Source organism: Streptomyces sp. UF-297 (assembly GCF_058245575.1).
The window spans coordinates 55,264-169,952 of record NZ_JBSIBZ010000004.1; the positions used below are offsets into that span (position 1 = coordinate 55,264).

The following is a 114,689-nucleotide window of genomic DNA, read 5'->3' on the forward strand; positions in this document are numbered from 1 at the left end:
CGGGCCCGCCAAAAAGGGCGGCACCTTCAGCTCCCTGCGGGTCCGCAACTACCGTCTGTTCGCCGGCGGACAGATGGTCTCCAACACCGGCACCTGGATGCAGCGCATCGCCCAGGACTGGCTGGTGCTCAGCCTCACCGGTTCCTCGGCCGCCGTCGGAATCACCACCGCGCTGCAGTTTCTCCCCATGCTGCTCTTCGGGCTGTACGGCGGCGTGATCGCCGACCGCTTCCCCAAGCGCACGCTGCTGCTGATGACCCAGACCGCGATGGGGCTGACCGGGCTCGCCCTCGCCGCCTTGACCCTGACCGGCCACGTCCAGGTCTGGCACGTCTACCTGATGGCCACCCTGCTCGGACTGGTCACCGTCGTCGACAACCCCGCCCGGCAGGCCTTCGTCGTGGAGATGGTCGGCCCCGAGGACCTGCGCAACGCCGTCAGCCTGAACTCCGCCAACTTCCAGTCCGCCCGGCTCGTCGGCCCGGCCGTCGCCGGTGTCCTGATCACCGCGGTGGGCAGCGGCTGGGCGTTCCTGCTCAACGGCCTGTCCTTCATCGCGCCGGTCGCCGGACTGCTGATGATGCGTACGGCCGAACTGCACAAGGTCGACCGGGTGCCGCGCGGCAAGGGGCAGTTGAGGGAAGGGCTGCGGTACGTGGCCGGGCGGCCCGAGCTGATCTGGCCGATCGTGCTGGTCGGCTTCATCGGGACCTTCGGCTTCAACTTCCCCATCTGGCTGACCGCCTTCGTCGACAAGGTCTTCCACGCCGACGCGGGGACGTACGGCCTGTTCAACACGCTGATGGCGGCCGGGTCGCTGGCCGGGGCGCTGCTCGCGGCCCGGCGCGGGACCTCGCGGCTGCGGCTGCTGGTCGGCGCGGCGCTGATGTTCGGCGTGCTGGAGATGGCGGCCGCGCTGGCGCCCTCGCTCTGGCTCTTCGTGGCGCTGCTGGTGCCGATCGGCATGCTGGGGCTGACGGTCAACGTCACCGCGAACTCCAGCGTGCAGATGGCCACCGATCCCGCGATGCGGGGGCGGGTGATGAGCCTGTTCATGATGGTGTTCATGGGCGGTACGCCGCTGGGCGCGCCGCTGGTCGGCTGGGCCACGGACGCGTACGGCCCCCGGGTCGGCTTCCTGGCCGGCGGCCTGATCTCCGCGCTGGCGGCGCTCGGTGTCGGCCTGGCGCTGGCCCGGGTGGGCGGTCTTCGCCTGAAGATCGACCTGCGGCGGGGGCGGCAGCATCTGGCGTTCGTCCCGCGTCAGCCGGCGGAGAAGGAGAGCCTGGCCGCGGCTGCGTAGCCGGCCGGAGGCCGGTGCCGTGCCGATTTGCTGACGAGGCCCGTCGGGCGGGTGCCGCGCTGTGCGCGGCGCCGCTGTCCGGCGGGCCTTCGGCCGCCCGGGCGCTCCGCGGGGAGGGCCGTCGTGCGTCTGCGGGCACGTCGTGGCCGGTCGCGCCCACGCGGCGGAGCCGCATATCGACGCAGCCCCGCGCCCCTTTATTGGGGCGCGTCCGTCCGTAGGCCGGAAACTGGCCCCATGAGAATCTTTGCCGCTGTGTTGCCGCCGGAGGCGGCTGTGGAGGAACTGGCCGCGGAAGTAGCCGAGTTGAAGCGGCTGCCGGAGGCCGAGGGGCTGCGGTGGACGGGGCAGGCCGGGTGGCACTTCACGGTGGCCTTCTACGGGGAAGTGGGGGAGGAGGTGCTGCCAAAGCTGCACGAGCGGTTGGGGCGGGCGGCCCGGCGGCGGGAGCCCTTTCCTCTGCGGCTCAAGGGGGGCGGACACTTCGGGGACCGGGCGCTGTGGGCCGGGGCCGAGGGGGATCTGGTGGCGATGCGGCGGCTGGCGGACGGGGCGGCGGCCGGGGCGCGGCGGGCCGGGGTGGCGATGGAGGAGCACCGCGGCTACGTTCCGCACCTGACCCTCGCGCGCAGCCGGACCCGCGGCCGTACGGGCGCCAGTGCGCAGGCGCCCACCTTGGGACTCGCGCCGTTCGTGGACGCGCTGGCGGGGTTCGAGGGCCGCCGGTGGACGGTGGGTGAGCTGGCGCTCGTACGCAGCCGTCTGCCGGTGGCCGGGGTGCCCCGCGAGCAGCCCCGGTACGAGACGGTGGCGGCGTGGCCGCTGGGCGGATGACGGGTGTGCCGGGCATGGACCGGGCGTGGGGAGCCGGGGGGCGCAGGGCCCGGCCGCAGGGGCGCACCTCCGGGGCGGTTACGCTCGGAGGGTGGATCCCAAGACCCGTAACCGGATCATGTCCGGTCTGCTCGCCGTGCTGCTCATCGTCGTGATCGTGGCGGCCGCCCTGCGCTGACGCTCGGCGCGCCGGGCGGCCACCGGGAACGGCGTGCGCCCGGCTACCAGGCGAAGGCCTCCGGGGAGGGGCCGGGGCCGGGGAAGATCTCGTCGAGGGCGGTGAGCAGTTCCTCCGGCAGCGTGAGCGTCACGGCGCGCAGCGCGGAGGCGAGCTGTTCGCTGGTGCGCGGCCCGACGATGGGACCGGTCACGCCGGGGCGGGTGAGCAGCCAGGCCAGCGCCACCTCGCCCGGCTCCAGACCGTGCTGGTCCAGCAGGTCCTCGTACGCCTGGATCCGGCCGCGGATCGCGGAGGAGGCGAGCGCGTCGGCCGAACGACCGCTTGCCGTACGGGCCGAGCCGCCCTCGCGCTCCTTGCGCAGGGCGCCGCCCAGCAGGCCGCCGTGCAGCGGGGACCAGGGGATGACGCCCAGGCCGTAGCGCCGGGCGGCCGGGATGACCTCCATCTCGGCGCGGCGCTCGGCGAGGTTGTAGAGGCACTGCTCGCTGACCAGGCCGAGCGAGCCGCGGCGGGCCGCCGTCTCGTTGGCCTCGGCGATGTTCCAGCCGGCGTGGTTGGAGGAGCCCGCGTACAGGATCTTGCCCTGCTGGACCAGGACGTCGATGGCCTGCCAGATCTCGTCCCACGGGGTGTCCCGGTCCACGTGGTGGAACTGGTAGAGGTCGATGTGGTCGGTGCCCAGCCGCTGCAGGCTGGCGTCGACGGCCCGGCGGATGTTGAGGGCGGAGAGCTTGTCGGCGTTGGGCCAGGCCGGGCCCTCGGCGGTGGACATGTTGCCGTAGACCTTCGTGGCCAGGACGACCTTGTCGCGGCGGCCGCCGTCCTTGGCGAACCAGGAGCCGATGATCTCCTCGGTGCGGCCCTTGTCGGCGCCCCAGCCGTAGACGTTGGCGGTGTCGAAGAAGTTGACGCCCGCGTCCAGGGCGGCGTCCATGATGGCGTGACTGCCGGGCTCGTCGGTCTGGGGGCCGAAGTTCATGGTGCCGAGGACGAGTCGGCTGACTTTGAGTCCGGTGCGTCCGAGCTGCGTGTACTCCATGGTCGATCAGCCAACGCCTTCGAGTGGACTCGAATCAAGGGGCGGGGGCGGCGAGTTGGGGTCAGTGCGGCGCGTGGGGCTCGTACGGGGCGCCGATGTCCCAGGCCTGGTGCAGGGCGTCGGCGAAGGCGCGGGCTATGCGGTGTTCGCCGGTGGGGGAGGGGTGGGTGCCGTCGTAGGTGTCGCGGTCCAGGACGTAGTCCGCGGGGCGGGAGGCCAGCAGGAGGGGGGAGGTGGGGGTGGAGAGGTCGGCCACGGCCTTGGCGAGGAGTTCGTTGAAGCGCTCGCACTGGGCGGCGAAGGGGGCGTCGTTGAGGGCACGGACATTGGGTATGACGGGCAGGACCACCGCGCGGATGTGCGGGCGGGCCTCGCGCGCGGCGGCCACGAAGCGGCGGACGTTGGCCTCGGTCTGCTCGGGGCCGGTGTAGAAGCCGAGGTCGATCAGGCCGAGGGAGACCAGCAGGGTGTCGGCCTTGTGGGCGCGTACCGCCTCCCCGATCAGCGGGGCCATGTGGCACCAGCCCTCGCCCCAGCCGGCGAGGTGGCGGCGGGCGCGCTCGGGGAAGCCGGGGTCGCCGTAGGCGTGCGAGACGGCGGCGTCGGCGCCGGCGTCGTACAGCTCGCAGCGGGGGCCGACGATGCGGTACGGGCCGCCGAAGGTGCGGTTCAGGTGCTGCCACATGCGGTAACGCCAGGTGTAGTCGCCGGCGGCGCCAATGGTCATGGAGTCACCGACGAACATGATCCTCATCAAGCCATGATGGCGGACCGCCCGCGGCGCCGGTACGTGACGCTGGACACGCGGGGCCGTACGGCGCGGGCCCGCCGCGAAGACGGCGGTTCCGGTGCCCGGTGAGGTGGCAGGCTGGGGGCATGCGTTCGCTGTTGTGCGCGGCCAGTGCCGCGGGGATCTTGCTGCTCGGTACGACGACACCGGTATCGGCCGCTGCCGCAGCTGGCGCAGGCGCACCTGCCGTACGGGCGGCGGACGATGACGCGTCCGCACCCGTGGGCTTCACCATCGAGGACCCCCGGATCACCGAGTCCAGCGGTCTGGCCGCCAGCCGCGCGCACCCCGGCGTCTACTGGACGCACAACGACAGCGACGACGGCCCCTATCTGTACGCCGTGGACGGCCGCACCGGACGGACGCTCGCCACCGTCCCCCTGCGCGGCATCGGCGCCCCGCGCGATGTGGAGGCGGTCTCGGTCGGCCCGGACGGCAACGTCTACGTCGGCGACATCGGGGACAACTTCGGCGGCCGGTGGGACCACGTGTGGATCTACCGCTTCCCCGAGCCGAAGCAGCTGCGCGACACGACCGTCACCGCCACGCAGTTCACGGTCACGTACGCCGACGGGCCGCGCGACGCCGAGGCGATGATGGTCCACCCCAAGACCGGCCGGGTCTACATCGCCAGCAAGAAGCAGGGCGGCGGCGCGCTCTACGAGGGGCCGCGGCAGCTCAGCTCGGGCGGCACCAACACCTTCCGCAAGATCTCCGACGTCGACCTGTGGGTGACCGACGGCGCCTTCTCGCCGGACGGCTCCCGGCTCGTGCTGCGCAGCTACTTCGGGGCCCGGATGTACCGCTGGCAGGACGGCGCGCCCAAGGAGCTGGGCGGGGTGAGCGTGCCGATCCAGCGCCAGGGCGAGTCGGTCACCTTCGCCCCCGACGGGCGGACGCTGATGTACGGGTCCGAGGGCGCCGGGAGCGAGGTGGAGCCGGTGCCGCTGAGCGGGGACCGGCTGCCGGAGGGGGCCGAGCAGGCGCCGCCGTCCGGCTCGCCGGACACCAAGGGCCAGGAGGGGCAGGGGAGTCCGGGCGGCGACAAGCCCGACCAGAACCGCACGTTCCTGCTGGGCGCGGTGACGTTCGGCGTGGCCACGCTGGTAGTGGTGGGCCTGCGCCGGCTGCTGCGCCGGCGCTAGGGCGCCTTCGGCGGCTCGTCCTCCAGGGGCCGTACCTCGTAGTGCAGGGTGCGGTCGCGCTTGAGGCGGTGGGCCAGGGGGACGAACAGGCCGTGGGTCCGGATGTGGGCGTGGTCGCCGTCGACCGCGATGTTGACGGGGGTGCCGACCGGGGTGCCGTCCCGCTTGTAGGTGGTGAGCAGCACCGTCTTCTGTGAGGTGAAGACGGCCAGGGCGGGGTGCGTTGGCGTCGTCATGCCTTCCATGGACGCACAGCCGGGCCGCTGCGTCACGCCCCGGCGGGGCCCGGCTCCTGCGTACGGCTCTTGCTCGCGGGCGTACGGCTCCCGTTCGTGGGGGTACGGCTCTCCACGAACGGGGTGAGGCCGTCCAGGAGGGCGGTCAGGCCGAGTTCGAAGACCTCGTCGCCGGAGTCCTCGAAGGCGTCCATGGACAGCGCCTCCATCAGCGGGAAGCGGCCGCTGGTCATGACCTCGGCCAGCACGGGCTCCTGGCTCTTCCAGAACTCCTCGTCGCTGACGCCGGTGCGCCGGGCCGCGGCCTCGGCGTTGAGCTGGGTGCGGACGGTGCCGGTGACGAAGCCGTCCACGATCAGCAGGAGATGCATCTTCTCGCGGTCGCTCAGGCCGGTGCCGGCCAGCCCGGCGAGGACGTACTCGATGCTCTGCATGGTGTTGGGGCCCAGCACCGGGCGGCCCTGGTCGACGTGGAGCAGCCAGGGGTGCTGCCGGTGCAGCCGCAGGGTGCCGCGGGCGGCGGTTTCCAGGGTGGCGCGCCAGCCGCCGTCGGGGTCGGGGCGGGCGTCGCTCCCGACGTCGACGACCTTGTCCAGCATCAGGTCCAGCAGCTCGGCCCGGCCGGGGACATAGCGGTACAGCGACATCGTGCCCACGCCGAGTTCGGTGGCGACCCGGCGCATGGACGCGGCGTCCAGCCCTTCGGCGTCGGCGACCGCCACGGCGGCGTCGACGATGCGGTCGAGGGTCAGACCGGGCTTGGGGCCGCGGCTGGGGCGCTCGCCCAGGCCCCACAGCAGCTCCATGCTGCGCGAGACATCGCCGCCACCACTGTGTTCTGTCGTCATCGCGCTCCATCCTAGGCGGTCGGGAAAAAACTGGGTACACCGTACTCGTTATCGAGTACGGTGTACCCAGTTACGGAGGGAGCTCTTGATGGGATCCATGAAGGGGGCGGGCCCGGCGGTCCTCGCCGAGGGTCTGCACAAGCGGTACGGCGACAAACGGGCCCTGGACGGCTTCGATCTGGCGGTGGGCCGCGGCACCGTGCACGGACTGCTCGGCCCGAACGGCGCGGGCAAGACCACGGCCGTACGCATCCTGGCCACCTTGCTGCGGCTGGACGGCGGCCGGGCCCGCGTCGCCGGGTATGACGTCGCGCGGGAGGCGGGCCGGGTGCGCAGGCGCATCGGCCTGACCGGTCAATATGCCGCCGTGGACGAGATATTGACGGGGCGCCAGAATCTGGAGATGTTCGGCAGGCTCTTCCATCTCGGCGGGCGGCGGGCCCGGCGGCGGGCGGGCGAGCTGCTGGATGCCTTCTGGCTGAGCGAGGCGGCCGGGAAGCAGGTCAAGACCTACAGCGGGGGCATGCGGCGGCGGCTCGACCTGGCCGCCAGCATGATTCTCGCGCCCGAGGTGCTCTTTCTGGACGAGCCGACCACCGGGCTCGACCCGCGCGGCCGCAACGAGGTCTGGCAGGCGGTGCGTTCGCTGGTCGCGGCCGGTACGACCGTGCTGCTGACCACCCAGTACCTGGACGAGGCCGACCAGTTGGCCGACCGTATCGCCGTCATCGACAGCGGGCGGACGATCGCGGACGGCACCCCGGCGGAGCTGAAACGGGAGGTCGGCGGGGACCGTATCGAGGTGGTGCTGCGCTCGGCGGGCGAGTTGCCGCAGGCCGTCAAGGCGGTGGCGCGGGTGGCGGCGGGCGGTGGGGAACCGGCGGCGGACGAGGTGGAGCTGCGGGTCGGCGCGCCGGTGACCGACGGGGTCGCGGCGCTGACCGAGGTGGCCCGCACCCTTCAGGACGAGGGGGTCGGCGTGGCGGACATCGGGCTGCGCAGGCCGACGCTGGACGAGGTGTTCCTCCAGCTGACGGGGCACCGTACGAACCCCATGGGTGGGCCGGGCGGCGTGCGGTCGGCGCGGCGAGAGGAGGCCGGGGCATGAGCGCGGGCGCGGGGAGTATCGCGACGGACCTCAGGCTGGAGGGGCCCGAGCGCCGCATCTACTGGGCGCTGGCCGACTGCTGGACGGTCGTGCGGCGCGACCTGACCCATCTGGCCAGGCAACCGGTCATCATCGCCTGGCAGTTGGGCTTTCCGATCGTCTCCGTGCTGCTGTTCGTGTACGTCTTCGGCAGCGCGATGGACGTGGGCTCCGGCGTGGACTACAAGACCTTCGCGATGCCCGGCATGTTCGCCATGACGATGGCCTTCGGCTTCATGAACACCGCGATGGCGGTGGTCGTCGACAAGGAGCGGGGTGTCACCGACCGCTTCCGCTCCATGCCGATGGCGCCGTCCGCGGTGGTCAGCGGCCGGGGCGTCTCGGACGTGCTGCACGCGAGCCTGGACCTGCTGGTGCTGGCGGTGATCGCGGTGGTCATCGGCTGGCGCTCGCAGGGCAGTTGGCTCGCCACGCTCGCCGCGTTCGGCCTGCTGGTGCTGCTGCGCTTCGCGCTGATCTGGATCGGTGTCCTGCTGGGGCTGATGGCCCCCAACGCCGAGACGGCGGGCAACCTCTTCGCGATCGCCTTTCCCTTCGGGATGATCTCCAGCGTCTTCACTCCGCCGTCGATGATGCCGGACTGGCTGGGCGCGATCGCTGTGTGGAACCCGGTCTCGGCCACGGCCACGGCGATCCGTGAGCTGTTCGGCGGGCCGGTGACGGTGGGGGACAGCTGGGCCGAGCAGCATGCGGTGGTGATGGCGGTGGTGTGGCCGGTGGCGATCACGCTGGTCTTCCTGCCCTTGGCGGTGCGGAAGTTCCAGCGGCTGAGTCGCTGAGGGCGCCCGAGGACCCGCGACGACGCGAGGTGGCGGTGGCGTAGGGGTGGGGTACTGGGCGTAAAGCGAAGCAGCCCAGTACCCCACCCCGGAGCCGCTGCCACCGTCACCGGGACCACCCGCGCCCCCCGTCAGGGGCGCGGGGAACTGCGCGACCAGCCACCGCCGGCCCGCAGTCCGGGACCCACCGCAAGCTCCCCGATGGTCCCAACTCGTCCGCTGAGTAAGCGGGTTACAGCTTGTCGATCACGTAGTCGATGCAGGCCGTCAGCGCCTGGACGTCGGCCGGGTCGATGGCGGGGAACATCGCCACGCGCAGCTGGTTGCGGCCGAGTTTGCGGTACGGCTCGGTGTCGACGATGCCGTTGGCGCGCAGGGTCTTGGCGACGGCCGCGGCGTCGATCTCGTCGTCGAAGTCGATGGTGCCGATGACCTGGGAGCGCTTGGCCGGGTCGGCGACGAAGGGGGTGGCGTACTTGGAGTCCTCGGCCCAGCCGTACAGGCTGCGCGAGGAGGCGGCGGTGCGGCGCACCGACCAGTCCAGGCCGCCCTGGGAGTTGAGCCACTGAAGCTGCTCGTTGAGCAGGAAGAGGGTGGACAGCGCGGGGGTGTTGTACGTCTGGTTCTTCAGGGAGTTGTCGATCGCGGTGGGCAGCGAGAAGAACTCCGGGATGTGGCGGCCCGAGGCGTGGACGGCGCGGGCGCGCTCCAGGGCGGCGGGGGAGAAGACCCCGATCCACAGGCCGCCGTCGGAGGCGAAGGACTTCTGCGGCGCGAAGTAGTAGACATCGCTCTGGGCGATGTCTACGGGCAGGCCGCCGGCGCCGGAGGTGGCGTCCACCAGGACCAGTGCGTTCTCGTCGGCGCCCGGCACCCGTCGGATGGGGGCGGCCACGCCGGTGGAGGTCTCGTTGTGGGTGAAGGCGTAGACGTCCACGCCCGCTTCGGCCTTCGGCTCCGGGTGCGTGCCGGGCTCGCTGGAGATGACGCTCGGCTCCTGGAGCCACGGCGCGAGCTTGGCGGCCTTGGCGAACTTCGAGGAGAACTCGCCGAAGGTGAGGTGCTGGGACTTGTCGGAGATCAGACCGTGGGTCGCGATGTCCCAGAACGCGGTGGAACCGCCGTTGCCGAGGATGACCTCGTAGCCCTCGGGCAGCGAGAAGAGGTCGCGTACGCCCTCGCGGACCCGGCCGACCAGGTTCTTGACCGGCGCCTGGCGGTGGGAGGTGCCCAGCAGGGAAGATCCGGTGGCGGCCAGGGCGCCGAGCGCCTCCGTACGCACCTTGGAGGGGCCCGCGCCGAAGCGTCCGTCGGCGGGCTTGATGTCAGCGGGGATCTGGATATCAGCCACGGGCGAAGCCTAATCCGTCGCAGGCGCGGGGCCGGATGCGCGTCCACCCGGTGAGATGAATTCCTCGGATCGGTGGGATTGCGGGGGTTCGGGCGCGATAAGGGTGGCGTCCTCGGCGTACAGATCGCTCACGGAGGCGGCGGCAGCGGCCAGTTCGCGGCGGGCTTCGGGCGGCGAGAGGACCTGTACGGAGGTGCCGAACTGGAGCAGTTGGCGGACCGCGCCCAGCGCCGGGTAGGCCAGCTCGACCGTGGCCCACTCGCCGTCCTGGCCGCCGGTGGCCTCGGGCGGCGCGGTGAGGGCGCCGCCCAGGATGCGCACGAACATGTCCAGGCGGGTGCGCAGCACCCGGGCGCGGACCCGGACGGGGGCCGGGCGGTCCTCGACCCGGCGGCGCAGCGCCTGCCACACCTGCGCCAACTCCACGCCCGCGCGGCGCTGTACGGGCGCGTCGGTGAGCGTGGCCGCGGCGATCCGGTCCGCGCGGAAGAGGCGGGGCTCGCCGCGCCGGTCGGCGACCAGGTACCAGACGCCCGCCTTGGCGACCAGGCCGTAGGGGTCGACGGTGTACGTACGCGGGCGGGACTCGCCGCTGTGGCGATAGCGCAGCCGCAGCCGCCGGTCGGCGAAGACCGCGGTGTGCAGGGTCTCCAGCTCGGCGGCCGCGCGCGGCCCCGCCATCCAGCGGTCGGGGTCCACCAGGATGCGGCGGCTGGTGACCTCGGCGGCCGGGCGGTGCGGCGCGGGGAGCGCCGCCATCACCTTGCGCAGCGCCGAACCCAGCGCGTCGTCCAGGCCGAGCGCGGCGTGCGCGCCCTCGGCGGCCAGGACGAACAGGGCGCGTGCCTCGTCGGTGGTCAGCCCCGTGACATCCGTACGGAACCCGGGCAGCAGCGCGATGCCGCCGTGCCGCCCGCGCTCGGCGTACACCGGGACACCGGCGGCCGACAGCGACTCGATGTCGCGGTAGATCGTGCGCGGTGAGACCTCCAGGCGCTCGGCCAGCTCATGGGCCGGGACCCGGCCGCGGGTCTGCAGGAGCAGCAGGATCGAGAGCAGTCGGTCTGATTTCACGCAGACGAGTGTCGTCGAAAATGTTGACGGAAAGTGGCAAGTTTTGGCAGCAGAGTGCCGTTCATGACCAGTGACGAGATGACGAAGAGCACTGCCGCGGCGGCCGACTGCGGCGCCGTACGCGAGCTGGCGGGGCGGCTGCGCGGGCCGGTGTTCCTGCCCGGTCAGGACGGCTACGACCGGGAGCGGTCCGGCTTCCAGACCGGCTACCGGCACCGGCCCGCCGTGATCGTCGGCGCGGCGGAGGCGGCGGACGTCGCCGCCGCGGTGGCCTTCGCGCGAGATCGCGGGATGCCGGTGGCGGTGCAGGCCACCGGGCACGGGCTGGCCGCCGCCACCGACGGCGGGCTGCTGATCGTCACCCGCCGGATGAACGCGGTGCACATCGACGCCGCCGCGGGCACCGCGCGGGTCGGGGCCGGAGCGGTGTGGGCCGAGGTGATCGAGGCGGCGGCACCGTACGGGCTGGCGCCGCTGAACGGGTCGGCGCCGGGCGTGGGCGTGGTCGCGTACACCCTGGGCGGCGGACTTGGCCTGCTGGCCCGCGAGTTCGGGTACGCGGCCGACCACGTGCGGTCGGTCGACCTGGTCACCGCCGACGCGCGGCCGCGTACGGTGACCGCCGACAGCGACCCGGAGCTGTTCGGCGCACTGCTGGGCGGCGGCGCCAACCTCGGTGTGGTCACGGGGCTGGAGTTCGGCCTGGTGCCGGTGGCGCGGGTCTACGGCGGGCAGCTGGTCTTCGGCGGCGAGCTGATCGGCCCGGCGCTGGAGGCGTACCTCCAGTGGACCGGGACCGTGCCCGAGACGCTGACCTCCTCGCTCCAGCTCATCGAGTACCCGGACCTGCCGCAGCTGCCCGAGGCGCTGCGCGGCAGCTACCAACTCGCCTTCCGTATCGCCTTTACGGGTACGGCCGAGGAGGGCGAGCGGCTGGTGGCGCCGCTGCGCGCGGTCGGGCCGCGGCTGGCCGACACCCTGCGCGAGATGCCGTACACCGAGTCCCACACCATCCACGCCGACCCGGACACCCCGCACTCCTACGACGGCGACAACGCGCTGCTGGACGGGCTGGACGCGGCGGCGCTGCGCGAGGTCGCGGCGCTGACCGGACCCGGCACACCGTTCATGGTCGTCACCCAGCTCAACCACCTCGGCGGGGCGCTGGCCAGGCCCGGCAAGCACAGCGCGGTCGGGCACCGGGACGCGCGCTTCCTGCTGCGGGTGCTCTCGCCGCTGGACGGCACGGACCGCGGGGCCGTACGCGCGCTGCACCGGCGGGCGCTGGCGGCGGTGGCGCCCGCGACGGTCGGCCGCAGCGTGAACTTCCTGTTCGGGGGGCGCGAGGAGGACCCGGAGGTGGCGGGCAGCGCGTACGAGGTGGGGACCCGCCGGCGGCTGACGGAGCTGAAGAGGGCACTCGATGCGCACAACACCTTCCGCTTCAACCACAATCTCCCGCCGCAGTAGCGGGCAGGGTGGGGGTATGGCTGATCGCGAGGAGCAGAAGACGGGACAGGCGGGGCGTGCGGAGCTGGCAGCGGCGCTGCGGGGGGCGGTGCGCGGGGAGGTGTCCTTCGCCGCCGCCGACCGGGCGCTGATGACCATGGACGCGTCCAACTACCGGCGCGTGCCCCGGGCGGTGGTCGCGCCGCGGGACGCCGGGGATGTCGCGGCGGCGCTCGGGGTGTGCCGGGAGTACGGCGTGCCGGTGGTGCCGCGCGGCGGCGGGACCAGCATCGCGGGCCAGGCCACCGGCACCGGCGTCGTCCTGGACTTCACCCGCCATATGCGCCGCATCGTGTCGCTGGACCCCGCGGCCCGTACGGCCGTGGTCCAGCCGGGCGTGGTCCTGGACGACCTGCGCTCGGCCGCCGCCGCACACGGCCTCACCTTCGGCCCCGACCCCTCCACCCACAGCCGCTGCACCCTCGGCGGCATGATCGGCAACAACTCCTGCGGCTCGCACTCGGTGGCCTGGGGCACCACCGCCGACAGCGTGCGCGAGCTGAACGGACTGACGTACGGGGGCGCGGAGTTCAGGGCCGGACGCGGGCTGGACGGGCTGCCCGCAGGGCTGCGGGAGGGCGTACGGGCCCTGGTGGAGGGGGATTTGGCGCTGCTGCGCACCGGCTACCCCGCGCTGCCGAGGCGGATCTCCGGCTACGCGCTGGACGAACTGCTGCCGGAGAAGGGGACGGACCTCGCGCGGGCGCTGACCGGCAGCGAGGGCACCCTCGGCGTGCTGACCGAGGCCACGGTGGCGCTGGTGGCGCCGCCCGCGGCGCGCGTGCTGGCGGTGCTCGCATACGCCGACGAGAGCGCGGCGGCCGAGGCGGCGCACACCCTGCTGCCGTACGGGCCGCTGACCGTCGAGGGGATGGCCGCCGACCTGGTGGGGGACGCGGCGGGGCTGCCCAAGGGCGGTGCGTGGCTGTTCGTGGAGATGGGCGGGGAGTCGGCGGCCCAGGCGCGGGCGCGCGCCGAGGAGCTGTGCCGCGCGGCGTCCGGTGAGGCGACCGGCCACACCGTCGTGACCGAGCCGGCCGGCCAGCGCGCCCTGTGGCGGATCCGCGAGGACGCCTCCGGCACGGCCACCCGCACCCCGGACGAGGGGGGTACCTCCCTGTCCGAGCGAAGCCGAGGACTTGGGGGAGAAGCCTGGCCGGGCTGGGAGGACTGCGCGGTACCGCCCGCCCAACTGGGCGCGTACCTGCGCGACTTCCGCGCCCTGCTGTCCCAGCACGGCCTGCGCGGCACCCCCTACGGCCACTTCGGCGACGGCTGCATCCACATCCGCATCGACTTCGACCTGCTGACCGGCCCCGGCATCCGCCGCTTCCGTGACTTCTCCACCGACCTGGCCCAGCTGGTGGTCTCGCACGGCGGCTCGCTCTCCGGCGAGCACGGCGACGGTCAGGCCCGCGCCGAGCTCCTCCCCGCGATGTACGGGCCCGAACTCGTCTCCCTCTTCGGCCGGTTCAAGGACCTGTGGGACCCGGCGGGCGGCCTCAACCCCGGCATGCTCGTACGCCCCTCCCGCCTGGACGAGAACCTGCGCTTCTCCGTCCTGCCGAAGCGGCCGGTGGACGTGGAGTTCGGCTACCCGCACGACAACGGCGACTTCTCGGCCGCCGTCCGCCGCTGCGTGGGCGTCGCCAAGTGCCGTAACGCAGACCCCGCTTCGGGGGTCATGTGCCCCTCCTTCCGCGCCACCGGCGAGGAGCGGCACTCCACCCGCGGCCGGGCCCGCCTGCTGCACGAGATGCTCGCGGGGGAAGTGATCACCGACGGCTGGCGCTCCACCGAGGTCCGCGACGCCCTCGACCTCTGCCTCTCCTGCAAGGGCTGCCGCAGCGACTGCCCGGTCGGCGTCGACATGGCCACCTACAAGGCCGAGTTCCTGCACCACCACTACCGGGGGCGCATCCGGCCCGCCTCCCACTACTCCATGGGCCGCCTCCCGCAGTGGCTGCGCGCCGCCGCCCCGGCCGCGCCCCTGCTCAACGCGCTCGCCCGCACCCCCCTGGCGGGAGTGGCCAAACGGATCGGCGGCCTCGCCCCCGAGCGCGCCATCCCGCCGCTGGCCCGCGAGCCGTTCACCACCTGGTTCGCCCGCCGCACCCCGCCCGGCACCCGAGTGATCTCCTCCTCCCGTACGGCCCTCCTGTGGCCCGACACCTTCACCAACTACCTCTCCCCGCAGGTCGGCCGGGCCGCCGTACGCGTACTGGAAGCCGCCGGCAAGGAGGTGATCCTGCCGGGCCGCGGCGTGTGCTGCGGCCTGACCTGGGTCTCCACCGGCCAGCTCGACCAGGCCCGCAAGGTCATGCGCCGCACCCTGGACCGCGTCGGCCCCGTCCTCGGCGCCCCGGTGCTCATCCTGGAACCCAGCTGCGCCGCCTCCCTGCGCACCGACCTCCCCGAACTCCTCCCCGACGACCCCCGCGCCGCCGAACTCGCCGCCTCCGTTTGCACCTTCGCGCAGTACCTGTCGCAGTACGCCCCCGGCTGGACCCCGCCCCGCCTCGACCGCCCCGCCGCCGGCCAGACCCACTGCCACCAGCACGCCGTGCTCGGCGACACCGCCGACCGCCGCTTGCGCGAACAAGCGGGCCTGCAGGGCCCCTTGTCCTCCGGCTGCTGCGGCCTCGCAGGCAACTTCGGCTTCGAACGCGGCCATTACGAGGTGTCGGTGGCCTGCGCCGAGGAGCAGCTCCTGCCGTCCGTACGGGCCGCCGCCCCGGACACCGAACTCCTCGCGGACGGCTTCTCCTGCCGCACCCAGCTCGGCCAGCTGACGGGACGGCGGGCACGGCATCTGGCGGAGGTACTGGCGGAGGGGCTGACGGCGCACCGGGCCGAAGGTAGCGATGCGGGCTGATCGGGCTGCCCCGCTGCGGATCGGGCCCCCGTAGGGTGCTCGCATGATCCAAGCGGTGGCGTTCGACATTGGTGAGACCCTGACCAGCGATGACCGCTACTGGGCTGCCTGGGCGGACTGGCTCGGCGTACCCAGGCACACCCTCTCCGCGCTCGTCGGCGCGGTCGTCGCCCAGGGGCGCGACAACGCGGATGCGATCCGGCTGCTCCGGTCCGGTATTGATATCGGCGTCGCTTACCGGGAACGCGAAGCCGCTGGTCGTGGCGAGCATCTCGACGAGACGGACCTGTACCCGGACGTACGCCCTGCCCTCGCCGCCCTCCGCGAGGCAGGTGTCCGTGTGGTCATCGCGGGCAATCAGACAGCGAGGGCGGGCAAGCTTCTCCGAGGCCTCGGCCTGCCCGTAGATGCCGTCGCCACCTCGGGGGAGTGGGGCGTGGCCAAGCCGGATCCGGCGTTCTTCGAGAAGGTGGTCGCTCTCGCCGACACCGAGCCGGGGCGCATTGTGTACGTCGGCGATCACCCGCAGAATGACATCGCACCGGCCAAGGCCGCCGGGTTGTGCACCGCGCATCTGCGTCGCGGGCCCTATGGGTATCTGTGGGCCGACACCCCTGAGGCCGCTCAAGCCGACTGGCGAATCGACTCGTTGACCGACTTGCCGAGACTGGTAGTTGCTTGACAACGGGTCGAAGAATCACGCTGGTTGAGTGCAGAGATGTGATCCGGTCATCGCCGATTCCGTGTACCGCGATGTGGGCTCACGCGTTGCCTACCGTCGCCGCATCGCCGGGTTGACGCAGTCCCAACTCGCCGCCGCAGCAGGTGTTGCCCTCGGTACGATCCGCAAGATCGAGAGAGCTGAGCGAGGCGTTTCCGGCGTCGTGTTGGCGAGCATCTCCGCAGCACTCGGTGTCGACCCGTCCCTGCTGCTCGCTGCTTCCGATCGGGCAGATGACCGTGCACACCAGGCCATGCTCGGCCTGTCAGCTGTACTCGCCACCTACGACGTGCCCGAAGACGGTCCGGTCCGTACGCAATGTGAGCTTCGTCCCGCTATGCATCAGGTCGTCAGATGGCGGCTCGGCGCTCAGTATGTACGCATCACTCGTCATGTGCCCGACCTCTTGGCGGAACTCTGCCGGGCCCTCAGGGCGGCACCTCCGGAGGAGCGTCACTCCGTCGCAGCGCTGCTCGTCGCCACCTCGCGGGCGGCGGATGCCGTCGCATACAAGTACAGGGCTTTCGACCTCTCCGCACGCCTCATCGACCTCATGCGCTGGGCAGCGGCGCAGTCCGAGGACCCGTTGCTCGATGCTGCCGCTGCCTACGTCCGTACCGAGATCTACTTCGCCGCACGTGCTCACACGGCCGGACTTCGTGCCCTGGAAGCCGCCCTCGACCGTGTCCCGGACAGCGACCGCGCCGGGTGCCTGGCTGCTCGCGGCGCACTCCACATGCGGGCCGCCGTCATCGCGAGCCGTGCGGGTGATTCGCAGGCCGCCGAACGTCACCTAGCGGAGGCCCGTACTCTTGGCGATCGCGTGCCCGAATCCGTCTATCAGGGCACGGGGTTCGGGCCGGACAGTGTGCGTATCCACGAGGTGTCCGTCGCGCTCAGCCTTGGCGGCGATCACATCGAGCATGCCCTGACCGTGATCCGCGGCTGGTCACCTCCGCGTGACCTGCCCGCCGAACGCCGGAGTGGCTTCTACATCGAACTCGCGCGTGCTGAACTGTGGGCGGGGCGGCCGGATCGCGCTTTCGAGCACCTCAAGGCGGCGCGGAGCATCGCACCGCAGCACACCCGTGAGCACCTCTGGGTCCGTGAGGATGCCGCAACGCTCAGACGGCTGAAGCGAGCCGATGCTGAACCACTTTCCAGCTTCGCCGAGTGGTGCCACGCCGAGGGATGACGCCGCTACCCCTGACAGGGGTACTTGTGTCCCTTGCGGCCGACCATCATCGCCTTGTCTGCAGAGGCAGGGAGGTCATCGTGATCACATCAAGGGCCGTGGACACCGATGGAGTTCGGTCGTCCGGCATGACGCAAGGTGCGCCGCGAGCGCGGACGGACAGAAGTGTGGAGTGCAGCCCTCTTGTCTTCGTCTACGACCGCAGCGCCCCGCAGCACAACCCGGTGCTGGACCTGCGCCTCACCGGGTGCCGCCACTACGCGGCCCGGCGGCGGTGGGAGATGGCCGGGATCTGGATCGATCGCGGTGACGCCGCGCTTGATGACAGTCCCGGTCGACGCCCCAGGTTTCGAGAGCTTGTTGAGGTGATGACTCGGGAGGCGCGTCGGCGCCCAGTCGTCTGCCTTGTGCACAACTGGGACCGGATCAGCAGGAGCGTCGACAGCCGGGTGGTGTTCCAGGCCGCTGTCGCACGGGCCGGTGGGTTCACGGCCACCACGTTCGAGGAGTCGGATGAGCGGGCGTGCGGCGTGCTCGTCAGTCCGCAGCGGGGCCGATGACCTCGTGGAGGAGGGTTGTCAGGTTTGGGAGGGACGGGTGGCCCGGGCCGGGGCGTCGGGCGAGGTGGACGGGGACGGGTGGGCCGTCGGTCAGGGGGACGTAGGTGACGCCGGGGTGGGGGTGGACCTCGGGGGTGGCCGTGGAGGTGATGCCGATGGCGCGGGCGGCGGCGATGGTGGCGAGCCAGTCGTCGGTGTTGGTGATGGGGAGGGTGGTGGTGGGGCGGATGCCAGGGGGCCAGAGGTCGAGGGTGGTGATGCCGGAGAGGGTGTTGAGGGCGATGGTGCGGGAGGTCAGGTCGGCGAGGGTGAGGGTGGGGCGGGAGGCCAGGGGGTCGTCGGTGGGGAGGGCGGCCACCCGGCGTTCGGTGGTGAGGAGTTCGGTGACCAGGCCCGGGGTGCGGATGTCGCCGCGCAGGACGGCCGCGTCGACCTTGCCGCTGGTGAGGCCGGCGGTGCGGTCGTCGATGCGGAGGAGTTCGAGGGGGGTGCTGGGGTAGGTCCGCTGCCAGCGGCGCAGGAGGGGTGTGGTGTACGCGCCGGCCGCCGCCCAGGCGTGGCCCAGGCGCAGCGGCCAGGTGGTCAGGCGGCGCGGGTCCAGGGCGTCGTCGAAGGCGGCGACGGCGAGGGCGGCCCGGTCGCGGAAGGCGTGGCCGTGGTCGGTCAGCGCGAGGTGGTGGGTGGAGCGGTCGACGAGCAGGACGCCGAGTTCCTGCTCCAGGGCGCGCAGCGTACGGGAGACCGCGGGCTGGGTCAGGCGCAGTTGCTCGGCGGCGCGGGTGATGCCGCCGGTCTCGGCAATGGCGAGGAAGCAGCGGAAGTGCCGCAGCTCAATGCTCATGCGCGCGGAGCATAACAGCAGGGGGAAAGGCATTTCACCGGGGTGAGCGGGGGTCGTAGCGTGGGGATGTGAACGAAGCGCGTAGTGAGTCCCAGCTGCTGTCCGCTCCCGATGCCCCCGGGGCCGTCGTCCCCGCCTCGCCCGAGGTCCGCAGGGCGCAGAAGGGGGCGGGGAAACCGGGGGGCGGTGGCGTCGGCGGGCGGTTCGGGTCGGTCGCGCTCGTCATCGGCGGGATCGTCTCGCTCCAGTTCGGGTCGTCGGTGGCCGTGCTGCTCTTTCCCCGGGTGGGGTCGCTGGGCATGGTCACGCTGCGGCTGGTGGTCGCCGCGCTGGTGCTGCTGATCGCCTGCCGGCCCAAGGTGCGCGGCCACACGCGCGGCGACTGGGCGACCGTGCTGGCCTTCGGCGTCGCGCTGGCCGGCATGAACTCGCTCTTCTACCAGGCCATCGAGCGCATCCCGCTGGGCGCCGCCGTGACGCTGGAGTTCCTCGGGCCGCTGATCCTGTCGGTGGCCACCTCCCGGCGGCTGCTGAGTGTGGTGTGGGCGGCGCTGGCGCTGGGCGGTGTGGTGCTGCTGGGGCGTGAGGGGTTCGACGGGATCGATCCGCTGGGCGCCGGGTTCGCACTGGCGGCGGGCGGGCTGTGGGCCGCGTACATCCTGCTGTCGGCCCGTACGGGACAGCGCTTCCCGCAGGCGGACGGGCTGGCGCTGGCGATGACGGTCGGCGCGCTGCTCAGCCTGCCGCTCGGCATCGCCACGGCGGGCGGCGCCCTGCTCGACCCCGTCACCATCGGGCTGGGCGCCGCCGTCGCGCTGATGTCCTCCGTCCTGCCCTACACCCTCGAACTGCTCGCCCTGCGCAAGCTCCCCGCCTCCGGCTTCGCGGTGATGATGAGCCTGGAGCCGGCCGCCGCCGCCACGGCCGGCTTCCTCGTACTGCACCAGGCGCTGGGCTGGGCCGAGGTGGTGGCGATCGCCCTGGTGGTCGCGGCGAGCGTGGGCGCGGTACGCAGCGCGGCGCGGCGGTGAAGGGGAGAGCGGGCCGGGGCGCCGAATGCGGGCGCTGAAATACGCGCGCGCCGGGAATGCGCCCTCGCGCAGGACGTATTGGGCCGTATCCGGTTTCGTGGTGAAGTCGCCGAACCTGGAATCCGTACCGCGGAGCCGCATGTCTTAAACGCGCGGAAAGAAGCACGGAATGCCGCCTCGTGCGCCGGTGCGGCGAGCAGGAGGCGCACGTCAGGGGCGGTGCGGGGGAGTGCGGGCAGGGGTGGTAAGCGGAATTCCCCGCTCCTTGCCAGGGGCGGCGGCCGCCGGACGGAATTTCCGGCATGCGAAATAGCGGCAGCCGTGCCAATTCGGCGGCGCGGGAAAGCGGCGGAGGAGTGTCGTAAGCCAAAAAGCGTTCTGTTCCGGTTATGAAGGTGATCGTAGGGATTCGCGCGGACACTAGCCGGAAAGGCCGCAGTCATGGGACCGCTCGGACGCAGGCAGGTGCTGATGCTCGGTGGCGCGGCGGCCGCCGGAGGGCTGCGGATGGGGTCCGTACCCGCGTACGCGACCCAGCTGCCCCCGTACGCCGAACCGCCCCTGGAGGTGAGCGAGCAGCACGCCGGGCGGACCGGGATCGACCTGCGGGCGCAGGGGCAGCCGCTGATCGAGGGCGGGCGGCTGCACCACTCCACCGTGCTGCAGTCCTTCGCCTTCGACGAGAGCCGCGGCCACCTCTACGCCCTCCAGGTCGTCGAGGGCGGCGTACGGCTGCACGGCGAGCGGCGCACCTACACCCACGCCGAGCGCGCGATCCGCGGCGACCTGTGCCTGAACCAGCTCACGATGACCGGCACCCGCCTCGCGCACATGTACCTCACCGGCTTCGGCCACGGCGGCGCGCTCGGCGTGGACGACCGGGCGCGCGGCGGCCCCGTGCTGTGGACCGAGTGGGACGCCAACCCGGCCTCCGGCTACGGGCGCGGCATCTGCCGCTTCCGCTTCCGGCCGGGCGCCGTACTGCGCGCCACCGACCCGCTGCTGGAGACCTTCCGCCCCAAACCGGGGACCACGAAGAACCACCCGGCCATCGACCCGCACACCCGGCGCCTGCTGCTGCGCTACCGCCGCGACGGCGGCTACCGCTACGCCGTCTACGACCTGCGCCGCTTCGCCGCCCACGACTTCCGCCCGCTGGCCGACTACCCGCAGCCCGCCTCCCGTCCGCTGCCGCCCTTCCAGGGGATGACGCTGTGCGGCGAGTACGCGTACCAGATGACGGGGACCGGCTACGGGGCGGGCAACCCGCGCTCCGGGCGCGGCAACACCCGGCTGTTCCGCTTCGACCTGCGCTCGGGCAAGGTGGTGCAGGTCGTGCGCACCGAGGTCGGCCGCCAGCTCCATCCGCGCGAGCCGGAGGGGCTGGCGATGCTGCGCGGGGGCGGGACGCGGCTGTGCGTGGGCTTCACCTCGGGGCCGCCGCGCGGGCGGCGCTATTCGCTGTACGGGCTGCGGGCCTAACCGCCGTACGGGCTGCGGGCGTAGCCGAGCTAAGGGCCCGCACCAGGACAAATACGGCCCAGGACTAATACGGCAGCGCCACCGCCACCTGCATATGGCAGTTGTCGCACCAGAAGGCCCAGCCGTTGGCGTCGACGGCGCGGCTGCCGCAGGCCAGGCAGGGGTCGGAGACGAAGTTCGCGGAGGTCCAGCCGCTGCGGGTGCGGTGCGGGTGGGTGACCCGCTCGGCGGCGTAGCAGGGGATGCACAGGCCGCCGCCGCTGCCGGGGAGCTTCATGGGCTCTTTGCCGCAGTTGCAGCAGGGCGCCTTGCCGACGTACTCGGCGGGCAGCCGGGGGTGCTTGTTGGAGGTCTGCTGGTGGTTCATGCCGGCACCGTTCCGGTCCCCGCGCAGCCGGAGCACTGGGTCGTGGTGGCGTTGCCGCCCGAGGTCTCCCACTCGACCGAGCCGCTGCCGCCGCAGTCCTCGCAGGTCGTCTCCGGCGGCATGCCGTTGTCGCTCACCTTCGGCCCCCTTGTGCGCGGCGCGTGGTCGTCGGGTCCAAGAATCCTACGGGCGGCGGCGGTACGGAGGTGTTTTGGCGGATCTCGCGTCAGTAGCGGGCGGCTCGGCGCAAGCCAAGGCCAACGCTTCTTGCCCAGGAATCGGGTGTCTTGGTCGCGAATCGGTCAGTATTTCGTCCCGAGAATCATGCAGGCGTGCTTGATTGTTTCTCGGGGCGCTGCCACGCTCGGAGTCCGCACCGCTGGTGTCCGGACACGATCTTGCGCCAACAGGCCATATTCGGCAGGCGTGTTGACCGTACGGAAGCGGGATGAGGGGAGCGCGGAATGGCCGATTCCAGTGCCGTACTGGTTGATCTCCGCGACGAGGGCGCGGAGCTGGACGCGCTGGTCGCCGGACTGCCGCCGGAGCGCTGGGCGTTGGCCACCCCCGCGCCCGGCTGGAGCATCGCCCACCAGATCGCCCACCTGGCATGGACGGACGACCAGGCGCTGCTGTCCGCCACCGACCCGGACGGCTTCCGCGCGGCGGTGCAACAGGCCCTGGCCTCACCGGGAACGTTCGTCGACGAGGGCGCCGAGCGCGGGGCGCGGACGCCGCCCGGCGAGCTGCTGGCGCGCTGGCGGGCGGGCCGCACGGAGCTGGCGAGGGTGCTGGCCGCGCGCACGGACGGCGCCAGACTCCCCTGGTACGGGCCGCCGATGAGCGTCGCCTCGATGGCGACCGGGCGGCTGATGGAGACCTGGGCGCACGGCCAGGACGTCGCCGACGCGCTGGGGGTGCGGCGCACACCGACCGCCCGGCTGCGGCATGTGGCCAGGATCGGGGTGCGGGCCCGCGACTTCTCCTACGCCGTCCATGGACTGACGCCGCCCGAGGGCGAGTTCCGGGTCGAGCTGCGGGCGCCGGACGGGTCGCTGTGGACGTACGGGCCCGAGGGCGCCGGGCAGCGGGTGACGGGCACGGCGCTGGACTTCTGTCTGCTGGTCACCCAGCGCGTACACCGCGGGGACGTGGACGTACGGGCCGAAGGGGCGGACGCCGAGAGGTGGTTGGGCATCGCGCAGGCCTTCGCCGGGCCGCCCGGCAAGGGGCGGCAGCCCAAGCCGGACGGGCCAGGGGCGGACGGGCCAGGGGCGGACAGGCCGGGGCCGGACGGCCGGCCGTCCGGCGGCGCATCCGGGGGAGGCGCGGCGTGAGCGCGGACGGTCCGCTGCGCATCGGCAACGCCTCCGGCTTCTACGGCGACCGCTTCGACGCGCTGGAGGAGATGCTCACCGGCGGCCCCCTGGACGTCCTCACCGGCGACTACCTCGCCGAACTGACCATGCTCATCCTGGGCCGGGACCGCCTGAAGGACCCCTCGCGCGGCTACGCCCGCACCTTCCTGCGGCAGCTGGAGGAGAGCCTGGCGCTGGCCGTCGAGCGCGGCGTACGCATCGTCACCAACGCGGGCGGGCTCAATGCGGCCGGACTGGCCGATGCCGTACGGGAGTTGGCGCAGCGAACCGGGCTGCCGGTGCGGGTGGCGCATGTGGAGGGCGACGACCTGCTGGCGCGCGGGGGCTGGGGCGAGGGCGTGCTGAGCGCCAACGCCTACCTGGGCGGCGGCGGCATCGCCGCGTGTCTGCGGGCCGGTGCCGACGTGGTGGTCACCGGCAGGGTCACCGACGCCGCGCTGGTCAGCGGCGCGGCGGCGGCACACTTCGGCTGGGGCCCCGGGGACTGGGACCGGCTGGCGGGCGCGGTGGTCGCCGGGCATGTGCTGGAGTGCGGCGCCCAGGCCACCGGGGGCAACTACGCCTTCTTCGGCGAGCTGAGGGGAAAAGCGGGGGAAGGCGGAACGGACCTGCGCCGCCCCGGCTTCCCGCTCGCCGAGATCCACGCCGACGGCACCTCGGTGATCACCAAACACCCGGGGACCGGCGGCGCGGTCACCACCGGCACCGTCACCGCACAGCTCCTGTACGAGACGGCCGGCGCCCGCTACGCCGGGCCGGATGTGACCGCGCGCCTGGACACCGTACGGCTCACCCAGCAGGGCCCGGACCGGGTCCGCATCGACGGCGTGCGCGGCGAGGCGCCGCCGCCCGCCCTCAAGGTCGGGCTGACCCGCCTGGGCGGCTGGCGCAACGAGGTCACCTTCGTGCTGACCGGCCTGGACATCGACGCCAAGGCCGCCCTCGTACGCGACCAGATGGAGGCCGCCTTCGACGCGGTCGAGCGGCGCCCCCAGCAGGTCGGCTGGACGCTGGCGCGCACCGATCGCCCGGACGCGGCCGCCCAGGAGGAGGCCAGTGCCCTGCTGCGGCTGGTGGTGCGCGACGCCGAGCAGGACGCGGTCGGCCGGGTGATCAGCGGCGCGGCGATCGAGCTGGCGCTGTCGAGCTACCCCGGATTCCATGTCACCGCGCCGCCGGGCAAGGGCGAGCCGTACGGGATCTTCGAGGCGGCCTACGTCGGCGCGGACACGGTGGCGCACACCGCCGTACTGCCCGACGGGCGCCGGGCCGAGATCCCGCCGGCCCCGCGAACCCGGGAGCTGGAGCCACTGCCGGAACCCCCGCCGCCCGACCCGGCCCCCCTCCCAGGACCCACCCGCCGCGCCCCCCTCGGCCTGGTCGCCGGGGCCCGCAGCGGCGACAAGGGCGGCTCGGCGAACGTCGGGGTGTGGGCCCCTACCGACCCCGCCTGGCGCTGGCTCGCCCACGAGCTGACCGTGGACCGCTTGCGCCAACTCCTCCCGGAGACAGCCGACTTGTCCGTCACCCGGCACGTCCTGCCCAACCTGCGCGCGCTGAACTTCGTCGTGGACGGCCTGCTCGGCCAGGGCGTCGCCTCCCGCGCCCGCTTCGACCCCCAGGCCAAGGCCGTCGGCGAGTGGCTGCGCGCCCGCCACCTGGAGATACCGGAGGTACTCCTGTGACCGTGCTCGGCACCGCGCTGGATGCCCGGAGTCCCGAATTCGCCGCCCACCGCGCGGCGATGCTCGCCAAGCTGGATCAGCTGCGCGAGGAGCACGCCAAGGCGGTCGGCGGGGGCGGTGAGAAGTACGTCGAGCGGCACCACCGGCGCGGCAAGCTGCTGGCGCGCGAGCGTATCGAACTGCTGCTGGACCCCGACACGCCCTTCCTGGAGCTGTCGCCGCTGGCGGCCTGGGGCAGCGATTACGCGGTGGGTGCCTCGCTGGTCACCGGGATCGGCGTGATCGAGGGTGTGGAGTGCCTGGTCACCGCGAGCGACCCGACCGTACGCGGCGGTGCCTCCAACCCCTGGACGCTCAAGAAGGCCCTGCGCGCCAACGAGATCGCCTTCGCCAACCGGCTGCCGGTCGTCTCGCTGGTGGAGTCAGGGGGCGCCGATCTGCCCAGCCAGAAGGAGATCTTCATCCCGGGCGGGGCGCTGTTCAAGGACATCACCCGGCTCTCGGCCGCCGGCATCCCCACCGTCGCCGTCGTCTTCGGCAACTCGACCGCCGGAGGCGCGTACATCCCCGGCATGTCCGACCACGTGATCATGGTCAAGGAGCGGGCCAAGGTCTTCCTCGGCGGGCCGCCGCTGGTGAAGATGGCGACGGGCGAGGAGAGCGACGACGAGTCGCTGGGCGGCGCCGAGATGCACGCCCGCACCTCCGGTCTCGCCGACTACTTCGCCCTGGACGAGCCGGACGCGCTGCGCCAGGCCCGGCGCGTCGTCGCCCGCCTCAACTGGCGCAAGGCGCACAGCGATCCGCCCCTCGCGCCGCCTCCGAAGTACGACGAGGAGGAGCTGCTGGGCGTCGTCCCCGACGACCTGAAGGTGCCCTTCGACCCGCGCGAGGTCATCGCGCGCATCGTGGACGGCTCGGACTTCGACGAGTTCAAACCGCTGTACGGACCCAGCCTGGCCACGGGCTGGGCCCAGCTGCACGGCTACCCGGTGGGCGTGCTGGCCAACGCGCAGGGCGTGCTCTTCAGCGCGGAGTCCCAGAAGGCCGCCCAGTTCATCCAGCTGGCCAACCAGCGCGACATCCCGCTGCTCTTCCTGCACAACACCACCGGCTACATGGTCGGCAAGGAGTACGAGCAGGGCGGCATCATCAAACACGGCTCGATGATGATCAACGCGGTGTCCAACTCGAAGGTCCCGCACCTGAGCGTCCTGATGGGCGCCTCCTACGGCGCCGGGCACTACGGCATGTGCGGGCGCGCCTACGACCCGCGCTTCCTCTTCGCCTGGCCCAGCGCCAAGTCCGCGGTGATGGGGCCGCAGCAGCTCGCGGGCGTGCTCTCGATCGTCGCCCGCGCCTCGGCCGCCGCCAAGGGGCAGCCCTACGACGAGGAGGCGGACGCCGGTCTGCGCGCGATGGTCGAGCAGCAGATCGAGGCGGAGTCGCTGCCGATGTTCCTGTCGGGGCGGCTGTACGACGACGGGGTCATCGACCCCCGCGACACGCGCACGGTCCTGGGACTGTGCCTGTCCGCGATCCACACGGCACCGGTCGAGGGCGCGCGCGGCGGCTTCGGCGTCTTCCGGATGTGAGGCCCCGATGACCCTCCAGACCCTGCTCGTCGCCAACCGCGGCGAGATCGCCTGCCGGATCTTCCGTACCTGCCGCGAACGGGGCATCGCCACCGTCGCGGTGTACTCCGACGCGGACGCCGGGGCGCTGCACGTACGGCAGGCGGACACGGCCGTGCGGCTGCCCGGCGCGGCGCCCGCGGACACCTACCTGCGCGGTGACCTCGTGGTGAAGGCGGCGCTGGCCGCCGGCGCCGACGCGGTCCACCCCGGCTACGGCTTCCTCTCCGAGAACGCCTCCTTCGCCCGCGCGGTGCTCGACGCCGGGCTGGTGTGGGTCGGCCCGCCGCCCGAGGCGATCGAGCTGATGGCCTCCAAGACGCGCGCGAAGGAGCTGATGGGCCTGGCCCCGCTGGGCGAGGTCACCGACAAGGACCTGCCGGTGCTGGTCAAGGCGGCGGCCGGGGGCGGCGGGCGCGGCATGCGCGTGGTGCGCGAACTGGCCGAACTGGACGGCGCGCTGGCCGCCGCCCGTGCGGAGGCGCTGAGCGCTTTCGGGGACGGCGAGGTCTTCGTCGAGCCGTATGTGGAGGGCGGCCGCCATGTCGAGGTGCAGATCATGGCCGATGCGCACGGCGCGGTCTGGGCGCTCGGCACCCGTGACTGCAGCCTCCAGCGCCGCCACCAGAAGGTGATCGAGGAGGCCCCGGCGCCCGGCCTGGGCGGCGAACTGACCGGCACGCTGCACGAGATGGCCGTACGGGCCGCCCGCGCCACCGGCTATCAGGGGGCGGGCACGGTCGAGTTCCTGGTCGCCGACGGGCGGGCGCACTTCCTGGAGATGAACACCCGCCTCCAGGTCGAACACCCCGTCACCGAGGCGGTGTTCGGCCTCGACCTGGTGGCGCTGCAACTGCGGATCGCGGAGGGCGCGGCGCTGGAGGGCGCACCGCCGGCCGCGCGCGGGCACGCCGTCGAGGCCCGGCTGTACGCGGAGGACCCGGCGAACGGCTGGGCGCCGCAGACCGGCACCCTGCACCGCCTGCGGGTGCCGGACGGGGTGCGCCTGGACTCCGGGTACGCCGACGGCGACACGGTCGGCGTCCACTACGACGCGATGCTCGCCAAGGTCATCGCCTGCGCACCCACCCGCGCCGAGGCCGTCCGCACGCTGGCGGCAGCCCTGGAGCGGGCCGCGGTCCACGGCCCGGTGACCAACCGGGAGCTGCTCGTACGGTCCCTGCGGCACCCGGAGTTCGCCGCGGCCCGCCTGGACACCGGGTTCTACGAGCGGCACCTGGAGGCGCTGACCGCCCCGGACCCGGACCCGTACGCCCCCTTGGCCGCGGCCCTGGCCGACGCACACGGCAGCTCGCGCTTCGGCGGCTTCCGCAACGTACCCTCCCGGCCCCAGGTCAAGCGCTACCGCAGTGAGCCGGACGGCACCGAGCACGAGGTCCGCTACCGGCACACCCGCCAGGGCCCGAGCGCGGAGGGGACACGGGTGGTGAGCGTGGCGCGGGACCTGGTCGTCCTGGAAGTGGCGGGCGTGGAACGCAAGTTCCCCATCGCCGCCTACGGGGACCGGGTGTACGCCGGGAGCACCGCGCTCACCCTCCTGCCGCGCTTCGCCGACCCGGCCGCCCGCACCGAACCCGGGTCGCTGCTCGCGCCCATGCCCGGCACTGTGGTCCGCCTCGCCCCCGGCCTGGCGCAGGGCAGCCGCGTCGAAGCGGGCCAGCCGCTGCTGTGGCTGGAGGCGATGAAGATGGAACACCGGATCACCGCACCCTCCTCCGGCACCCTGACGGCCCTGCACGCCGAGCCGGGCGCGCAGGTCGAGATGGGCGCCCTGCTCGCCGTCGTCACCTGAGCGTCCGCTGGGCGCGGTGTGCCGTGCGCGGGCGCGCCGTGGCTGGTCGCGCCCACGCGGCGGGGCCGCATATCGACGCGGCCCCGCGCCCCTTGTGGGCACGGCCGAACCGCACCGGACCCCGGCAGGGCCGCTCAGTGGCTCGTCACCGAGTACCTCGTCATCGAGCACCAAGGAGACCTCCATGACCGGCACCTCCGTGATCGAAACCGCCGAACACCGCGCGCTGCGGGCCGCGGTGGCCGCGCTGGGCAAGCGGTACGGGCGCGGCTACTTCGCCGAAGTGGTGCGTACCGGCAAACACCCCGACGAACTGTGGGCCGAGGCCGCCAAGCTCGGCTATCTCGGCGTCAACCTCCCCGAGGAGTACGGCGGAGGCGGCGGCGGGATAGCCGAACTGTCCATCGTGCTGGAGGAGTTGGGCGCGGCGGGCTGTCCGCTGCTGATGCTCGTCGTCTCGCCCGCCATCTGCGGCACCGTCATCGCCCGCTTCGGCACCGAGGAGCAGAAGCGCCGGTGGCTGCCGGGCCTGGCCGACGGCAGCCGCACCATGGCCTTCGGCATCACCGAGCCCGACGCGGGCTCCAACTCCCACCGCATCACCACCACCGCCCGCCGCGACGGCACGGACTGGGTCCTGACCGGCCGCAAGGTCTTCATCTCCGGCGTCGACATCGCCGACGCCACATTGATCGTGGGCCGCGCCGAGGACGCCCGTACCGGCAAGCTCAAGCCCTGCCTGTTCATCGTCGCGCGCGAGGCCCCCGGCTTCGGACGCAGCCGGATCGACATGGAACTGGCCGCGCCGGAAAAGCAGTTCGAGCTGGCCCTGGACGAGGTGCGGCTGCCCGCCGAGGCCCTCGTCGGCGACGAGGACGCCGGGCTGCTCCAGCTCTTCGCCGGCCTGAACCCCGAGCGCATCATGACCGCCGCCTTCGCGCTGGGCATGGCCCGCCACGCGCTGGAGCGCGCCGTGGACTACGCCCGCACCCGCCAGGTCTGGAGGGAGCCCATCGGCGCCCACCAGGCCATCGCGCACCCCCTCGCGCAGTGCCACATCGAGATCGAACTCGCCCGGCTGATGATGCACAAGGCGGCCCGTCTCTACGACGCGGGCGAGGACCTGGCGGCCGGCGAGGCCGCCAACATGGCCAAGTACGCCGCCGCCGAGGCCGCCGTGAAGACCGTCGACCAGGCGGTGCACACCCTGGGCGGCAACGGCCTCACCCGCGAGTACGGGCTCGCCTCGATGATCACGGCGGCGCGGGTGGCCCGCATCGCCCCCGTGAGCCGCGAGATGATCCTCAACTTCGTCTCGCATCAGTCCCTGGGGCTGCCCAAGTCGTACTGAGGTCTCCCCAATTCCTACGGGGAACAACGATGCTGCTCACAGGCGCCGGCTCGCCGTCGGCGCCGCAGCAGTCCGCCGAAGGGGATGGCCATGGTCTTCAGCAGCGATTACTCGGATGTCACGCCCGTCGAACTGCCCATCCACGAGGCCGTGCTGGGGCGCTCGGCCGTCGAGCACGCCCAGCGCACCGCCCTGATCGACGGGGTGGACGGCAGGTCCGTCACCTACGCCGAGCTGGATCACGCCACCCGCAGGATCGCGGCCGCGCTCGCGGACGCCGGGGTCCGCAAGGGCGACGCGGTGGCCCTGCACAGCCCCAACAGCCTCGCGTACCCGATGGTGTTCTACGCCGCCTCGCGCTGCGGCGCCGCAATCACCCCCGTCCACCCCCTGGCCACCGCCAAGGAACTCGCCCAGCAGCTGCGCGACTCCAAGGCGCGCTGGATCGTGACCGTCTCACCGCTGCTGGAGACGGCGCGCACGGCGGCCGAACAGTCCGGCGGGGTCACCGAGATCTTCGTGTGCGACAGCGCCGAGGGCCACCGGTCGGTTTCGGACATGCTCGCCTGCACCGCCCCCGAGCCCGCCGTCACCCTCGACCCGGCACAGGACCTGGCCGTCCTGCCGTACTCCTCCGGCACCACCGGCCTGCCCAAGGGCGTGATGCTCACCCACCGCAGCGTGGCCACCAACCTCGTCCAGCTGGACGCGCTGATCGCCAGCAGGCCCGGCGACCGCATCCTGGCCGTGCTGCCCTTCTTCCACATCTACGGGCTCACCGCGCTGCTCAACGCCCCGCTGCGCAAAGGCGCCACGGTCATCGTGCTGCCCCGCTTCGACCTGGAGCAGTTCCTCGGCGCCATCGAAGGCCACCGCGCCAACGCCGTCTACATCGCCCCGCCCATCGCGCTCGCCCTGGCCAAACACCCCTCCGTGGAGCGCTACGACCTCTCCTCGCTGGAGTACCTGGTCAGCGCCGCCGCCCCGCTGGACGCCGGGCTCGCCGAGGCCTGCGCCCGGCGGCTGGGCATCCGGCCGCTGCTCCAGGCGTACGGGATGACCGAACTCTCCCCCGGCACGCACGTGGTGCCGCTCAGCGAGAAGAACCCGCCCCCGGGAGCGGTCGGCCGGCTGCTGCCCAGCACCCGGATGCGCATCCGGCCGCTGGACGCGGCGCCGGGCGACGAGAAGGACCTGGGCCCCGGCGAGGACGGCGAGATCCTCATCACCGGGCCGCAGGTCATGAAGGGCTACCTGGACCGGCCCGAGGAGACCGCGGCGGTCATCGACGCCGAGGGCTGGCTGCACACCGGCGACGTGGGGCACGTGGACGGCGACGGCTGGCTCTATGTCGTCGACCGCGTCAAGGAGTTGATCAAATACAAGGGGTACCAGGTCGCCCCCGCCGACCTGGAGGCCGTACTGCTCGCGCACGAGGCGATCGCGGACGCCGCGGTCATCGGCGTGCCGGACGAGGACGGCAACGAGGTCCCCAAGGCCTTCGTCGTGCTCAGGACGGGGGCGGGCCTCACCGAGGACGATGTGATCGCGTACGTTGCCGCGCAGGTCGCACCGTACAAGAAGGTACGCAGGGTGGAGTTCACCGAATCCGTGCCGCGGGCCACCACCGGCAAGATCCTGCGCCGCGAACTGCGCGCCAGGGAAAGGAGCAGCAGCGCCACATGACACCGTCGCAGCCCGAACAGCCCCTGGTGCACCGCGCCCACGACCGCGGCATCACCACCCTCACCCTGGACTCCCCGCACAACCGCAACGCCCTCTCCGCGCGCCTGACGAGCCAGCTGCACCAGGCGCTGGAGGAGGCGGGCCGCTCCCCGGACACCCGGGCCGTCCTGCTCACGCACACCGGCACGACCTTCTGCGCGGGGGCCGATCTCTCGGAGGCCACCCAGGGCGGCGCCGCGACCGCCGGGCCGCTGGGCCTGGTCCGACTGCTGCGCGCGGTCGTGGAGTTGCCCAAGCCGGTGGTGGCCCGGGTCACCGGGCACGTACGCGCCGGAGGGCTCGGGCTGCTGGGGGCCTGCGACATATCGGCGGCCGGGCCCGGCGCCAGTTTCGCCTTCACCGAGGCCCGTCTGGGCCTGGCGCCCGCGGTCATCTCCATGCCGCTGCTGCCGCGCCTGGACGCGCGCGCCGCGGCCCGCTACTACCTCACCGGCGAGCGCTTCGGCGCGGCGGAGGCGGCCCGTATCGGGCTGGTGACGCTGGCGGCGCAGGACGAAGGTGCGCAGGGCGTCGACGCGGCGCTGTCGCCCGTACTGGACGGGCTGCGCAAGGGGTCCCCGCAGGGCCTGGCCGAGTCCAAGAAGCTGGTGACCGCCGGGGTGCTGCGGGCCCTGGACCGCGACACGGAGCAACTGGCCGAGCAGTCGGCCCGCCTCTTCGCCTCGGCGGAGGCCCGCGAGGGCATGACCGCCTTTCTCCAGCGACGGGAACCGGCATGGGTACGGTGACCTCCACGCCCCCGCCCAAGGAGCCGCAGCAGGAGCGCAGCCGCGCCACCCGCCGCAGGCTCCTCGAAGCCGCCGTCTCCTGTCTGGCCGAGCGCGGCTGGAGCGGCAGCACGGTCTCCGTCGTCGCCGAGCGGGCCGGGGTCTCCCGGGGCGCGGCCCAGCACCACTTCCGTACCCGGGAGGACCTGTTCACCGCGGCCGTCGAGCATGTCGCGGTGGAGCGGCGCCGCGCGCTGGAGGAGCTCGCGCACCACCTCCCCGACAAGAGCTCGGCGGCCCGTACGTGGATCATCGTCGAGGAGATCGTCGCGCTCTACACCGGGCCGCTGTTCCGGGCCGCGCTGCACCTGTGGGTGGCGGCCTGCGACGAGCCCCAACTGCGCGAGCGGGTCACGGCCCTTGAGGCGCGGGTGGGGCGGGAGGCACACCGTACGGCCGTCGAGCTGCTGGGCGCGGACGAGAGCGTGCCGGGCGTGCGCGAGACGGTCCAGGGGCTGCTCGACATGGCGCGGGGGCTGGGCCTGGCGAACCTGCTCACGGACGACGGGGCGCGCCGGGAGCGGGTGGTGGAGCAGTGGGCGCGGATTCTGGGCGGGGTGCTGGGGGCGGGGTGAGGTGCCCGCCCCCGGGCACCCGTACTCAGCGTGCGATGTCGCAGAACCCGCCCACCTCGCGCGGGTCGCGCGGCCCCGGGCCCACGTACTTGGCCGAGGGGCGCACCAGGCGTCCGGTGCGCTTCTGCTCCAGGATGTGCGCGGACCAGCCGGCCGTGCGCGCGCAGGTGAACATCGAGGTGAACATGTGCGCGGGCACCTCGGCGAAGTCGAGCATGATCGCCGCCCAGAACTCCACGTTGGTGGCCAGCACGCGGTCGGGCCGCCGGTTGTGCAGCTCCTCCAGCGCGGCCTTCTCCAGGGCCTCGGCGATCTCGAAGCGGGGCGCGCCCAGCTCCTTGGCCGTACGGCGCAGCACCCGCGCCCGCGGGTCCTCGGCGCGGTAGACACGGTGCCCGAAGCCCATCAGGCGCTCGCCGCGGTCCAGGGCCTGCTTGACGTACGCCGTGGCGTCGCCGGTGCGCTCGATCTCCTCGATCATGCCCAGGACGCGGGAGGGCGCCCCGCCGTGCAGCGGGCCCGACATGGCGCCGACCGCGCCGGACAGGGCGGCCGCCACGTCGGCGCCGGTGGAGGCGATGACGCGGGCGGTGAAGGTGGAGGCGTTCATGCCGTGCTCGGCGGCGGAGGTCCAGTAGGCGTCGACGGCGGCGACGTGCTTGGGGTCGGGCTCGCCGCGCCAGCGCTTCATGAAGCGCTCGACGACGGTGTCCGCCTTGTCGATCTCCTTCTGCGGGACCATCGGCAGGCCCTGCCCGCGCGCCGACTGGGCGACGTAGGACAGCGCCATCACGGCGGCGCGCGCGAGGTTGTCGCGGGCGGTGCGCTCGTCGATGTCGAGAAGGGGTTTGAGACCCCACACCGGTGCCAGCATGGCCAGCGCGGACTGGACGTCCACCCGGATGTCACCGGAGTGGACAGGGATCGGGAAGGGCTCGGCGGGCGGCAGGCCGGGGTTGAACTCGCCGTCCACCAGCAGGCCCCACACGTTCCCGAACGACACATGCCCGACCAGATCCTCGATGTCGACGCCCCGGTAGCGGAGCGCGCCGCCCTCCTTGTCCGGTTCGGCGATCTCCGTCTCGAATGCGACGACTCCCTCGAGTCCGGGTACGAAGTCGGACATCAGGCGGCTCCTCAAGCTGTGGGCGACATACGGCTCGTGACCAATGCGCGGTGCTGTGTGCTGTGTTCTTCGGCGGGTTCCGACGGCTTCCGACGGGTCTGGCGGGTTCCGGCGGGTCTTCTCGGTGTCGTGCGAAGTGCTGCGGGCGTGCCGAAGTGCTGCACGGACGCCGGTGTGCGGCGCCGGGGCGGTTACGCGGCTGCGCCGTACAGCTCGCGGTCCGCACCGGACACACCGGTGATGCCCCGCACGGGCGTTGGTCACCCGACGATTCCCGCTCACGGTTGGTCGGTCCTCGGACATTGACGCGTACTCAGCGCAAGGTACTGCCCGGTTCCCGTCACTTCTCGTCACGCCAGGCCGGACACGATATCTCGCGGTGTACGGGGGTCACAGGTGGCCGACGGATGATTTTGGCGGGTTCCACCGCATGCGGGGAAGGGTGAGATCCCGCACACCGCGCGATTCGCCGACCGGAGGGTTACCGGCGGGCGACGCAGGGCAGACTTCCCGCCCTTGGGGGCCGCTGGGCCGCTTGGCCGTCGCCCGGATGCTGCAAGATAGCCCCGTGCCTCCCGCCGAATTCCCCGCCGCCGACGCATCCGCCTCCGACTCCGCCGTCCCCGGCGCCGTCTTCGACCACGGGCCCGATCCGGCCTCGATGCGTGCGCAGTACCTCGCCGAGGGGCTGGGCGAGGCGGACCTCGCCGGCAGTCCGTACGAGCAGTTCGCCCGCTGGTTCAAGGAAGTGGCCGCGAGCGGGCTGCACGAGCCCAACGCCATGGTCGTCTCGACCGCGGACGAGCGGGGCCGTCCCAGCTCACGGACCGTGCTCCTGAAGGGAGTCGACGAGCGCGGCTTCGTCTTCTTCACCAACTACACCAGCCGCAAGGGCCGCGAACTCGAACACAACCCCTATGTCTCCCTGCTCTTCCCCTGGCACGCCCTCGCCCGTCAGGTGATCGTCTCCGGCACCGCCGAGCGCATCGGCCGCGACGAGACCGCCGCCTACTTCCGCACCCGCCCGCACGGCTCCCAGCTGGGCGCCTGGGCCAGCGACCAGTCCTCCGTCATCGGCTCGCGCGCCGAACTGGAGCGGGCGTACGCGGAGTTGACCGACCGCTACCCCGAGGGCGAGCAGGTGCCCGCGCCGCCGCACTGGGGCGGCTTCCGGGTGGCGGCGGAAGCGGTGGAGTTCTGGCAGGGGCGGCAGAACCGGCTGCACGACCGGCTGCGGTACGCCCGTACGGGCACGGGCTGGTCGGTGGAGCGGCTGGCGCCCTGAGAGCGGCGCCCCGCGCGGCGGGGCGCACACGCAGACGACCCGCGGGCTGCTCCCTCGCGCCGTGGCGCCAAGGGGCCGGTCGGACGAACCGGCAGCCCGCGGGTCGGGTGACTGCTTGGGATTGGCCGGCTGCGCATCGATCGCCTGCGCTGGTCCGGCGCTGCACTGAGTGAAGCGACGGGCCGCTAGCCCGCAGCCACCTCACGCGTCCGGTGTGCGTACATCTGCCGAACCACCTCCCTTCTCGTGTGCACCACAGCCTAGGAACGCCCCCCGCGGGCCCACAACCGAATTTCCACCGGGCAACGATTTCCGCGAATCGGGTGTGGGCTGGGTCACGTTCCAGTTGAATGATCCGACGTGCAGCACCTGCGACCGCGTCCCGTGGGGGTGCCAGTGACTGCTTCGTCCCGCCGTTCCGAGCCCGCTGCCCAGTCCGGCCGGCCGGGCCGCCCGGACTCCTCGGCCCACTTGGCCCGGTCCGGCTGTTCCTCCGGATCCGCCGACGGGCGGGACAGCCCCGAGAGCGAGGACTCCGGGCTGCTGGCCGCGCTGCTGGACGGCATGGACGCCGCCCTGTGCGCCTTCGACGCGGACGGCACCGTCACCCACTGGAACCGCGAGGCCGAGCGGCTCCTGGGCTGGACGGCACAGGAAGCGGTGGGCCGCACCGGCCTTTCGGGCTGGGCGGTGCGCAAGGAGGACGCCGAGGAGGTCGAGGCGGGGCTGCTGGCCGCGATGCAGGCGCCGGGCCGCCAGGTGCACGAGTTCGCGCTGCTGACCAAGGACGGGCGGCGGGTGCTGGTGCGCACCCAGTCCTCTGCCGTGACCGGAGCGCAGGGCCAACCGGCGGGCGTGTACTGCGCGTTCAGCGAGGTGCACGCGCAGATCGACCTGGAGCGCTCCATCGCGCTCAGCGAGGCGCTCTTCGACGACGCCTCCTGGGGCGTGGTCCTGGTCGACGCCGATCTGCGCCCCGCCGTGGTCAACACCCACGCCGCGCGCGCCCTGGGCATGGGGCGTACGGCCATGCTCGGGCGCCCGCTGGGCGATCTGCTGGCCCAGGGCGTGGAGGAGCTGGAGGGCGCCCTGCAGCACGTCCTCGCCGAGGGCGCCCCGCCGGCCGCCGCCGAGCTGTGGGTGACGCTGCGGTCCCAGGAGGCCGAGGACCCGCGCCGCTGCTGGCGCTGCGGATTCCTGCGACTGGCCTCGCCGCTGGCCGAGGAGCCGGTGCCGCTCGGCGTCGGCTGGCTCTTCCAGGACGTGACCGAGGCCAAGCGGGCCGAGCGGGAGGGCTCGCTGCTGCGCTTCCGCGCCCACCAACTGCACCGGGCGGGGCGGGCGGCGGGGGAGTGCGAGGACCCGCTGGAGGCGGCGGCGGTCCAACTCGACTTCGCCCTCGCGGGGTTCGCCGACCACGGCCTGGTCGACCTGGCCGCCTCGCCCAAGGAGACCGACGGCCCGGCGGCCCTGGAGGAGGGCGCGCCCCGGCTCGTACGCGCCCTCGCCTCGCCCGTCGGATCGCCGGGCCCCTCCGAGCCCGCCCCGGCCACCGGCATTCCTCTCGCGTACGTCCCCGGGCATCCGGCCCTGCAGGCCTTCGACCGCCGCGGCTCGGTGCGCGCCACCGCGGGGGCGGGGCCCGCCGAGGGGTGGGCGCAGGTCCGCAAGTGGCCGCAGGGCACGGTGCACGGCCTGTGCGTGGTGCTGCGCAGCCGGGGGCGGACCCTGGGCGTGGCGACCTTCCTGCGGGGTGCCTCCCGCCGCCCGTTCGACCGCGCGGATGCCACCTACGCGGAGGACGTCGCCTCGCGCATCGCCGCGGCGCTGGACCTGGCGGGGCCGGTGCGCGGGCCGTCCTGAGGCGCCGCGGGCCCGGCTGGGCGCGCGTCCTTCAGTGGCGGTAGTAGATCCGGTCGGCGTAGCGGTTCATGACGCGGCCGTTCCACTCGTGGCCGCCGTCGACGTTCCCCGAGCGCAGCAGCGGCGGGTCGATGCCGCGCTCGGCGAGCGTGCCGGCGGCCGCGGCCACGACGGACTGCATGATCGCGCTGGTGACGACCGTGGAGGCGGGCGCGAAGGGCGCGTCGATGCCCGGGAGCGTCAACTCCGCGTCGCCGACGGGGATCTTGCTGTCCAGGACGATGTCGCAGTGGTCCTTGAGGTACGTGCCGGAGGCGTGCCGCGACCTGGTGTCCTGCGCGTACGCCACCGAGGTGAGGCCGATGACCTTCAGGCCCAGCGCGCGTGCGTTGACGGCCATCTCCACGGGCAGGGAGTTGCGCCCGGACAGGGAGATGATGATCAGCACGTCGCCCGGCTCCAGCGGGCTGGTGTCCAGCACGGCGCCGGCCAGCCCGTCCACCCGCTCCAGCGCGCTGCCGAGCGTCGCGGGCCGTACGTCCACGCCCACTACCCCCGGGACCGACAGCAGGTTCATCACGGCCAGGCCGCCGGCGCGGTAGACGGTGTCCTGGGCGGGGAGCGAGGAGTGCCCGGCGCCGAAGACGAAGACGCGGCCGTCGGCCTCGACGGTGTCGGCGATCATCGCGCCGGCGGCGGTGATGCGCTCGTGCTCCTCGTCGCGCACCCGCCGCAGCAGGTCGATCGCGGCGTCGAAGTACTGCTCTGCCAGCCGGTTGCTCTCGCCCATCGCGACGGGCTCCTCTCGTCGGCTCTGCTTCGTGCGTGCTTCGGCTGTGCTGCGTCTGTGCCGTGGCGCCCGGCCGGCTCCCGCCGGCGTTCTCCCTCGGCACGCGCACTCGTGGCGCGGATCACGTTGCGGTCTGGACCTGCGCCGTGTCAATACGGGCGATCACGGACCGATCACGGCCGGCCGCGCCCGTGGCGGTGCCGACGCGGCACCGTTGTCAGTGGGATGCGTCAGAATTGAGTCCAGGGCCACCGCACGACACTTTCGAGGGGCACGCATGTCCGGACTGATCGACACCACGGAGATGTATCTCCGCACCATCCTGGAGCTGGAAGAGGAAGGTGTGGTCCCCATGCGCGCCCGAATCGCCGAGCGCCTTGAGCAGAGCGGGCCGACGGTCAGCCAGACGGTGGCGCGCATGGAGCGCGACGGCCTGGTGACGGTCGCCGGGGACCGCCACCTGGAGCTGACCGAGGAGGGCCGCAGGCTGGCGACGCGCGTGATGCGCAAGCACCGCCTGGCCGAGTGCCTGCTCGTGGACGTCATCGGCCTGGAGTGGGAGCAGGTCCACGCCGAGGCGTGCCGCTGGGAGCACGTCATGAGCGAGGCGGTCGAGCGCCGCGTACTGGAGCTGCTGCGCCATCCGACGGAGTCCCCGTACGGCAACCCGATCCCGGGCCTGGAGGAGCTGGGCGAGAAGGCCGAGGCCGACCCGTTCCTGGACGAGGGCATGGTCAGCCTGACCGAGCTGGAGCCGGGGGCCGACGGCAAGACGGTCGTGGTGCGCCGCATCGGCGAGCCGATCCAGGCCGACGCGCAGCTGATGTACACCCTGCGGCGGGCCGGTGTGCAGCCGGGCGCGGTGGTCAGTGTGACGCAGTCGCCCGCCGGGCTGCTGGTGGGCAGCAGCGGTGAGGCGGCCGAGCTGGAGCCGGAGATCGCCTCGCACGTCTTCGTCGCCAAGCGCTGACGCCTGCCGGTCTTTGCCCGCCCGCACCCCGCCCCCTTCCTCTGCCGGCTTCCCCCGTCCCTCTCCCGCCGCCGTCCGGCCCACCGGGCCGCCCGCCTCGCCGCATGGTCAACTCCCGCGTTCATCAACGGAGTTGGCGGAATGCGAGCGGTGCGGCCGGGCTCGTGTCAGGCTGGCGCTGAGCATACGTACGCGGGCATATGACGTGGTGCGCTGAAGACCTGGGGCAGGGCGGCTGAGGGCGTACGCAGCACAGCTGCGCGGCGCGGCAGGGCGGGCCGCCGCTTCCCTCGGGTCGGGGAGGGGGCTCGGGTGAGCCTGTGCGGATCGGCCTTCCATGGCGAGGGCCCCGGCGCTGCGAGCAGCCGGGGCCCTGCCTCCCCATTTCCCCCCGTCAAGACCCGGAGCCCCGAGCTCTCAGGGTCTTTCCCCGCGGGCCCCCTTCCCGGTAGGGCCCGCCTCCCGGTAGCTGTCTCCCCTCGGCGGAGGCGGTCAATCCTTGAGCGCGGTCACCCGAACGAGGGGTGTTGGGCGTGACGGCAATATATTCGAATAGAGGTTCGATAGTGTGGGGCTGCTCGAGGGACGGCTGGGGGTGCCAGGGCACATGGTGCGACGTATCGACGTGACAGGGACCGGCGATGTACGGCTCGCGGCCTGGGAGTTCACCGACCCGCCGAAGGGCGGTGGGCGCGAGGTGCAGGGCGCCCGCGGCCCGGGAGTGCTGTTGTTGCACGGGCTGATGGGGCGCGCCTCGCACTGGGCCGGCACCGCGCGCTGGCTGGGCGCGCGGCACCGCGCCGTCGGCCTGGACCAGCGGGGCCACGGCCGCAGCGAGAAACCCCCCGAGGGCCCGTACGACCGCGAGGCGTATGTCGCCGACGCCGCCGCTGCCATAGAGCAGCTGGGGCTGGCCCCCGCCGCAGTGATCGGCCATTCCATGGGCGCGCTGACCGCCTGGCAGCTGGCGGCCCGCCGCCCCGAACTCGTCAGCGCGCTGGTCATCTGTGATATGCGCGCCTCGGCCCTGGGCGCCGCCTCGCAGCGGGAGTGGGCCGACTGGTTCCGCTCCTGGCCCGTCCCCTTCGCCACACTCGCCGACGTCCGCAAGTGGTTCGGCGAGGACGACCCCACCCTGGAGCGGCCCAAGCCCGCGCGCGGGGAGTTCTTCGCCGAGGTCATGGCCGAGCGGGCGGACGGCTGGCGCCCCGTCTTCTCCCGTCGCCAGATGCTCACCGCCCGCGAGACCTGGGTCCACGACGCCCACTGGGAAGAGCTGGCCCAGGTGCGCTGCCCCGCCCTGGTGGTCCGCGGCCTGGACGGCGAACTGGGCCGTGCCGAGGCCCAGGAGATGGTCCGCGTCCTCCCCCAGGGCGCCTACGCCGAGATCCCCGACGCCGGCCACTGGCTCCCCTGGGAGCAGCCCGAGGAATGGCGCCGCGCCATCGAACCCTTCCTCCACTCCACGCTACCGACCTGACCCACTCCCCGGACGGGGGCCGGGGCGGGGCCCTTCCCCCGCCTCCTTCGTCTCCGTCTCCGTCTCCGTTTCCGCCTTCCCTCCTGCCTCCTCTTCGGCCTGGAGAACGCGGGCGGTCAGGGAGTCCGGCGACGGGAAGGAGCCGTAGCCGGTGGCCGCCCACAGGCTGTGGGCGGCGGGGACCTCGAAGTAGGGGACCGGGCGGCCGTCCACGAGGCCGGGGAGGGTGTCGGGGGTGCGGTGGGTGCGCAGCGCCGTGACGCAGGCGGTGCAGGCCGCCACCGGGAGAGGGTCCTTGCGGCCGCCCGGCGGGCGCCACGGTATGCGGCGTGCGGCGGGGCCGTGCAGGGGGTGGAAGAAGCAGAGGGGGAGCGCGGTGGCGGTGGTTCCGGCGAGGGCCGCCCGGCCCTCGGCGATCAGCGCGAAGACGCCTGCCAGGTCCGGTATTCCGCTGGCGCGGTCCAGCACCGAGGCGGCCGCGGCGTGTGCGTCGAGGGCTTGTGCGCGCGGGCCCGGCGCGACCTGGGCGCGGTGTGTCTCCTCGCGCAGGCGGGCGACCTCCTCGGTGGCCCGCTCGCGCAGGGCGGCCTCGTCGTCCTGGAGCGCGGCGGCGAAGACGGACCGGGGAAGTGCGTAGGGCGCCGACAGGTCGCGCAGCCGGGAGCGACGGCGCAGCAGGAGCCAGAGGGCGGCCAGGATCAGCACCGGCCCCGCGGCCATGGTCAGGAAACGGGCGACGGGCGAGCCGCCGTCCGCAGCCTGGGCCGCACCCCCCAACGTCACCACGGCCGATGCCGTCACCACGTGTCGCACGTCGGCCACCCCCTCCCGTGAACACCCAGCCCGTGTGCCCCACTTGACTGTCTCGACGCTACCCCCGTCGCGCCCGCGGCGGGGAAGCCTGTGGACAACTCCGCGGCAGCGGGCCGCCGTCCGCCGTATCGACTGCCGTACGCCCGCGATCGTTCAGCAGAACTGAAAGGTGGTGGTCGCAAAGATTCGCTGGACCGATGAGTGGCGGCCCGGCAGCGTGGGCGGCATGAAGATCGAACAGGGTGTGAGCGCGCCGCGGGCGCCGATGGGGACCGGGCTGGGCGGTGTGCTGGCCGTGGTGTCGGCGGTGGCCTTCGGCGGCTCGGGGGTGGCCGCGAAGCCGCTGATCCAGGCCGGGTTGGACCCCTTGCACGTGGCGTGGCTGCGGGTGGCGCTGTCCGCCCTGGTGATGCTGCCGCTGGCGGTACGCCACCGCGGGCTGCTGCGGGAGCGGGGCCGGGCCCGGGAGTTGGCCGCCTACGGGCTCTTCGCGGTGGCGGGGATGCAGGCCTTCTACTTCGCCGCGGTGGCGCGCGTACCGGTGGGCGTCGCCCTGTTGATCGAGTTTTTGGGGCCCGCGCTGCTGCTGGGGTGGCTGAGGTTCGTCAAGCGCCGCCCGGTGGCGCGGGCTGCCGTGCTGGGCGCCGCGCTGGCGATCGTGGGGCTGATGTGTGTGGTGAAGGTCTGGGAGGGCCTGGCCTTCGACGCGATCGGTGTCGCGCTGGCCCTGGCGGCGGCCGGCTGCCTGGCCGCCTCGTTCGTGATGTCGGCGGGCGCCGTCGACCGCGACCGCGAACCCCTGCCCGCCGGGGCCCTGTTGTCCTACGGCTTCCTGGTGGGCGCGATCGCGCTGACCGCCGTCGCCCGCCCCTGGGAGGCCGAGTGGTCCGTGCTCGGCGGCCCGGTGCCGGTGCAGGGGACACAGCTGCCCGCCGCGGTCCTCGTCGGCTGGATCGTCGGGGTGAGCACGGTCCTGGCGTACGTCACCAAGGTGGCCGCGGCCCGCACCCTGTCGGCACAGGTGGCGGCGGTCGTCTCCTACGCGGAGGCGGTGGTCGGCGCGGGCCTGGCGTGGGCCGTGCTGGGTGAGGCGATGACCGCCCCTCAGATCGCGGGCGGCGTCCTCGTCCTCGTCGGCGCCTTCGTGGCCCAGACGGCCGCGGGCCGTACGGCGGGCGGGACGTCGACGGCCCGTGTGGCGGCGGGCGGCCCGCGGCGCGGCGCTTCGCGGGAAGCCGTTCGGCTGGATCGGCTGGATACGCGGTCATGAACCTGCAGGCCGGTGGGGGCTCCTCGCGCCCACGCGGCGAAGCCGCAACTCGACACAGCCCCGCGCCCCTGAAGGGGCGCTCGCCCTGACGGGCACTCACCCCTGCGGTGCCCGCTTGGGCAGGCGGGTGGCCGGGAGCAGGGCCAGCAGGAGGAAGGCCGCGGCCCACAGGTAGGTGTGCTGGAAGGCGTCGGCGAGGGCGGGGGCCGCGGTGTGCAGCGCCTCGGGCGGCAGGGTGTGCAGGGCTTCCAGGCCGTCCGTAGCGGTGGCGGGCACCCGGTCGGCCATGGAGGTGGCGAGCAGGACGGACATCAGCGCGGTGCCCACCGAGCTGGCGAGCTGCGGGATGATGCTCAAGGTGGTGGAGGCGACCGGGAGCCGGTCGTGCTCGATGCCGCGGGTCGCGGACGCCATGGTCGGCATCATCGTCATCCCGACGCCGACTCCCATGACGGCCAGGGTGGCCATCAGGACCCAGTACGGGGTGTCCGCGGCGACCTGGCTGGTGAAGGCGAGGAAGCCCGCGGCGGCCAGCGTGATGCCGCTCATCACGAGCTTGCGCGGCGCGACCTTGTCGACCATCCGCCCGGCGATCTGCATGGTGATACCGGTGGCCAGCACCTGAGGGATGCTCAGCAGCCCGGAGCCGGTCGCGCTCTGGCCCCGTACGAGCTGGTAGTACAGCGGCAGCAGCAGCGCCGAGCCGAAGTAGCCGCAGACGAACAGGGCCAGGGTGCCCGCGCCCGCGCCGAACGTGCGCTCGCGCAGCAGCCGCAGGTCGATCAGCGGGTGCGCGGTGGTCAGGGCGCGCACCACGAACGAGGCGACCAGGGCCAGACCCAGCAGGGCGGGCAGGATCGCCCCGGTGTCGGTGAAGGCGCGGCGCTCGGCGCCGGTGCTCAGCCCGTAGATCAGCAGGGCCAGGCCGGGCGAGAGCATCAGCAGCCCGGGGACGTCCAGGTGGCGCTTGGGCCGTGCGGTGTCGCGCGGCAGGATGCGGGCGGCCAGCGCGAGCGCCAGCGCGCCGACGGGCAGGTTGATCAGGAACATCCAGCGCCAGGAGACGTCGTCGACGAGGTAGCCGCCCAGTACGGGCCCGGCCAACGGGCCGATGAGGACGGGGATGCCCAGCAGGCTCATGGTCCGGCCCCGCCGGGCCGGGTCGGTCGCCTGGAGCATGATGGTCATGCCGACCGGCGAGACCATGCCGCCGCCCAGCCCCTGCACCACGCGGAAGGCGATCAGCGACTCGGCGTTCCAGGCCAGGCCCGCGAGCAGCGAGCCGAGCGCGAACAGGCCGATGGCGGCCATGTAGAGGCGCTTGGTGCCGAACCGGCCCACCGCCCAGGCGGTGAGCGGGATGACGGTGGCCAGCGCGAGGGTGTAGCCGGTCACCACCCACTGGATGGTGCTCAGCGGGGCGCGGAAGTCCTGGGAGAGGTGGTTGAGGCCGACGTTGACGATCGTCACGTCGAGCACGGTCATCAGCGAGCCGAGGATGATGACCAGGGCGAGGGCGCCGACCGGGGCGCCGGTGCGCACCTTCGCGCCGTCGTCGGAAGGGCGGACTGCGGGCCTTTCGGCCGTAGTTGGCGGCGTGGGCATGGGAGGGCTCCTGTCGTGGCGGCCGGGATCCGGCCGTTCGAGCATCACTCTCCTTCCTCAAGTTGACTTGAGGTCAAGTGCCGTAAAGCGCTGCCGGAGGCCACGAGGACCGCGGCGCCCCCCCCACGCCGCGGGGCCGCGGCGTGCCCCCAAGGACACCCCGCGGCCCCGCCGCACAGCGCGGACCTCAGCCCTTGCTGACCGCCGCCAGAATCTCCGGCAGCCGGTTCACCACGCGGGGCGCGGCCACCCGCAGCCCCAGCGCCGCGACGCCCAGGCCCCAGGCCGCGCCGACCGGCAGCAGCACCCACAGCGCGCCGTGCAGGCCCGCGACATGCAGCCAGATGGTCAGCGCGAGCACCGGCGCGCACAGCACCGCGCCCACGACCACACCGATCAGCAGGCTGAACCAGGCGATGGCGCCCTGCCCGGGGGCCACGCTCTTGTTGCCCTCCGAGGGGATGGAGTACGGGAACAGCGCCGAGGCGAGCGCGCCGGTCGCCATCAGCGCGCCCAGCAGCGCCAGCGAGAGCCCGTACACCTCGACGAAGGCCGACCACGGCCCGACGAAGGCGGCGGTGCCCACGACCACCAGCGTCACGAACGGGACCGCCACCAGCGCCAGCGCGAACGCCCGCCCGCGCAGCTCCAGATAGGCCTCCCGCGGCGTGGAGATCGTCGAGGCGACCATCCAGAACGCCGAGGTGTCCTGCCCGAACTGGTTGTACATCTGCATGCCCAGCAGCGCCGAGGCGGAGAAGGCGGTGTAGACGGTGCCGTTGCCCTGGACGGCGTTGACGACGGGCACCAGCAGGCCGATGCCCAGCGCCATCGCCCAGGACATCTTCGACTTCGGGTCGCGCCAGGCATAGCGCAGCGTCCGCGCCATGACCGTGCCCGTACGGCCCGGGGGCAGCAGGCGCATCAGCCCGCGCTCGCCCCCGGAGGACTTGCGCGCGCTGTCCTTCTCGACCGCCTGGAGGGTGGAGGAGTCGGGCGAGGTCATCACCCGGGTCAGCGTGCGCTGCCACCACCACAGCAGCAGGACGAGCGCGAGCGCGGTCAGCACCAGGCCCAGCGCCGCGCGCCCGTAGGAGCCCTCGCCGACCGCCTGGACGGCGTCGACGGCGGAGGCCGGCGGAATCCAGCGCACCACCCGCGACAGCGGCTCCAGCATCGCCATGCCGTCGGGGCCCGCCAGCTTCTGCACGGCGATGTTCACGCCCTGCGCGCCGATGGCGATGAACAGGCCGCTGAGCACGGCCAGATCGCGGCCCCGGCGGCTGGTGAGCAGCCGTACGTTGGCGGTGGCCACGGCGCGTGCCAGCGCCACGCACACCAGCACCACCAGGACGACGGCGAGCACCCCCACCACGGCCGCCGCCGCGCCCTGGGCGAGCGCGACGACCGAACCGGCCGCCAGCGCCAGGGTGAAGACCGGGCCGATGCCGACCAGCGAGGCCGTCAGCAGCGCGACGATCAGCGAGCGCGGCCGCAGCGGCAGCATGACCAGCCGGGTCGGGTCCAGCGTCTCGTCGCCGCTGGGGAAGAACAGCGGCATCACCGCCCAGCTCAGGGTCAGGATCGCGGTCAGCAGCACGGCCAGCGCCCCGACGTGGGCGTTGCCGCGCAGCGCGATCAGGCCCACCACCAGCAGGGCCGCGAACAGCAGCCCCACCACGATCGAGGCGACATAGGCGAGGGTGCGGCCGGTGGACTGGCGCAGCCCGTTGCGCAGCAGCGACAGCTTCAGGCGTACGAAGACCGGCGTCAGAGAAGGAGCGGGAGTCGGGGCCGTGCTCATCGGGCGCCGCCACCGCCCAGCCAGTCCAGGTTCTCGCCGGCCTCGCGGCCCTGCGCGCCGACCAGTTCCAGGAAGCGCTCCTGGAGCGAGGCGGCGTCGCCGCGCACCTCGGCCAGCGGCCCGTCGGCGCGGATCCGCCCGGCGGCCATCACCGCGACCCAGTCGCACAGCGACTCCACCAGCTCCATGACGTGGCTGGAGAAGATGACGGTGGCGCCGGAGGAGGTGTAGCGCTCCAGTACGCCGCGAATGGTCTGCGCGGAGACCGGGTCCACGCCCTCGAACGGCTCGTCCAGGAAGAGGATCTCGGGGTTGTGCAGCAGCGCCGCGGCCAGCCCGATCTTCTTGCGCATACCGGTGGAGTAGTCGACGACGAGCTTGTGCTGCGAGCCCGACAGGTCCAGTACGTCCAGCAGCTGCCCGGCGCGCTTGTCGACCTCCTCGCCGGGCAGGCCGCGCAACCGGCCGATGTAGGAGAGCAGTTCGCGGCCCGACAGCCGCTCGAAGAGGCGCAGCCCCTCGGGCAGTACGCCGATGCGGGCCTTGACGGAGACCGGGTCCCGCCACACGTCGTGGCCGCCGATCTCGACCTGCCCGGCGTCCGGCCGCAGCAGGCCGGTGACCATCGACAAGGTGGTGGTCTTGCCCGCGCCGTTGGGGCCGACCAGACCGATGAAGCGGCCCGCCGGCAGCGTCAGGTCGATGCCGGACACCGCGACCTGCTCGCCGTACTTCTTCCACAGCCCCTGGATGCGCACGGCGGGTGGCGCGCCCGCCGTCTCCCTGTGCTGGCTGATCTGTTCCGGCTCGCTGGCCACCGGTCCTGCCCTTCGACGTCCCCGCAGGGGCGGTCGTGCCCCCGTCCGTAACGTCCACAATACGGACGAGGCGGGACGGGTCCTCAGACCTGGGGAGGGGATGGCGGCGGTGGTGCCTGCGACCTTCGGAGGAGAGCGGGCTCTCAGCGGCCCCGCGCGGTGGCCGCCTTGTGCCTGCCGGTGGAAGCGGAGGACAGGTCAGCGGCCGCGGGCAGTGGCCGCCTCGCGCCTGTGGGTGGAGACGAAGGGCTGATCAGCGGCCCCGCGCGGTGGCCGCCTCGCGGCCGCACGCGTACGCGAGCGGGCTGATCAGCTCTTCCGCGTCGGGCAGCCAGCGGTTGGCGGCGGTGGGCTGGCGGACCCACTGCACCGAGCCGTGCGGGCCCATGCGGGTCGGCGGCGCGACGACGTAGTCGCCCTCGCCGCGGGCGATCAGGTCGATCGCGGCGGGCGGCCAGCCGAGCTTGCGTACGAGATCGGGCACCTTGGCCGTGGCGCCCGGCAGCACGAAGAAGTACATGCGGCGGCTGGGGGTACGGGTGACCGGGCCCAGCGGCAGGTCCATGCGCTCCATGCGGGCCAGCGCCAGACAGCCGGCCGTCTCGGGCACATCGATCGCGTCGAACGTACGGCCCGTGGGCAGCAGGATCGAGGCGCGCGGCTGCTTGCCCCACATCCTGCGGGCGGCCGTCGCACTGCCCGTTGCCTGGTTGGCCCAGCCGGGAGCCGCGGGGTGTGCGCCGGGCGCGGCGCAGTCGTTCGCGCCGCACGAGCAGCGCGGTGTCTCGCTGTCCTCCTCCAGCCATGCGCCGGGGAACACATCCCAGTGCCGCTCTTCCGCGTAACGCACCGCAGTGTCGAGCAGCAGCTCACCGCGCTGCTTGGGGATCTGCGACGCTCCTGTGACTCCGATGGTCTCTTCCACGCAGATGACAACTTCCCCTGTCACCAAGGGTTACGGCCAACCTGCGGACGGTACCGGCGCATCGCTCCCCAGTGCGGGGCGCATGGATGCATGTATGGGGGCGCAGGCGCGGAATGGGAACGGTTTGCGGGTAGCCACCTGCGTGACGGGCGGAGAGGCCGCCCGGCGGCAGACCGCACCGCAGCGCAGGGGTGACAACCCGGGCGCCGGTGGCGCCGCGAGCTGGACGCGGGCATCACGCGCTTTTCTCGCATTCCCCATATCCGGGCAACTCTTCATGCTTCGTCGAATATCTCGGATATCCCGGACATGCGCGGGGAATTGATCAACGGGAACGGCGTTCGTCGGTGAACGCGCTGCAGTAACAGGGGGTACAACATGGCCGCCAGGCCACTCGTCGCGCGGCAGCCCAACGAACGGCTGCAGGCGCTGATTCAGGAAGCCGCCTGCTCCAATGCCGGTCTCGCCCGCCGCGTCAACATGTGCGGCGCCGAGCACGGCCTCGACCTGCGCTACGACAAGACGTCCGTGGCCCGCTGGCTGCGCGGTCAGCAGCCGCGCGGCCGGGCCCCCGCCATCATCGCGGAGGCGCTCGGGCGGAAGCTGGGGCGCACGGTCACCATCGATGAGATCGGCATGGCCGACGGCAAGAACCTCGCCTCCGGAGTGGGGCTGCAGTTCTCGCCCACGGTCCTGGGCGCCATCGAACAGGTCTGTGAGCTGTGGCGCAGCGATGTGGGGCGCCGGGACTTCCTCAGCGGTTCGACGGTGGCGGCCTCGGCGCTGGTGGAGCCGAGCCGCGACTGGCTGATCACGAGCACGGACACCCAGGTCGCCCGCAACGCCGGTGCGCGGGTGGGGATGTCGGACGTGGAGGCCGTACGCGCCATGACCACGGCGCTGTGCGAGCTGGACCATCGTTACGGCAGCGGCCATGTCCGTCCGGTGGTGGTCCATTACCTGAACAGCGTGGTCTCCGGGCTGCTGGCCGGGTCCTACCGCGAGTCGGTGGGGCGCGAACTGTTCGCCTCCGTGGCGCGGTTGACGGAGCTGGGCGGTTACATGGCCGTGGACACCGGGCAGCCGGGGCTGGCCCAGCGCTATTACATCCAGGCGCTGCGGCTGGCGCAGGCGGCCGGGGACCGGGGATACGGGGGGTATGTGCTGGCCGCCAGCATGAGCCATCTCGCCGCGTCGCTGGGCAATCCGCGCGAGATCGCGCAGTTGGCCAAGGCTGCGCAGGAAGGGGCCAGGGGGCATGTCACCCCGCGCGCCGAGGCGATGTTCTTCGCGGCGGAGGCGCGCGGACACGCGCTGATGGGCGACGGCCGCGCCTTCCAGGTCGTGGCGGGGCGGGCCCTGGGCGCCATGGAGCGCGCGGACGCGGGCTCCGACGCGGGCGACGACCCGGTGTGGATCTCGCACTTCGACCAGGCCTATCTCGCCGACGAACTGGCGCACTGCCACCGCGACTTGGGGCAGGCCGCGCCGGCCAGGCAGCGGGCCCAGGAAGCGCTGGACGGGCACCCCGAGGGGCGGGCGCGGCGGCGGGCGATCGGGCTGGTGCTGCTGGCCAGCGCACAGGTGCAGCAGCGCGAGATCGAGCAGGCCTGCCACACCGGTACCCAGGCCGTCGAACTGCTCGGCGGGCTGCGCTCCAGCCGCGGTACGGAGTATCTGGAGGACTTCCAGCAGCGCCTGGAGCCGTATCGGGACGAGCCGGTGGTGCGGGAGTTCGGGGCGCGGATGGAACTGCGCGCGGCGTAGCGGGCCCGCGGCCCGCGCGTATCCGATCTCTGCGGCCGGTACGGATCGTCGGGGTCGCCCGGGAGCCGTGTGTCCTCCAACGCCGGACGGGCCGAATGGGCCGGCCCGTCCGGCGGCGGGGCGTTCGGAGGGACGGGTGGTGACCAGGGGACGTGGTCGAACGCGACTGCGACCCGGTAGCGTGACCCGTCGATTCCGTAGGTTCTGCAGAGGTAGGAGTCCCGGTGACGCAGAGCGGACAGGGCAACGACCCGCAGAATGCTGCGGGTGGGCCCGCGCGAGAGGGTGTTGTGCTGCCCGCTCACGGTGACACGTGGGCGCCCGAGCAGCAGGTGGCCCCAGCCCCGGGGCAGCCGTGGGGCCAGCCCTGGGGGCCGGGCCAGGCGCCCGCGCAGGCCCAGCACCCGCCTCATCAGGCCCCGCCGCACGATCCGCAGATGCCGGGGCAGCCCGCACCGGGGCAGCCGGTGCAGGGAGGGCCTGGGCAGGTGCAGCCCGGGCAGGGGCAGCCGGCGCCGCAGCCGTTCGGGCAGTCGCCGATGCCTCCTCAGCAGCCCGTACAGCAGCCCGTACAGCGGCCGCCGATGCCGCCGCAGGGTCAGCAGCAGCCGGGATACGGGCAGTTCCCGCCGGGGCAGGCGCCCTACGGCCAGGTGCCGCAGGGGCAGCCGCCGTTGGGACAGCCGCAGCAAGGGCAGCCGCCGTCGGCGCAGTCGCCGCAGGGGCAGTCGCCGCAGGGGCAGCCTGCGTACGTACAGCCGCAGTACCAACAGTCGTTGCAGCAGTCCCAGCCGCAGCCTCAGGCGCCTGCGCAGCAGATGCCGCCCCAGCAGCCGCCGGCGACCGGCGACGGGGATCATGCGACCACGCTGCTGCCGCCCATCCGGGGGGCGGTTACGCACCGTGCGCAGAGCGTGCCCGGCATGCCCGGCGCACAGGGCGCACAAGCGGAGCAGGGGGCGCACACAGGGGCGCTTCCGCCGGAAGCGACGCCGTACGGGCAGCAGCAGACTCCGTCGTACGGGCAGATAGTGCCCGCGGCGCCGCAGGGTGCCGCGCCGCTGCCGCCCGAGGCCGGGCAGCCGATGCCCGCGGGCCAGATGGTGCCCGCCAGGCCGCAGCCCGGAGCGCCGCTGCCGCCCGCCGCGCCGATGCCCGCGGGCGCGCCCATGCCGCCCGCCGCAGGTGACGCGGAGGCGACCCAGCTGATCCCGCCGTTCGGCGCGCAAGGCACACCAGGCGCACCCGGCGCACAGGGCGCACCGGCGGGCCAGGGCGCCGGGCCGCTGCCGCCCGAGACCCCCGAGCGCCCGGTGGAGTCCACGACGACGCTGCGCCGTATCACGCCGCAGCAGCAGGGGCCGGGCACGGGCGGCCCCCCGCCCGGCGGCCCGGACCAGGGCGGCTCGGACGCGACCCGGCTGATCCGCCCGGTGCGCGCGGGCACGCCCACGCCGCCGCCCGGCGCCCCCTTCGGAATCCGCCCCGGCGCACCCTCCGACCGCCCCACCCCCGCCGAGTTCGAGGGTCTGTTCCGCTCGGACTCCGGGCCCGGCGGCGGCGCTCAGGACGGCGCCCCGGACTCCACCCAGCAGCTGCCGCGCTTCGAGGAGCCCGCGCAACAGCCGTACGGGCAGCGGCAGTTCGCGCCGCAGGATACCTATGACGGGTACGAGCCGGACGGCGGCGGCAAGCGCCGCCGGATGGCCCCCGCCGTGATCATCGGGATCGCCGTGGTGCTGCTGGCCGGCGCCGGGCTCGGCGTGGGCTGGGCGCTCAGCGGCGGCGACGAGGGCGAGAAGAAGCCCAAGCAGGAGGCCGGCAAGTCGGCCGCCGACCAGGCCAAGGGAGAAAAGCCCGCCAAGCCGGCGCCGCCGCCCCCGGACCCCGCCGCGGAGCAGGCCAAGGCGCTGGACGCGCTGTTGAAGGACAGCAACAACAGCCGCTCGGCGGTGGTCGACGCCGTCAAGTCCATCGGCACCTGCGACAACCTCGACGGCGCGGCCAAGGACCTGCGGGACGCGGCCAAGCAGCGCAACGACATGGTGGCGCGGCTGCAGAAGCTGACCGTGGACAAGCTGGACAAGAGCGCCGAGCTGACCTCCGCGCTGACCACCGCCTGGAAGTCCTCCGCCGCTGCCGACAGCCACTTCGCCAACTGGGCCGACCAGGTCGCGGGCAAGAAGGGCTGCCACAAGGGCCGGGCCCGCAACTCCAAGGAGCACGACAAGGCGGTCGCCGCCAGCGGCAAGGCGACCGAGGCCAAGAAGGACGCGGCGAAGCTGTGGGACCCGATCGTCGGCCGGTTCAAGGAGCAGGGCCTCTCGCGGCACTCCGCGGGCGACCTGTGAGCCGGTGCCCGTCGGTGAGGGTCATTCGGCCGCGCGCCGGCGCTCCAGCGTCCTGGTGACGTTCACGAAGCCGTCCCGCGCCGCCACCAGCCGCCCGTCCCGTACGACCTGATAGGTCACCATGCCGTTCACGGTGCGCGGGAAGTCCTGGACGGCCAGCATGTCGTGGGCGCGCCAGCGCAGCTCGGGCGTCAGGCCGCCGGTGTTCACGGCCTGTTCGCCGCGGTCCAGGGTCTGCTGGAGGGTGTGTGCGGTGATCTCCTCGGTGCCCTCGTCGGCGAGCTGCTCGATCTTGGCGCGCAGCACCGTGTAGGCGATCCAGGTCGTCTGCACCCCCGGGTCCGCCGGGTCGATGCGGTTGTCGTTGAAGGCGTGGTCGCTGATCACCTTGCGCATCGGCTTCCAGCGCGGGTCGTCGGCGACCGGGTACCAGCCGGTGACGTACGCGCCCTCCAGCAGCCCCGCCAGGCCGCCCGTACGGTCCACCAGGCCCTGGCCCACGCTGCCCAGTACGGAGGCGATGCGCACCTTGGGGCGCTCGGGCCGCAGCCGCCGGAAGGAGTCGAAGAAGGTGTCCGTGCGCTCCCCGAGCGCGGCCGTCACACACCCGCCGGGCCGCCCCGCCCCCGACCCGTCCTGGGCGGCGCCCACGGCCTGCAGGGCGCGCCGGGCCGCGGCCTCGTAGTCGGTGGCGTCCTCGGGGGCGCGGATGTCCCTGGCCGGGCCCTGGCTGCCGTCGGCCAGCCCGGCGTTGAGGAGGGCGGGCATCCGGTCGCCGGCGATGGTGTCGGGGCGTACGAGGGAGACCGTGCGGCACTCGGGGGCCAGCTGGTGCCCGTTGCCCGCGAGCAGGGCGGCCTGGCCGCCGTTGACGGGGTAGGACAGCGGGCTGGCGTACTCCTCGTCGGAGACGCCGTAGCCGCCGATGAAGGGGATGCCGTGCACCTCCAGCGGTGCCATGAAGGCGCGCCCGAACTGGCTGTAGGAGCCGACGACGGCGACGGCCTTGGCGTCGACCGCGCGCTGGGCGCACTGCGCGGCGTCCACCGAGTCGTTGTGCTCGTTGCAGGTGATGACGTTCAGGCGGTGGCCGCGGATGCCGCCTTGGGAGTTGACCCAGCGGGCGTAGGCCTGCGCCATGGCGGGCATGCCGGGCATATTGGTGGCCGCGGTGCGCTCCGGTGCCCAGGTCATGACGGTGAGCGGCTCCTTCTCCCCGGAGCCCCCCGAGGTTCCGGGGAGGGAGCCGCAGCCGGACAGCAGGGACGCCGTGGCCGCCGTGCAGACCGCCGTGGAGAGGAAGCCTCTCGCCGCGGCGCGTGGGAAGGGGCGGGGGGAGGGGCGTCGCCGTCCGGTCATGGTCAAGCAGCCTCGCGCCCGGCCCAAAACGGCCGCGTGCCGAGAGGGCAACGGGCCGTGGCGCTCAGGTGAAATCCGGGGGGCCGCCGATGATCATCAACGAGGAACGTACGATCGAATACTGTGCAAGGTTCGGAGAAGTCTTCCCGTCGCGGCCGTCGCTCGACCACCATGGGCGCCATGCCGCTCAATGACATGCCGTGGTGGCGCTGGCGCAGCAATGTGCGCTCCGCGCTGCACATGCTCTCCGACCCCGTCTTCCACCAGGAGACCTGGCTGACCGGCCGCCCCGGGTACGGGGACGTCACCGACGCCGTCTACCGGCTCGTCGAGGACACCTGGCTGGACAACTGGTCCGCGGAGAAATACGTCGGCACGATCTTCCGCGACTCCCAGGAGGCCGCCCTGGTCGACGTCGCCGTCCTGCGGGTGCTGCGCATCATGCACCAGGTCGGCGCGGACGCCCCGGTCGCCGCCTACGTCGACCACCACGGCTGGCCCGAGGCGGTACGCGCCGCCCGCGAGGCCCACGTCCGCCTGGCAACGGCCGACGGCGAGGACCCCGACACCCCGCCGCGCTCCCTGGAGGTCCTGGCCATCCTGACCAGGGGCATGGAGGCCTCGGCCTGAGCGGCCGGGGCCCCAGGGCCCGAGCGGGCCGAACGGCCGGGGCCCGGAGTGCGGGCGGTCGGGGCGGTCCGGGGAATGTGCGACCCTATGAGGTCATGAGCGAGTCGCAGCCCAGTACCCCTGACCAGTACGTCCTCACCCTGTCCTGCCCGGACAAACAGGGCATCGTGCACGCGGTGTCCAGCTACCTGTTCATGACCGGGTGCAACATCGAGGACAGCCAGCAGTTCGGGGACCACGACACCGGGCTGTTCTTCATGCGCGTGCACTTCAGCGCGGACGCGTCCGTGACGGTGGACAAGCTGCGCGCCAGCTTCGCCGCGGTCGGGGACTCCTTCCAGATGGACTGGCAGCTCCACCGCGCCGACGAGAAGATGCGCGTGGTGCTGATGGTGTCCAAGTTCGGGCACTGCCTCAACGACCTGCTCTTCCGCTCCCGGATCGGCGCGCTGCCGGTGGAGATCGCGGCCGTGGTCTCCAACCACACCGACTTCGCCGAGCTGGCCGGCTCGTACGGCATCCCCTTCCACCACATCCCGGTCACCAAGGACACCAAGGCCCAGGCCGAGGGGCGGCTGCTGGAGCTGGTGCGCGAGGAGGGCGTGGAGCTGGTGGTGCTGGCCCGCTACATGCAGGTCCTCTCGGACAACCTGTGCAAGGAGCTGTCCGGCCGGATCATCAACATCCACCACTCCTTCCTGCCGAGCTTCAAGGGCGCCAGGCCCTACCACCAGGCGCACGCGCGCGGCGTGAAGCTGATCGGTGCCACCGCGCACTACGTCACCGCCGACCTCGACGAGGGGCCGATCATCGAGCAGGAGGTCGAGCGGGTCGGCCACGAGGTCACCCCCGACCAGCTCGTGGCGATCGGCCGGGACGTGGAGTGCCAGGCGCTGGCGCGGGCGGTGAAGTGGCACAGTGAGCGGCGGGTGCTGCTCAACGGCAGCCGCACGGTGGTTTTCGCCTGAACTTGAGGTCTTGAAGACTTGAGGTCTTCAGGTCTTGAGGTCCGAGCAGATCTTGAGGTCCGAGGCGGGCCGGGCCCCGTACGCCGTGATCACGGTGTACGGGGCCGTGTCATGCCGTGCCTGGCGCAAAACGGTTCCTCACAGCCGCGACAGCGACGCCGTCGCGAAGAGGACGTCGCGGATCGCGTCGCGCTCGCCGTACTGGCCCGCCGCGGCCTCCTGCGGCGAGACATGGCCCGCGGCCAGCTGGCAGAACTCCACGCTGTCCAGGGCGATGTGCGCGACCGTACGCTCCGGGGTGCCCAGCGCGGCGGGGGAGTCCAGGGCGATGTACCAGTGGCCGCCGCCGTTGCCCTCCACCTCCAGATGCAGGGTGCGCCCCGGGGTGCCCGCCTCCACCAGCCGCCGGGACGGGGAGGCCAGACCGGCCCGCCTGCGGTCCGCCAGGGCGGCGGGCAGCAGCCGGGCGGCCAGGTCGACCATCCGGTGCAAGTGGGCGGCGGACGGGCTCTCGTACGGGTAGTCCACGGCGTCCGCGATGTCGCCGGCGTGGATCCAGCACTCGAAGGCGCGGTCCAGGAAGGAGTCGCGCAGCGGGAGCCGGAACTCGCCGTAGGGGACGGAGAGTTCGGCCACGCCACGGCCGGCGAAGGACACCGTCCGTATGAGGGTGTGGCTCTGGTTGCGCCAGGGCACGCGGGTGGCCAGCGGGGAGTTGGTGTGGCCGACCGCGCGCCAGTAGGCCTCGGTACGGGTGGTGGGCCCCGCGGGCGTGGGCGGCGCCGCGGCGCCCAGCGGGTCGGGCAGGCCCAGGGCCGTGGCGAGCAGGCCGTCCACGGCCAGCAGATGGCCTATCACCCCGGCCACCGTCGTCTCGCGCTCCACGGGCCGCTCGCCCTCGAACCACCGCAGCCACACCGGAGCCCGCCACTCCGCCTCGCCCATGTCGCGCAGCAGCGCGTCGAGCCGGGCGGCCTCGGCGTCGTACGGGGCGGCCCACTCGGGCACGGGGATACGGGCCGGACGGCGGCCCAGGCAGCCCTCCAGGACCCGCGAGCGCAGCAGCGGGTCCAGGTCCAGGCTGTCGGCCGGGTGCAGCAGGCCGACGGCGTCGCGCAGCCGCAGCGCCTCCTCCGCGCACGCCGCGCAGTCGGTCAGGTGGGCCTCGACCGCCGCGGTCTCCTCCGGGGAGCAGGCCGCCAGCGCCCAGGCGCCCAGCAGGGACTTGAGGACCTTGTGCGGGGGTGCGGGAGGCGCGGCGGAGGCCGGCTGTTGGTCCAGCTCCAGTTCCACGTGGTGTTCCCGTTCCCGGTGCGATGGTGGTGGTGCGTGCGGTGGTACGTCCTGCGGGGTGCCCGGGGCCGCCGTGGGGTCCGCTGCGGGAGCGGGCGGCGGGAGGTCGGGCAGCGGGCCGTTGTCCTCGGCGGCGGGGCGCGGTGACGGTATGCGCGGCCGCTCGCCGGGTCCGGGCGTGCCCTCATCGGGGCCGTCCGGGCCGCAACGGTCCCATTCGTCCGGGCCGTTCACCGGGCCCGCCCGCAGCCGGAGCCGGGCGGTGGCGCCCCCGTCCGGTCCTGGTCGAGCCCGCCGACGGGCGGGCTGCCCGGGGGTCTGCCGGGCTGGTGGGGCTGGTGGTTGTGGGCGGTGGAGAGCAACTGCAGGCCCAGGCGGAGCCGGCGGCGTGCCTCGTCCTCGGTGACGCCGAGGTCGGCGGCGGTCTGGCGGTAGTCGCGGCGCTGGAAATAGGCGAGTTCGAGCGCGGCGCGCAGGGGAGCGGGCATGGAGGTGACGATGTAGTCGGCGCGGGCGGCGGTGGAGGCCGCCCTGATCTTGCGCTCTATCTCGTCGGGCGCGGGGGCGTGCTCGCCGCAGCCGAGCGCGGAGGCGGACTCGGCCTGGCGCAGGCGGTGGACGGCCTGGCGGTGGGTGAGGGTGGCCACCCAGGAGCGCAGCGAGCCCTGTTTGGGGTCGTAGGAGTCGGGGTTCTCCCAGATGTAGCCGAAGACTTCGCGGGTGATGCGGTCGGCCGCGTCCTCGTCGCCCAGGACGCGGTGGGCCAGGCTGTGCACGAGAGAGGCGAAGCGGTCGTAGAGCTCGCCGAGTGCGGCCGCTTCGCCGCGTGCGAGCCGTTGCTGCATCCGCCTGTCCCAGCGCGGTGGCGTGTCGTTGCCCATCAGCTCCCCCTCCCTCGCGCCCGGCGGCGCGCCGTCGCCGTCCGCCGCCGCGACCGTGCCCGCCATGACCGTGCCCACCATCACAGAGTCCACCGTGTTCCCGAATGTAGTGCGCGGGTCCGACCCCGCACGCTCCTTTACGGCAATCTGCGCATCCGGTGCGGCTGCGGATGGTATAGCGGCCGTTACTTTGTGGTGGTAGTGCCCGGTAGGTAGCCGATTGATGCGGATCGTCGACGCTCATATTCGATGATGTGTTATCCGTGTGTGACCGAATTCGGGGGAAAGTGAGCATCTCGCTGGGCATAGCCTTGGGGAGGGACGGCCTGTTGCGCGAAGAATTCTGAAGAGTTTCAGGGGAGAGAGGCCGGGCAGCCGAGGCAGGAAGGACGGGTTCCGGATCAATCCGGGAGCCATCCGGTCCGAGCCGGTCCGAGAACGAGCGAAAGGCTTCGAGCGCGTGTCGTTGAAGGTGGCAGAGGGCGAGCAGGGCCAGTGGGCCGTACTACAGGTCTCCGGTGAGATGGACCTGGTCACTTCGCCGGCGGTCCGCCAGCACGTGCACGACGCGGTCGCCGAGGGGCGCCGCAGCCTCGTACTGGACCTGTCCGGGGTCCGGTTCTGCGACTCCAGCGGCGTCGGGGTACTGATCGCCGCGCGCCGGCTGATGCGCTCCTGCCAGGGGCGGCTGCGGCTGATCCTGCCCGCACAGGGCGCCGTCGACGGCTCGCACGTCAACCGGGTCCTGGCGGCCCTGGGCGTGCGGCGGCTCTTCGAGGTCTACCCCGACCTGACCACGGCCGTGGACGAGACGGCGGCGCCGCTGACGGCCTGAGGCCGCTGGTTTACGCCGGCCCCAGGGCAGGGCCGTTGGCCGCCGGAGGCTCAGGCCGCGCCCGCCGCCCCGGCCGGGAAGCGGGCGCGGACGACGAAGCCGCCGTCGGGTGTGCGGCCCGCCTCCAGGGAACCGCCCAGGCTCTGGGCGCGCTCGCGCAACCCCACCAGACCGTGGCCGCCGCCGGGCAGTGCCGGGGCTTCACCGGCCGCGTCCGGCGGGCCGTTGCGGATCTCCACCCACAGGCCGCGCGAGGTTCCCGCGGGCCGCCCGCACGCCCCGGCCCTCGTGGTCTCCCCGGCCCCCGTGGTCTCCCCGGCCCCCGCGGCCTCCCCGGTCGCTCCAGGCGCTCCAGGCGCTCCGATGTCCTCCAACTCCTCGATGCGCACCTGCACCCGCGCACCCGGCGCGTGCTTGCGGACATTGGTCAGCGCCTCCTGCACCGTCCGGTACGCCGCCCGCTCCACGGACCTCGTGCCGCACGCCCCGGGCGCCACGCCGCCCTCGAAGGTGACGTCCAGGGCGCTCAGTTCGATCAGCCGCGGCAGTTCGGCGAGGCCGGGCTGGGGAGCGGGTCCGCGCGGCGGCGCGGCGCCGCCCGCCGTACCGCCGCCCGCCGCGCGCAGGATGCCGACCATGTGGCGCAGCTCGTCCAGGGTCCGTACGGACAGCTCGCGGATCGTACGGGCGCCGTCCCGGGCCGTGGCGTCCTTGGAGGCCAGCTGCACCGCGCCGGCCTGGAGGCTGATCAGGCTCACCTGGTGGGCCACCACGTCGTGCATCTCGCGGGCGAGCCGGGCCCGTTCGGTGGCCAGCACCCGGTCGGCGATCAGCCGGTCCTCGCGGCGCAGGCTGCGGGTCAAGTCCTCGACCCGTACGGCCAGTTCGCGGCGGGTGCGGACCAGCAGGCCCAGCGCGATGGGCGCGGCCGAGGTGACGCTCGCGTCGATCAGCACCTGGGTGTTCTCGCGGTACGCGGTCAGCTCCAGGTCGGACAGCGGGTACGGGAGGAAGTGCGCGGCGACGAGCAGGACCGCGCAGCCGCCCAGGCGCAGCCGGCCGGGGCGCAGGGCCGCGACCGAGTAGAGGGCGATCATCGGGGCGAACCAGATGTAGCCGATGTAGAGGCCGGGCAGGGTGACCAGGAAGACGGTCAGCGGGAGTCTGCGGCGCAGCAGCAGGGCGGCCGCCGCGAGCGCCGACACCCCCAGTTCCAGGTCCCATTGGACGCCGTTGACCAGCAGCGCGTCGGCGATCCCGAGGAGTACGGGGACGACGGTCGGCGCGCAGCGGCGCAGGAGGCCGCCGCTCGGGCGGGCTCTGCCCCCGGGGTGCGCATCGGCGTCGGCGCCCCATGGCCGCGTACGCCGGGCGTGCCTGCCCGACGTACCCCGCGCGTCCGCTGCGCCCCGCGCGTCCGCCGTGCCTTGCTCGCCCCCCGTGCCCCGCGCGTCCGCCGTGCCCGCCCCGCTCACCGCGGACCGCCCGCGACCAGGCCCGCGCGGTCCGCGACGATGGCTGCCTGTACGCGGTTGAGGCCGCCCAACTTGCCCAGCAGTGCCCGGACATGGTCCTTGACGGTGCTGGGCGCCAGCCCCATCCGCTGCGCTATGCGGGCATTGCCCAGACCCTCGCCCAGCAGGGCCAGCACCTCCGACTCCCGCGGCGTCAGCGCGCTGACCGCGCGGGCCGCGGCGGTCTGCGCCTCCGCGGTGAGATAGCCGCCGATCACGGTGCGGGTGACGCCCGGGTCCAGGACGCTGCCGCCCGCCGCCAGGGTGCGTACCGCCCGCAGCAGCTGCTCGGGGTCGCAGTCCTTGAGCAGGAAACCGGCCGCGCCCTCGCGCAGCGCCGCCGAGAGGTACTCCTGGCCGTCGAAGGTGGTCAGCATGGCCACGGCGGGCGGCCGTTGCGCGGCGAGCAGGGAGCGCAGCACGGTCAGTCCGTCCACGTCCGGCATCCGTATGTCCAGCAGGACGACATCGGCGGCGGCGTCCAGGACGGTGGAGACCGCCTCGGCGCCGCCGCAGTCCGCGACCATCTCGATGTCCTGGCCGGTGTCCAGGATCATCCGCAGTCCGGATCTGACGAGCCGCTCGTCGTCCACCACCGCCACCCGGATCACCGTCGGCTCCTCCATCGCAACTCCCCATCGCCCCGTACCGGTCCCGCGGGCCGAGCCGGACCCACCCCCGCCGAACGGCGGGGGTCAGGGCGAGACCTGCGGAGGATGCCGCGGGGTGGGGCCCGCGGGCAGAGTGCCTCTCATGCTGCACCAATGAGGCGGCCACGCGCCGACCACGCGTCGCAGCTCACAGTGGCGGCCGCCGCGACCCCCACACGCGACGGCCGTCACTGGTGTGCGTCACTGGCGTGTCTTCGCCTTCGCAGACGCCTACTGGTGTCACATCCGTTGCCTGATGTCACATACGCCTCTACGGTGGCCGGCGCTCGTGCCCGTTCCTTCGAGTTCCGGCTCAACTGGCCGCTCGCAGCGGCAGTTTCGGGAGGCATTTCGTGCACAGATCCCGCTTCATACCGATACGTACCCTCACCATGGCCCTCGGCCTCGCGCTCGCCACCACCCTCGCGGCCACCGCGCCCGCCAGCCCGGCACCCGCCCCCGACGGGCCCGGCGCCGCCGGACCGCGCCACCGGGTCGAGTACTTCACCGGCCCCGCGGCCCACCCGCGCCACACCACCGTGCCCGCCGCCACCCCCGGCCGTATCGCCCGCGCCGAGCGTCCGCTGTCCGCGGCCGGGCGCGCCGCGGACGGCGAGGTGGGGACGGTCCTGGAGAACGGGCCCTCCGACAAGAAGGTCGACGTCGTCTTCCTCGGCGACGGCTACACCCTCGCCCAGCAGCAGGACTTCCACGACGACGCGAGCGCCAAGTGGGCGCAGATCGCCGCCGTGGAGCCGTACGCCTCGCACCGCGACTCCTTCAACGTCTGGACGGTGGACGCCGTCTCCAACCAGTCCGGCGTCTCCGGCGACCCGACGCGGGACGTGGTCAAGGACACCGCCCTGGACAGCTACTACTGGTGCGGCGGCATCGAGCGGCTGCTGTGCGTGGACACCGGCAAGGTCGAGTCCTACGCCTCCAAGGCCCCGGACGCCGACCTCGTGATCGTCCTGTCCAACTCCGCCAAATACGGCGGCGCCGGCTACAACGACATCAGCTCGCCGCTCGGTTACGACGGCATCGCCACCGCCGCCTCCGACCACTCGGCCTCGGCCCAGATCGCCGTCCACGAGACCGGCCACTCCTTCGGCAAGCTCGCCGATGAGTACCAATACCCGGAGTACGGCACCTACACCGGTCCCGAGCCCACCGAGCCCAACATCACCAAGCTCAGCGCCGCCGAGATGAGCGCCCAGAAGGCGAAGTGGTACCGCTACCTCGGCCAGCCCTCACCCGACGGCGGCACGGTCGGCGCGTACGAGGGCGGCGGCTACTACCCGCGCGGCCTCAACCGGCCCTCCGCCGACTCGATCATGCGGACGCTGGGGCGGGAGTTCAATCCGGTCGGGCTCGAAGCCATGATTGCCGGCTTCCGCCGGCATACGGGGTGAAGGCCCGTCCGGTCGCCAGCATCACGACGCAGGTCGTGGCGGCCAGCGCGTAGGCCGTCGTCACCAGCAGCAGGGTGCCCTCGGTGGTCGACAGGGCCGCGCCGAAGAAGCCCGTGACCGTCAGCCACACCACGGTCCGTACGGTCACATACAGCTGTACGGCGGCGAACAGCACCAGCGCGCTGCGCAGATCGCGCCCGCCGCGGTAGGCCAGCACCCCCAGGACGAGCAGGGCCACCGCCGAGGCGACGGTGTAGAAGTCGTCGGTGGTGGCCACTTCGATCTGTCCGAGGACGGAGGCGTCGACCGCGCCGTGCAGATAGCGGCTCGCGTCGACGCCGGCCGCGGTCAGGTCGCGTATGAGCCAGGCGCCCTGCACCACCCCCATCACCAGGAAGAGCACCGCGCAGACGCGCGACAGCCGCCGCTGCCACCACCGGTCGGCGCCCGGACCGGCGTCCTGGGCCGCGGGCAGCAGCGCGGTCAGCACGACCACTGCCACCAGCAGCCCGAGGCCTCTGGTGGCCAGCGCCCAACCGCCCAGATACTCCAGGCTGTAGTCCTTGCGGTAGGAGGCGTTCAGCAGGCCGATCGCCTCCCGCAGCGACATGGCCAGAAGGATGAAGCCGAGCAGCAGCGCGGCGCCGCGCGCCACCCTCCGCTGGCTCAGCGCGAGCCCGCCGACCACCAACAGCGCCGTGGCCAGCGCCCATTCGTACGGCCCCAGCAGCTGGGCCGCCGGAGCGGCCGCCCGGGGGTTGAAGATCCCCTCCAGGAACTCCCCGACGCCGCTGTCCCTTTCGAGGATGCCGTACACGACCCAGGCGGCCAGCGCCGCGCCGTACAGCGCCAGCGCGAGCCCCGCGGCGAGATAGGCGCCGCTGTGCTCGGTCGCCACCCGCCCGGGGTCGGGATCGCCCCGGACATCGACCGCTGTTCCGTCCTGCCACACCATGGCCGCCCCCGATCCCGTGAACCACTGCGGTGTGAAGGACGGCTGTCCGGACGACGGAGGTTCCATTCCTCGCGGGCCCGATGTGCGGCGGCACATCGGGCTTGCTGACGGCCGCCCGCCTCGGCTCTTCTCCCCCTACCCGCCCGCCTCGGCTCTTCTCCCCCTACCCGCCCGCCCCCTCCCCATCCCCCTCCCACGCGGAGAGCGTGGCGATGTTGCGCAGTGCCTGGAGGTGGCGTTCGTAGACCGAGCGGCCCTCCGCGGTGAGCGAGAGCCAGGTGCGCGGCCGGCGCCCGACCTGACCCTTGGTGACGAGCAGCAGACCGGCCTCCTCCAGAGTGGTGGCCTGCTTGGACAGCGCCGAGTCGGTGATCTCCACCAGATCCCTTATGAAGGCGAACTCGGCCTTCTGCGCGGGCGCCAGCGCCGCCACGATGGACAGCCGCACCGGCGAGGACAGCAGCGGCGCGAGGTCGTGCCGGGGGTGGGCGGGGGGCATCAGCGGCTGATCCGGATCTCGTGAACGGCGGCGAGGGCAGGTGGGAGAGCGCAGGCCAGGGCTCCTGCTGCGGCGAAGAGCACGCTGCCGTCGAATATGTGCAGACCGAGCTGGAGAGCCGCCAAATACAGTACCGCCCAGCTCGCGATCATCGTGGTGTGTACGCGGGTGAAGCCACGGCGGGTCATGGGCCGACGGTTGGCGTAGGTGACCAGGGCCATGACGGCCGCACTGTTGACACTGGTGGCCACGGCGACGGCCATCGGGCCGTGCCACAGCAACACCGTCGGAACGAAGGCCAGTTGCAGGACGGCGAAGCCGATGAAGTACCGCGCCTGCCAGCGGCCCTGGCGCCGTGCGGCGCGCTCGGTGTCGGTCGCGATGGTCAACTGCGCCGCGTAGGCGGCTCGTTCCGCGAACTCGGCCATCATGCCCCCCGTAGGTCCCTGTAGAGCCCTGAAGATCCCCGTGGATCCCCGTGGACCCCTGTATCCCGTCCCTGAAGTCACTCGACTTCCTGACTGCTTCTCAGCATGACAACCACTTGCCAACTTGGCAAGTGGTTGTCGGAAATGCATCTAGCCGTGACGCGCACCAGTCCGTGGCAACAGGGTCAAAAGCAGTGAAATGACCACGTACAGCGCCAGGTTGAACGCCAACGCCACCGTCAGCGCATGCCCGTACGCCGCCACGTCCTGCCGTGCCGCGCCGCCCAGCGCGCCGTAGAAGAGGACGCCCACCACGGCCACCCCGACCGAGCCGCCGATCTGCTGGCCGGTGGACAGGACGCCGGAGGCCATGCCGATCTCCCGCGGCGCGACGGTGGAGAGGACGGCGCTCAGCAGCGGAGTCACCAACAGGCCGGTGCCCAGGCCCACCAGGACGAAGGGGAGGGCCAGGTGCCAGGCGGTGAGGGCGTCCCCGGCGCGCAGGACCAGGGCGATGGCGAGGGCGTACCCCAGGCCGCCGATGAGCGCGCCCGCCTGGAGCACCGCCCGCCCGAGCCGGGCCAGCCGCCCGGCGGCCAGGCTGCCGGCGAAGAACGCGGCGGCGAAGGGGAGATAGAACAGGCCCGCGCCCAGGGCGTCCTGGCCGAGGCCGTCCTGGAGGGTGACGGACAGGATCAGGAAGAAGGAGTTGATGCCCAGGTAGGCGAGCAGGACCAGGGACATCCCCACGGCGAAGGGGCGCTCGCGCAGCAGCCGCAGTCGTACCAGCGGTGCTCCGCCGCGCGCCGACACCCGCCGCTCCACCAGCCCGAAGACGGCCAGCGCGAGCGCGCCCGCGGCCAGGCTCAGCCAGGTCCACAGCGGCCAGCCCGCCTGGCGCCCCTCGATGAGCGGTACGACCAGCAGGAAGAGGGCGACGGTCAGTACGCCCGCGCCGGGCAGGTCCAGACGCCGGGCCTCCGGCGCCCGCGACTCGGGGACGAGGACGGCGGCCAGGGCGAGGGTCGCCAGGCCGATGGGGACATTGACCCAGAAGATCGGGCGCCAGGACGTACCGAAGAGGTCCGCGGAGATCAGGACCCCGCCGAGCAACTGCCCTGCCACGCCGGCCAGTCCGATCACCGCGCCCAGCGCGCCGAAGGCCCGGGGCCGCTTCGCCTCCGGGACCAGCACCTGGATCATGGCGAAGACCTGCGGGAACATCGCGGCCGCGCCGAGCCCCTGGACCAGCCGCCCGGCGATCAGCATGCCGGGCCCGAGGGCGGCGGCGCAGGCCACCGAGGCCAGGGTGAACAGGGCCATGCCGGACAGGAACAGCCGTCTGCGGCCCAGGAGATCGCCCAGCCGGGCGCCGGTGATCAGCGCGATGGCGTAGGTGAGCTGGTATCCGGCCAGGATCAGCTGGACGTCGGCGGGGGAGGCGCCCAGGTCCTGCTGGATGGCGGGGGCCGCGACCATCACGATGAAGGTGTCGAGTACGGCCATGAAGACGCCGGCCAGGATGACGGTCAGGGCCCGCCAAGGGGAGGCGCCTTCAGGAGGCCGGGGGAGGGGGGCGGCGGAGCGGGACTTCTTGGGCGAGGGGGACGAGGGGGACGAGGGGGACGGAGGCGACGAGGATGGCGTATGAGTCATGCGCACCAGGCTCGGCCGGTCCGCCGCCGCTATACAGAGGGAAATTATGCTGGTGGCGGCAGTACTACCCAGCAGTACTAACCAGCAGTACTACCCAGCAGTACTACCCAGCAGTACTAACCAGCAGCACTGCCCAGCAGCCCACGGCCCGGGCGGGCCGCGGTACCGGCAGGCCACGGCCCCGGCGGGCCGCGGCCGTGAGGTGAGGATCCGATGCCCGACCAGGAACACCGCCGCGTTCTCGCGGAGTTCCTCCGCTCCCGCCGCGAGCGCGTCACCCCGCAGCAGGCGGGCATCCCCGCGGGGCCGCGCCGCCGCACCCCGGGGCTGCGCCGCGAGGAGGTCGCCCAGCTCTCGGGTGTCAGCGTCACCTGGTACACCTGGCTCGAAAGGTACACCGTCCGGGATACGTCTCGGGAAACGGTCGGCTGAGCAGCGGAAAGCCCCGGTCAGTGCTCGGGGGGAACGCCAACCGGGGCCGTACGTGGGCTACGTGACCACCGTGTACTCGGCGAGCCTTTCGGCGACCCTCTGAGCGGCCTTGGAGCCCTCCGGCGGGGTCACGACCGTTGGCCGTCCATACTCCTCCCAGAAGTGCGTATGGCCCGTCTCAGTGGCGTGTGCGGCCATCCAGTCGCGCACAGCCTTGGCATCTGCCCCGCACACCTTGAAAGAGTCTTTGCAGCTCTCCGAAGAGCGGCACTCAGCGGAGGACACGGGCCACGTCTGCTCGTCTTCTTGGAAGCCCCAGTCAGCGAACCGGTACGAAGCGCGGGTCATCGCGGCCTCACCTGCCGGAAACAGAGGTTATGCCAATAGACGATCTCCGGGTCTCCGCCCCCCTGTCGCTCGATCCTGCGCGCAGGGTCCAAGGGCTTGACGATCTTCCCGCACTTCTCGCAATCAGGTCTGTCCTCAGTGAACGTGACGTACCCAGCTTCCCCGTTGATCGCATCGGTCTTCGCTGCCATTGGCGCAGTCCCCTCGCGTGGTCCGTTCTCCACCACGCTAGGAACCCGGAACACTCAACTCCCAGCGGATTGCGATGGATTGCGAGGCAATTACACGAGCGAGTCACGAGCCTTGACGATCAGTGCACGGGCCTTCTGGCCGTAGACCGCCATATCGGCCAGCGTGGCGAACGTGTCGGCGTACGCCTTGACCTCGCTGGGCTGCGTCAGCGTGAGGTACCCGGAGACCAACTCGACGTTGACTTGGGCGTTGTCGTAGATCCAGAAATTCTCGACCGGCAGTTGGGGGCGCCGCTGAGCCATCGGGACCACGCCCAGACTGACGTTCGGCAGGCCACACACCGTGAGTAGGTGCTCTAGCTGCTCCTCCTGGTCGTCCGCAGCGCTGAGGGTGTTGCGGAGTACGGGCTCCTCGATCAGGAACGCGAACAATCGTTGCCCCTCATGCAACACGCGCTGACGCTCCATGCGGGCGGCCACAGCGTCGGCAACATCGTCCGTTGCTACCCGTTGCCTCTGGATCGTCCGGAGCACGTCCTCCGTGTACTGGTAAGTCTGGAGGAGACCAGGCAGCGCCCATGAGCTGTACGAGCGGAATCGGTGCGTGCGCAGGTACAGCGGTAGGCGCTCCTCCTGAGACCTGCGCAGCCCGGCACGCTCCATCCGGCGCCACTCCACCCACATGCCCTCAACGGCCCGCAGAGAGGCAATCAGGTCCTCTGCTTGGCCCTCAGCGCCCGTCGCCCGGCACCACGCCCTGATGTCGCCCTCACTGGGCTTCTGCCGCCCCGTCGCGATCCTGGACACCTTGGAAGGGGCCCAGCCGCAGCGCGCGGCCACCTCCTTGCCCTCAAGCCCGGAGTCCTTGACCAACTCGCGAAGGCGGTCGGCAAGGAGCTGCCGGGCTTGCTGGACGTTGCTTGACTCGGGCACTAGACCGGCTTGTACTCCTCGTGAGGCGTCGCCCGCTCCCACACCGCATCAAAGGCGTCCGTGCACCATGCGGCAAGGGCGGAGTCCGTGACGTACTCCCGTTCCATCAGCACGCCGTCTCCGCTGAAGTGGTGGAAGAGGACCAACTCACTGTCGAACACCCAGAAGTCCACAGCGGGAACGGCAAGATCCTTCGCACGGCGACGGGGCAGCCAGCGGACTTGCTCACCGGCCTCCACATTGGTCAGCGCATAGTCGTACTCCCAGCGGACATAGTCAGTCAGCGGTTCGGAGACCACCCGGGCACGGCGGACGGAAACGCCCCGCGAGACGGCACCGTGCACAGCGTCGTGCCAGCCCTCCCACCAGTCGGCGCGGTTTTCCGCTGTGAACTTGCGGCGCCCCTCCCGCCAAGCCAAGAAGTCGGGGTCAGTGCTCGCGTACTGGTCGCGGACCTCAAGGTGAATGGCGGTACGTCGGGCTCGGGCCAGCGGCTCACGCGCCGGGGGCTTCATCGGCGTCGTCTCCGTCCGGGCGAGGGATGTACTGGATCATGACCTTGGGGAGACGGATGATCGTCTCGTGATCCGGAACGTCCGTCCCGTGGCCGGGGATTGAGCCGATCTCCTTGCACCCCTGCACCTCCTCCTCAGTGGCCTTGTACGACTGGATCAACAGGTCCCCGCTGTCCTCGTCCAGCCAGATGGTGGGCGAGTCGTCCTTACCGGTGTTCGGGATGATCCCCAGGAAACGCAAGCGCATGACTTCTCCCTGTGTCGATCCGATTGCTGCGGATTGCTAGAGCGTCATCCCTGCGGCGGATCAGCGCAAGAGGGCCTGCGGATCGAAGGTGGCCAACTCCCGTACACCGCAAGGGCAGTCACCCGCAGCCGGCGAAAATCCCGACCTTTCTCAGCCTGCGATCCGAAGGCGCCAGTAGTCCCGCCGACTCCGCGCCCGCGAACACGCCGCACACTCGGACCGCCGACGCTCAGACCGACGACGCCACCGGTAGAAATCCTCCGGGGTCCCCACGGCGCCGCACTGCGTACAGGTCTTCACCGGGACACCTCCTCGTCAAGCAGCCACCCGTACCGCTCCATGAACCCCGGGAGGTCCCGGACACCCATCACCTCATGCACCTCAGCGGGGCACTGCGACACGTCGAACGTCTCGGGGCAGCGGCACGAGCGGGCCACGGGCGGAGCGGGCGAACGCTTGCGAAAACCACGGCGGGTCACTGCACCGCCTCCGCGATCTTCCGCGCCAGCGCGCGACCCTTCTCATGCTTCGCGTTTGCGGCCTTCTGAGCCTTGCGAGACGCAGCCGACATAGCCCCGAGAGCTTCCGCAGCATCCGTCAGCGCCGACGCCGACACGTCCTCCGGGAAGACCCGTCCCAGCATCGCCACAGCGTCCGTACGGAGCCTGCGAGACTCTGAGACTCCCGGATGCACCTTGACCCCACCCCGGTCCGTCGTAACCATCGCCCCGGCCTTCCTGACGTGAGAGTCCAAGAGGTCTGCCGAGTCGAGCAGCGCGGCGGCCTCACGGATGATCAGCAGCGCGTCAGGGGGGAACTCGACCTCATCCGCCATTGCGGACGTAATCCGTTCGTAGTTATCAGGGATCAAAACTCCCTCCATTTCAAGTAAAAGCCCTGGTCATGTGGACCGAAAAGGTTCCGGGCATGCGGCCACGGCAACAAAAGCTATTTGCCACCGCTCTGGCTGAGAGGCGCGGGAGGCCCCTCCCCACCCGAGCGAACCGGGGTTAAGCTCGGCGGAGCGGAGGGCTCAACTCGATTCACTGCGCGACGCGTTGACGTCAGCCGACGAACGCGTTGCATTGATCAGCGCTGAACGAGCCGAACCAGCGACAGGATTGATGCGAGCGGCGCGCAGCCTATTAGCGTTCGCCGCCCTTGCACCCTCACTCGAACTCTTACGCGCATGGTGATAGCGGCACAGCGCTTGGAGATTAGAGGGGCTGTGGTTATCGCCAGGCTCTATGTGGTCACAGTCCCGCGCATACGCCCCGCACGGCTGCCCTGTGTCCGTGCGCATCCATTGGCACATGTAGCCATCACGAGCCAACACATCAGCGCGAATGCGAGACCAATCAACAGGCAGCCGCTCCCGCCGGGTTGAACCCTCCCACGCCATAAGACCCCCCTCTCTGAGGTAGGGGGGTCTCACAACACCCCGGCACTACTTCCGGGCCGGGGTCTTCTGCGGGACGCCCTCATCAGCCTTGAGCTTCATCGGAATCATCCGAACCGGATCAAGGACAGTGGAACCACACAGCGTGTCAACAACGCTGGTATCCGACTTGGAGTCGTTCGAGAAATCGAGCGTGGTGCGCAGCGCATAGCCGTTCCACGTCTGAGACGAAGACTGACCCGCAGACATGTGCGCAACAGGGGCACGAACAGCAAGCGCAAACGCCGTCTTGTGGTAAGCGACAGCGCCAGTCAGATGCGGAGAAACGACCACGCGGAACCCGAAAAGGTCACCCATAGTCGCCCGGCGAAGCATCGAATCCTCACCCGCATCAGAGACCTTCTGAAGCTGCTCCACATCAAGTAGCAGGTTCTGAACATCCGGGCCCACAGCAAGGAAACGCTCACCCGGCGGAATCTCCCGACGCGTGAACTCGGCGGCAGCCTTAGTGATCGCCTTTAGCGGCTCACTCGGGTCAATCTCCGCCGCCTCCTCCGCAGCGCTCTGCGTGTTCATCAGCGCCGCAATGTTCTTCTCAACGTAACGGGCAACACCGTCCATCTGAGGCATCAGCACCTGAGCGCCAAAGTCCCGAATATCAAGCGTCAGGTCATGCGTCGTAACCAGGGCGCCATCCGTCGGCTCATCCGTGAGCTTCACCGAAACGGCACCCTCGTCAATATCGACGTACTGAGTTCCCTTAGCCGGGTCAAAGTTCGTCGGCGTGCGACGCTTCGGAATGCGGACACGGACGGAATCACCGGCGCCACCGTAGAAATCGCCTTCGGCGTCACGGAACACCGTCTCACCAAGCACCGAGCTATACGAGAGCAGCGCAAGCGCCGTGGTGGCAACATCGTCAATCTGTAGTTTATTCGTCATCAAAATTTCCTTTCAAGGAATCAGCGGAAAGCGCGCTTAGCGATCTCGGCAGCCATAGCGCGCGGATCAGTCTTCGCGGCCCACGCGACGGCACCCGGCTCAACGCCAGTCTTCGGAACAGGGCGAGTCAGATGGGGTGATGCGGGGCGACCTAGCGAAGCGGCCAACTCCCGTGCATCAGCGGCAAGTTCATCCGGCGTCGAACCCTTTAGGCGGTCGGCATGCGCAATGGGAAGGCCAGCGGACGAAGCAGCCTCAATGCGGGCCATCCGGGCCCTATGCCCCTCAAGCTCAGACGTAACCGACTTCAATTCCTCGCGGAGCTTCGCGGCCACCGGGCCGCCATGGTCGGCGTACCGCTCGTCACCCTCGCGCGCCTTCTTCTCCGCGTGCGCTGCAACGGCGTCATCCGGGGTGGGAATCGGAGTCTCAGACACTCGCAGCCTCAATCTCGCCATAAACAAGACGGGCCTCAGCGCGCAGCGCCTTGACCTGCTCCGCCACCCGCTTGCAAATGAACTTGGCCTCAACGCTGTCAGGGCCAAACTCGGAGATCACCTCAAAGCGGCGCGAGTACGCATCGGCAATACGGTCCTCAACATCCTTCGCCAGAGCGTGAAGACGCTGAAGCTCGCGAAGGTCAGAAACCTGGTAATCAGTCATGAAAGAGAATCCCTAGAAGTGTAGAAACAGCAAAAACCCCCGCCCCTCCCAGTGAAAGGAGAAACGGGGGCAGTTGCCAGGAAAAGGAGAACATGAAGAACGCAACCGGAGAGTGGCCGCAAGAGGATCGCTCCTCTCATGCACCTGGTAACGCAGCTAGGTATTCGAGCCGATCACCCTAATGCGGCGAGACGACGTATAACCAGCCTTAAGGCCACGCGGCCAATCCTCCAACCGCTCAGACAACCACGCTTCATGATCTAGATTCTCCTCCGTGTCATTACGCGAATCATCCACCCAAGCGCGCCAATTCACCACAGCCCCCGACGACCAGTCAGCACCCTGCCCCACCGACTCAAAGAGATCCGAAAGCGCCAACTCATCAGCGTCCGCACGAGACCCAGAACGACCACCAGGCGGAGGCTCCGACATCAGTGCAGACACAGAGTTCAGATGCACCCGGAGAGCGTCATCAACGAACTCATCCAGAGTGATCCACACGGCGCGCGCCCAACACAACCACTCGTCATAAAACGACAGCGCAACCGGATTACGTGGACGGCCACCCTTGTTCGAGCTATGAAACTCCGCCGGAACAGCGACACGGCCACGGGCCATATCTGAACAGCGCGACGGGGGCGGGCAATAGCGCGGCGGACGGCCCGGCTTACGCGGAGTCGTGAACTGCCTCCCGCACCCCTCCCAACGACACGTCACCAAACGCAGAACCGTACGACGCTCACTCAAAGCAAACTCCAGACATGCAAAAGCCCCGGACGCCAGCCGGGGCATATCGGAACGTTCCTAGGCGATCAGCGAGGCAGGGTCACCCGAAAACCCCACGGCCCCTTAGCGCCACGCGGGCCAAACCGGCCGTCCCTGCCCAGGACTTCACGCGCCAACACCAGGAATGCGCGCTGACCAATGGCCGACTCAGGAACGGCACCACAGAACTCCGCCCACAGATCAGCGCGAGAGGTGAAGCCGCCCGCCGACTGCTCACACAGCGAAAGCCAGCGCTCAGGCGTCATTGCAGCCTCACGGCGAAACACCGGATCACCCGAAAGAATCTCCTTGAGATCGCGGGTGATCGGACCAGAGAGATAACGGATTGATTCGGCCACGTCGTGCCACTTTAGAAAGCCGCTACCAAACGACAGCGCTCGTCCTCCGGCCCTCTCTGGTCCATCAGGAAGCCCGTACACCTCCGGCCCCTCATGAGCCAGTGCGTACAGCCATTCCGCCATCCGTGGACGCCACAGCGCCGGATCAATCGGAGCGTGCGGCGGAGCGGCAGAGATCCAGCGATGCGCGGACTCACTCCACAGCACAGGCGGCGCATAGCAGCGTGCTGCGCCTGTCAGCACGTCAACGAGATCGGGAATGTTTTCACTTCGGACCATGGCAACCATGGAAACCTCACAACTCTGGATAGTTACCCCCGCTGTTGAGCAAGGGAAAAGCTAGGGATGAGCCAGAACTGAGCAAGGAGCACAGTAGGGGAAATAGTCTCTGAACAGGGGTTATGCAAGTAAGGCAAGTTAACATTGAGCTTGAACGCCCTTGGGTAAACAAAGTCGGGGAGCGTTTCGACACTCTGCATTCCCCTTCCGAAGTTGCATTACTTGCACAAGGCAGGGCGAACAAAAGCCCCGGCCGGGAAGCCGGGGCAAAGGTGCCTCGAAGTCTCCGAGCGAGCCAGACGCCAGGTAGAGGGACGCGAACCACTGAGCGGCTGTCTGAGGGCATGAGAAAGCCCCGGCGGGTATGTCCTCACCGGGGCTCCCAGCGGCCGTCAGGGGGCGTCTCTGGTGTCCCTCTCGCGCTGCCGGGCAACAGCCGCCCTCATGCGCGCCTCGCGCTCCTCGCGGAGCTTCCGGGCCGTATCTGCCTGCGCCTGCCGTTCCGCCCTCTCCTGCTCCCGCTCAGCGCGCACACGGGCCGCCTCACGCTCACGCTGCCGACGCTCCGCCCGTTCCTGCCGGGCCCGCTCCTCACGTTGACGCTGCCGCTCCTTGGCTTCCGCCTCGACGGCCCGCCGCTCCTCCGCCTCACGCTCCTCGCGCTCCCGGAGGGCGGACTCCTCCGCCTCGCGCTGCCGGACGATGGCGCGGATTTCGGCGGCCATCTCTGCGGGGGTGGGGCGGGTCATGCTGCGGTCTCCAGAGTCGTTACAAGCTGCTCAGACCGGACAGTACCGGGCACGTCCCACGTCAGGGCCACACGGCCACTGTCGGGGGCCTCCTTGGTCGGGTAGACCGTGACCTTGAGCCCCTTCCCGGCGAGTAGCGCGCGCTCCTCGACGCTGCCCTCGTCCAGCTCCGCCAACGCGTCCATGAATGTCTGATCCGTCGCCGTCCAGGTCTCGGTCACCTCCGGGTCATGCTCAGCCGTCAGACGGGCGTACGTGGCCTCAAGGTCGGTGAGCTGCGCCGTCAGCGTCTCCAGCGCGGGGCCGTCCACCATGCCCACGGCCCGCGTGATCCGTTCCCGCTTCGCTGCCAAGTCGGCAAGCTCCCCGGAGTGGTCCACGCCTCCCGAATAGGTCACGACGAACAGCGGCTCATGCCCGAAACGGTCGGCGAACTCCCCGCGCACCAAAGGTTCTACGCGGTCCGCCATGATCGAGCCGTGCCCGTTCTCGCACTTGTAGAGCGGGCGCTTGCGGGACGACAGACCACCGTTCATAGCGCACCCATGCGAGCAGCGGACATGACCGGCCAGCGGCGGGGCGTCCCGGCGTTCGGCACGCTCCCCGGCCTCAAGCTCCTTGAGCCGATCCTTGAGCCGCTTGGCGGTCGCGGCGTCGATGACCTCGGGTCCGTACTGCACGGGGGTCACACCGTCCGCCTCGGTGACAAGCTCACCCTTGTACTCACGCCACCCCCGCAGCACCACACCGCGAAGAAGCTTGCGCCACTGCTGACGGCCGATGGGAAGGGGCTCAGCCGTCGCGGCGAGGGAACCGCCCTTACCCCCGGCGAGCAGCTTGCCTATCTGCTTGCGGCACAGTGCGAACGCCTCAGGGTCCTCCGCAAGGTATGCCTTGCCGTCCCGCCGCTCCATCCGGTACGGCCACGGAGCCTTACCCGAGATCCAGCGGCCTTGCGTGCGCCGCTCCTCGTGCGCCGCCTCGCTGCGTTCGGTGATCATGCCCAGTTCCCAGGCAGCAACGGCAGCGATGATCTGCGCGACCAGACGGCCCGTGCCCGACGTGTCGGCGGAGTCCAACAGCCCGTCCGAGGTGATCAGCCGAATGCCGTTGGAGTCGGCCCACGCCATCAGCTTGTCGAACTCGGAGACCGACCGTGCGAAGCGGTCCAGCTTCCACGCGATCACGCACGCCGGACGGTCCGCCATGATCCGGACCATGCCCTTGCGGGACTCCAGCGCACTGCCACCGGACACGCCATCGTCCACGTAGGCGTTCGCTACGGCATCGGCAATCTCCTCGGCGCTGAAACCCAGGGACTCAGCCTTGAGGCAGCACGCGCGAAGCTGCACGTCCAGAGAGGACGACTCATCAGAGGAACGGGACAAGCGCAGCGAGAACGCCAGCGCGGGACGGACAGGGACGGGGGTCTTCGTAGTGGTGCTCACTACGTCCCCGAGTGAGTGAGACGACACCATCGCACCGGCCGCAGTGACCAGCATGGGGCGGACAACATCAGGCTTGACCAGCAAAGACGCGGACATTCGCACTCCGGGGAGCTGCCCTAGGACGTGCCTGCCGTGTGACCGGGGTCATGTCCTAGGCGGTGAACAGTTCCCTGGAGCAGGCCAGGGACATCACGGTCAGCCGCCAGGTGCTGCACAGCCTGGCCCGCGTGCTGCTGCTCTCCCCGGCCGAGCGGCGGCATCTGTTCGCGCTCGCGGGGGAGCCGCTGCCGGAGCCCGAGCCGGTGCCGGCGGCGGGCAGCGGCCCGGACCCCGTCCTGCGGCGCCTGCTGGACGCGCTCGATCCGCACCCGTCCTATCTGCTGGCGCCCAACTGGGACCTGCTGGCCTGGAACGCGGCGGAGGCCGCGCTGATCGGCGACCCGGCCGGGCGCCCGGCGGCCGAACGCAACCTGATCCGGATCGTGTTCACCGAGCCGGGCATGCGCACGCTGCTGGTCGACTGGCCCGGCCAGGCGCGGGCGCTGCTCGCCCAGTACCGCGCCGCGGCCGGACGGCACCCGGGCGACCCGGAGTTCGAGCGGGTCACCGGCGAACTGCTGGAGCACAGCGAGGAGTTCCGTACGTGGTGGGTCGCGTACGACATCGCGGAATTCCGCTCCGCGCGCTGGGAGTTCCACCACGCGCGGCTCGGCTCGCTGGTCCTGGACTACGCCAAGCTCGCCGCGCTCGGCGCCCCCGGGACCACGCTCATCTCCTGCCTGCCCGCCGACGAGGAGACCGCGCGCAAACTGCCCCGTCTCGCGGCGCTGAGCCCCGCGCCCGAGGGGACAAAAGCCCCGGCCTGAACGGCAGTTGAATACTGTACGGCCAAGTCGGGGCCAAAGGATGGGGTGCCCCACCTTCCGCTTCGATGACGGTGGGGCAAGATGGCCCCCATGGGGAGCTTCGGGGGCGAGGGCCACGACCAGGCCCGTAGCCACGGCGGCAGTCAGGGCAACGGGCGGCTGCTGGCCGACCGCTACCTCCTCGGCGCACGCCTGGGCCGCGGTGGCATGGGCACGGTCTGGCGCGCCACCGACCAGCTCCTGGGCCGCCAGGTGGCCGTCAAGGAACTCCACTGCGAGGACGGCCTGAGCGAGGCCGAGGCGCACGTCCAGCGCGAGCGGACGCTGCGCGAGGCCCGCACGGTCGCGCAGATCAAGCACCCCAGCGTGATAGTGCTGCACGACGTCGTCGAGGAGGACGACCGCCCCTGGATCGTCATGGAGCTGGTGGACGGCGGCTCGCTGGCCGACCGCCTGTCCACCGGCGGCCCGCTCGCCCCGCGCGAGGCGGCCAGGATCGGCGTGGCGCTGCTCGGCGCGCTGCGGGTGGCCCACGCGCGCGGCGTACTGCACCGCGACATCAAGCCCGCCAACGTCCTGCTGGAGGCGGGCAGCGGCCGGGTCGTGCTCACCGACTTCGGCATCGCCCAGGTCCCCGGCGTCACCACGCTCACCGAGACCGGCGCCTTCGTCGGCTCGCCCGAGTACACCGCACCCGAGCGGATGGCGGGCCAGGCCGCGGGCCCGGAGGCCGACCTGTGGTCGCTGGGTGTCCTGCTGTGCGTGGCGCTCAGCGGCGTATCGCCCTTCCGCCGCGACTCGCTGGGCGGCGTACTGCACGCGGTCGTGCACGACGCGATCGAACTCCCCGAGGCCGCCCGTCCGCTCCAGGGCGTCGTACGGGGCCTGTTGGAGCGCGACCCGGCGGCGCGCCTCGGCGTGACCGACACCGAGCTGCTGCTGCGCGGCTATCTGCACTCCGGCCGCTCGCCCGACCCCGCCGCCGTGCCCGCCCTGGCCCCGGCCCGGCCGCCGGTGCCCGTGCCGCACCCCGGTGACCGTACGCACAGCCGCATGGCGCCCGGCACCCGCCTGCCGTCGGGCCGCACCCCGGGCGTCCCGATACCGGACGCCCTCGCGGACCGCGCCCTGGCCGCCGCCGCCCGCCCGCACACCGGCCGCGCCCGCGCCGTCCTGATCGCGGCGCTGGCCGCGCTCGTGCTGGCCGGTACGGGCGCCGGGATCGCCGCCCTCGTACTGAACCGGGGTGAGGCGGACGGCGACAGGGACGGCCGGCCCACCCAGTCGCACAGCCTCCCGACGCCCGGCCCCGGCAGCGCCTCCGCCACACCCGGACCGACGCCCCCCTCTTCCCCCTCTCCGCCCGCTCCCACCCTCACCGCCAAGGCCCCGTCCGGCTACCGCCTGCTGCGCGACCCGGCGGGCTTCGCGCTCGCCGTCCCCGAGGGCTTCACCCGCTCCTACGAGAAGCCCCGCGTCTACTACTACTCGCCGGGCAAGCGCTTCCGGCTGGGCATCCACCTCCAGCCCCAGGGGCCCGGCGGCCCGCTGGGCACCATGCGCGCGGCCGACGCCAAGGGGCCCGACACCTACCCCGGCTACCGCGCGGGCGAGGTCACCCGCACCACGCACAACGGATTCGAGGCCGCGCTGTGGGAGTTCGTGTGGAACGGCGGGCCCGAGGACGGCGGCCCACGGCACACCTACGACCTCAGCTGGAACGAGGGCGGGCGGATGTACGACGTGTGGATCTCCGCTCCCGTCGGCGAACGGGCCGCGGCCAAACGTCACTTCGACACCGCGCTGGACACGTTCCAGGTGATCGGCGCGGGCGGCTGAACTCCGTTGCGGGGCCCGCCCGCAGGCCCGTGCCATGCGGAACATGCCAGCACAGCACCCGTACGGCCAGCGATTACTGGCGCGATGAGGAAAACTCATTACTGCCGGGTACATAAAGGGCACGCGGAGGAATACGCTCGCCGTCATGACGGACTCGCCAGACGCGCACGCCACCGCAGTACGCCCCGCCGCCCCCGCCGACGGCAACCCCGTCGCCCCCGTAGTGGCGGGGACCCGCAGCGCCGCCGAGGTGGTCACCCCCGAGATGGTGACCCGGCTGACCCGCGGCGTGACCGGCAGCGGCCGCACCGCCAACCACAGCCCGTACACCGGCGAGAAGCTGGCCGATCTGCCCGAGTCCACCCCCGAGGACGTCGCCACCGCCTTCGAGCGGGCCCGCGCCGCGCAGCGCCGCTGGGCACAGGTCCCCGCCCGTCGCCGCGCCGCCGTCCTGCTGCGCTTCCACGACCTGGTGCTCAGGCGGCAGGCCGAGGTGCTGGACCTGATCCAGCTGGAGACCGGCAAGGCCCGGCTGCACGCCCACGAGGAGATCCAGGCGGTCGCCGTCGCCGCCCGCCACTACGGCCGCAAGGCCCCCGCCTACCTGCGCCCGCGCTCCCGCACCGGCGTCGTGCCGACCCTGACCAAGGTCACCGAACTGCGCCAGCCCAAGGGCGTGGTGGGCCAGATCGCACCCTGGAACTACCCCTTCGAGCTGTCGGTCGGCGACGCGCTGCCCGCCTTCGCCGCGGGCAACGCCGTGGTGATGAAGCCCGACACCGAGACGGCGCTGACCGCCCTGTGGGCCCGCGAGCAGCTGATCGAGGCCGGGCTGCCCGAGGACGTCTGGCAGGTCGTGATCGGAGAGGGCCCCGTCGTCGGCCCCGAGGTCGTACGCCACGCCGACTACGTCTCCTTCACCGGCTCCACCCGCACGGGCCGCGAGGTCGCCCAGGGCGCCGCCGCCCGTCTGGTCGGCTGCTCCCTCGAACTGGGCGGCAAGAACGCCATGCTGGTGCTGCACGACGCCGACGTGGACAAGGCGGCCCACGGCGCGGTCCGCGCCTGCTTCTCCTCCGCCGGCCAGCTGTGCATCTCCATCGAGCGGCTGTACGTCCACGAGTCCATCGCCGAGGACTTCCTTCAGCGCTTCGCGGCCCGTACGAAGGCCATGCGGCTGGGCAACGCCCTGGCCTACGGCGCCGACATGGGATCGCTGGTGGGCGAGCGCCAGTTGGAGACGGTCACCCGGCACGTGGAGGAGGCCGTCGCCAAGGGCGCCACCCTGCTCGCCGGCGGCCGCCCGCGGCCCGACATCGGCCCGCTGTTCTACGAACCCACCATCCTGGACGGCGTGCAGAGCCCGATGGCGGTGTGCACCGAGGAGACCTTCGGCCCCGTCGTCTCCGTCTACCGCTTCAGCGACGAGGACGAGGCCGTCGAGCGCGCCAACGGCACGCCCTACGGCCTCAATTCGAGCGTGTGGACCAAGGACGGGCGGCGCGGCCGCGCCATCGCCGCCCGGCTGCGCTCCGGCACGGTCAACGTCAACGAGGGGTACGCCGCCGGATACGGCAGCGTCCAGGCACCCATGGGCGGCATGGGCGACTCCGGACTCGGCCGCCGCCACGGCGCCGAGGGCATCCTGAAGTACACCGAGGCGCAGACCGTCGCCCACCAGCGCCTGATGCCGCTGGCCCCGTCCTTCGGCATGTCGGACGAGCAGTACGCCCAGTTCATGACGCGCAGCCTGCGCGCGATGAAGGCGCTGCGGCTGCGCTGAGCCCCGCGAGCCGTATGCCGTTTTGCTGAAACCTTCTTGTGAGGAGAGCACGTGGCACAGGACGACGCTGCCCGCGACAGGTACGACTACGACGTGCTCGTGGTGGGCTCGGGATTCGGCGGGGCGGTCTCGGCCCTGCGCCTGACGGAGAAGGGCTACCGCGTCGGCGTCCTGGAGGCCGGCCGCCGCTTCACCCGCACGACCCTGCCCAAGAACTCCTGGGACATCCGCAACTACCTGTGGGCTCCCGCGCTGGGCTGCTACGGCATCCAGCGCGTGCACCTGCTCGGCAAGGTGATGGTGCTGGCGGGCGCCGGGGTCGGCGGCGGCTCGCTGAACTACGCCAACACCCTCTACGTACCGCCCGAGCAGTTCTTCCGCGACCGCCAGTGGGGCCATATCACCGACTGGAAGCAGGAGTTGGCGCCCTACTACGAGCAGGCGCAGCGGATGCTGGGCGTGCGGCTCAACCCGACCATGACGCCGCACGACGTCCATCTGAAGGCCGTGGCCGAGAAGATGGGCGTGGGCGACTCCTTCCATCTGGCGCCGGTCGGGGTGTTCTTCGGCGACGGCAAGGACGCCGACGGCGCCACCCGGGCGGCCGCCGGGGCCGAGGCCGCCGACCCCTACTTCGGCGGCCAGGGCCCCGCGCGCAGGGCGTGCACCGAGTGCGGCGAGTGCATGACCGGCTGCCGGCACGGCGCGAAGAACACCCTCAACGAGAACTATCTGCATCTCGCCCAGAAGGGCGGCGCCGTCATCCACCCGATGACGTCCGTGGTCACCGTCACCGAGGACTCCCGCGGCGGCTACGCCGTCGGGACGCTGCCCACCGACGACCGCCGCAAGGGCAAGGGTCGTACGTTCACCTCCCGTTATGTCGTCATCGCCGCCGGTACGTACGGCACCCAGACCCTGCTGCACACGATGAAGGACAACGGGATGCTGCCGCGCATCTCCGCGCGGCTGGGCGAGCTGACCCGTACCAACTCCGAGGCGCTGGTCGGCGCGCAGACCGACAACCGCCGCTACCGCAAAGTGAGTTCGGGCGCGGACGCCGACTTCACCCGAGGCGTGGCCATCACCTCCTCCATCCACCCCGACGGCGACACCCATATCGAGCCGGTCCGTTACGGCAAGGGCTCCAACGCCATGGGCAGCCTGACGACCCTTCAGGTACCGCTGAACCCGCGCGCTCCGCTCGCCCTGGCCTGGGCCGCGAACTGCGCCCGCCACCCGCTGCTGTTCCTGCGCTCCCTGTCCAACCGCCGCTGGTCGGAGCGGACCGTCATCGGCCTGGTCATGCAGTCGCTGGACAACTCCCTGACCGCCTACCGCAAGCCCGGCGGCCTCGGAAAGGGCCTGCTGACCGCCCGGCAGGGGCACGGCGCCCCCAACCCCCAGCAGATCCCCGAGGCCACCCGCGCGGCCACCCTGATCGCCCAGGAGATCAACGGCTTCGCGGGCAGCAACATCGGCGAGCTGATGGGCACCCCGCTGACCGCGCACTTCCTGGGCGGCTGCCCCATCGGCGAGGACAGCGACCACGGCGTCATCGACCCGTACCACCGGCTCTTCAACTACCCCGGCATCTCGGTCGTCGACGGCTCCGCGGTCTCCGCCAACCTCGGCGTCAACCCCTCCCTGACCATCACCGCACAGGCCGAGCGGGCCATGTCGCTGTGGCCCAACAAGGGCGAGAGGGACCCGCGCCCGGCGCAGGGCCGCGGCTACGAGCGGGTGGCGCCGGTGGAGCCGGTCCGGCCCGCCGTACCCAAGGAGGCGTACGCGGCCCTGAAGCTGCCCTTCCTGCCGGTGCCGGAGGTGCCGCCGAGGAAGCGGTGAGAGCGCGGCGGCAGCGCGGCGCCGGTGTCACCTGCGGCCGCCCCGGCGGCGGCGTACCGCGAAGACCGCCCCCGCACCGGCCAGCGGCGCGGCGCCCCCGGCGACGGCGGGCAGCGCGGAGGGCGATCCGGTCGCGGCGAGCCTGCCCTCGGCGGGCAGCTGCCGCGCACCGCCCTGCGGCGCTCGGCCTTGCCGTCGGCCTTCACCCGGAAGTACACGTCCTTCGTAGTGCGTGCGGTACGGCGAGGCGAAGGCGATGGGCGCAAGGATGCACAGCGAAGGGCCCCGGGTGCCGTCCGCGAGGGGGGGCGGAGGCCGCGGGGCCCTTGGCTTTCGGCGCGCCGACGTCAGGGCAGCGTCGGGGCCGACGGGCGGCGCCGGGGGGGATGGCGCCGCTGGCTTTGCGAGAGATCGGAGCTTTCGGGCGGGCGGGGCTTGACGAGAGGGCGGAACTCTTCGGGTTCAAGGTCCTTGCGCTGCGCGGTGGTTGGACCATTGGCGGGGTCACAGTCCATACCGGGCGCGGGTCCGGCTCTTCCTGCATCGTGCTGGATGCGCCACATCCGACGCAACCGTTTCGACCGGATGCGGTCGGTCCCAGGCGTCCCCGGGACCGACCGCCCCATCGGATGTGACCGGGCTGCTGTCCCCTGCTGTCCGGTCACGGCACCGGGGCGAGGTCCCACGACGCGGACCGCTTCAACTCGGTCGGCGTCTCATCGCTCCGGTGTTCCGCCCTCGGGGCGGCGTCTACGCGTAGTACCTGCAGGCCGCGCCTGGCTGGCGTGGCACCGGGAACAACGAAGGCCGGCAGCGCCCGTCACGGCGCCGTACGGGTGAGTCGGCGACCGAACTCAGATCCGCCCGCGGCACAGTTCGAGCAGGGTCATCGCCAGCGCCGTGCCCGGCTTGCCGAGCTGGTCCCTGAAGTGGGCCAGGATCTCCATCTCGCGCGAGAGGCTGACCCGCCGGCCGCCGGAGGCGATCCGCTCGCGCTGGATGACGGCCGAGACGGCCATCCGTTCCTGGACGAGCCCGATGATCCGGCCGTCCAGATCGTCGATGCGGCCGCGCGCGTCGGTGATCGTGCTCGCGGCCTCGTCGGTGCGGGCGCCGGTGTCGGTGGCCGCGCGGGCGGCTGCGTGGGGCTCGGTGGCGGTACGGGTGCCTGCAGCGGTGCGGGGCTCGGTGGCGGTGCGGATGCTCATAGCCGTATCTCCTGGGGGTGTGCGGCCCCCGGAACCACTGGCCCGAGCCGGAGAAAAACAGAGCGCCCCGGGCCTTGAAGGCCCGGGGCGCCTGGGAAGTCGCTTGTCAGTGATCAAGCAGCACGACCATGGCAGCCGGACGGGCCGGTGCCATAGGTAAAGACGAAGGTCATGTGCTTGGACATGGGGCTCAGTATGGGCCCGTTAGAATCGAAAGTCCAACCCCGCGAATCCCCCTGTATTGGGGGTATCTCCAAAGCCCCAACCGCCGGAAGGCCGCCGAAGTGCCATCAGCGTCCCCTGCTGCCGCCCCCGACGTCGTCCTGGTCGTCGACTTCGGCGCGCAGTACGCCCAGCTCATCGCCCGTCGCGTCCGCGAGGCGCGGGTCTACAGCGAGATCGTCCCCTCCACCATGCCGGTGGCCGAGATGCTCGCCAAGAACCCCAAGGCGATCATCCTCTCCGGCGGCCCCTCGTCGGTCTACGCCGACGGCGCCCCCAGCGTCGACCGCGCCCTGTTCGAGGCCGGTGTCCCGGTCTTCGGCATGTGCTACGGCTTCCAGCTCATGGCCACCACCCTCGGCGGCACCGTCGACGACAACGGTGCCCGCGAGTACGGCCGCACCCCGCTGACCGTCTCCAAGACCTCCTCCACCCTCTTCGAGGGCACCCCCGCCGAGCAGCCCGTGTGGATGTCGCACGGCGACGCCTGCTCGGCCGCGCCCGAGGGCTTCACCGTCACCGCGTCCACCGACGTCGTGCCGGTCGCGGCCTTCGAGAACGACGAGAAGAAGCTGTACGGCGTCCAGTACCACCCCGAGGTGATGCACTCCACCTACGGCCAGCAGGTCCTGGAGCACTTCCTGTACCGCGGCGCGGGCATCGAGCCGAGCTGGACCACGGGCAGCGTCATCGAGGAGCAGGTCGCCGCGATCCGCGAGCAGGTCGGCTCCAAGCGCGCGATCTGCGGCCTGTCCGGCGGCGTGGACTCCGCGGTCGCCGCCGCCCTCGTACAGAAGGCCATCGGCGACCAGCTGACCTGCGTGTACGTCGACCACGGCCTGATGCGCAAGGGTGAGACCGAGCAGGTCGAGAAGGACTTCGTGGCCGCCACCGGCGTCCAGCTGAAGGTCGTGGACGCCTCCGAGCGCTTCCTGTCCGCCCTGGCCGGGGTCTCCGACCCCGAGGAGAAGCGGAAGATCATCGGGCGCGAGTTCATCCGCGTCTTCGAGCAGGCCCAGGCCGAGATCGTGGCCGAGGCGCCCGGCGACCAGCCCGTGGAGTTCCTGGTCCAGGGCACGCTCTACCCGGACATCGTCGAGTCCGGCGGCGGCACCGGCACCGCCAACATCAAGTCCCACCACAACGTGGGCGGGCTCCCCGAAGACCTGGAATTCAAGCTCATCGAGCCGCTGCGCCAGCTCTTCAAGGACGAGGTCCGCATGGTCGGCGCCGAGCTGGGCCTGCCCGACGAGATCGTCCAGCGCCAGCCCTTCCCGGGCCCGGGCCTGGGCATCCGCATCGTCGGCGAGGTCACCAAGGCGCGCCTGGACCTGCTGCGCGAGGCCGACGCCATCGCCCGCGAGGAGCTGACCGCGGCCGGCATGGACCGCGAGATCTGGCAGTGCCCGGTCGTGCTCCTCGCCGACGTCCGCTCGGTCGGCGTCCAGGGCGACGGCCGCACCTACGGGCACCCGATCGTGCTGCGCCCGGTCTCCTCCGAGGACGCGATGACCGCCGACTGGACCCGCATGCCCTACGAGGTGCTGGCGAAGATCTCCACCCGCATCACCAACGAGGTGGCCGACGTCAACCGCGTCGTCCTGGACTGCACGTCCAAGCCGCCGGGCACCATCGAGTGGGAGTGATCCCCGCATAGCCCGGTCAGCGCCGACGCCGCCGCTCATTCGTGTGAGCGGCGGCGTTGTCGTATCCGGTGGGTACGCTGGCCGTACGGCCCAGAATCCCGTCTATGGGAGGAACCATGACCGCTGAGATCGCGCATTCCTGGCCGGTCCCGCCGCCGGATGGCTACACCGTGGACGACCTGCTGACGCTGCCCGACCTCCCGCCGCACACGGAGTTGATCGACGGGAGTCTGGTTTTTGTGAGCCCGCAGCGATATTTCCACAGCATCGCGATCGACCTGCTGATGAACGGTCTGCGCCGTACCGCGCCGCCGGAGATGAAGGTCGTGCGTGAGATGACCGTCGTGCTCGACAATCGCAACGGCCCGGAGCCCGACATCTCGGTCGTCCGTGCGCCGGCGGTGAGGCGGCGGGCGCAGACCTATTTCGCGGTACGTGACGCGCTGCTCGCGGTCGAGGTGGTCTCGCCGGACTCCGAGTCCCGTGACCGGGACACCAAGCCTCACAAGTACGCAGACGCAGGCATTCCGTACTTCTGGCGGGTCGAGATGGTGGGTGAGCAGGAGCAGCCGGTCGTGCACGCCTTCGAGCTCGACATGATCTCGCGGACGTACAAGTCACTCGGCACCTTCGAGGACCGGATCAAGCTCTCCGCCCCCTTCGACATCGACATCGACCTCACCGAGATCGACAAGCTGTAACGCGAGACCTTCCCTCCGCCTCCTCACAACTCCCATACGGCACAGGCCTGTTCACCCGACATACCGGAAGGTACCTTCCGCGGGGAGGCCCGTGTGTGTCTGTGAGGAGAGCCGTGATGCCCCAGCCGACGCCGGTACCCACCGACCAGTTGCAGTTCGCGCTGCCGCCGCGGCACGTGTCGGTGCGCGAGGAGCGGCAGTACCGCAAGGAGCGGCTGGCGGCGGCGCTGCGCATCTTCGGGCGGTTCGGGTACGAGGAGGGGGTCGCGGGCCATGTCACCGCGCGGGACCCGGAGTTCACCGACTGCTTCTGGGTCAACCCCTTCGGGATGTCCTTCCGGCACGTGACGGTCGGTGACCTGATCCTGGTCAATGGCGAGGGGAAGGTCGTCGAGGGGCGCTACCACGTCAACCAGGCGGCGTTCGCGATCCACGCGCAGGTGCACCGGGCCCGCCCCGACGTCGTCGCGGCGGCGCACAGCCACTCCACCTACGGGCGGGCGCTGTCCGCGCTGGGGGAACTGCTCGACCCCATCACCCAGGACGTCTGCGCGTTCTACGAGGACCACGCGCTCTACGACGCCTATACGGGCGTGGTGGTGGACGAGGAGGAGGGGCGGCGGATCGCGGCCGCGCTGGGGCCGCACAAGGCCGTGATCCTGCGCAACCACGGGCTGTTGACAGTCGGCGACTCGGTGGACGCGGCGGCGTGGTGGTTCCTCGCGATGGAACGGTCCTGCAAGGTGCAGCTGGCGGCGAAGGCGGCGGGCAAGCCCGTACAGATCGCGCACCAGGACGCCGTGCACACCAGGGAGCAGCTCGGCGGCGACCTGGTGGCGTGGATCAACTACCAGCCGCTGTACCAGCAGATCACCCGCAGCGAACCGGATCTGCTGACCTGAGATTGTGCTCAAATGCTGGTACGTCAACCCGCTGGGGCGGCTATCACCGCTGCGGGGCGGCTCCGCAGAGAACTTCACCCGCCCCATACGGCACAATTCCCTCTCGTCACAGAGAAGTTGGCGACGACGTGCGGCGGGGCGGTAGCAAAGGTGTCGGTGGATACGGCGGGCGGGGCAGGTGGGGCGGTCGGGGTGAGGGAGAACTCGGGCACGTGTGCGTGCGGGAGCTGTCCGCAGGGCGCCCGTGAAGGGCACCGGCAGGCGGTCGCCGCGTTCGTCGCGCTGCGCGAGGGGTTCGCGGCCGGGCGCGGGGTGCCGGCCGGGCTCGCCCACTCGGCCGGCGCCTCGCGCCAGTGGGTCTCCGACGAGCTGGCCCAGTCCGCCCGTACGGTCGCCGAGCGCAGCGCCGCCGAGGGCGCCGCGTGGCTGGATGCCGTGTGGCGGCGCACCCTGTTCGCCCTGTGGGGCTGCGTGCTGGCGCTGCTGCTCACCCAGGCGCTGACCGCGATCGGCTCGGGCTGGACGGTGAACAGGACCTCCGCGCTGGTCGCGGCCGTGGCGCTGGCCCTGGTGCTGACCGTGGCGGCCTGGCTGCACCGCACCCGCGGCGGGCTGCTGGCGCCCCTGGTCGGCGAGGACAACCGGCTGTCCACCTCGCGCGCGGTGGCGGCGGTGTGGGTGGTGCCGGTGGTCTTCGCGGTGCTGCTGCTCGCCGTACGGCTCGCGCTGGCCCCCGGCGCCGCCGAGCGCGCCCGCATCCTTGAAGGCCTCGAACTGGCGCACTGCGCCGGGCTGTTGACCGTCCTTGCCATGGTGTTCGCGGTGGCGGTCGTGGTCCGCGGCGTGGTCGTCGTACGGATCCAGGCCCGGCGGCTGCAGAAGGTGCGCGCCGAACGGCCGCGCGCCGCCGACCTGTTGACCGACGACGCCGGGCGCGCCAGCTTCGCCGACACCCAGTACGTCCTGGTCAACGCCGTGACCGTGGTCCTCGCGCTGGTACGGCTGGCCCGGCAGCCCTACCAGCTGCCCGACCTGCCCTGGGGACTGGCGCTGCTGGTCGCCATCGGCACGGCGACGTACCTGGCGGGCAAGAACGCCGAGGGCGGCCGGCCCATGGTGCTCTCGGTCGTACGGGCCAGGGAGCTGGGGGACCTCGCCGCGCCGATCCGCACCGGCGACGACATCGAGATCCGCGGCACCGGCTTCGTACCGCCGGGCGCCCAGACCCCGGACCGGCTCGCGCGCACGGTCGTACGGATCGGGGCGGTGCATGTGCACGTACCGCTGGTGCCGGTCGCCGGGGGGTTCGCCAACCCGACGGACGGGGTGCTGACCGTGCCGGTGCCGGTGGACGTGGAGCCGGGGCGGGTGGAGGTCAGGGTCGTCACGGCGGCGGGTGTGGAGACCAACTGCTATGCCATCGATGTGCAGGACTGGAGCGAGGCGCGGGACTGAGGCCTCAGGCTTGAGGCCTGAGGCGGGGCGCGGCCAGGCATGAGGCGGGGCATGGCCGGGTCCGAGCCGGGGTTCGGGCTGGTTGCCTGAGCCGGGCTTCGGGCCGGGGCTGGGGCGGGGCCGCCGCGGGGCCCGGGGCGCGTCCGGGGTGAACGCCGCGCGCAGCGTCGTACGTATCTCTCTTCGTATGCCCGGGCGGGGGCAGAATCGTCCGCATCAGGGCTCCGGGGTTCCAGCGGCAGCGGAGAGGCGGACGGCATGGTGCACACGGATCGTACGGTCGGGCCCGGCGGCGGGGCGGGACCCGGGGCAGGCGGTGGTGGGCTGCGGCAGACGATGGCGCGGTACGCGCTGCTGCCGCTGCGGGTCTTTCTCGGAGTCACCTTCATCTACGCGGGCCTGGACAAGCTGACCGACTCCGCCTTCATGGCGAGCGACGGCGAGGGCTCGGTCGGCGCGCTGATGCGCGCGGTGCGCGGCACGGCGGCCGTTCCGGAGCTGGTGGACCTCGCGCTGAAGAGCCCCGAGGGCTTCGGGTACGCGATCGGCTTCGGGGAAGTGGCGGTCGGCATCGGCACGCTGCTGGGACTGCTGGCGCGGCTGGCGGCCCTGGGCGGCGCGCTGATCTCGCTGAGCCTGTGGCTCACCGTCAGCTGGTCGACCCAGCCCTATTACTACGGCAACGACCTGGCGTATCTGATGGCGTGGCTGCCGCTGGTGCTGGCGGGGGCGCCGCTGCTGTCCCTGGACGCGATGCTGGCCAACCGGCGCGGGCGGCAGGGGCGGCAGCTCTTCGGGTGAGGCCGGGGCGGGGGAGGCCGGGCCCGGGCCGGGGATGGGGCCGGGGCGGCGCCCCGGCCTGCTGCCCCGCCGTCATTTCCCAGGTGGCGGGCGGTGCCCCCTGACCGAGCTCCAGGCGGCGGCGGTGATGCCCGCCAGACACAGGCCGATCGGGACGGCCAGCAGCGGCCAGGCGCCGGGGACGTCGGCCTCGCCGAGGGCGTCCAGGCCGTACATGCCGCCGACGGCCAGGGCCGTCAGGCCCGCGATGAGGCGGTAGGGCTCGAAGTGGCGCGCTTTCATCGGGCCTCTCCTCGGGGGCTGGTGGCGGGTACGGAGGGTGCCGGGGCGGGGGAGGGGGGTGTGGCGGAGGGAGCCCCGGTGGGCGTCGCGCCGGGCCGGTTCGCGTACACGATCTCGGCCTGGCCCGCGCCGACCTCCAGCCGCAGCTCCAGGGTGCCGTGCGGCTTCTCGCCCGCCTTGAGGCCCTTGGCGGGCACGGTGACCGTCTCGTGCTGATCCGTGGTGATCTCCACGTCGTCCACGGTCTCGTACGGGAGCCGGATGTCGCCCAGGCCCACGCTGACGCTCAGCCGGGTCGTGACGCCGTCGGGGACGGTGACCTGGAGCTGGCCCGCGCCGACCTCCACCTTCGTGCGCACGGTCTGTCCTTCCTTGAAGTCCAGCCCGCTCAGGTCCAACCTGCCGCGGCCCACGCCCAGTTCGTAGCCCGGGCGGACCTGGTCGGCGCTGATGGGCGCCCAGTGGCGGTCGCCGACATGGGTGGAGACGTTCTTGGGGATCACCGTGACGCAGGCCAGCAGCGCGGCCGTGAGCACCACCATGAAGATCGTGCCGCCGCCGGTCCTGCCGACCCAGGCGCTCAGCACCAGGCCGAGACCGAAGACGATCAGCGCACCGGCCAGGCCCGCCTGCAGGCTCGCGCCCAGCGGGTGGTCGGGCCAGGTCGCGGCGGTGGCGGCGGCGCCCACCGACAGCGCCAGCAGGAAGACCCAGCCGCCGATGGGGCGGCCCGCACGCCGGGGCCTGCGCAGTGGCCGCGCGGCGGGCCGCTGCCCACTACGGGCGGCCTCGGCCGCGTCGTAGCGATAGCCGTGGCCGGGCCGCGGCTCGTAGGTGACCTCCGGCGGGGCGTCCGCGGGCCCCCACAGATAGCCCGCGGCGGCCGCCTCCTTCGCCTCCTTGGACAGCGGGTCCCGCCACCACGAAGGGCTGTTGCGCGCGGGCGGCGCCTTCGTCTCCGGCGGGGCGTCGGCGACGGCCTGCGCGGTGGCCGGGTCCACCGAACCCGCGCCCTGCGCCTCGGCCTTGCGGCGCTGACGCGACCAGTACGCCGAGCCGGCCACCGCCAGCGACAGCATGATCGTGAAGGTCATCACGCCGCCGTTGGCCAGCATGGACAGGAACAGTCCGCAGCCGACCAGCGCACACAGCACGGCCGTCAGCGCGGGCCCCTCGACCCGGCCCGACAGCAGCCTGCGGCCCTCGTTCTCCTCCTCGCCCTCCACCGGGATGAGCAGCCAGGCGAAGCCGTACGCGATCAGTCCGACGCCGCCGGCCACCGCCAGCACGGCCAGCACGACCCGGAAGATGACCGGGTCCAGGTCCCAGTGGCGGCCCAGGCCCCCGCACACACCGGAGAGCACCTTGTTGCGCCGGCTGCGGCGCAGGGGCGGCTGCGGCGCCGGAGGGCCGTCGGGGGTGCCGTCGGCCGGGGGCGTCTCCTCGGTGCGGGAAGCTGCGTTCATGCGCCCATGGTGACAAGGGCCGGGCCCGCCCGGCATCCGTGGCATCCCTGAGTTGTTCCCTGAGATAGCCCTGGGCGCCGCGATGCCCGCCCGCGCGGTGGGCGCGCCACCCCTGGCGACTATCGTTGCGCCCTGGACACGTACGCACGTACGCACGTACGGGGAGCCGAAGGGGCGCGCGGTGGCGGAGGCGGAGAAGGCGGTGGACGAGGGGCGGCTGGTCGCCGGGCGCTACCGTCTCGTCGAGCGAATAGGCCGGGGCGGCATGGGCACCGTATGGCGCTCCCACGACGAACTCCTGGGCCGCCAGGTCGCCGTCAAACGGCTGCACGTCTCGCCCGAGCTGGACGCCGCCGAACTCGCCACCCGCTACGAGCGCACCCGGCGCGAGGCGCAGGCCGCGGCGCGTATCAACCACCCCAATGTGGTCGGTGTGCACGACGTCGTGGACGACGGCGGGCTGCCCTGCATCGTCATGGAGTACGTGCCCTCCGCGACGCTGGGCGACGTCATCAAGGAGGCCTCCGCCTCGGGCACGCCCGTACCGCCCGCGGAGGCGGCCCGCATCGGGCGCGGCATGGTCGCGGCGCTGCGCGCGGCGCACTCGGCCGGGGTGCTGCACCGCGACGTCAAGCCCGGCAACGTGCTGCTCGGCGAGGACGGCCGGGTGGTGCTGACCGACTTCGGCATCGCGGTGGCCTCCGGCACCTCCACCCTGACCAAGACCGGCGAACTGGTCGGCTCCATCGACTACTTGGCGCCCGAGCGGGTCAAGGGCGGCACCCCCGGTCCCGCCTCCGACCTGTGGGCGCTGGGCGCCACGCTCTATCAGGCGCTGGAGGGGCGGCCCCCGTTCCGCAAGCACACCGCGGTCGAGACGGCGTACGCGATCGCCATGGACCCGCTGGAGCCGCCGCGCAACGCGGGCTCGCTGGCCCCGCTCGTCGAGGCGCTGCTCGCCAAGGAGCCCGCCGACCGGCCGAGCGCGGAGGCGGTGGAACAGGCGCTGCGCGCCCCCGCCTCGGAGGCGGACACCACGCTGATGGGCAGCTACCCCGCAGGCCCGCGGCCCGAGGCCGGCACGGGCGTCACCGCGGCGCGCGCCGTCCAGCACCCCGAGCCCTCCGCCACGGGGCCCACCGCCCCCGCCATGCAGCCCACGGCCTCCGCCACAGGCCCCACCGCGGCCTCCCCGGCGCCCGGCGCGCCCCCGGCCCGTAAGGGACGCGGCCGGCCGGTGCTGTGGTCCGCCGCCGCTGTGGTGGCCGCCGCCGTCCTCGCCGGCGGCGTGCTGGCCGCGGTCAACTTCGGCTCCGACGGGAGCGAGGCCGCCCCGCAGTCCTCCGGGCACAAGGAAGGCCAGAAGGAGGGGAAGCCGGACGGCAAGCAGGACGGAAAACAGCCCAAGCCCTCCACGTCGCCCTCGCTGCCCCCGCCGACCGTGCCGCCGGGCTTCCGCATGGTGCACGAGACCACCCTGGACGCGCAGTTCCCGGTGCCCAGCGGCTGGACCCGCAAGGTCGCCGACGGCGGCAGGCAGATCGTCTTCAGCCACGCCCCCAGCCTCGTCGAACTGCGGGTCAACGCCCTGGACTTCGCGGCCTCCGACCAGGTGGAGCACCTTGAGGCGGTCGAGGCCGACTTCAAGAAGATGTACCCGGTCTACAAGCGCACGCGGCTGCAGAAGACCACCTTCCAGGGCGACCCCGCCGCGATCTGGCAGTGCGACTTCCAGGGCCGTACGCGCGAGTACCGCGCCATCGATCTGGCCTTCGGCCGCGTGGGCGGCCGGGAGTACGCGATCTACCTCTCCGCCCCGGTTGCGGACTGGAACCGCTACGAGCAGGTCTTCACACAGGTCAAGGACGGCTTCCGCAGGACGTAGGGGGAGCAAGGACGGCTTTCGCAGGACGTGGGGGGAGTACGGGAGACATGCCGTACGGGCACGCCGCGGTCCGACGTCGGGGGCGGGTCAGGGAGGACCCTGATGCCCGGGCGCATCCCGCCGTGTGACGATCGGGGCATGACCACCGCACCGTCCCGCGCCGAGGGCAGTTTCGCCCCGGTACCCGACACCGACGAACCGGCCGCGCGCAAGCTGTACCGCAGCGCCGACGGGCGGATGCTCGGCGGTGTCGCGCGGGGCCTGGCCGGTCATCTGGGGCTGCCCGTCTCCTGGGTGCGGATCGTCTTCGTCGCCCTGTTCATGGCCCAGGGCATGGGCGCGCTGCTGTACGCCGTCTTCTGGTTCATCGTGCCCCTCGGCGTCGGCGGCGTGGACGCCTCCCGGGGTGCCGCGGTGGAGATCGGCAGGGACGGCAGACGCCGCCTGCTGGCCCGCAAGCCCGACAAGGGCCAGATCTTCGCGCTGATCGCGCTGCTCATCGGCGCCGCCATCGTCGCCTCCAACTTCCAGCTGGGCCGGGTCAACGCCTACCTGTGGCCGGTGCTGCTGATCGGCGCGGGCGTCGCCCTGGTGTGGCGGCAGGCCGACAACGCCCGGCGCGCCCAGTGGGTGGAGATAGGCCGCCGCAAGGGCCTGCTGCCGGTGCTGCGCGGCGCCGCCGGAGTGGTGCTGGTCGGCGTCGGCGTCACCGGCATCGTCGTGATGCAGGGCTCGATCCGGCAGCTGGGCTCGGTGCTGCAGGCCGCGCTGGCCGTCCTGGTCGGCATCGCGCTGCTCGCGGGCCCCTATCTCGTGCGTATGACGCAGGACCTCTCCGAGGAACGGCTGATGCGCATCCGCGCCCAGGAGCGCGCCGAGGTCGCCGCCCACGTCCACGACTCCGTGCTGCACACCCTCACCCTCATCCAGCGCAACGCCGAGGACCCCCGCGAGGTGGCCAGGCTGGCCAGGGCCCAGGAGCGCGAGCTGCGCGCCTGGCTCTACAAGCCCGAGGGCCGCGGCAAGGAGGAGGACGAGCAGCCGCAGACCCTGGCCGACGCGGTGCGGCGCAACGCCGCCGAGGTCGAGGACAAGCACGGCGTCCCCATCGAGGTCGTGGTCGTCGGCGACTGCCCCCTGGACGAGAAGCTCACCGCGCAGATGCAGGCCGCGCGCGAAGCGATGGTCAATGCCGCCAAGTACGGTGGCGAGGGCGGTGCGGTGCAGGTCTTCGCCGAGGTGGAGGGGCGTACGGTCTTCGTCTCCGTACGGGACCGGGGCCCCGGGTTCGACCTGGATTCCGTCCCGGAGGACCGCATGGGCGTACGGGAGTCCATCATCGGACGCATGCAGCGCAACGGCGGCACGGCCCGGCTGCGCTCCGCGCCGGACGGGGGCACGGAAGTGGAGCTGGAGATGGAGCGCGCCGCATGACGCCCCGGCAGGGCGCCGGGGCGCGGCACGACAGCGCGGGACAGCGCGACGCAGGACAACGCGACAACGAGGGACGGACGGACGAGATGAGCAACGACGCCGCAGCAGCTGGGCAGGGTGGGGCCGGGGCCGAGGGGCCGGGCCGCACGGTCCGGGTCGTGCTGGTCGACGACCACCGGATGTTCCGTACGGGCGTGCAGGCCGAGATCGGGCAGACCGAGCGCACGGGCGTCGAGGTCGTCGGCGAGGCCGCCGACGTGGACCAGGCGATCACGGTCATCAGCGCCACCCGCCCCGAGGTCGTCCTGCTGGACGTCCACCTCCCCGGCGGTGGCGGGGTGGAGGTGCTGCGCCGCTCGGCCGCCATGATGGCCGACGCCGAGCGCCCCGTGCGCTTCCTGGCGCTGTCCGTATCGGACGCAGCCGAGGACGTCATCGGCGTGATCCGCGGCGGCGCCCGCGGCTACGTCACCAAGACGATCACCGGTACGGACCTGGTCGACGCGATCTTCCGGGTCTCCGACGGCGACGCGGTCTTCTCCCCGCGGCTGGCCGGCTTCGTCCTGGACGCCTTCGCCTCCACCGACGCCCCGCCCGTGGACGAGGACATGGACCGCCTCACCCAGCGCGAGCGCGAGGTGCTGCGCCTGATCGCCCGCGGCTATGCGTACAAGGAGATCGCCAAGCAGCTCTTCATCTCCGTGAAGACCGTCGAGTCGCATGTCTCGGCCGTCCTCAGGAAGCTCCAGCTCTCCAACCGCCACGAGCTGACCCGCTGGGCGACGGCCCGCCGCCTGGTGTGAGGTCGCACACGTTGTGAGAACGTGCCTGGTCCGGGGCGGTGAGCGCCCCGGGCACGGGTAAAGAAGGACTTTCGGCGGGCAACCACAGCCCGTGGGATCGCCATCTATCAGGACCGGAGAGGCTCGCATCGACGCAGGGCCCGAGAAACACGCCCACGTCCTGGAAGCGAGATCCCGATGAGTCTGACGGGTACGCCCTTCTTCCTCACCTGCATAGCGCTGGTGCTCGTCGCGATCGTGCTGCCGCTGGCCCTGTGGGGCCGCATCGGCGGCCCCAAGCTGCTGCGGCACCTCGCCCGCTTCGTCATGCTGCTGTTCGCGCAGGTCACCGCCGTCACCCTGGTCTTCGTGATCGTCAACAACGCCAACAGCCTCTACGACAACTGGGACGACCTGCTCGGCACCTCCGACCACGCGGGCCTCGCCAAGGACCTGGGCCCGGACGGCCTGGGCGGGATGAAGCTGAACAGCCGCCCCAGGCAGCTCCAGAAGTTCGAGCCGGCCAAGGACCCGGTGGTGGGCGCGGGCGTCAAGGAGACGCAGCTCAAGGGCCAGGTCTCGGGCGTGGAGGGCGAGGTGTACGTGTGGCTGCCGCCGCAGTACGACGACCCGGCGTACAAGGACAAGAAGTTCCCCGTCGTGGAGCTGCTGCCCGGCTACCCCGGCTCGGCGAAGTCCTGGCTGGGCTCGCTCAAGGCCGGAGAGCAGCTGCGGCCGCTGATGGCCCAGGGCAAGATCAAGCCGTTCATCCTCGTCGCGCCGCGCACCACCCTGCTGGGCAACGCCGACACCGGCTGCGTCAACATCCCCGGCAAGGTCAACGCCGACAGCTGGCTGACCGTCGACGTACGGCAGATGGTGATCGACAACTTCCGCGCCGAGGACAGGGCGGACAGCTGGGCGCTGGCGGGCTACTCCGCGGGCGCGCACTGCGCCTCCAAGCTCGCGCTGCAGCACCCGGACCGCTACCGCGCGGCGGTGGCGATGTCCGGCTTCAACGACCCGTCCCTGGAGCCGGCCTCGCTGGCGGGCAAGGACCCCAAGCTGCGGGTGGAGTCCAACCCGCTGAACATCCTCAAGAAGGCCAACCAGGAGGGCAAGCCGCCGCGCACCGCCCTGTACGTCTCGGGCGCCTCCGGCGACGGCTACCAGGCCGGCATCGGCCTCAAGCAGCTCGCCAAGAACCCCACGTCGGTGACGGTCAAGCTGATCCCGCCGGGCGCCGGCGGCCACGGCACGGCCGTCTGGAAGGGCCAGGTGCCGGAGGTATTCCGGTGGCTGGGCGGGCAGTTGACGTCCTAGCGTTCGTCCCCTGACGCCGGGCCGGGCCGCCGTGGCAGACTCCGGCCGCTGAGGGGGCGGTGGCGATGGCGCGTACGGCGCCCGGTGAGCCGGTGCCGGGAGAGCCGGTGCCGGGAGAGCCGGTGCCCGGTGAGCCGGTGCCCGGTGAGCCGGTGCCTGGAGGAGCGGCGCGGCAGGAGGCGGCGGTGCCGCCGTGGCGGGACCGCAGGTTCCTGGTGTTCGCCGCGGGGAACTTCGCCAACAACCTCGGCGAGGCGGCGTACAAGGTCGGACTGCCCCTGTACGTTTACGCGCTGACCGGGTCGCTGACCACGATGTCGCTGCTGGCGGCGCTCGCGGCGGCCATGCTGCTGCTGAGCCCGTGGCTGGGGGCGGTGGTCGACCGGTGGGGTTCGCGGGTCTTCGTCGTACCGGGGCTGCTGGTGCAGCTGGGCGCGGCGGTGGCGCTGAACGTGAGCCTGACCGCCGGATACTCCTCGCCCGTGCCGCTGTTCGTGTGCGCCGCGCTGATCCAGATCGGCGGCGAGATGTACCGCAGCGGGTGGATCGCGGGCGTACCGGGGATGTTCCCGCGCAATGCCGCGCACTCCCGCGCCGTACTGAGCAGCCTGTTCGTCACCTCCAATGTCGCCGGACCGCTGCTGGTGGCCGTCGGTATCGGGCTGGTGGGCTATCTGGGGCTGCTGTGGTTCAACGCCGTGACCTTCCTGGCGCCGATCGCCGTGTGGCTCCTGGGGGTCCACCCGCCCGCCAAGGAGCGCGGCGGCAAGGAGCGCAGTGCCATGGAGCGCAGTGCCATGGAGCGCGGCGCCAAGGACGGGCAGGCGGCGGCCGTACGCCCCGGGCTGCGTGCCGACATCGTCGAGGGCTGGCGGATCGTACGCGCCGAGAAGCGGGTGCTGCGCCTCGAACTCGCCGCCGTACCCCTGCACTTCGTCAGCGGCGTCGGAGTGGCCTCCTTCATGGTGTGGTTCCTGCGGGACCACTGGCAGCTGGCCGCGAGCGGGGTGAGTACGGTCCAGGCGGTGGCCAACTGCGGTGCGCTGGGCGGCAGTCTGCTCATAGCGGCGCGGGCCCGCGCCCGGCCGCGGGTGGTGCTGGCGGCCTCGGCGGCGGTGATGACCCTCTGCCTGTTCGGGATGGCGCTGCCCTCGCCGTGGGCCTTCATGGGCTGCATGGTGGTGTTCTTCACCGTGCGCTCGGCGATGACCACCGTCACCGCGACGGTCATCGTGAAGTATCTGCCCGCCGAGGTCGTGGGCCGGGCGGAGGGGCTGTTCAACCTGGTGGGCGGAGTGCCGATCCTGCTCGCTCCGCTGCTGATCCCGCTGGTCCAGGGGGAGTTCGGGGCGAGCGCCGTGCCGCTGTTCCTGGGCGCGGTGGCCACGCTCTCGCTGGTGTGCCTGGTGCGGTTCTGGCAGGACTGGCAGGCTCCCGATGCCGAGTCCTGACGACCCCCGACGCCCCGCCGCCGTCACTTCCGACGACCCGTCGCCCCGCAACCCCCGGCACCAGGAGGCGCAGCCATGACCACCGCACCGCACACCACGGTCCGCGAGGCCGTCCTCGACTTCTGCCGCGGGGTGGGCCTGCGCACCGTCTTCGGCAACCCCGGCTCCACCGAACTGCGCATGCTGCGCGACTGGCCCGAGGACTTCCGCTACATCCTGGGCCTCCAGGAGGCCACGGTGGTGGCCATGGCGGCGGGCCACGCGTACGGCACCCAGGGCGCCGCACTGGTCAATCTGCACTCCGCCGGCGGCGTCGGGCACGGCCTCGGCTCGGTCTTCACCGCCTACCGCGACCGGGTCCCGCTCGTGGTCGTCGCGGGCCAGCAGTCCCGCGCGCTGCTGCCGCACCGCCCCTATCTGGCGGCCGACGAGCCCGAGCAGTTCCCCCGCCCGTATGTGAAGTGGAGCGGGCAGCCCGCGCGGGGCGAGGACGTGCCGGCCGCGTTCGCCGAGGCGTACCGGGTCGCGATGACCCACCCGCGCGGCCCGGTGCTGCTCTCCGTCCCCGAGGACGACTGGGACCGGCCGGCGGACCCCGTCGCGCCCCGCACCGTCCACGGTGCCTTCGCGCCCGACCCGGCCGCGCTCGCCGAGCTGGCCGCGGCCCTGGACGCCGCCGCCCGTCCGCTGCTGGTCGTCGGCCCCGGCGTGGCCGACGAGGACGCCACGGCCGAGGTGGTGGCGCTGGCCGAGCGCGCCCGCGCCGCCGTGTGCGTCAGCCCGCTGTCCGGGCGCTCCGGCTTTCCCGAGAGCCACCCCCTCTTCCAGGGCTTTTTGCCGCCGCTGGCCGACCGCCTGGCGGCCAGGCTCGCCCCGTACGACCTGGTCATCGCGCTGGGCGCCCCGCTGTTCACGTACCACGTGCACAGCGAGGGGCCGCCTCTGGCGACGGGTACGCGCCTGTTCCACCTGGACTGCGACCCCGGCCAGGCGGCGTGGCTGCCGTGCGGGACGAGCATCCTGACGACCCTGCGCGGCGCGGTGCGCACCCTGACCGGGCTGATCGCGGCGGGGGAGGGGCGCGCGGCCCCCGAGGTGCGGCGCCGTCCCGCGCCCGTCGCCGCCGCGGACCCCATGCCGCCGGAGTACGTGCTGGACGCGCTGCGGGAGGCCGTGCGCGAGCGCTTCCCCGACGGGGCCGTGCTGGTCGAGGAGGCGCCCAGCCACCGCGACGCGCTCCATGCCCGGCTGCCCGTGGACCGCCCCGACGGCTTCCTGACCACCGGCAGCGGCTCGCTGGGCTGGGGCCTGCCGCTGGCCGTGGGGCGCGCGCTGGCCGCCGGGCCCGGCGAGCACGTGGTGTGCGTCATCGGCGACGGCTCGGCGCTGTATGCCGTACAGGCGCTGTGGTCCGCCGCCCGCTACCGCGCCCCGGTGACCTTCGTGCTGCTGGACAACGGCGGGTACGAGGCGGTGCGGGCGCTGGGCCGCCGCATGGGCCTGCCGGACGTGCCCGGTACGGCGGTCGGCGGCGTGGACTTCGCGGCGCTGGCGGCCTCCTTCGGCTGCCCGGCCAGCCGCGTGGCCAAGGCGGCCGAGCTGCCCCGGGCGCTGGAGCGCGCGCTGTCCCGCCCGGCCGGCGCGGGCCCCGCACTCCTGGAGATCCCGGTGGGCACGGACGCCTCGACGCTGTACTGAACGGCCCCCGGGGGCGGCGCCGGCGGCGCGGGGTGCGAGGGTGGTCTGTCCTCGCCGGAGCGCCGACGCGCCCGCGCGCCCACCGCAACCGATGGAGGGGCCTTGCCCGCCCGACGTATCCCCACCGCCCGCACCTGCGCCCGCCGCGCCGTTCTGCCCCTGGCCGGGCTGCTGGCCCTCCAGCTCGCTGCCGGGACGGTGGCGCAGGCCGCCGAGGTGCGGCAGATACCGGCAGGAGTCACCGCCGCCCAGCCGGTCAGGATCACCGAAGGCCAGGTCGACGAGGCGGGGCCGGGCGGCACGCTGCTGTACCCGAGCGTCACCAGCTGCCTGACGGTGACGCTGCGCCTGGAGGGCGGCGGCCTGGTCGGCGCGCACATCAGCCTGTTCCAGGTGCCCGGCGAGTACCGCTCCGACCGGATCCTGCCCGCCCTGCGCGAGCGGGTCGGCGCCCGGCACGTGCGCGCGGTGGAGGTCAAGGGGGCTGTCGGCGCCTGGCACCCCGGCTATCTGACCAAGGCCGTGGAGAGCTACGGGGAGGGCGAGGAGGTGCCGTACCCGACGAAGCCCGACCCCGACGGCATCGCGGCGGCCGTCGCCCAGGGGCTGGGCGTCCCGCGCGCGGTGGTGACGGTCCAGGACGTTCCCGACGGGGATCTGACCGTGAGCTGAGGCGCGAGCCGGGGCCGGGCGGCTGGGACCGGGGCCGGGCGGCGGGTCCGCCCGGCCCGCCGCGCCTACGCCGGCCGGGTCGCCCCCGCGAACGGCATGATGTCGATCGGGGCCACCCGCACCGGCGCCCCCGGCCGTGGCGCGTGGATCATGTTCCCGCCGCCGATGTAGATCCCGACGTGGCTGACCCCGGAGTAGAAGAACACCAGGTCGCCCGGGGCGAGTTGGGAGCGGTCCACGCGCGAGCCGGCGTTGATCTGGGTGTAGGTCGTGCGCGGCAGGGACACCCCGGCGGCGCGCCAGGCGGCCTGGGTGAGGCCCGAGCAGTCGTACGCGGAGGGGCCGGTGGCGCCCCAGACGTACGGCTTGCCCAGCGCCCCGTAGGCGAACGAAATGGCCTCGGCGGCGCGGGCGTTGGGGGCGCGCAGCCGCGCGCGGCCCGCGTCGCGGTCGGCCCGGGATTTCTGGGCCCCCTCGGCATCCTGGCTCTCGATCTGCCGCCGCTGCTCGTCGGTCAGCCGGTCCAGCAGCTTCTCGGCGGCGTCCAGCTTGCGCACGACGGTGACCCGGTGCTTGCGCAGCTGTGCGCGCGTGTCGTTGAGCTCGGTGACCTTGGCCTTCGCCCGGTCGCGCAGCTGTTGTACGCCCTCCACGCGGCGGCTGAACTCGCTGACGGCGGCGGCCTGGCGGTTGCCCGCCCGCTCCAGGGCGGCGGCGCCCTCCAGGTAGTGCTCGGGGTCGGCGGACAGCACGAGCCGGACGGTGGGGTCCACGCCGCCGGAACGGTACTGCGTGGCGGCCATGCTGCCCAGTTCCGCCTTGGCGGAGTTCAGTTTCTCGGTCCTGCGGTCGGCCTCCTCCTGGAGCCGGTCCAGGTCCTCGCGGGCCTTGTCGGCCTGCTCCTTGGCGCCGTCGTATTTCTCGGTGGCGACCTCGGCCTCCTGATAGAGCCGGTCGACGGTGCTCTTGACGTCCTTGACCTGGGACGGGGTCGGGTCGGGCGCGGCGTGTGCCGCACCGTCGAACGCGGTGGCGGTGGCGGCGCTCGCGAGGGCCAGTGTCACGGCCGTACGAGCGCTGTTGCCGGTGAGCGGGTGCTGCTGCTTGGGCTTGCGGTGCGACGCCACGGTGGCCGTCACTTCCTTCCCTTACGGGCCGTGCGGGCCCTGGCGGGCCAGGTGGGTCCCCGAGTGGGTCCGGCGGCGGCCCGTAACAGGGGGAGCGGGCCGCCGCCTTTCCTCTCGGCGAAGCGGTCGACGGCCGCCGGGGCGGAGTCCGGCGACGGTGGGGAGTCGACCGCCTGGACGAGGACGCTAAACCTGACCGTCACGGGTGAGGACGCGGTTGGCCGCCATTGCCCGCTTTCGATCGCCGGGTGATGGCGATTGACCAAGAGCCCTACGGCATGAGGGCGGTGGCGCCCACGCGCTGACCGAAGTCCCGATCATTGCGGCCCCGCCGGGAGGGCGGTGCTATGAGGCGGATACGATCGCGCACTATGGACGTAGTAACCCATGTCTTCGTCGGCCTGCACATCATCGGCATCGCCTCGCTGCTCGGCGGCTTCCTGACCCAGATGAAGGCGATGAGCGCGGGTACCGCCCGCTTCACGCCCGCCATGCTGCACGGCGCGCTGACGATGCTGGTGACCGGCATCGCCCTGGTCGGCCTCAACCAGGCCCAGGACCACACCGTCAACAACATCAAGATCGGCATCAAGCTGGCCGTACTGGTGGTCGTGCTGGCCCTGGTCTACGTCAAGCGCGACGAGGAGAAGATCGACAAGCCGCTCTTCGGCGCCGTGGGCCTGCTGACGGTCGTCAACATCTTCATCGCCGTGCTGTGGACGTGAGGTCCCGCCCCTGACTTCGGCCGAGTGCCCCGGACTGCTGAGCGGTCCGGGGCACTCGTCGTTCATGGGGCCGTATCACGCGGGCCGTATCACGCGGGCCGTACGTTCCCGTAGATCGGCATGTAGTAGATCGACTCGACGCGGACGCTGGCGCCGGGCTTGGGCGCGTGGATCATCTTGCCGTCGCCGATGTACATCCCGACATGGCTGATGTCGTTGTAGAAGAACACCAGGTCACCGGGCTTGAGGCTGCTGGTGGACACCCGCTGGCCCACCTTGACCTGGTCCCAGGTGGTACGCGGCAGATCCACGCCCGCCGCCTTCCACGCCGCCTGCGTCAGGCCGGAGCAGTCATAGGAGTTGGGGCCGGTGGCGCCCCAGACGTAGGGCTTGCCCATCTGGGCGCGGGCGAAGGCGATCGCCTTCTCGGCCTTGGCCGCGTACGAGCCGTCCGTCTGCCCGGAACCGCCGCCGTCGGTCTGCCCCGACCCGCCGCCGTCCGTCCGGCCCGGCCCCTGGCCGCCGTCGTTGCCCTCCTGCTGCCGCTCCCGCTCCTGCTGCCGCTCCCGCTCCTTGCGGGCCTCCTCGGCCTGTTTGCGGGCCAGTTCCTCGGCCTTGCGCCGGGCCTCGGCCTCCTTCTTGCGCTCCAGCTCCGCCAGCCGCGCCTTCTCCTGCGCGGTCAGCCGCGACAGCAGCTGCCGGGCCTCGGCCAGCTTGTCCTGCACGGACTTCTTGGACTCGCGCAGCGCTCTCTGGGACTCCTGGAGCTTCTCCAGGCTGCGGGTCGCCTCGGCGCGCCGGCGCGCGGCCGCCGTCTGCTGCTCCTGATAGTCCGCGACGGCCTGCTGCTGCCGCCCGGTCAGCCGCTCCATGAGGTGGCTGCGCTCGGCGAACTGCTGCGGGTCCTTGGCGAGCATCAGCTGCGCCGTGGGGTTCAGCCCGCCGGTGCGGTACTGGGCGGAGGCGAAGGTGCCCAGTTGCCGCCGGGCGTCGTTCATCTTCTGCGTCCGCCGCGCCGTCTCGTCGAGCAGGCCCTCGACCTTGTGGCGCTGCTGCTCGGTGCGCTCCTTGGCGCCGTTGTACTGCTGCGTGGCCACCTCGGCCTGGCGGTAGAGGCCGTCGACCTTCTCCTTGACCTCCTCGATGCTCTGCCGCGGCTCGGCGGGGGCCGCGTTCGCGGTCTGGGAGAGCAGCGTGAGGGAGGCCAGCGCGGCGGTGGTGAGCCCGGCGGCGGTACGGCTGCCGGACGAGGTGAGTATTCGGGTGCGCGGCTTGCGGTGCGACGCCAAGGCCGGCGACTCCTTCCGTGGACCGCCTACCGGGTTAGCTGTCGGGCTCGGGCGGTCTGGGGGTGTGCCCCTCGGAAGGCGTGCCCTACGGTCCGTACGAGGCTCCGTACGGTGGCCGATTCGCCCCGGTTGCGCATGGTGGGTCCCCGGCTCCGGATGCTGTGGGGGCAGGGCCGGACTCGGCGGGAGCGGCCCGTGCGGACGCTGTCGACCGCGGAGGGACGGGCTGCCCGGGCGAGCACGCTAGCCAACTTCTGAGGCCCCTGTGAAGGCTGATGTTCGATATGCCCGAAACCTTTTCGTGACCTTGGCGCGGTCGGCCGCGACGGTGACCGGGATGTCGCGTTCGGGACGCCGGTTCGCCGACTCCGCAGCCGGTTGTCACCGGGGCGGCCTAGACTCGGTGAGCGATGAGCAGCCTCTTTGACGACAGCTTCCTGGCGGACCTCGACCCCAAGGACGAGGGACCCCCGCCCCCTCCCGAGGACGAGGGTGGTCCGAGCCAGGAGGAGATCCCGGCGGATCTCTTCGGGGGCGCTTTCGACGCGCCCGTGGACCGGGAGACGTATTACCGCGACGGCGCGGCCCGGCCCGCCGTCGACCCCGCCGCGCTGCTGGAGGGCCTCAACGACCAGCAGAAGGCCGCCGTGGTGCACAGCGGCGGCGCGCTGCTGATCGTGGCCGGCGCCGGCTCCGGCAAGACCCGGGTGCTGACCCACCGCATCGCGCATCTGCTCGGCGCGCGCGGCGTCCACCCCGGCCAGATCCTCGCGATCACCTTCACCAACAAGGCCGCGGGCGAGATGCGCGAGCGCGTCGAGGAGCTGGTCGGCCCGCGCGCGAGCGCCATGTGGGTCTCCACCTTCCACAGCGCCTGCGTACGCATCCTGCGCAGGGAGTCCAAGAAGCTCGGCTTCACCTCCTCCTTCTCGATCTACGACGCCGCCGACTCCAAGCGCCTGATGGCCCTGGTCTGCCGCGATCTGGATCTGGACCCCAAGCGCTTCCCGCCCAAGTCCTTCAGCGCGAAGATCTCCAACCTCAAGAACGAGCTCATCGACGAGGAGACCTTCGCCGGGACGGCCGCCGACGGCTTCGAGAAGACCCTGGCGCAGGCGTACGCCCTCTACCAGGCGCGGCTGCGCGAGGCCAACGCCCTGGACTTCGACGACATCATCATGACCACGGTCAGCCTGCTGCAGGCCTTCCCCGATGTCGCCGAGCACTACCGCCGCCGCTTCCGGCACGTCCTCGTGGACGAGTACCAGGACACCAACCACGCCCAGTACACCCTCGTACGCGAACTGGTCGGCCCGGACACCCCCGAGACCCCGGCCGCCGAACTGTGCGTGGTCGGCGACGCCGACCAGTCCATCTACGCCTTCCGCGGCGCCACGATCCGCAACATCCTCCAGTTCGAGGAGGACTACCCGGACGCCACCACGATCCTGCTGGAGCAGAACTACCGCTCCTCGCAGACGATCCTGTCCGCGGCCAACGCCGTCATCGAGCGCAACGAGAACCGCCGCCCGAAGAACCTGTGGACGGACGCCGGCGCGGGCCCGTCCATCACCGGCTACGTCGCCGACACCGAGCACGACGAGGCGCAGTTCGTCGCCGACGAGATCGACCGGCTCACCGACGCCGGGGACGCCAAGGCGGGCGATGTCGCGGTCTTCTACCGCACCAACGCCCAGTCCCGTGTCTTCGAAGAGGTCTTCATCCGCGTCGGCCTGCCCTACAAGGTCGTCGGCGGTGTGCGCTTCTACGAGCGCAAGGAAGTCCGCGACATCCTGGCGTACCTGCGGGTGCTGGCCAACCCCGAGGACACCGTCCCGATGCGCCGGATCCTCAACGTCCCCAAGCGCGGCATCGGCGAGCGCGCCGAGGCGATGATCGACGCCCTCGCCCAGCGCGAGAAGATCAGCTTCCCGCAGGCGCTGCGCCGGGTCGACGAGGCGTACGGCATGGCGGCCCGCTCCGCCAACGCCGTCAAGCGCTTCAACGTCCTCATGGAGGAGCTGCGCACCATCGTCGAGTCCGGCGCGGGGCCCGCCACCGTCCTGGAGGCGGTGCTGGAGCGCACGGGCTATCTCGCCGAGCTCCAGGCCTCCACCGACCCGCAGGACGAGACCCGGATCGAGAACCTCCAGGAACTCGCCGCCGTGGCCCTGGAGTTCGAGCAGGACCGCGGCGGGGACGCCGCGGAATCGGGTGGCGCCGCGGCGGGCGGCACCCTCGCCGACTTCCTGGAGCAGGTCGCCCTGGTCGCCGACTCCGACCAGATCCCCGACGAGGACGAGGAGGGCAGCGGCGTCATCACGCTCATGACCCTCCACACCGCCAAGGGCCTGGAGTTCCCGGTCGTCTTCCTCACCGGCATGGAGGACGGCGTCTTCCCGCACATGCGCGCGCTGGGCCAGACCAAGGAGCTGGAGGAGGAGCGCCGGCTGGCCTATGTCGGCATCACGCGCGCCCGCGAGCGGCTCTATCTGACCCGTTCCACGATGCGCAGCGCGTGGGGGCAGCCGTCCTACAACCCGGCCTCGCGCTTCCTGGAGGAGATTCCCGACCAGTACGTCCAGTGGAAGCGGACCGGGCCCGCCACGCCCTCCGCGTCCATGGGCGCCCTCTCGGGCACCGGCGGCGGAGGCTTCGGCTCCTCGTCCTCCGTCTCCTCGCTGTCCTCCTCCCGTACGAAGGCGGGCCCCAGCGGGTTCGCCACGCGCCGCGCCAAGGACCGCGAGGTGGTGTCGCTGGCGATCGGCGACCGCGTCACCCACGACAGCTTCGGGCTCGGCACGGTCGTCGCGGTCAAGGGCAGCGGGGACAACGCGGAGGCGACGATCGACTTCGGCGCGGAAAAGCCGAAGCGTCTGCTCCTCCGCTACGCCCCGGTGGAGAAGCTCTAGCCTCTTCGCACGTTGTGGGCAGGCGTTCCGCAAGGGCGGAACGCCTGCCCACAACGGAGGGCGAAGGGGGATTACGTCGGGTCGAGGCCGTGGCTGCGGAGCCAGGGGAGGGGGTCGATGGCGGAGCCCCCGCCGGGGCGGACCTCGAAGTGCAGGTGCGGCCCGGTGGAGTTGCCGGAGTTGCCGGAATAGGCAATGGGATCACCGGCCTTGACCGACCCGGACCGGACCCGCGTGCTGCTCAGGTGGCAGTACCAGGTCTCCGTCCCATCGGCCGCCGTCACGATCGCCATGTTCCCGTAGGCCGGATTCCACTGCGTCCGCACCGTGCCGTCGGTCGCCGCCATCACGGGCGTGCCATAGCTGACCGGGAAGTCGATCCCGGAGTGCACGGACATCCAGTTGACCCCCGCCTGCCCGTAGTACGCGCTCAGCCCGTGCTGCTTGACCGGCAGCAGGAACTTCGGCCGCATCGCCTCCTTGCGGGCCGCCTCCTCCGCCTTGCGCTTCTTCTCCGCGGCCTGGCGCGCCTTGAGGTCGATGCGCTCCTGCGTACGGCTGGCGCGGTCGGCGAAGTCGTCGGCGCCGGAGCTGAGACCGGCGAGCTGGGTGTCGAGCTTGGCGTTGGCCACGGCGGGTTTGACGGCGGCCGGGTCCGTCGCGGCCCGGGTGGTCCTGCTGTCCTTGTCGTCACCGCCGCCGATCCCGCTGACGGACGCCGCGGCCACCGCGCACACGCCCATGGCGGCGACGGACGGCACGGCCACGGTCAGCAGCGCGGAGCGCTTGGCGGGCTTGGCGGTACGCCGCCGCCCCCGCCCCTGCGCGTCACGGCGGCCGGGGGAGCCGGGAGAGGGGACGGCCGGCGCGGCGCCCTCTGCACCCGCGCCCGCACCCGTGCCTGCGGCCGCCGTCTCGCCGCCCTCCGCGTCCTCGTACGGCGCCTCGTAGGGCTCGAAGACGGCGGTGTCGTGCGTGCTGTCGTGCGGGGCGCCGGCATCGGCCGCATGGGCGGTGGCCGCATCGCCCTCCGGGCCTGCGGCGGAGGCGGGGTAACTCCCCGTGTCCCACTGCCCGGTCGCGTCCCACTGCCCGGTTTCGTACTGCGCGCCCGGCGGCGTCTGCGCGCCCGCCCCGGCCTCGTAGTGCCCGGTGTGCTCGCCCCAGGCGCCGGTGTCCCACTGGCCGGTGGCGCCGGTGTCGTACGGATAGCCGGTGTCGCCGTGCGGCGCCCCGGACTGCGCGGGAATGCCGCCCGCCGCTTCGTAACCGCCGGACGACCACACCGCGGTCGTGTCGGAGGAGCCGCCCGTGGCGCCGTAGCCGGGGAAGGTGCCGGTCGTGTCGGCGCCGGCCGCGAAGGAGTAGCCGTAACCGGTGGTCTCGTAGCTGCCGGTGTCGTACGGGGGCTGCGCGGAGTGCGCGGTGTGGGCGTAGGGGTCGTAGCCGGCGGCGGGCTGGGCGCCGGTGTCGTACCCGGTGGCGTCGAAGGCGCCGGTGGTGTAGGCGCCGGTGTCGTACGCGCCCGTGGCGTAGGAGCCGGTGCCGTAGGACCCGGTCTGGTACGCGCCGGAGTTGGGCGTTTCGTGCCCGCCCGCGGGGGTGCCGAAGGGCGGGGTGCCGTCGCCGTACCCGGCGCCGAGGTTGTCGAAGGTGCCGGTCGCGTAGGAGTCGTACGCGGCATAGCCCGGCTGGAGATCCTGCTGCCCGTACGGCTCGTAGGCCGCGGGGTGCCCGTACGAGGCGTCGGCAGACGGGTCGGTCGGGGTCGGTTCCCCCGACGGGTGACGGTCGTTCACCACCAAGCTTCTCTTTCGCCTCGGCAGCAGGAGAATTAGCGGCGACTGTACCCGGCGGTACGCGACAGGGACAATCTTTGTCAGGTTTCCGGCTTCGCGAGAACGGGCATTTAGCCGCCTTTCGGCGGACTGCATGCGCGTTCTTGGCGCCACGTTCGAAGATCGTTCGAGATCGAATAGGGTGTGCGGCGGTGAGCGGGTCCTCCTGTCGGGTGGTCCGGTCCGCTCCGCGGCCCGTACTCAGGCCACCGAAATCACGTTCGCAGTCCCTTCACCCGACTCCTGCGCGCTCAGCGCGTCGCGTATTCCTGCCGCCACCGTGCCGTTGACCGGTAGCGCGAGATGTCCGACACCGGAGACATGCACGCTGTGGGTGATCAAATCCGGGTGCTCGATTCGCGCGGTCTCCACCGGGATCATCACCTGGTCCAGGTCGCTCCAGAAGCAGACGAAATGCGTCCGGCAATTCGGCGCGGGCAGCGCCAACTCCTTGATCACATCGGAATCCGGGCGCATCTGGCGTACAAGGGGGTGCGCGGACATCAGCGGGGCGACGCGGGTTCCGGAGTGCGGAGTGCCCAGTGTGACCAGAGTGCGTACGCGGGCATCGCCGCCCAGGCGCTGTACGTAATAGCGGGCGATCAGGCCGCCGAGGCTGTGGCCCACCACATCCACCCGGGGATGGCCCGTACGGCGGCAGGTCTCCGCCACATGCCGGTCGAGCAGTTCGGCGGCCTTGCGGATGTCGCAGGTCAGCGGGGAGTAGTTGAGGGCCTCGACATGGCACCAGCCGTGCCGCCGCAGGGAGCGGCGCAGCAGCACGAAGACGGAGCGGTTGTCGATGAAGCCGTGCAGGAGGAGTACGGGTGCGGGGGAGCGGCCCCGCGTCGGCAGGAGCGCCGCCCCTGCCTCCCCCTCCGGTCCCGCGGCGCCGTCCGCTCCGGCCGCTGACCCGACGAGGTCCGCGCGCTGTTCCTGGGGGATCCCGGTGGGGTACAGCAGCAGATGGCCGGCGAGGACGGCCAACTCCATGACTCTGGAGCGCAGCAGGGCGGTGGTGGGGCGGGCCAGGCAGAAGAGAAAGTGCATCGCCTGAAGGGCCTTCATGGGCCGACCTCCCGGATTGCACGCAGGAGTCGACTCTGTCCCCCGTGTGCCCTCATGGGCAGCCGAACGTGGCAACGTACATGTACGTGAACGTCCGGATTTGTGGGCGTACTCGTGTGCATGTACGTGCGCGGTCAGGGCCGCACCGCCGTGCCGCGCGGCTGACGGCGCGGTGGTGCGGCAACCTGACTGCGGCTGCCCTGGCGCGCTCCCCGCACCAGCCGCCCCACGGCTTTCGGCCGGGGGGCGACCCGCTGCCTGACGGCGGCGGGCACGAATGCGGGGGGCGACGCGCAGCGAACGTGTCCCACGTGTGATTTCCCCCTCCCTCCATGTCACGAAACGGCTGTGTACGGGATGCTGGGGATAACGTGCGTTCACGCTGACGGCCGCCGGGACGGCCGCGCAGGAGTTGTCGGTTCGGCGGCACTGCTCAACGCTGGTGCTGTACATGGCTTGGAGCTGGAGGCAGTGATGGGTGTAACTGGTCCGATCCGTGTGGTGGTGGCCAAGCCGGGGCTGGACGGCCACGACCGCGGCGCCAAGGTCATCGCGCGGGCGCTGCGGGACGCCGGTATGGAGGTCATCTACACCGGGCTGCACCAGACTCCGGAGCAGATCGTCGACACCGCGATCCAGGAGGACGCCGACGCGATCGGTCTCTCCATCCTCTCCGGTGCGCACAACACGCTCTTCGCGAAGGTGATCGAGCTGCTCAAGGAGCGCGACGCGGCCGACATCAAGGTCTTCGGCGGCGGCATCATCCCCGAGGCCGACATCGCGCCGCTCAAGGAGCAGGGCGTGGCGGAGATCTTCACACCCGGCGCGACCACTGCCTCGATCGTGGACTGGGTGAACGCCAACGTGCGTCAGGTGGCGGCGTAGCGAGGGGTGTCGGGGCGGCTTGGCGCGGCGGAGTCGGGTTGGTAACTCAAGGTGCCTTGAGTCGGTGCGAGCCGCTGTCGCAACCGGCGGAGCCGATTTCTCAACCGGCCAGCTCCGCAAGCATGGTGGCGCGCAGTCGCAGTGTGCCCACCAGCCGCTGGAACGCCTCGGACCAGTAGCCGACCGCGCCGGGTGAGCCGCCCTCGGGCTCGTCCGGTATCGCGGTGAGCATGTCGAGCCGGTCCGCCTCCGCGGGGTCCAGGCAGCGCTCGGCCAGGCCCATCACACCGCTGAAGCTCCAGGGATAACTGCCCGCGTCCCGGGCGATGTCCAGTGCGTCCACCACCGCCCGGCCCAGCGGCTCGGACCAGGGGACCGCGCACACCCCCAGCATCCGGAACGCGTCGGACAGGCCGTGTGCCGCGATGAACTGCGCCACCCACGCGGCCCGTTCCTCGCCCGGCAGCACCGCCAGCAGCTTCGCCAGGTCCCGGGAGGAACCCGCCGCCGTGCCGCCGGTCTCCTGGGGAGGCGCGCCCGGGGCACCCAGCAGGGCCCGGGCCCAAGCTGCGTCGCGCTGGCGTACGGCTGCGCGGCACCAGGCGTCGTGCAGCTCGGTCCGCCAGCCGTCGGCGACCGGGAGTGCCACGATCTGGGCGGGTGTCCGCCCGCCCAGCTGAGCGGGCCACACGCCCAGCGGCGTCGCTTCCACCAACTGGCCCAGCCACCAGGACCGTTCGCCCCGCCCCGAGGGCGGCTTGGCGGCCACTCCGTCGCGCTGCATCGCGGCGTCGCATTCATGGGGGGCTTCGACGGTGATGGTGGGTGGGGTGGTGAAGGGGCGGGTGGAGTCCGTGGTGTCGGTGGAGTTGGTGGTTGGTGCGGCGGGAGGGGTGGGCGCGGCGGGAGGGGTGGGCGCGGTGGGTGTGGCGGGCACGGCGGGTGTGGTGCCGGTGCGGTCCACGGTGACGCAGGAGCGGGCGCGTACGGCCATGCGGGCGGCGAGGGCCGAGCCGGGGAGGGCGGAGAGGAGTTCGGCGGCGGTGGCGCGGACGTTGCGGCTGCGGTCGGCCAGGGCCCGTTCCAGGAACGGCTCGTCGTCGGCGTACAGGCCCTCGCGCAGTGAGTCCAGGAACAGCAGGCGGTCCTCGGCGCGTTCGGTGGGCCAGGTGCTCTCCAGCAGGGTGCGGCCGGCGTGCGGGTCGCGGCGGCGGACGGCGGTCAGCAGTGCCACGCGCTCGGCGAACAGGCCTTCCTCCCAGAGGAGTTGAACGGCCTCGGGGGTTTCGGTGCCGGGGAGTGCGGTGGTGGGACCGGTGCCGCGCAGCGCGAACTTCCAGTCGTCGTTGAGGCGGGCCAGCCACAGGGCGCGGGGTCCGGCGAGGGTGAGTGCGGACGGGCGCAGGTCGGTGCGGGCGCGGGCCGCGTCCAGCAGTGCGGGCAGGAGCGCGGCCGGGGCGCGGTAGCCGTGTTCGGTGGCGGCGGCCAGCCACTGCGGGAGGAGTTCGGTGAGGTCGGGGGCGCTGCCACGGCGGTTGCCGCTGCCTGCCGCGCCCCGGTCGGCCAGCAGGAGGGCCAGTCTGCGGCGGGCCGCCGGAGGCAGCGGCGGGCGGGGGTCCTGTGGTGCGGGGGTGGGGCGTTCGGCGGCGGGGGCGGGGCGGAGGGCGGCACGGGTGCGGACGGTGTGCAGAGCGGCGGCGTCGAGCAGGGACGCGGCCGGGGACTGGCCGGGGTGGGGCGTGGTGGGTGGGGTGCGGCGGTCCGTGCCCAGTAGGGCGGCGGATACGAGGTCGCTCCAGGGGGCGGGGGATCCGGGCATGGGGACTCCAAGTGTCTTGGGTGGGTGGGTGATCGGGTGGGTGATTGGGTGCGTAGTTGCGTCCGGTGCGCGGGTGTGTTCGCGGTCGGTGGGTGGGGGTGGGGTTCGTTCGCGGCTGCGGGTCCCCGCTGTGCCCACCCGCCCCCAGGCCCTTAAGGGGGCAGGGGGACCCCTCGCCCTTGCGGAACGCCTGCCCACCGCGCGGTGGGTGGGTGGGGTATGGCGCCTGCCCGCAGCGGGGTGGGCGAGGCGGGCTGCCTGCGGCGGCGGGGGCTAGAGGGTTACTGGGGTTGGGTCCCAGGTGGTCAGGGGGGTGAAGCCCTGGTGGCCGCAGGTGCCGAAGACGGTGAGGGGGTCGCCGCCGGATATGGCGGCCAGTTGCCAGAGGCCTGTGCGGCCGGAGCAGCGTGGGTCGATGGGGAGGGCCGACTCGCCGTCCGCGTCGGCCAGTTGCCAGTTCGCGCCGTCGCGGGCCGGGATCGGTACGACGTCGGTGAGGACGACCGGCCAGGAGTCCAGCCATGGGTCGTCGCGCAGGGCGTCTCCGTACGCGGCCAGGGCGGCGTACGTGCCGCCGCCCGGGGGCACCGCGCCCGGAGCCGTCGGGGCGTGCCGCTCGCCCAGGACGGCGCGCAGGGGCCGGGCTCCGGGGTAGTAGGCCAGGTCGCAGTCCAGTACGAGGCCCGGTGGCAGCGCGAGGTCCAGCGGGCGGCCCGGCCCGCCGAAGGCGAGGTGCAGCGCCATGCGGCCGGTCCGCTCGCCGCGCAGCCAGATGCGCCGGGTGGTCAAGTGCCCTTCCTCGCTGTCCTGTTGGGCCAGGACCAGCCAGCGGTCGCGTACGGGCCTGGCGTCCGGACCGGTCAGCAGGTCCGCGGCCTCGGTCGTCAGGCCGACGCGGGAGCGGACCGTGGCGGCGAGCGGCGCCGGGAGGCGGTCGATGCCGAGGAACGCCTGGTCCAGGAGGTGCAGCAGGGAGCACTCCGCCAGGAGGCGGGCGGGCCAGTCAGGCCCGGAGGCCGCGATGGAGCCCAACTCCCGTACCCGTCCCGCCAGGCCCGCCGCCTGGGCGTCGACCATGCGCGCAGCCGTCTCGTCCCATGAGGCGTACCCGGCGCGGCCCGCCGTGGCCAGACCGGTGTGCAGCAGATCCTCCAGCCGCTGTTCCAGCTCCGTGGCGCCGGCGGCGATCCGCTGTGCGCGCTGCTCGGCCCGTCGCCGCGCGGCCTCCGGGTCGGCGGTCCTGCGCTGAGGTGAAGTCCCCTCCTCTCTATCGCTGTTGGAGCCGTCATTCGTATGCTCGCGGCGTGCCGCCAGCCACTCCAGGGCCCATGGCGCAGGCTCCGCGGCGGCCACGGTGTGCTCGTCGCCCGCCCACAGCAGCAACAGTCCGAGCGCGTGCTTGCACGGGAACTTACGGCTGGGGCAACTGCACTGGTACGCGGGCCCGGTGGTGTCGACCACCGTCCGGTACGGCGTGCTCCCGCTCCCTGTGCACAGCCCCCACACCGCGCCGCGCCCCGGTCCCGTTCCTGCCCCCGATGCCCCTGTCTCCGACCATGGGCCGGGTGTCGCGAGCTTGCCGCCCGCCTTGCGGGATGAGGCGTCGGGCGCGAGCGCGAGCACCTGATCCGTCGTCCAGCGTTCCCCCTGCGGATTCATGCTGACGACGTTACGAGCCACCACTGACAACGGCCCCGGCCGGCGGCGCGGCAAGGGCCGGACCGGGCAGGGCGATCGCGTCGGCCGCCGCACTCATCTTGCAGGTCAGCGGCGGTTTCCGGCTGATTGTCAGTGGCGTGGTGCAGGGTTGATATCGCAAGCGGCCCGCGAGCGGCGGGGTGCGGGCCGCACGTCTTGCGATGAGGGGGAATCATGCCGGGAATCACGACGGAATCCGCGAAGGCAAGTGCGAAGGAAGCCGCGGAGGAAGGCGCCGCCGTCGGGGGTGTCGAGGGCGGCGGCGAGGTGCTGCGGCCGCATGCCGAGGTCGCGTTCGCGCAGGAGCTGAAGGCTCTTCAGTCCGCGGACGACAGACCGCGGCCGGAGCGCTGGCGGCTCTCGCCGTGGGCGGTGGCCACCTATCTGCTCGGCGGCACGCTCCCCGACGGGACGGTCATCACGCCGAAGTACGTCGGCCCGCGGCGCATCGTCGAGGTCGCCGTGACCACGCTCGCCACCGACCGCGCCCTGCTGCTGCTCGGCGTGCCCGGCACCGCCAAGACCTGGGTGTCGGAGCATCTGGCCGCGGCCGTCAGCGGCGACTCGACCCTGCTGGTGCAGGGCACGGCGGGCACGCCGGAAGAGGCCATCCGCTACGGCTGGAACTACGCCCAGTTGCTCGCGCACGGCCCCAGCACGGACGCCCTGGTGCCCAGCCCGGTCATGCGCGCGATGGCGCAGGGCATGACCGCGCGGGTCGAGGAGCTGACCCGCATCCCGGCCGACGTACAAGACACGCTGATCACCGTGCTGTCCGAAAAGACGCTGCCCATCCCGGAGTTGGGGCAAGAGGTCCAGGCGGTGCGCGGCTTCAACCTGATCGCCACGGCCAACGACCGCGACCGTGGTGTCAACGAACTCTCCAGTGCGCTGCGCCGCCGCTTCAACACCGTCGTCCTGCCGCTGCCCGCCACCCCCGAGGAGGAGGTGGACATCGTCTCCCGGCGCGTGCAGCAGATCGGCCGCTCGCTGGACCTGCCGTCCGAGCCCGAAGGCAGCGACGAGATCCGCCGGGTGGTGACGGTCTTCCGCGAACTGCGCGACGGCCTCACGGCGGACGGCCGTACGAAACTCAAGTCGCCCTCGGGCACGCTCTCCACGGCCGAGGCCATCTCCGTGGTGACCAACGGCCTTGCGCTGGCAGCCCACTTCGGCGACGGAGTGCTGCGGCCCGGCGATGTGGCGGCGGGCATTGTGGGCGCGGTGGTCCGCGATCCGGCGGCGGACCGCGTCGTATGGCAGGAGTACCTGGAGGCGGTCGTCCGCGAGCGCGACGGCTGGAAGGACTTCTACCGCGCCTGCCGTGAGGCCGGCGCATGACCGGGCCGCAGCGGGGGGAGCGGCCGGACGGTCCGCTGCTGCTGGGAATCCGCCACCACGGACCGGGGTCGGCGCGCGCGGTGCGCGCCGCGCTGGAGAGTTACGCACCGAGCGCGGTCCTCATCGAGGGCCCGCCGGAGGCCGACGCGCTGGTGCCACTGGCCGGTGAGCAGGACATGCGCCCGCCCGTCGCGCTGCTCGCCCACGTCCCGGACGACCCGGGACGCGCGGCGTTCTGGCCCCTGGCCGAGTTCTCCCCGGAATGGGTGGCCATCCGCTGGGCGCTGAGGCGCGGCGTACCGGTGCGCTTCATCGATCTCCCGGCGGCGCATTCGCTGGCGATGGCGGAAGGGGAGGAGAGGGAGGAGAGGGAGGAGAGGGAGGAGAGGGAAAAGCCAACTGAGGCGCCCGAAGGGGGCGGCGAGCGGGACGGCGCGGGAGCCGACGCCGAAGGGCGGCCGCGTGCGCGGGACGTGCGGGTCGATCCCGTCGGGGCGCTGGCCGAGGCCGGAGGATACGACGACCCGGAGCGCTGGTGGGAGGACGTGGTCGAGCACCGCGGCCTGAACGGCGGCGCGGTGGCTGGGGCGGGCCCGGAGTCCGAACTCGCCGACGTGCTGCGGCCGTTCGAGGCGCTGGCCGAGGCGATGGGGGCGCTGCGGGAGACGTGCGAGGACGCCGGGCGCGACCGGGACGCGGCGCGCGAGGCCCATATGCGGCTGCGGCTGCGCGAGGCGCGGCGGGAGTTCGGGGACGATGTGGCCGTGGTGTGCGGCGCCTGGCACGTACCGGCGCTGGCCCGCAAGGCCACCGTCACCGCCGACCGGCAGCTGCTCAAGGGCCTGCCGAAGGTGAAGGCGTCCATGACCTGGGTGCCGTGGACGCACCGCAGGCTGTCCCGGCGCAGCGGATACGGCGCGGGCATCGACTCGCCCGGCTGGTACGGGCATCTGTTCAGCGCCGAGGACCGGCCCGTCGAGCGCTGGATGACCAAGGTCGCGGGGCTGCTGCGCGCGGAGGACTACACCGTCTCCTCCGCGCATGTCATCGAGGCGGTGCGGCTGGCCCAGGCGCTGGCGGCGATGCGCGGCAGACCGCTGGCCGGGCTCGCCGAGACCGGCGACGCGGTGCGCGCGGTGATGGGCGACGGCTCCGACGTGCCCTCCTCCTTGATCCACGACCGCCTGGTCGTCGGGGAGGTGCTCGGCGCGGTACCGGACGGCGCCCCGGCGGTGCCGCTCCAGCGGGACATCGCCCGCAGCCAGCGCGGCCTGCGACTCAAACCGCAGGCGGCGGAGCGGGAGTTGGAGCTCGACCTGCGCAGGGAGACGGACGCCGCGCGCAGCAGACTGCTGCACCGGCTGGCGCTGCTGGGCATCGGCTGGGGCCGGCCCGCGCACTCGCGCACCAGCACCGGCACCTTCCGCGAGACCTGGCGGTTGCGCTGGGAGCCCGAACTGTCCGTACGGGTCGCCGAGGCCGGGATCTGGGGCACGACCGTGCTCTCGGCGGCCACGGCCAAGGCCGCGTCGGACGCGAGCGAGGCCAGGGCGCTCGCCGATGTGACGGCGCTCGCCGAGCGCTGTCTGCTGGCCGGGCTGCCGGACGCCCTCCCGGTCGTGATGCGCGTCCTGGCGGACCGCGCCGCGCTGGACGCCGATGTGGGCCACCTCGCCCAGGCCCTGCCCGCCCTGGTGCGCTCGGTCCGGTACGGCGATGTACGCGGCACCGACGCCGCCGCCCTGCGCGAGGTCGCGACGGGCCTGGCCGAGCGCATCTTCGTCGGCCTGCCACCGGCCTGCGCGGGCCTCGACGCGGACGGCGCCACCGAAATGCGCGACCACCTCGACGCCACACACCGGGCCGTCTCGCTCCTGACCCAGCCGGTCACGGACGGCGGCACGGACCATGCCGACGCTGCCACTCCCACCGGGAGTTGCGGCGACGAGGAAGGCAGCGCTGCGACTGCCGCCGCCGGCAACGAGGAAGCCGACGCGCCGGGCGCCGGTGGCGGCCGGGGGGTTCAGGAGCGGGTGGCCGAGGGAGGGGAGGGGGCAGAGCATCCGGCCGCTGGCGGGAGGGGTGGCGGTCGGGTGGTCGGTGCTGTGGCTGCCGCTGGCGGTGGCGAAGCGGGCGATGTGTCGGGCGCCGGTAGGGGCCAGGGGTCCCTGGAGGCAGCCGCCGAGGGGGAGGGAGAAGGGCGAGGGGCTGCGGCGGCCGACGGGGG

Annotated in this window: 96 protein-coding genes, 1 pseudogene and 1 riboswitch (2 of these 98 only partly in view); of the genes and pseudogenes, 53 read left to right on the forward strand and 44 right to left on the reverse strand. The window is 72.3% G+C overall.

The annotated features are described in order from the left end of the window. From AC4IJH_RS04115 to AC4IJH_RS04125, 3 genes are all read left to right on the forward strand, one after another. Positions 1-1,303: the 3' portion of an MFS transporter gene (locus AC4IJH_RS04115; RefSeq protein ID WP_490850098.1), read on the forward strand. 62 nt of this gene lie to the left of the window's left edge; the window shows 1,303 of its 1,365 coding nt (coding positions 63-1,365); its start codon lies off the left edge, out of view; its stop codon occupies positions 1,301-1,303. Between the two features lie 237 nt (positions 1,304-1,540). Continuing rightward, positions 1,541-2,137: an RNA 2',3'-cyclic phosphodiesterase gene (gene thpR / locus AC4IJH_RS04120; RefSeq protein ID WP_490850099.1), complete on the forward strand. Its 597-nt coding sequence runs from the start codon at positions 1,541-1,543 to the stop codon at positions 2,135-2,137. Between the two features lie 25 nt (positions 2,138-2,162). After that, positions 2,163-2,315 carry a hypothetical protein gene (locus tag AC4IJH_RS04125; protein ID WP_490850100.1) on the forward strand — a complete coding sequence of 51 codons (153 nt, stop codon included), beginning with the start codon at positions 2,163-2,165 and terminating at the stop codon, positions 2,313-2,315. A 43-nt stretch (positions 2,316-2,358) separates the two neighbouring features. On the opposite strand, the gene AC4IJH_RS04130 is transcribed toward AC4IJH_RS04125, so the two are convergent. Beyond that, the gene (locus AC4IJH_RS04130; RefSeq protein ID WP_490850101.1) at positions 2,359-3,357 is read right to left on the reverse strand and encodes an aldo/keto reductase; all 999 of its coding nucleotides are present in this window, start codon (positions 3,355-3,357) and stop codon (positions 2,359-2,361) included. 61 nt (positions 3,358-3,418) lie between these two features. Next, complete coding sequence (locus AC4IJH_RS04135) at positions 3,419-4,111, reverse strand: GDSL-type esterase/lipase family protein (protein WP_490850102.1); 693 nt, start codon at positions 4,109-4,111, stop codon at positions 3,419-3,421. Between the two features lie 122 nt (positions 4,112-4,233). Here AC4IJH_RS04135 and AC4IJH_RS04140 point away from each other — a divergent pair, with 122 nt between their 5' ends. Next, complete coding sequence (locus tag AC4IJH_RS04140; protein WP_490850103.1) at positions 4,234-5,292, forward strand: hypothetical protein; 1,059 nt, start codon at positions 4,234-4,236, stop codon at positions 5,290-5,292. Here AC4IJH_RS04140 and AC4IJH_RS04145 read toward each other — a convergent pair. After that, entirely contained in the window at positions 5,289-5,528 is a 240-nt protein-coding gene (locus AC4IJH_RS04145) for a hypothetical protein (protein WP_490850104.1), read from the reverse strand. The genes AC4IJH_RS04140 and AC4IJH_RS04145 overlap by 4 nt on opposite strands. 32 nt (positions 5,529-5,560) lie before the next feature. Next, a complete protein-coding gene (locus AC4IJH_RS04150) occupies positions 5,561-6,376 on the reverse strand; it encodes a TetR/AcrR family transcriptional regulator (protein ID WP_490850105.1) in 816 nt (271 codons plus the stop codon). Positions 6,377-6,473: 97 nt separating this feature from the next. On the opposite strand from AC4IJH_RS04150, the gene AC4IJH_RS04155 reads away from it, so the two are divergent. Both AC4IJH_RS04155 and AC4IJH_RS04160 read left to right on the forward strand, forming a co-directional pair. Next, on the forward strand, positions 6,474-7,484 hold the full coding sequence (locus AC4IJH_RS04155) for an ATP-binding cassette domain-containing protein (RefSeq protein ID WP_490850207.1): 1,011 nt from the start codon (positions 6,474-6,476) through the stop codon (positions 7,482-7,484). After that, positions 7,481-8,323, forward strand: a complete 843-nt coding sequence (locus tag AC4IJH_RS04160; protein WP_490850106.1) for an ABC transporter permease — start codon at positions 7,481-7,483, stop codon at positions 8,321-8,323. Before AC4IJH_RS04155 ends, AC4IJH_RS04160 begins: the two co-directional genes overlap by 4 nt. Positions 8,324-8,555: 232 nt before the next feature. Here AC4IJH_RS04160 and serC read toward each other — a convergent pair whose 3' ends face one another. After that, the gene (gene serC / locus AC4IJH_RS04165) at positions 8,556-9,674 is read right to left on the reverse strand and encodes a phosphoserine transaminase (RefSeq protein ID WP_490850107.1); all 1,119 of its coding nucleotides are present in this window, start codon (positions 9,672-9,674) and stop codon (positions 8,556-8,558) included. Positions 9,675-9,683: 9 nt separating this feature from the next. Beyond that, on the reverse strand, positions 9,684-10,748 hold the full coding sequence (locus tag AC4IJH_RS04170; protein ID WP_490850108.1) for a helix-turn-helix transcriptional regulator: 1,065 nt from the start codon (positions 10,746-10,748) through the stop codon (positions 9,684-9,686). A gap of 63 nt (positions 10,749-10,811) precedes the next feature. On the opposite strand from AC4IJH_RS04170, the gene AC4IJH_RS04175 reads away from it, so the two are divergent. From AC4IJH_RS04175 to AC4IJH_RS04190, 4 genes are read left to right on the forward strand one after another with little or no spacing between them, the layout of a single operon-like run. Next, the gene (locus AC4IJH_RS04175; RefSeq protein ID WP_490850109.1) at positions 10,812-12,218 is read left to right on the forward strand and encodes an FAD-binding oxidoreductase; all 1,407 of its coding nucleotides are present in this window, start codon (positions 10,812-10,814) and stop codon (positions 12,216-12,218) included. Positions 12,219-12,234: 16 nt separating this feature from the next. Beyond that, positions 12,235-15,132 (forward strand): FAD-binding and (Fe-S)-binding domain-containing protein, encoded by a 2,898-nt coding sequence (locus AC4IJH_RS04180; protein ID WP_490850110.1) that lies wholly within the window; start codon positions 12,235-12,237, stop codon positions 15,130-15,132. A 43-nt stretch (positions 15,133-15,175) separates the two neighbouring features. Then, entirely contained in the window at positions 15,176-15,814 is a 639-nt protein-coding gene (locus tag AC4IJH_RS04185; protein ID WP_490850111.1) for an HAD family hydrolase, read from the forward strand. 28 nt (positions 15,815-15,842) lie between these two features. Continuing rightward, positions 15,843-17,048 carry a helix-turn-helix domain-containing protein gene (locus AC4IJH_RS04190; RefSeq protein ID WP_490850112.1) on the forward strand — a complete coding sequence of 402 codons (1,206 nt, stop codon included), beginning with the start codon at positions 15,843-15,845 and terminating at the stop codon, positions 17,046-17,048. Between the two features lie 537 nt (positions 17,049-17,585). On the opposite strand, the gene AC4IJH_RS04195 is transcribed toward AC4IJH_RS04190, so the two are convergent. After that, positions 17,586-18,449, reverse strand: a complete 864-nt coding sequence (locus AC4IJH_RS04195; protein WP_490850113.1) for a LysR family transcriptional regulator — start codon at positions 18,447-18,449, stop codon at positions 17,586-17,588. Between the two features lie 68 nt (positions 18,450-18,517). Between AC4IJH_RS04195 and AC4IJH_RS04200 the strand changes: the two genes are divergently transcribed. After that, positions 18,518-19,480 (forward strand): EamA family transporter, encoded by a 963-nt coding sequence (locus tag AC4IJH_RS04200; protein WP_490850114.1) that lies wholly within the window; start codon positions 18,518-18,520, stop codon positions 19,478-19,480. A gap of 441 nt (positions 19,481-19,921) precedes the next feature. Next, a complete protein-coding gene (locus tag AC4IJH_RS04205; protein WP_490850115.1) occupies positions 19,922-20,962 on the forward strand; it encodes a phage baseplate protein in 1,041 nt (346 codons plus the stop codon). 64 nt (positions 20,963-21,026) lie between these two features. Here AC4IJH_RS04205 and AC4IJH_RS04210 read toward each other — a convergent pair whose 3' ends face one another. Together AC4IJH_RS04210 and AC4IJH_RS04215 are read right to left on the reverse strand one after the other, a co-directional pair. Then, positions 21,027-21,329, reverse strand: coding sequence for a hypothetical protein (locus tag AC4IJH_RS04210; RefSeq protein WP_490850116.1), 303 nt, complete (start codon positions 21,327-21,329; stop codon positions 21,027-21,029). Beyond that, positions 21,326-21,466, reverse strand: coding sequence for a hypothetical protein (locus AC4IJH_RS04215; RefSeq protein ID WP_490850117.1), 141 nt, complete (start codon positions 21,464-21,466; stop codon positions 21,326-21,328). The genes AC4IJH_RS04210 and AC4IJH_RS04215 overlap by 4 nt, the downstream gene beginning before the upstream one ends. Before the next feature lie 327 nt (positions 21,467-21,793). On the opposite strand from AC4IJH_RS04215, the gene AC4IJH_RS04220 reads away from it, so the two are divergent. The 8 genes from AC4IJH_RS04220 to AC4IJH_RS04255 all read left to right on the forward strand — a co-directional run bounded on the left by AC4IJH_RS04220 (position 21,794) and on the right by AC4IJH_RS04255 (position 32,279). Beyond that, positions 21,794-22,666, forward strand: a complete 873-nt coding sequence (locus AC4IJH_RS04220; protein WP_490850118.1) for a TIGR03084 family metal-binding protein — start codon at positions 21,794-21,796, stop codon at positions 22,664-22,666. Further along, positions 22,663-24,393 (forward strand): acyclic terpene utilization AtuA family protein, encoded by a 1,731-nt coding sequence (locus AC4IJH_RS04225; protein WP_490850119.1) that lies wholly within the window; start codon positions 22,663-22,665, stop codon positions 24,391-24,393. The genes AC4IJH_RS04220 and AC4IJH_RS04225 overlap by 4 nt, the downstream gene beginning before the upstream one ends. Next, entirely contained in the window at positions 24,390-25,988 is a 1,599-nt protein-coding gene (locus AC4IJH_RS04230) for an acyl-CoA carboxylase subunit beta (protein WP_490850120.1), read from the forward strand. The genes AC4IJH_RS04225 and AC4IJH_RS04230 overlap by 4 nt, the downstream gene beginning before the upstream one ends. Positions 25,989-25,995: 7 nt before the next feature. After that, complete coding sequence (locus tag AC4IJH_RS04235; RefSeq protein WP_490850121.1) at positions 25,996-27,840, forward strand: acetyl/propionyl/methylcrotonyl-CoA carboxylase subunit alpha; 1,845 nt, start codon at positions 25,996-25,998, stop codon at positions 27,838-27,840. Between the two features lie 184 nt (positions 27,841-28,024). Continuing rightward, on the forward strand, positions 28,025-29,191 hold the full coding sequence (locus tag AC4IJH_RS04240) for an acyl-CoA dehydrogenase family protein (RefSeq protein ID WP_490850122.1): 1,167 nt from the start codon (positions 28,025-28,027) through the stop codon (positions 29,189-29,191). Positions 29,192-29,281: 90 nt separating this feature from the next. Beyond that, positions 29,282-30,877, forward strand: coding sequence for a 4-coumarate--CoA ligase family protein (locus tag AC4IJH_RS04245; protein WP_490850123.1), 1,596 nt, complete (start codon positions 29,282-29,284; stop codon positions 30,875-30,877). After that, positions 30,874-31,665, forward strand: coding sequence for an enoyl-CoA hydratase family protein (locus AC4IJH_RS04250; RefSeq protein WP_490850124.1), 792 nt, complete (start codon positions 30,874-30,876; stop codon positions 31,663-31,665). The genes AC4IJH_RS04245 and AC4IJH_RS04250 overlap by 4 nt, the downstream gene beginning before the upstream one ends. Continuing rightward, positions 31,653-32,279 (forward strand): TetR/AcrR family transcriptional regulator, encoded by a 627-nt coding sequence (locus AC4IJH_RS04255; RefSeq protein WP_490850125.1) that lies wholly within the window; start codon positions 31,653-31,655, stop codon positions 32,277-32,279. The genes AC4IJH_RS04250 and AC4IJH_RS04255 overlap by 13 nt, the downstream gene beginning before the upstream one ends. 25 nt (positions 32,280-32,304) lie before the next feature. On the opposite strand, the gene AC4IJH_RS04260 is transcribed toward AC4IJH_RS04255, so the two are convergent. Then, complete coding sequence (locus AC4IJH_RS04260; RefSeq protein ID WP_490850126.1) at positions 32,305-33,405, reverse strand: citrate synthase 2; 1,101 nt, start codon at positions 33,403-33,405, stop codon at positions 32,305-32,307. A 661-nt stretch (positions 33,406-34,066) separates the two neighbouring features. Here AC4IJH_RS04260 and pdxH point away from each other — a divergent pair. Both pdxH and AC4IJH_RS04270 read left to right on the forward strand, forming a co-directional pair. After that, complete coding sequence (gene pdxH, locus AC4IJH_RS04265) at positions 34,067-34,690, forward strand: pyridoxamine 5'-phosphate oxidase (protein ID WP_490850208.1); 624 nt, start codon at positions 34,067-34,069, stop codon at positions 34,688-34,690. A 564-nt stretch (positions 34,691-35,254) separates the two neighbouring features. Beyond that, on the forward strand, positions 35,255-36,553 hold the full coding sequence (locus AC4IJH_RS04270) for a PAS domain-containing protein (protein ID WP_490850209.1): 1,299 nt from the start codon (positions 35,255-35,257) through the stop codon (positions 36,551-36,553). 31 nt (positions 36,554-36,584) lie between these two features. Here AC4IJH_RS04270 and AC4IJH_RS04275 read toward each other — a convergent pair whose 3' ends face one another. After that, positions 36,585-37,343 (reverse strand): SIS domain-containing protein, encoded by a 759-nt coding sequence (locus AC4IJH_RS04275; RefSeq protein ID WP_490850127.1) that lies wholly within the window; start codon positions 37,341-37,343, stop codon positions 36,585-36,587. Positions 37,344-37,620: 277 nt separating this feature from the next. On the opposite strand from AC4IJH_RS04275, the gene AC4IJH_RS04280 reads away from it, so the two are divergent. Both AC4IJH_RS04280 and AC4IJH_RS04285 read left to right on the forward strand, forming a co-directional pair. After that, a complete protein-coding gene (locus AC4IJH_RS04280; protein WP_490850128.1) occupies positions 37,621-38,313 on the forward strand; it encodes an iron-dependent transcriptional repressor DtxR in 693 nt (230 codons plus the stop codon). 607 nt (positions 38,314-38,920) lie between these two features. Next, the gene (locus AC4IJH_RS04285) at positions 38,921-39,793 is read left to right on the forward strand and encodes an alpha/beta fold hydrolase (RefSeq protein ID WP_490850129.1); all 873 of its coding nucleotides are present in this window, start codon (positions 38,921-38,923) and stop codon (positions 39,791-39,793) included. Here the strand turns inward: AC4IJH_RS04285 and AC4IJH_RS04290 are convergent. Continuing rightward, positions 39,782-40,606: a hypothetical protein gene (locus AC4IJH_RS04290; RefSeq protein ID WP_490850130.1), complete on the reverse strand. Its 825-nt coding sequence runs from the start codon at positions 40,604-40,606 to the stop codon at positions 39,782-39,784. The two genes, AC4IJH_RS04285 and AC4IJH_RS04290, sit on opposite strands and share 12 nt — an antisense overlap. A 226-nt stretch (positions 40,607-40,832) precedes the next feature. Between AC4IJH_RS04290 and AC4IJH_RS04295 the strand changes: the two genes are divergently transcribed. Next, positions 40,833-41,876, forward strand: coding sequence for an EamA family transporter (locus tag AC4IJH_RS04295; RefSeq protein ID WP_490850131.1), 1,044 nt, complete (start codon positions 40,833-40,835; stop codon positions 41,874-41,876). A 96-nt stretch (positions 41,877-41,972) separates the two neighbouring features. Here AC4IJH_RS04295 and AC4IJH_RS04300 read toward each other — a convergent pair whose 3' ends face one another. The 4 genes from AC4IJH_RS04300 to AC4IJH_RS04315 all read right to left on the reverse strand — a co-directional run bounded on the left by AC4IJH_RS04300 (position 41,973) and on the right by AC4IJH_RS04315 (position 47,028). Beyond that, positions 41,973-43,481 carry a DHA2 family efflux MFS transporter permease subunit gene (locus AC4IJH_RS04300; RefSeq protein ID WP_490850132.1) on the reverse strand — a complete coding sequence of 503 codons (1,509 nt, stop codon included), beginning with the start codon at positions 43,479-43,481 and terminating at the stop codon, positions 41,973-41,975. Positions 43,482-43,668: 187 nt separating this feature from the next. Beyond that, positions 43,669-45,285: a transporter gene (locus AC4IJH_RS04305; protein WP_490850133.1), complete on the reverse strand. Its 1,617-nt coding sequence runs from the start codon at positions 45,283-45,285 to the stop codon at positions 43,669-43,671. Further along, a complete protein-coding gene (locus AC4IJH_RS04310) occupies positions 45,282-46,103 on the reverse strand; it encodes an ABC transporter ATP-binding protein (protein WP_490850134.1) in 822 nt (273 codons plus the stop codon). Before AC4IJH_RS04310 ends, AC4IJH_RS04305 begins: the two co-directional genes overlap by 4 nt. Positions 46,104-46,356: 253 nt before the next feature. Continuing rightward, entirely contained in the window at positions 46,357-47,028 is a 672-nt protein-coding gene (locus tag AC4IJH_RS04315) for a bifunctional DNA primase/polymerase (RefSeq protein ID WP_490850135.1), read from the reverse strand. A gap of 378 nt (positions 47,029-47,406) precedes the next feature. On the opposite strand from AC4IJH_RS04315, the gene AC4IJH_RS04320 reads away from it, so the two are divergent. Both AC4IJH_RS04320 and AC4IJH_RS04325 read left to right on the forward strand, forming a co-directional pair. Continuing rightward, positions 47,407-48,795: an NsdA family TPR-like regulatory protein gene (locus AC4IJH_RS04320; protein WP_490850136.1), complete on the forward strand. Its 1,389-nt coding sequence runs from the start codon at positions 47,407-47,409 to the stop codon at positions 48,793-48,795. A 539-nt stretch (positions 48,796-49,334) separates the two neighbouring features. Then, positions 49,335-51,146 (forward strand): hypothetical protein, encoded by a 1,812-nt coding sequence (locus AC4IJH_RS04325; RefSeq protein ID WP_490850137.1) that lies wholly within the window; start codon positions 49,335-49,337, stop codon positions 51,144-51,146. A 21-nt stretch (positions 51,147-51,167) separates the two neighbouring features. Here AC4IJH_RS04325 and AC4IJH_RS04330 read toward each other — a convergent pair whose 3' ends face one another. Beyond that, entirely contained in the window at positions 51,168-52,505 is a 1,338-nt protein-coding gene (locus tag AC4IJH_RS04330; RefSeq protein ID WP_490850138.1) for an ABC transporter substrate-binding protein, read from the reverse strand. Positions 52,506-52,676: 171 nt separating this feature from the next. On the opposite strand from AC4IJH_RS04330, the gene AC4IJH_RS04335 reads away from it, so the two are divergent. Further along, on the forward strand, positions 52,677-53,135 hold the full coding sequence (locus AC4IJH_RS04335; RefSeq protein ID WP_490850139.1) for an SCO4402 family protein: 459 nt from the start codon (positions 52,677-52,679) through the stop codon (positions 53,133-53,135). A 95-nt stretch (positions 53,136-53,230) separates the two neighbouring features. Beyond that, the gene (gene purU / locus AC4IJH_RS04340) at positions 53,231-54,103 is read left to right on the forward strand and encodes a formyltetrahydrofolate deformylase (RefSeq protein WP_490850140.1); all 873 of its coding nucleotides are present in this window, start codon (positions 53,231-53,233) and stop codon (positions 54,101-54,103) included. 138 nt (positions 54,104-54,241) lie between these two features. Here purU and AC4IJH_RS04345 read toward each other — a convergent pair whose 3' ends face one another. Beyond that, on the reverse strand, positions 54,242-55,630 hold the full coding sequence (locus AC4IJH_RS04345; protein ID WP_490850141.1) for an anti-sigma factor family protein: 1,389 nt from the start codon (positions 55,628-55,630) through the stop codon (positions 54,242-54,244). After that, positions 55,627-56,277: a sigma-70 family RNA polymerase sigma factor gene (locus AC4IJH_RS04350; RefSeq protein WP_490850210.1), complete on the reverse strand. Its 651-nt coding sequence runs from the start codon at positions 56,275-56,277 to the stop codon at positions 55,627-55,629. Before AC4IJH_RS04350 ends, AC4IJH_RS04345 begins: the two co-directional genes overlap by 4 nt. 460 nt (positions 56,278-56,737) lie before the next feature. Here AC4IJH_RS04350 and AC4IJH_RS04355 point away from each other — a divergent pair, with 460 nt between their 5' ends. After that, positions 56,738-57,112 carry an STAS domain-containing protein gene (locus AC4IJH_RS04355; protein WP_490850142.1) on the forward strand — a complete coding sequence of 125 codons (375 nt, stop codon included), beginning with the start codon at positions 56,738-56,740 and terminating at the stop codon, positions 57,110-57,112. 50 nt (positions 57,113-57,162) lie between these two features. On the opposite strand, the gene AC4IJH_RS04360 is transcribed toward AC4IJH_RS04355, so the two are convergent. Next, the gene (locus AC4IJH_RS04360) at positions 57,163-58,410 is read right to left on the reverse strand and encodes a sensor histidine kinase (protein WP_490850211.1); all 1,248 of its coding nucleotides are present in this window, start codon (positions 58,408-58,410) and stop codon (positions 57,163-57,165) included. Between the two features lie 173 nt (positions 58,411-58,583). After that, positions 58,584-59,237: a response regulator gene (locus AC4IJH_RS04365; protein WP_490850212.1), complete on the reverse strand. Its 654-nt coding sequence runs from the start codon at positions 59,235-59,237 to the stop codon at positions 58,584-58,586. Between the two features lie 392 nt (positions 59,238-59,629). Between AC4IJH_RS04365 and AC4IJH_RS04370 the strand changes: the two genes are divergently transcribed. Further along, a complete protein-coding gene (locus AC4IJH_RS04370) occupies positions 59,630-60,688 on the forward strand; it encodes a M64 family metallopeptidase (RefSeq protein ID WP_490850143.1) in 1,059 nt (352 codons plus the stop codon). Here AC4IJH_RS04370 and AC4IJH_RS04375 read toward each other — a convergent pair. The 4 genes from AC4IJH_RS04375 to AC4IJH_RS04390 form a co-directional block, all read right to left on the reverse strand. Then, positions 60,633-61,643: a hypothetical protein gene (locus AC4IJH_RS04375; RefSeq protein WP_490850144.1), complete on the reverse strand. Its 1,011-nt coding sequence runs from the start codon at positions 61,641-61,643 to the stop codon at positions 60,633-60,635. The two genes, AC4IJH_RS04370 and AC4IJH_RS04375, sit on opposite strands and share 56 nt — an antisense overlap. A 163-nt stretch (positions 61,644-61,806) precedes the next feature. Continuing rightward, on the reverse strand, positions 61,807-62,142 hold the full coding sequence (locus tag AC4IJH_RS04380) for a winged helix-turn-helix domain-containing protein (RefSeq protein WP_490850145.1): 336 nt from the start codon (positions 62,140-62,142) through the stop codon (positions 61,807-61,809). Then, positions 62,142-62,573, reverse strand: coding sequence for a hypothetical protein (locus AC4IJH_RS04385; RefSeq protein ID WP_490850146.1), 432 nt, complete (start codon positions 62,571-62,573; stop codon positions 62,142-62,144). The genes AC4IJH_RS04380 and AC4IJH_RS04385 overlap by 1 nt, the downstream gene beginning before the upstream one ends. A gap of 147 nt (positions 62,574-62,720) precedes the next feature. Then, positions 62,721-64,226, reverse strand: coding sequence for an MFS transporter (locus AC4IJH_RS04390; RefSeq protein ID WP_490850147.1), 1,506 nt, complete (start codon positions 64,224-64,226; stop codon positions 62,721-62,723). A 213-nt stretch (positions 64,227-64,439) separates the two neighbouring features. On the opposite strand from AC4IJH_RS04390, the pseudogene AC4IJH_RS04395 reads away from it, so the two are divergent. After that, a pseudogene (locus AC4IJH_RS04395) lies at positions 64,440-64,619 on the forward strand (helix-turn-helix domain-containing protein); the annotation flags it as partial. A gap of 96 nt (positions 64,620-64,715) precedes the next feature. On the opposite strand, the gene AC4IJH_RS04400 reads toward AC4IJH_RS04395, so the two are convergent. The 10 genes from AC4IJH_RS04400 to AC4IJH_RS04445 all read right to left on the reverse strand — a co-directional run bounded on the left by AC4IJH_RS04400 (position 64,716) and on the right by AC4IJH_RS04445 (position 73,592). After that, positions 64,716-65,006 carry a DUF7848 domain-containing protein gene (locus AC4IJH_RS04400; RefSeq protein WP_490850148.1) on the reverse strand — a complete coding sequence of 97 codons (291 nt, stop codon included), beginning with the start codon at positions 65,004-65,006 and terminating at the stop codon, positions 64,716-64,718. A 281-nt stretch (positions 65,007-65,287) separates the two neighbouring features. After that, on the reverse strand, positions 65,288-66,130 hold the full coding sequence (locus AC4IJH_RS04405; RefSeq protein ID WP_490850149.1) for a helix-turn-helix domain-containing protein: 843 nt from the start codon (positions 66,128-66,130) through the stop codon (positions 65,288-65,290). Beyond that, entirely contained in the window at positions 66,130-66,645 is a 516-nt protein-coding gene (locus AC4IJH_RS04410) for a DUF6879 family protein (RefSeq protein ID WP_490850150.1), read from the reverse strand. The genes AC4IJH_RS04405 and AC4IJH_RS04410 overlap by 1 nt, the downstream gene beginning before the upstream one ends. After that, the gene (locus tag AC4IJH_RS04415) at positions 66,626-66,892 is read right to left on the reverse strand and encodes a hypothetical protein (RefSeq protein WP_490850151.1); all 267 of its coding nucleotides are present in this window, start codon (positions 66,890-66,892) and stop codon (positions 66,626-66,628) included. Before AC4IJH_RS04415 ends, AC4IJH_RS04410 begins: the two co-directional genes overlap by 20 nt. Positions 66,893-67,367: 475 nt before the next feature. After that, on the reverse strand, positions 67,368-67,727 hold the full coding sequence (locus AC4IJH_RS04420; RefSeq protein ID WP_490850152.1) for a hypothetical protein: 360 nt from the start codon (positions 67,725-67,727) through the stop codon (positions 67,368-67,370). A 612-nt stretch (positions 67,728-68,339) separates the two neighbouring features. Next, a complete protein-coding gene (locus AC4IJH_RS04425) occupies positions 68,340-69,233 on the reverse strand; it encodes a phage major capsid protein (protein ID WP_490850153.1) in 894 nt (297 codons plus the stop codon). 429 nt (positions 69,234-69,662) lie between these two features. Continuing rightward, positions 69,663-69,896: a hypothetical protein gene (locus AC4IJH_RS04430; RefSeq protein ID WP_490850154.1), complete on the reverse strand. Its 234-nt coding sequence runs from the start codon at positions 69,894-69,896 to the stop codon at positions 69,663-69,665. An 812-nt stretch (positions 69,897-70,708) separates the two neighbouring features. After that, positions 70,709-71,308, reverse strand: coding sequence for a hypothetical protein (locus AC4IJH_RS04435; protein WP_490850155.1), 600 nt, complete (start codon positions 71,306-71,308; stop codon positions 70,709-70,711). A 383-nt stretch (positions 71,309-71,691) separates the two neighbouring features. Further along, the gene (locus AC4IJH_RS04440; protein WP_490850156.1) at positions 71,692-72,048 is read right to left on the reverse strand and encodes a hypothetical protein; all 357 of its coding nucleotides are present in this window, start codon (positions 72,046-72,048) and stop codon (positions 71,692-71,694) included. Beyond that, positions 72,045-73,592: a recombinase family protein gene (locus tag AC4IJH_RS04445; protein WP_490850157.1), complete on the reverse strand. Its 1,548-nt coding sequence runs from the start codon at positions 73,590-73,592 to the stop codon at positions 72,045-72,047. Before AC4IJH_RS04445 ends, AC4IJH_RS04440 begins: the two co-directional genes overlap by 4 nt. A 62-nt stretch (positions 73,593-73,654) precedes the next feature. Here AC4IJH_RS04445 and AC4IJH_RS04450 point away from each other — a divergent pair, with 62 nt between their 5' ends. From AC4IJH_RS04450 to AC4IJH_RS04465, 4 genes are all read left to right on the forward strand, one after another. Further along, complete coding sequence (locus AC4IJH_RS04450) at positions 73,655-74,362, forward strand: MmyB family transcriptional regulator (protein WP_490850158.1); 708 nt, start codon at positions 73,655-73,657, stop codon at positions 74,360-74,362. A 90-nt stretch (positions 74,363-74,452) separates the two neighbouring features. Further along, a complete protein-coding gene (locus AC4IJH_RS04455; RefSeq protein WP_490850159.1) occupies positions 74,453-76,201 on the forward strand; it encodes a serine/threonine-protein kinase in 1,749 nt (582 codons plus the stop codon). Between the two features lie 145 nt (positions 76,202-76,346). Then, positions 76,347-77,984, forward strand: a complete 1,638-nt coding sequence (locus AC4IJH_RS04460) for a succinic semialdehyde dehydrogenase (RefSeq protein WP_490850160.1) — start codon at positions 76,347-76,349, stop codon at positions 77,982-77,984. Between the two features lie 51 nt (positions 77,985-78,035). Further along, on the forward strand, positions 78,036-79,832 hold the full coding sequence (locus AC4IJH_RS04465) for a GMC family oxidoreductase N-terminal domain-containing protein (RefSeq protein WP_490850161.1): 1,797 nt from the start codon (positions 78,036-78,038) through the stop codon (positions 79,830-79,832). An 854-nt stretch (positions 79,833-80,686) separates the two neighbouring features. On the opposite strand, the gene AC4IJH_RS04470 is transcribed toward AC4IJH_RS04465, so the two are convergent. Then, positions 80,687-81,040, reverse strand: a complete 354-nt coding sequence (locus AC4IJH_RS04470) for a chorismate mutase (RefSeq protein WP_490850162.1) — start codon at positions 81,038-81,040, stop codon at positions 80,687-80,689. 284 nt (positions 81,041-81,324) lie between these two features. On the opposite strand from AC4IJH_RS04470, the gene guaA reads away from it, so the two are divergent. The 5 genes from guaA to AC4IJH_RS04495 all read left to right on the forward strand — a co-directional run bounded on the left by guaA (position 81,325) and on the right by AC4IJH_RS04495 (position 86,767). Next, positions 81,325-82,908 carry a glutamine-hydrolyzing GMP synthase gene (guaA, locus tag AC4IJH_RS04475; RefSeq protein WP_490850163.1) on the forward strand — a complete coding sequence of 528 codons (1,584 nt, stop codon included), beginning with the start codon at positions 81,325-81,327 and terminating at the stop codon, positions 82,906-82,908. 116 nt (positions 82,909-83,024) lie between these two features. After that, positions 83,025-83,609 (forward strand): Uma2 family endonuclease, encoded by a 585-nt coding sequence (locus tag AC4IJH_RS04480; protein ID WP_490850164.1) that lies wholly within the window; start codon positions 83,025-83,027, stop codon positions 83,607-83,609. A gap of 116 nt (positions 83,610-83,725) precedes the next feature. Continuing rightward, a complete protein-coding gene (locus AC4IJH_RS04485; RefSeq protein ID WP_490850165.1) occupies positions 83,726-84,511 on the forward strand; it encodes a class II aldolase/adducin family protein in 786 nt (261 codons plus the stop codon). Between the two features lie 150 nt (positions 84,512-84,661). After that, a complete protein-coding gene (locus AC4IJH_RS04490; protein WP_490850166.1) occupies positions 84,662-85,966 on the forward strand; it encodes a hypothetical protein in 1,305 nt (434 codons plus the stop codon). Positions 85,967-86,224: 258 nt separating this feature from the next. Then, a complete protein-coding gene (locus AC4IJH_RS04495; protein WP_490850167.1) occupies positions 86,225-86,767 on the forward strand; it encodes a DoxX family membrane protein in 543 nt (180 codons plus the stop codon). A 72-nt stretch (positions 86,768-86,839) separates the two neighbouring features. Here AC4IJH_RS04495 and AC4IJH_RS04500 read toward each other — a convergent pair whose 3' ends face one another. After that, positions 86,840-87,049, reverse strand: coding sequence for a hypothetical protein (locus AC4IJH_RS04500; RefSeq protein ID WP_490850168.1), 210 nt, complete (start codon positions 87,047-87,049; stop codon positions 86,840-86,842). Further along, positions 87,046-88,515, reverse strand: coding sequence for a PspC domain-containing protein (locus AC4IJH_RS04505; RefSeq protein WP_490850169.1), 1,470 nt, complete (start codon positions 88,513-88,515; stop codon positions 87,046-87,048). The genes AC4IJH_RS04500 and AC4IJH_RS04505 overlap by 4 nt, the downstream gene beginning before the upstream one ends. A 52-nt stretch (positions 88,516-88,567) precedes the next feature. Between AC4IJH_RS04505 and AC4IJH_RS04510 the strand changes: the two genes are divergently transcribed. From AC4IJH_RS04510 to AC4IJH_RS04540, 7 genes are all read left to right on the forward strand, one after another. Beyond that, positions 88,568-90,400: a serine/threonine-protein kinase gene (locus tag AC4IJH_RS04510; protein ID WP_490850170.1), complete on the forward strand. Its 1,833-nt coding sequence runs from the start codon at positions 88,568-88,570 to the stop codon at positions 90,398-90,400. A gap of 138 nt (positions 90,401-90,538) precedes the next feature. Continuing rightward, the gene (locus AC4IJH_RS04515; protein WP_490850171.1) at positions 90,539-91,834 is read left to right on the forward strand and encodes a PspC domain-containing protein; all 1,296 of its coding nucleotides are present in this window, start codon (positions 90,539-90,541) and stop codon (positions 91,832-91,834) included. An 86-nt stretch (positions 91,835-91,920) separates the two neighbouring features. Continuing rightward, positions 91,921-92,637: a LuxR C-terminal-related transcriptional regulator gene (locus tag AC4IJH_RS04520; RefSeq protein ID WP_490850213.1), complete on the forward strand. Its 717-nt coding sequence runs from the start codon at positions 91,921-91,923 to the stop codon at positions 92,635-92,637. 177 nt (positions 92,638-92,814) lie between these two features. Next, positions 92,815-93,939 carry an alpha/beta hydrolase gene (locus AC4IJH_RS04525; protein ID WP_490850172.1) on the forward strand — a complete coding sequence of 375 codons (1,125 nt, stop codon included), beginning with the start codon at positions 92,815-92,817 and terminating at the stop codon, positions 93,937-93,939. Positions 93,940-94,004: 65 nt separating this feature from the next. After that, on the forward strand, positions 94,005-95,390 hold the full coding sequence (locus AC4IJH_RS04530) for an MFS transporter (RefSeq protein ID WP_490850173.1): 1,386 nt from the start codon (positions 94,005-94,007) through the stop codon (positions 95,388-95,390). A gap of 75 nt (positions 95,391-95,465) precedes the next feature. After that, complete coding sequence (mdlC, locus tag AC4IJH_RS04535) at positions 95,466-97,088, forward strand: benzoylformate decarboxylase (RefSeq protein ID WP_490850174.1); 1,623 nt, start codon at positions 95,466-95,468, stop codon at positions 97,086-97,088. A 102-nt stretch (positions 97,089-97,190) separates the two neighbouring features. Beyond that, a complete protein-coding gene (locus AC4IJH_RS04540) occupies positions 97,191-97,760 on the forward strand; it encodes a hypothetical protein (RefSeq protein ID WP_490850175.1) in 570 nt (189 codons plus the stop codon). A 65-nt stretch (positions 97,761-97,825) separates the two neighbouring features. On the opposite strand, the gene AC4IJH_RS04545 is transcribed toward AC4IJH_RS04540, so the two are convergent. Beyond that, positions 97,826-98,887, reverse strand: a complete 1,062-nt coding sequence (locus tag AC4IJH_RS04545) for a C40 family peptidase (protein ID WP_490850214.1) — start codon at positions 98,885-98,887, stop codon at positions 97,826-97,828. A 371-nt stretch (positions 98,888-99,258) separates the two neighbouring features. On the opposite strand from AC4IJH_RS04545, the gene AC4IJH_RS04550 reads away from it, so the two are divergent. After that, complete coding sequence (locus AC4IJH_RS04550; protein ID WP_490850176.1) at positions 99,259-99,612, forward strand: hypothetical protein; 354 nt, start codon at positions 99,259-99,261, stop codon at positions 99,610-99,612. An 89-nt stretch (positions 99,613-99,701) separates the two neighbouring features. Here AC4IJH_RS04550 and AC4IJH_RS04555 read toward each other — a convergent pair whose 3' ends face one another. Next, a complete protein-coding gene (locus tag AC4IJH_RS04555) occupies positions 99,702-100,901 on the reverse strand; it encodes a C40 family peptidase (RefSeq protein ID WP_490850177.1) in 1,200 nt (399 codons plus the stop codon). Positions 100,902-100,909: 8 nt separating this feature from the next. Continuing rightward, positions 100,910-101,096, reverse strand: a riboswitch (cyclic di-AMP (ydaO/yuaA leader). Positions 101,097-101,311: 215 nt separating this feature from the next. Here AC4IJH_RS04555 and pcrA point away from each other — a divergent pair. Then, positions 101,312-103,813, forward strand: a complete 2,502-nt coding sequence (gene pcrA / locus AC4IJH_RS04560; RefSeq protein ID WP_490850178.1) for a DNA helicase PcrA — start codon at positions 101,312-101,314, stop codon at positions 103,811-103,813. Between the two features lie 71 nt (positions 103,814-103,884). On the opposite strand, the gene AC4IJH_RS04565 is transcribed toward pcrA, so the two are convergent. Both AC4IJH_RS04565 and AC4IJH_RS04570 read right to left on the reverse strand, forming a co-directional pair. Beyond that, positions 103,885-105,612, reverse strand: coding sequence for a M23 family metallopeptidase (locus AC4IJH_RS04565; RefSeq protein ID WP_490850179.1), 1,728 nt, complete (start codon positions 105,610-105,612; stop codon positions 103,885-103,887). A 240-nt stretch (positions 105,613-105,852) separates the two neighbouring features. Next, positions 105,853-106,719, reverse strand: coding sequence for an alpha/beta hydrolase (locus tag AC4IJH_RS04570; protein ID WP_490850180.1), 867 nt, complete (start codon positions 106,717-106,719; stop codon positions 105,853-105,855). A 474-nt stretch (positions 106,720-107,193) separates the two neighbouring features. Here AC4IJH_RS04570 and icmB point away from each other — a divergent pair, with 474 nt between their 5' ends. Then, a complete protein-coding gene (gene icmB, locus AC4IJH_RS04575) occupies positions 107,194-107,604 on the forward strand; it encodes a coenzyme B12-dependent isobutyryl CoA mutase small subunit (RefSeq protein ID WP_490850181.1) in 411 nt (136 codons plus the stop codon). A gap of 100 nt (positions 107,605-107,704) precedes the next feature. Here icmB and AC4IJH_RS04580 read toward each other — a convergent pair whose 3' ends face one another. Then, entirely contained in the window at positions 107,705-109,423 is a 1,719-nt protein-coding gene (locus tag AC4IJH_RS04580; RefSeq protein ID WP_490850182.1) for a DUF5691 domain-containing protein, read from the reverse strand. Between the two features lie 273 nt (positions 109,424-109,696). Further along, entirely contained in the window at positions 109,697-111,082 is a 1,386-nt protein-coding gene (locus AC4IJH_RS04585; RefSeq protein ID WP_490850183.1) for an SWIM zinc finger family protein, read from the reverse strand. Positions 111,083-111,295: 213 nt separating this feature from the next. Between AC4IJH_RS04585 and AC4IJH_RS04590 the strand changes: the two genes are divergently transcribed. Together AC4IJH_RS04590 and AC4IJH_RS04595 are read left to right on the forward strand one after the other, a co-directional pair. Continuing rightward, complete coding sequence (locus tag AC4IJH_RS04590; RefSeq protein WP_490850184.1) at positions 111,296-112,462, forward strand: ATP-binding protein; 1,167 nt, start codon at positions 111,296-111,298, stop codon at positions 112,460-112,462. Continuing rightward, on the forward strand, positions 112,459-114,689 hold the 5' portion of the coding sequence (locus AC4IJH_RS04595; RefSeq protein ID WP_490850185.1) for a DUF5682 family protein. It continues 556 nt past the right edge of the window; only the first 2,231 of its 2,787 coding nucleotides appear in the window; its start codon is at positions 112,459-112,461; its stop codon lies off the right edge, out of view. Before AC4IJH_RS04590 ends, AC4IJH_RS04595 begins: the two co-directional genes overlap by 4 nt.

Coding starts and splice junctions, on each gene's coding strand:
- AC4IJH_RS04515 (WP_490850171.1), top strand. CDS start 90,539: ATGACCACCGCACCGTCCCGCGCCGAGGGCAGTTTCGCCCCGGTACCC.
- AC4IJH_RS04580 (WP_490850182.1), bottom strand. CDS start 109,423: ATGCCCGGATCCCCCGCCCCCTGGAGCGACCTCGTATCCGCCGCCCTA.
- AC4IJH_RS04385 (WP_490850146.1), bottom strand. CDS start 62,573: ATGATGGCCGAGTTCGCGGAACGAGCCGCCTACGCGGCGCAGTTGACC.
- pdxH (WP_490850208.1), top strand. CDS start 34,067: ATGCGTGCGCAGTACCTCGCCGAGGGGCTGGGCGAGGCGGACCTCGCC.
- AC4IJH_RS04390 (WP_490850147.1), bottom strand. CDS start 64,226: ATGACTCATACGCCATCCTCGTCGCCTCCGTCCCCCTCGTCCCCCTCG.
- AC4IJH_RS04255 (WP_490850125.1), top strand. CDS start 31,653: ATGGGTACGGTGACCTCCACGCCCCCGCCCAAGGAGCCGCAGCAGGAG.
- AC4IJH_RS04445 (WP_490850157.1), bottom strand. CDS start 73,592: ATGTCCGCGTCTTTGCTGGTCAAGCCTGATGTTGTCCGCCCCATGCTG.
- AC4IJH_RS04500 (WP_490850168.1), bottom strand. CDS start 87,049: ATGAAAGCGCGCCACTTCGAGCCCTACCGCCTCATCGCGGGCCTGACG.
- AC4IJH_RS04495 (WP_490850167.1), top strand. CDS start 86,225: ATGGTGCACACGGATCGTACGGTCGGGCCCGGCGGCGGGGCGGGACCC.
- AC4IJH_RS04335 (WP_490850139.1), top strand. CDS start 52,677: ATGGGCGCCATGCCGCTCAATGACATGCCGTGGTGGCGCTGGCGCAGC.
- AC4IJH_RS04505 (WP_490850169.1), bottom strand. CDS start 88,515: ATGAACGCAGCTTCCCGCACCGAGGAGACGCCCCCGGCCGACGGCACC.
- AC4IJH_RS04270 (WP_490850209.1), top strand. CDS start 35,255: ATGGACGCCGCCCTGTGCGCCTTCGACGCGGACGGCACCGTCACCCAC.
- AC4IJH_RS04585 (WP_490850183.1), bottom strand. CDS start 111,082: ATGAATCCGCAGGGGGAACGCTGGACGACGGATCAGGTGCTCGCGCTC.
- AC4IJH_RS04220 (WP_490850118.1), top strand. CDS start 21,794: ATGGCCGATTCCAGTGCCGTACTGGTTGATCTCCGCGACGAGGGCGCG.
- AC4IJH_RS04185 (WP_490850111.1), top strand. CDS start 15,176: ATGATCCAAGCGGTGGCGTTCGACATTGGTGAGACCCTGACCAGCGAT.
- AC4IJH_RS04175 (WP_490850109.1), top strand. CDS start 10,812: ATGACCAGTGACGAGATGACGAAGAGCACTGCCGCGGCGGCCGACTGC.
- AC4IJH_RS04485 (WP_490850165.1), top strand. CDS start 83,726: ATGCCCCAGCCGACGCCGGTACCCACCGACCAGTTGCAGTTCGCGCTG.
- AC4IJH_RS04135 (WP_490850102.1), bottom strand. CDS start 4,111: ATGAGGATCATGTTCGTCGGTGACTCCATGACCATTGGCGCCGCCGGC.
- AC4IJH_RS04430 (WP_490850154.1), bottom strand. CDS start 69,896: ATGACTGATTACCAGGTTTCTGACCTTCGCGAGCTTCAGCGTCTTCAC.
- AC4IJH_RS04550 (WP_490850176.1), top strand. CDS start 99,259: ATGGACGTAGTAACCCATGTCTTCGTCGGCCTGCACATCATCGGCATC.
- AC4IJH_RS04470 (WP_490850162.1), bottom strand. CDS start 81,040: ATGAGCATCCGCACCGCCACCGAGCCCCGCACCGCTGCAGGCACCCGT.
- AC4IJH_RS04325 (WP_490850137.1), top strand. CDS start 49,335: ATGCCTCCTCAGCAGCCCGTACAGCAGCCCGTACAGCGGCCGCCGATG.
- AC4IJH_RS04150 (WP_490850105.1), bottom strand. CDS start 6,376: ATGACGACAGAACACAGTGGTGGCGGCGATGTCTCGCGCAGCATGGAG.
- AC4IJH_RS04130 (WP_490850101.1), bottom strand. CDS start 3,357: ATGGAGTACACGCAGCTCGGACGCACCGGACTCAAAGTCAGCCGACTC.
- AC4IJH_RS04440 (WP_490850156.1), bottom strand. CDS start 72,048: ATGACCCGCCCCACCCCCGCAGAGATGGCCGCCGAAATCCGCGCCATC.
- purU (WP_490850140.1), top strand. CDS start 53,231: ATGAGCGAGTCGCAGCCCAGTACCCCTGACCAGTACGTCCTCACCCTG.
- AC4IJH_RS04330 (WP_490850138.1), bottom strand. CDS start 52,505: ATGACCGGACGGCGACGCCCCTCCCCCCGCCCCTTCCCACGCGCCGCG.
- AC4IJH_RS04180 (WP_490850110.1), top strand. CDS start 12,235: ATGGCTGATCGCGAGGAGCAGAAGACGGGACAGGCGGGGCGTGCGGAG.
- AC4IJH_RS04210 (WP_490850116.1), bottom strand. CDS start 21,329: ATGAACCACCAGCAGACCTCCAACAAGCACCCCCGGCTGCCCGCCGAG.
- AC4IJH_RS04275 (WP_490850127.1), bottom strand. CDS start 37,343: ATGGGCGAGAGCAACCGGCTGGCAGAGCAGTACTTCGACGCCGCGATC.
- AC4IJH_RS04410 (WP_490850150.1), bottom strand. CDS start 66,645: ATGAAGCCCCCGGCGCGTGAGCCGCTGGCCCGAGCCCGACGTACCGCC.
- AC4IJH_RS04145 (WP_490850104.1), bottom strand. CDS start 5,528: ATGACGACGCCAACGCACCCCGCCCTGGCCGTCTTCACCTCACAGAAG.
- AC4IJH_RS04235 (WP_490850121.1), top strand. CDS start 25,996: ATGACCCTCCAGACCCTGCTCGTCGCCAACCGCGGCGAGATCGCCTGC.
- AC4IJH_RS04520 (WP_490850213.1), top strand. CDS start 91,921: ATGAGCAACGACGCCGCAGCAGCTGGGCAGGGTGGGGCCGGGGCCGAG.
- AC4IJH_RS04400 (WP_490850148.1), bottom strand. CDS start 65,006: ATGACCCGCGCTTCGTACCGGTTCGCTGACTGGGGCTTCCAAGAAGAC.
- AC4IJH_RS04570 (WP_490850180.1), bottom strand. CDS start 106,719: ATGAAGGCCCTTCAGGCGATGCACTTTCTCTTCTGCCTGGCCCGCCCC.
- AC4IJH_RS04140 (WP_490850103.1), top strand. CDS start 4,234: ATGCGTTCGCTGTTGTGCGCGGCCAGTGCCGCGGGGATCTTGCTGCTC.
- AC4IJH_RS04375 (WP_490850144.1), bottom strand. CDS start 61,643: ATGGTGTGGCAGGACGGAACAGCGGTCGATGTCCGGGGCGATCCCGAC.
- AC4IJH_RS04380 (WP_490850145.1), bottom strand. CDS start 62,142: ATGCCCCCCGCCCACCCCCGGCACGACCTCGCGCCGCTGCTGTCCTCG.
- icmB (WP_490850181.1), top strand. CDS start 107,194: ATGGGTGTAACTGGTCCGATCCGTGTGGTGGTGGCCAAGCCGGGGCTG.
- AC4IJH_RS04590 (WP_490850184.1), top strand. CDS start 111,296: ATGCCGGGAATCACGACGGAATCCGCGAAGGCAAGTGCGAAGGAAGCC.
- thpR (WP_490850099.1), top strand. CDS start 1,541: ATGAGAATCTTTGCCGCTGTGTTGCCGCCGGAGGCGGCTGTGGAGGAA.
- mdlC (WP_490850174.1), top strand. CDS start 95,466: ATGACCACCGCACCGCACACCACGGTCCGCGAGGCCGTCCTCGACTTC.
- AC4IJH_RS04300 (WP_490850132.1), bottom strand. CDS start 43,481: ATGCCCACGCCGCCAACTACGGCCGAAAGGCCCGCAGTCCGCCCTTCC.
- AC4IJH_RS04295 (WP_490850131.1), top strand. CDS start 40,833: ATGAAGATCGAACAGGGTGTGAGCGCGCCGCGGGCGCCGATGGGGACC.
- pcrA (WP_490850178.1), top strand. CDS start 101,312: ATGAGCAGCCTCTTTGACGACAGCTTCCTGGCGGACCTCGACCCCAAG.
- AC4IJH_RS04195 (WP_490850113.1), bottom strand. CDS start 18,449: ATGAGCATTGAGCTGCGGCACTTCCGCTGCTTCCTCGCCATTGCCGAG.
- AC4IJH_RS04455 (WP_490850159.1), top strand. CDS start 74,453: ATGGGGAGCTTCGGGGGCGAGGGCCACGACCAGGCCCGTAGCCACGGC.
- AC4IJH_RS04245 (WP_490850123.1), top strand. CDS start 29,282: ATGGTCTTCAGCAGCGATTACTCGGATGTCACGCCCGTCGAACTGCCC.
- AC4IJH_RS04205 (WP_490850115.1), top strand. CDS start 19,922: ATGGGACCGCTCGGACGCAGGCAGGTGCTGATGCTCGGTGGCGCGGCG.
- AC4IJH_RS04285 (WP_490850129.1), top strand. CDS start 38,921: ATGGTGCGACGTATCGACGTGACAGGGACCGGCGATGTACGGCTCGCG.
- AC4IJH_RS04425 (WP_490850153.1), bottom strand. CDS start 69,233: ATGACGAATAAACTACAGATTGACGATGTTGCCACCACGGCGCTTGCG.
- AC4IJH_RS04250 (WP_490850124.1), top strand. CDS start 30,874: ATGACACCGTCGCAGCCCGAACAGCCCCTGGTGCACCGCGCCCACGAC.
- AC4IJH_RS04435 (WP_490850155.1), bottom strand. CDS start 71,308: ATGGTTGCCATGGTCCGAAGTGAAAACATTCCCGATCTCGTTGACGTG.
- AC4IJH_RS04530 (WP_490850173.1), top strand. CDS start 94,005: ATGGCGCGTACGGCGCCCGGTGAGCCGGTGCCGGGAGAGCCGGTGCCG.
- AC4IJH_RS04350 (WP_490850210.1), bottom strand. CDS start 56,277: ATGGGCAACGACACGCCACCGCGCTGGGACAGGCGGATGCAGCAACGG.
- AC4IJH_RS04260 (WP_490850126.1), bottom strand. CDS start 33,405: ATGTCCGACTTCGTACCCGGACTCGAGGGAGTCGTCGCATTCGAGACG.
- AC4IJH_RS04305 (WP_490850133.1), bottom strand. CDS start 45,285: ATGAGCACGGCCCCGACTCCCGCTCCTTCTCTGACGCCGGTCTTCGTA.
- AC4IJH_RS04280 (WP_490850128.1), top strand. CDS start 37,621: ATGTCCGGACTGATCGACACCACGGAGATGTATCTCCGCACCATCCTG.
- AC4IJH_RS04525 (WP_490850172.1), top strand. CDS start 92,815: ATGAGTCTGACGGGTACGCCCTTCTTCCTCACCTGCATAGCGCTGGTG.
- AC4IJH_RS04415 (WP_490850151.1), bottom strand. CDS start 66,892: ATGCGCTTGCGTTTCCTGGGGATCATCCCGAACACCGGTAAGGACGAC.
- AC4IJH_RS04420 (WP_490850152.1), bottom strand. CDS start 67,727: ATGGCGGATGAGGTCGAGTTCCCCCCTGACGCGCTGCTGATCATCCGT.
- AC4IJH_RS04240 (WP_490850122.1), top strand. CDS start 28,025: ATGACCGGCACCTCCGTGATCGAAACCGCCGAACACCGCGCGCTGCGG.
- AC4IJH_RS04480 (WP_490850164.1), top strand. CDS start 83,025: ATGACCGCTGAGATCGCGCATTCCTGGCCGGTCCCGCCGCCGGATGGC.
- AC4IJH_RS04160 (WP_490850106.1), top strand. CDS start 7,481: ATGAGCGCGGGCGCGGGGAGTATCGCGACGGACCTCAGGCTGGAGGGG.
- AC4IJH_RS04155 (WP_490850207.1), top strand. CDS start 6,474: ATGAAGGGGGCGGGCCCGGCGGTCCTCGCCGAGGGTCTGCACAAGCGG.
- AC4IJH_RS04320 (WP_490850136.1), top strand. CDS start 47,407: ATGGCCGCCAGGCCACTCGTCGCGCGGCAGCCCAACGAACGGCTGCAG.
- AC4IJH_RS04460 (WP_490850160.1), top strand. CDS start 76,347: ATGACGGACTCGCCAGACGCGCACGCCACCGCAGTACGCCCCGCCGCC.